47 protein-coding genes and 2 pseudogenes (1 of these 49 only partly in view) are annotated in these 92,966 nt (G+C 50.3%); 36 read left to right on the top strand and 13 right to left on the bottom strand.

The window, feature by feature from the left end:
• Nucleotides 1–516 precede the first annotated feature (516 nt).
• From OIN60_RS19200 to OIN60_RS19175, 6 genes are all read left to right on the top strand, one after another.
• A complete protein-coding gene (locus OIN60_RS19200; protein WP_305756473.1) occupies nt 517–1,635 on the top strand; it encodes an NAD(P)/FAD-dependent oxidoreductase in 1,119 nt (372 codons plus the stop codon).
• A 59-nt stretch (nt 1,636–1,694) separates the two neighbouring features.
• The gene (locus OIN60_RS19195; protein ID WP_305756472.1) at nt 1,695–3,482 is read left to right on the top strand and encodes a sensor histidine kinase; all 1,788 of its coding nucleotides are present in this window, start codon (nt 1,695–1,697) and stop codon (nt 3,480–3,482) included.
• Nucleotides 3,483–3,486: 4 nt separating this feature from the next.
• Nucleotides 3,487–4,383, top strand: a complete 897-nt coding sequence (locus tag OIN60_RS19190) for a response regulator transcription factor (RefSeq protein ID WP_305756471.1) — start codon at nt 3,487–3,489, stop codon at nt 4,381–4,383.
• Between the two features lie 76 nt (nt 4,384–4,459).
• A complete protein-coding gene (locus OIN60_RS19185; RefSeq protein WP_305756470.1) occupies nt 4,460–5,365 on the top strand; it encodes a carbohydrate ABC transporter permease in 906 nt (301 codons plus the stop codon).
• Nucleotides 5,366–5,372: 7 nt separating this feature from the next.
• Nucleotides 5,373–6,212: a carbohydrate ABC transporter permease gene (locus tag OIN60_RS19180; protein WP_305756469.1), complete on the top strand. Its 840-nt coding sequence runs from the start codon at nt 5,373–5,375 to the stop codon at nt 6,210–6,212.
• A gap of 84 nt (nt 6,213–6,296) precedes the next feature.
• Nucleotides 6,297–7,649 (top strand): ABC transporter substrate-binding protein, encoded by a 1,353-nt coding sequence (locus tag OIN60_RS19175; RefSeq protein WP_305756468.1) that lies wholly within the window; start codon nt 6,297–6,299, stop codon nt 7,647–7,649.
• Between the two features lie 206 nt (nt 7,650–7,855).
• On the opposite strand, the gene OIN60_RS19170 is transcribed toward OIN60_RS19175, so the two are convergent.
• From OIN60_RS19170 to OIN60_RS19150, 5 genes and pseudogenes are all read right to left on the bottom strand, one after another.
• Nucleotides 7,856–8,788, bottom strand: coding sequence for an NAD(P)-dependent oxidoreductase (locus tag OIN60_RS19170; protein WP_305756467.1), 933 nt, complete (start codon nt 8,786–8,788; stop codon nt 7,856–7,858).
• 203 nt (nt 8,789–8,991) lie between these two features.
• Nucleotides 8,992–9,771, bottom strand: a pseudogene (locus OIN60_RS19165) (glycoside hydrolase family 16 protein); the annotation flags it as partial.
• A 229-nt stretch (nt 9,772–10,000) separates the two neighbouring features.
• Entirely contained in the window at nt 10,001–12,052 is a 2,052-nt protein-coding gene (locus tag OIN60_RS19160; protein WP_305756466.1) for a serine hydrolase domain-containing protein, read from the bottom strand.
• 135 nt (nt 12,053–12,187) lie between these two features.
• Nucleotides 12,188–13,471: a GHKL domain-containing protein gene (locus OIN60_RS19155; RefSeq protein WP_305756465.1), complete on the bottom strand. Its 1,284-nt coding sequence runs from the start codon at nt 13,469–13,471 to the stop codon at nt 12,188–12,190.
• 1 nt (nt 13,472) lies between these two features.
• Entirely contained in the window at nt 13,473–14,213 is a 741-nt protein-coding gene (locus tag OIN60_RS19150) for a LytR/AlgR family response regulator transcription factor (RefSeq protein ID WP_305756464.1), read from the bottom strand.
• Nucleotides 14,214–14,389: 176 nt separating this feature from the next.
• Here OIN60_RS19150 and OIN60_RS19145 point away from each other — a divergent pair, with 176 nt between their 5' ends.
• The 17 genes and pseudogenes from OIN60_RS19145 to OIN60_RS19070 all read left to right on the top strand — a co-directional run bounded on the left by OIN60_RS19145 (nt 14,390) and on the right by OIN60_RS19070 (nt 65,734).
• Entirely contained in the window at nt 14,390–18,916 is a 4,527-nt protein-coding gene (locus OIN60_RS19145; protein WP_305756463.1) for a non-ribosomal peptide synthetase, read from the top strand.
• Nucleotides 18,917–18,936: 20 nt separating this feature from the next.
• Nucleotides 18,937–27,867 (top strand): non-ribosomal peptide synthetase, encoded by an 8,931-nt coding sequence (locus tag OIN60_RS19140; protein ID WP_305756462.1) that lies wholly within the window; start codon nt 18,937–18,939, stop codon nt 27,865–27,867.
• A 24-nt stretch (nt 27,868–27,891) separates the two neighbouring features.
• Nucleotides 27,892–28,401 carry a GNAT family N-acetyltransferase gene (locus OIN60_RS19135; RefSeq protein WP_305756461.1) on the top strand — a complete coding sequence of 170 codons (510 nt, stop codon included), beginning with the start codon at nt 27,892–27,894 and terminating at the stop codon, nt 28,399–28,401.
• A 20-nt stretch (nt 28,402–28,421) separates the two neighbouring features.
• Nucleotides 28,422–34,871: pseudogene (locus OIN60_RS22680) on the top strand (amino acid adenylation domain-containing protein); the annotation flags it as partial.
• Nucleotides 34,872–34,943: 72 nt separating this feature from the next.
• Nucleotides 34,944–39,749 (top strand): non-ribosomal peptide synthetase, encoded by a 4,806-nt coding sequence (locus OIN60_RS22675; RefSeq protein WP_370872549.1) that lies wholly within the window; start codon nt 34,944–34,946, stop codon nt 39,747–39,749.
• Between the two features lie 28 nt (nt 39,750–39,777).
• Nucleotides 39,778–49,425 (top strand): non-ribosomal peptide synthetase, encoded by a 9,648-nt coding sequence (locus OIN60_RS19125; RefSeq protein ID WP_305756459.1) that lies wholly within the window; start codon nt 39,778–39,780, stop codon nt 49,423–49,425.
• Nucleotides 49,406–50,134 (top strand): thioesterase II family protein, encoded by a 729-nt coding sequence (locus OIN60_RS19120; protein ID WP_305756458.1) that lies wholly within the window; start codon nt 49,406–49,408, stop codon nt 50,132–50,134. Before OIN60_RS19125 ends, OIN60_RS19120 begins: the two co-directional genes overlap by 20 nt.
• Nucleotides 50,135–50,518: an aspartate 1-decarboxylase gene (panD, locus tag OIN60_RS19115; RefSeq protein WP_305756487.1), complete on the top strand. Its 384-nt coding sequence runs from the start codon at nt 50,135–50,137 to the stop codon at nt 50,516–50,518.
• A gap of 36 nt (nt 50,519–50,554) precedes the next feature.
• Complete coding sequence (locus tag OIN60_RS19110; protein WP_305756457.1) at nt 50,555–55,132, top strand: non-ribosomal peptide synthetase; 4,578 nt, start codon at nt 50,555–50,557, stop codon at nt 55,130–55,132.
• 47 nt (nt 55,133–55,179) lie between these two features.
• Complete coding sequence (locus OIN60_RS19105) at nt 55,180–58,350, top strand: cyclic peptide export ABC transporter (RefSeq protein ID WP_305756456.1); 3,171 nt, start codon at nt 55,180–55,182, stop codon at nt 58,348–58,350.
• A gap of 28 nt (nt 58,351–58,378) precedes the next feature.
• A complete protein-coding gene (gene fabD / locus OIN60_RS19100; protein WP_305756455.1) occupies nt 58,379–59,629 on the top strand; it encodes an ACP S-malonyltransferase in 1,251 nt (416 codons plus the stop codon).
• A gap of 175 nt (nt 59,630–59,804) precedes the next feature.
• Entirely contained in the window at nt 59,805–60,323 is a 519-nt protein-coding gene (locus tag OIN60_RS19095) for a TRAP transporter small permease (RefSeq protein ID WP_305756454.1), read from the top strand.
• The gene (locus OIN60_RS19090) at nt 60,320–61,615 is read left to right on the top strand and encodes a TRAP transporter large permease (protein ID WP_305756453.1); all 1,296 of its coding nucleotides are present in this window, start codon (nt 60,320–60,322) and stop codon (nt 61,613–61,615) included. Before OIN60_RS19095 ends, OIN60_RS19090 begins: the two co-directional genes overlap by 4 nt.
• Before the next feature lie 69 nt (nt 61,616–61,684).
• Nucleotides 61,685–62,719 (top strand): TRAP transporter substrate-binding protein, encoded by a 1,035-nt coding sequence (locus OIN60_RS19085; protein ID WP_370872544.1) that lies wholly within the window; start codon nt 61,685–61,687, stop codon nt 62,717–62,719.
• Nucleotides 62,720–62,810: 91 nt separating this feature from the next.
• Nucleotides 62,811–64,709: a cache domain-containing sensor histidine kinase gene (locus OIN60_RS19080; protein WP_305756451.1), complete on the top strand. Its 1,899-nt coding sequence runs from the start codon at nt 62,811–62,813 to the stop codon at nt 64,707–64,709.
• Nucleotides 64,651–65,397 (top strand): response regulator transcription factor, encoded by a 747-nt coding sequence (locus OIN60_RS19075; protein WP_305756450.1) that lies wholly within the window; start codon nt 64,651–64,653, stop codon nt 65,395–65,397. The genes OIN60_RS19080 and OIN60_RS19075 overlap by 59 nt, the downstream gene beginning before the upstream one ends.
• A 16-nt stretch (nt 65,398–65,413) precedes the next feature.
• Entirely contained in the window at nt 65,414–65,734 is a 321-nt protein-coding gene (locus tag OIN60_RS19070; RefSeq protein WP_305756449.1) for a cupin domain-containing protein, read from the top strand.
• A 233-nt stretch (nt 65,735–65,967) separates the two neighbouring features.
• On the opposite strand, the gene OIN60_RS19065 is transcribed toward OIN60_RS19070, so the two are convergent.
• A complete protein-coding gene (locus tag OIN60_RS19065; protein ID WP_305756448.1) occupies nt 65,968–66,843 on the bottom strand; it encodes an SDR family NAD(P)-dependent oxidoreductase in 876 nt (291 codons plus the stop codon).
• Nucleotides 66,844–67,106: 263 nt separating this feature from the next.
• On the opposite strand from OIN60_RS19065, the gene OIN60_RS19060 reads away from it, so the two are divergent.
• Complete coding sequence (locus OIN60_RS19060; protein ID WP_305756447.1) at nt 67,107–68,138, top strand: zinc-binding alcohol dehydrogenase family protein; 1,032 nt, start codon at nt 67,107–67,109, stop codon at nt 68,136–68,138.
• Nucleotides 68,139–68,151: 13 nt separating this feature from the next.
• On the opposite strand, the gene OIN60_RS19055 is transcribed toward OIN60_RS19060, so the two are convergent.
• A complete protein-coding gene (locus tag OIN60_RS19055; protein ID WP_305756446.1) occupies nt 68,152–69,087 on the bottom strand; it encodes an AraC family transcriptional regulator in 936 nt (311 codons plus the stop codon).
• A gap of 252 nt (nt 69,088–69,339) precedes the next feature.
• On the opposite strand from OIN60_RS19055, the gene OIN60_RS19050 reads away from it, so the two are divergent.
• Nucleotides 69,340–70,077 carry an SDR family oxidoreductase gene (locus OIN60_RS19050; protein ID WP_305756445.1) on the top strand — a complete coding sequence of 246 codons (738 nt, stop codon included), beginning with the start codon at nt 69,340–69,342 and terminating at the stop codon, nt 70,075–70,077.
• A 363-nt stretch (nt 70,078–70,440) separates the two neighbouring features.
• The gene (locus tag OIN60_RS19045) at nt 70,441–71,529 is read left to right on the top strand and encodes an RNA-guided endonuclease InsQ/TnpB family protein (RefSeq protein WP_305756444.1); all 1,089 of its coding nucleotides are present in this window, start codon (nt 70,441–70,443) and stop codon (nt 71,527–71,529) included.
• Between the two features lie 129 nt (nt 71,530–71,658).
• Here the strand turns inward: OIN60_RS19045 and OIN60_RS19040 are convergent, their stop codons facing one another.
• On the bottom strand, nt 71,659–72,819 hold the full coding sequence (locus OIN60_RS19040) for an epoxide hydrolase family protein (protein ID WP_305756443.1): 1,161 nt from the start codon (nt 72,817–72,819) through the stop codon (nt 71,659–71,661).
• Nucleotides 72,820–73,190: 371 nt separating this feature from the next.
• Between OIN60_RS19040 and OIN60_RS19035 the strand changes: the two genes are divergently transcribed.
• From OIN60_RS19035 to cydC, 4 genes are read left to right on the top strand one after another with little or no spacing between them, the layout of a single operon-like run.
• Complete coding sequence (locus OIN60_RS19035) at nt 73,191–74,600, top strand: cytochrome ubiquinol oxidase subunit I (protein WP_305756442.1); 1,410 nt, start codon at nt 73,191–73,193, stop codon at nt 74,598–74,600.
• Nucleotides 74,587–75,600, top strand: coding sequence for a cytochrome d ubiquinol oxidase subunit II (gene cydB / locus OIN60_RS19030; protein WP_305756441.1), 1,014 nt, complete (start codon nt 74,587–74,589; stop codon nt 75,598–75,600). The genes OIN60_RS19035 and cydB overlap by 14 nt, the downstream gene beginning before the upstream one ends.
• Nucleotides 75,600–77,390 carry a thiol reductant ABC exporter subunit CydD gene (cydD, locus tag OIN60_RS19025; protein WP_305756440.1) on the top strand — a complete coding sequence of 597 codons (1,791 nt, stop codon included), beginning with the start codon at nt 75,600–75,602 and terminating at the stop codon, nt 77,388–77,390. The genes cydB and cydD overlap by 1 nt, the downstream gene beginning before the upstream one ends.
• A complete protein-coding gene (gene cydC / locus OIN60_RS19020; protein WP_305756439.1) occupies nt 77,387–79,165 on the top strand; it encodes a thiol reductant ABC exporter subunit CydC in 1,779 nt (592 codons plus the stop codon). The genes cydD and cydC overlap by 4 nt, the downstream gene beginning before the upstream one ends.
• Here the strand turns inward: cydC and OIN60_RS19015 are convergent.
• The 5 genes from OIN60_RS19015 to OIN60_RS18995 form a co-directional block, all read right to left on the bottom strand.
• Nucleotides 79,162–80,097, bottom strand: a complete 936-nt coding sequence (locus OIN60_RS19015) for an NAD(P)-dependent oxidoreductase (protein WP_305756486.1) — start codon at nt 80,095–80,097, stop codon at nt 79,162–79,164. The genes cydC and OIN60_RS19015 overlap by 4 nt on opposite strands.
• A gap of 151 nt (nt 80,098–80,248) precedes the next feature.
• Nucleotides 80,249–80,815 carry a TetR/AcrR family transcriptional regulator gene (locus tag OIN60_RS19010; protein WP_305756438.1) on the bottom strand — a complete coding sequence of 189 codons (567 nt, stop codon included), beginning with the start codon at nt 80,813–80,815 and terminating at the stop codon, nt 80,249–80,251.
• 109 nt (nt 80,816–80,924) lie between these two features.
• Nucleotides 80,925–81,797 (bottom strand): TetR/AcrR family transcriptional regulator, encoded by an 873-nt coding sequence (locus OIN60_RS19005; protein WP_305756437.1) that lies wholly within the window; start codon nt 81,795–81,797, stop codon nt 80,925–80,927.
• On the bottom strand, nt 81,794–84,883 hold the full coding sequence (locus OIN60_RS19000) for an efflux RND transporter permease subunit (RefSeq protein ID WP_305756436.1): 3,090 nt from the start codon (nt 84,881–84,883) through the stop codon (nt 81,794–81,796). The genes OIN60_RS19005 and OIN60_RS19000 overlap by 4 nt, the downstream gene beginning before the upstream one ends.
• Nucleotides 84,876–86,285, bottom strand: coding sequence for an efflux RND transporter periplasmic adaptor subunit (locus OIN60_RS18995; protein WP_305756435.1), 1,410 nt, complete (start codon nt 86,283–86,285; stop codon nt 84,876–84,878). Before OIN60_RS18995 ends, OIN60_RS19000 begins: the two co-directional genes overlap by 8 nt.
• A gap of 280 nt (nt 86,286–86,565) precedes the next feature.
• On the opposite strand from OIN60_RS18995, the gene OIN60_RS18990 reads away from it, so the two are divergent.
• The 6 genes from OIN60_RS18990 to OIN60_RS18965 all read left to right on the top strand — a co-directional run.
• A complete protein-coding gene (locus OIN60_RS18990) occupies nt 86,566–88,050 on the top strand; it encodes an aminotransferase-like domain-containing protein (RefSeq protein WP_305756434.1) in 1,485 nt (494 codons plus the stop codon).
• Between the two features lie 63 nt (nt 88,051–88,113).
• On the top strand, nt 88,114–89,052 hold the full coding sequence (locus OIN60_RS18985) for a D-alanine--D-alanine ligase (RefSeq protein WP_305756433.1): 939 nt from the start codon (nt 88,114–88,116) through the stop codon (nt 89,050–89,052).
• Complete coding sequence (locus OIN60_RS18980; RefSeq protein ID WP_305756432.1) at nt 89,045–90,247, top strand: aminotransferase class I/II-fold pyridoxal phosphate-dependent enzyme; 1,203 nt, start codon at nt 89,045–89,047, stop codon at nt 90,245–90,247. Before OIN60_RS18985 ends, OIN60_RS18980 begins: the two co-directional genes overlap by 8 nt.
• A 99-nt stretch (nt 90,248–90,346) precedes the next feature.
• Nucleotides 90,347–91,054: a response regulator transcription factor gene (locus tag OIN60_RS18975; RefSeq protein ID WP_305756431.1), complete on the top strand. Its 708-nt coding sequence runs from the start codon at nt 90,347–90,349 to the stop codon at nt 91,052–91,054.
• On the top strand, nt 91,032–92,468 hold the full coding sequence (locus OIN60_RS18970; protein ID WP_305756430.1) for a sensor histidine kinase: 1,437 nt from the start codon (nt 91,032–91,034) through the stop codon (nt 92,466–92,468). Before OIN60_RS18975 ends, OIN60_RS18970 begins: the two co-directional genes overlap by 23 nt.
• A 19-nt stretch (nt 92,469–92,487) precedes the next feature.
• A protein-coding gene (locus OIN60_RS18965; protein WP_305756429.1) for an AI-2E family transporter crosses the window boundary here: on the top strand, nt 92,488–92,966 show its 5' end (the start). 601 nt of this gene lie beyond the right edge of the window; the window shows 479 of its 1,080 coding nt (coding positions 1–479); it begins with the start codon at nt 92,488–92,490; the stop codon falls past the right edge of the window.

Raw genomic sequence — 92,966 nt, 5'->3', positions numbered from 1 at the left:
CATAGACAGACTCTCCTTTGCAATTTAGCTCTGCTTTGGATCGCAGGCCCTTATACTACCTGTATTGCCAAAGTAACCTAAGATATTGCAAGTACGTGGGAGTCTGTCTCGTTCATAATAACTGTTGACCCTTCGGGCCAAAGGCGAACGCTTCACTTTTCCGGAATTGCTTCGTTCTCTCCGCTGCTTTTGTGCATCCCCCAACTTAAAAAGAACAACCGGAAATCGCAATTTTCTGGTTTAACAAAATTGAAGAAGGGGCGCCCTAAGCCATTTTCATGACTTTTGGGACTGCCCCTTCTTTATTTGACTTGAAAGCAGATGGACTGATATGCAATCTACAGTTCTGTGAAGGCAAATGCAAGTGGATCAAGATGGCGCAGGAGAAAATCGAGTTCCTCGAGAGGCTGACGCCATAGCAGTTGCAAAGGCATGATGCGGTAAGCGTGATGAGCATTATACTTTCATGCCATGTTCGTTATAATGGATACAGTGCTTTAGGAAAGGGATGTAATTATGCAGAAAGTCATCGTCATTGGATCAGGAATTCTTGGGGCATCAACAGCATACCAGTTGGCAAAGATGGGTGCGGATGTACTTATTGTAGACCGCGAAGATAAAGGACAGGCTACGGACGCTGCAGCTGGCATCATTTGCCCCTGGTTATCACAGCGGCGCAATCAGGCCTGGTATCGGCTGGCCAAGGCAGGTGCCCGCTTTTACCCCGGATTGATCAAAGAACTCATAAGCGAGGGCGAGACCGAAACAGGTTATGCTCAAGTGGGAGCTCTTAGTATTCATCGTGATTTGGATAAAATTGAAAGTATGGAGGAGCGGGCATGTATTCGAAAGGTGGATGCGCCGGAAATTGCTGAAATCACCCGGCTCGATGAAGAAGAAACCCACGCCATGTTTCCTCTGTTAGCAGCAGGGTATTCTTCTGTACATATTAGCGGGGCCGCCCGGATAGACGGTCGTGCGTTGCGCGCTGCGCTCATCCGATCGGCACAAAGAAACGGAGCTATCCTGGTCAACGGGGATGCCAAGCTTCAGTTTCAGTCGAACTGTGTAACAGGAGTAGCTGTCGGTACCCAAAGCTTCTCGTCTGACCAAGTCATTGTGTGTGCAGGTGCGTGGGCCAATCAACTGTTCCAGCCTTTGGGCATTGATTTTAAGGTCCGTTTTCAAAAAGCGCAAATCATGCATTTACAGGCTCCTGATCAACAAGACACTGGCCGTTGGCCTGTAGTCATGCCGCCCTCGGATCAATATTTATTGGCTTTTGATGAACAAAAGTTCGTCATCGGAGCGACTCATGAAAATGAAGTCGAAGGCTATGATACAAGAATAACTGCAGGTGGTATTCAGGAAATCGTGAATAAAGGGATCGAATTGGCACCTGGTTTGGCGAACAGCACATTTCAGGAGGTCAGAGTAGGCTTTCGTCCTTTTACACCCGGTTTTCTGCCGGTGATCGGTGCTGTTCCCGGCTGGGAAGGACTTATAACGGCGAACGGACTTGGAGCGTCGGGATTAACGATGGGGCCTTTTATCGGAAGCCAGCTTGCAAAGCTGGCATTAGGAGCAGACCTGGAAATTGATTTAACTGATTATGATGTTCGCAAAGCAATGTAATCAGCATTTAAGACATCCATACCCAAATGTCCGTAAAGCCGGTTGAGGGAGGAACCCGCATGCTGTATTCGCTGAAAAGCCGTCTGATCACCGCATTTGTGCTGCTGTTCTTGTTGTCCTTCGTTGTGATGACGCTGCTGTTGTTCAATGAGTCGCGCTCAATTATCCGCTCATATCTCGAATCCTCCGCGTTGGAGAAAATGGACGAATACGGCTCCTTCATCGATATGGCCCAGTCGCAGATGTATGATTTCTCCTCACTTGTCTTCAACAACACGTTGACGCACGAGTGGGAGCTGGCTATGGCCGACCCGGGACTGTCGGCGGGCGAGAGAAGTCTCACAAACATCACCTTCAGCCGTTTTCTAACGCAGACGGCGAGCAATTATTCAATCGTCTCATCCGTGTTCCTTTACCGGGAGGACGGACTTCGAATTGGTATGAACAATGAGGTGGTCTACGATGCCTCCTTCAAGGAGGAGCCGTGGTATCAGAATTTCAAGAAGCGGAGCATCCGCTGGGTACCGGCCCATCTTGACCGCGATTCACAGCAATATCATAACAAGCCTGTCATCAGTCTGCTTATGCCGATTGGGCACTTTGAGCCGGGTCTTGCCAAAACGGTGATGAAGGTGAATATTAGCTCGTCTTATTTGCTGGACCCGTTGAACCGGATTCATCTTGGGGAGAATGACACGATTTTTCTGCTGAATGAGCGCCTGCAGCCGATGCTTTCCCAGACGGAATACAGTCTGCATACAGACATGATGAACAAGGTGGATGAGCTGAGCGTGGAAAGACAAAAGCATGGTGTCGTATATACCCCGGGACAGGAGAACGGCTCCGAAATATTGGTGTACAAAAAGCTCATACGCACGGACTGGATGCTGGTTGGCTTCGTCTCAGAAGCGGATCTGTATGGCCAGCTTTTCAAGCTGCGGGACAGCATCGTGTTGTTTGCAGTTATTTTGCTGCTCGTGTCGGTCTTCATCGCCATTTGGCTGTCGCACGGCATTACAAAACCACTCTCACGCCTCGTGTCAGCCATGCAGTATGTCCAGCGGGGTGATTTTGCTGGTGCCGAAGTGCGGCTGCCTGCTGAACACAGCGTGCGCAATGAGGTTGGCTTCGTTACCTCAACGTTTCGAAATATGGTGGGTCAGCTGCGCAGCCATATCCAAACCGAGTTCGAGCTGAAGCTGCTTCGCCAACAGGCGGAGTACAAGGCGCTGCTTATGCAGATTAATCCGCACTTCCTGTTTAATACGCTGGAGCTGATGAGCTCCCTGGCGATGCAGAAACGGACGGACGATACGGTGCAGGTGATCGAATCGCTCGGCAAAATGCTCCGGTTCTCACTCCGCCTTAGCGACGATGTGATCCGGCTTGAGGAAGAATTGAAATATGTAAGGGATTACATTTCAATTCTTGATGTCCGTTTCGGTGACAAGCTGCACCTGACCCTCCAGGAGGAGGAAGGGCTTGGCGGCGCAACGATCATCAAATTTATTCTGCAGCCGCTCATTGAAAACGCTGTCAAATACAGCTTCGGGCATTCGTCTGAAGCCTATGTGCATATCCGTGTGCAAAGAGAGGGTGATTGCATTCGGCTATCGGTCGCAGATAACGGTCCCGGCATCTCTGCAGGGCTGATGCGTAAGCTGACAGACCAGGCTGCTTACGCTCAACTGGACCAAATTTTGACCAGCCGCAGCCGGGAAATCGGGCTTGGCAACGTGCTAGCCCGCTGCAGATTGTACTACGGGGAGCTGTTCGGGCTGCGGGTCGAATCGACTCCTGGTGAAGGAACCGTCATTGAATTGATTTTGCCCATCCGGGAGGAGTGAACGCATGTACCGAGTATTGATTGTGGATGATGAGCCGGAAATCCGACAAGGTCTAAGGCTGAAGGTAAATTGGGAGAACCTTGGTCTAACGCTCGTGGGGGAGGCGGGCAATGGTGTCGAAGCAATGGAAAAGCTTGCCGAGGAGGCGTTCGATATCGTCATAACCGATATGAATATGCCGCTCATGAATGGTGTTTCCCTGCTGGAGGCTTGCCATGAGCAGTATCCGGAGCTGCGGCTGCTCGTCATTTCAGGTTATGAGGATATCCGATATGCGAAGGCGGCGGTCCGGAACCAGGCCCGCGATTATTTGCTCAAACCCGTTGCCAGAGATGAGCTAACAGAGGCACTTACACGTCTCTGCAAGGAGCTTGACGCCGAACGGGCCGAGCAAGCTGAGGCGGCTGTCATCCAATGGCGGTTATCGCAATATTACAAGAAAATGAAGGAGCATTTCATCGTTCATTTTGTTAAAGAGAAGCCGAGCCAGGAGCGCGGTGTGGCGGACAGGGGGATGTCTGAAGCAACACGAGGGGCAGCAGAAGGACAAGCTGGACTGGCGTTTGAAGCGGCGCGGCATTACATAGACGACAACTACATGTTCGATCTAAATTTAACGAAGATCGCCGAACGCTTTAACTATAATCCGTCGTATTTCTCCGAGATGTTTAAAGCGAAGGTTGGCAAGACGTTCATTAACTACTTGACCGATGTTCGTATGGCGCATGCTACCCGCCTGCTGGAGGAGACAAAGCTAAGCTTATGGGATATCGCACAGCTCACAGGCTTCTCCAATGCAAGCTATTTCAGCTCCAAATTCAAGCGGATATACGGCATGAGCCCATCGGAGTACCGTCAGCAGCAACCTGAAAAATTTAATAACGAGGAGCCGAAGAAATAGAATTCCAACGCTTGCGCATCACGGGTATGCTAAACCCATACCACTACCGTTCGACCCAAAGGAGGCGTGAACCGCAATGCGCAAGCTGCCTGGAGCACCGGACAACCTGACCGCATACATGTTTTTGCTGCCATGGCTGATCGGCTTTTTCTGCCTGACGCTCGGTCCGATGCTTGGTTCCTTGTACCTGTCGATGACCAAGTTCAACCTGTTTAGCCCGCCCGTCTGGATCGGACTGGACAATTACATCACCATTTTTACCGAAGACAGCACGTTCACCGGATCGCTCGCTGTAACCTTCAAATACGTCTTCCTGTCGGTTCCGCTGCGTCTGACCTTCGCGCTGCTCGTCGCGATGGCACTTAACAAAGGGATCAGGGCGCTTGGCATTTATCGAACCGTCTATTACCTCCCGTCCCTGCTCGGGGGCAGCGTAGCGATTTCGATCGTATGGCGGCAGTTGTTCGAAGGGACAGGGCTCGTCAACCAGTTTCTGGCCAGTCTGGGCATCCAAGGGCCGTCCTGGATATCTCATCCCGATTACGTCGTCTATACGATCGTGACGCTGTCCGTCTGGCAGTTCGGCTCAGCGATGGTGATTTTCCTGGCAGGCTTAAAGCAAATCCCGGCCGATCTATACGAAGCATCCCAAGTAGACGGAGCGGGCAAAATGCGGCAGTTTTTCCGGATTACGCTCCCGCTGCTGTCACCGGTCATTTTTTTCAATCTGATCATGAGCATTATCAATTCGTTTCAGGCGTTTACGCCGGCTTTTATGATCGGAGACGGTCGTGGCGGTCCGCTTGACGCAACGATGTTCTACACGCTTTACCTGTACCTGAAAGGCTTCTCGTTCTTTGACATGGGCTATGCTTCCGCACTGGCCTGGATTATGGTGGTCATCATCGCAATATTCACCGCTGTCGTATTTATCACCTCAAAATATTGGGTATTCTACGGCGACGGCAAGGAAGGGAGGTAGCACGGCCATGACGATTAGGAAAAACTTGATCCGCTTGGCCAGACATTTCGTCATCATCTTGATGGGTATCGGGATGCTGTATCCGGTGTTGTGGCTGATCGCCAGTTCCTTCAAGCCAAATACGATGATTTTCACGAATACAAGCCTTTGGCCTGCCCAGTTCACTCTCGACAATTACATCAATGGCTGGCGGGGACTCAACGGGGTATCCTTCGGCCGCTTCTTCATGAATTCTGCGCTGATCGCGGTTATGAGCGTGCTCGGCAATATCATCACCTGTTCATTCGCGGCCTTCGCCTTCGGACGACTTGAATTCCGGCTCAAAAAGCTGTGGTTCGCGCTCATGCTGGTGACGATTATGCTTCCCTACCACGTTACACTCGTGCCACAGTACATCATCTATAACGAGTTTCAGTGGATCAACACCTACTATCCGCTGATCCTGCCCAAATGGCTGGCCCATGATTCCTTTTTCATCCTGCTGATGGTGCAGTTCATCCGCGGTATTCCGCGGGAGCTGGATGAGAGTGCGACGATCGACGGCTGCAGTCAGCGGCAAATTTATTTCCGTATCATGCTGCCGCTGCTTGTGCCCGCGCTCATTACAACGGCGATCTTTACATTTATCTGGTCGTGGGACGATTTCTTCAGTCAAATGATCTATTTGAGCGATATCCAGCTCTTCACGGTGCAGCTTGGCATCCGCTCGCTATTTGATCCTACTGGCCAGTCTGATTGGGGCGCACTGCTGGCGATGTCCGCTCTGTCACTGCTGCCAATCACGGCGATTTTCCTCCTGTTCCAGAAGTACTTCCTGGAGGGAATTGCAACGACAGGCTTGAAATAAGGTATTTTCAACCGGCGATGAAGCAGTGGTCGAAGAAATTGTAAGCGGTTACTAACTATACAAAAACCAGAGGAGAGCAGCGACATGAACAAAACAATGTTGGCTTTGATGTTGACGGTTCTGATGACGGTTCTAGCGGCATGTTCAGGTGGAACGAGCGGCGGTCCGGCCGGGAGAGCAGACACAAACGGTGGAACGGTAAATGGGCCGGCCGCAGAAGGAGATGGCACAGCAGGTGATCAGGTTGAGCTCCGTGTGATGTGGTGGGGCGATCAGGCTCGCGCTGACCGGACGAACGAGGCACTCAAGGTGTTTATGGAGAAAAATCCCGATATCAAGGTGATCGGTGAGTTTGCGCCAAGCTCCGGTTATTTCGACAAGCTGAATACGCAGCTTGCATCGGGCACGGCACCAGACGTTTTCTTTCTTGGCGGCAACGTTGTTGATTATGCGAAGAAGGGCGTACTGCTGGATCTCGCCCCTTACGTCGGCCAAGAGCTCGACCTGAAGGATATGGACAAAGCAATGGTTGAATACGGCACGTTTGATGGCAAGCTGCAGCACATCTCAGCGGGTGCTAACGCGAGAGGTATTATCATCAATACGTCGATGTTTGCGAAAGCCGGGATTCCTGTTCCGCAGGACGGCTGGACATGGGAAGAATATGCGGCAGTCAGCAAGCAGATTTCCGATAAGCTTGGCAGCGGCTATTATGGCACGTATAATTTCACCGTCGACGGTCTGGATATTTACTTGAAGCAAAAGGGGAAACAGCTGTACGACATGCCGAACAACCAGCTTGGCTTCATGGAAACGGATATCGGCCCATGGTTTGATTACTGGCAAAAGGCTTCCGAAGCGGGTGGCGTCGTAACGCCGGAGCTGCAAGTGTCCAACCCGCCGACCGATACAGGCAAGTCGCTGATCATTACAGGCAAGACAGCGATGACGCTGGCAGCCTCCAACCAGCTTGCCGCGATGCAGGGGCTGACACAGGATAAGCTGACGCTTGTACAGGTGCCGCGCGGCCAGAAGGGAACAGGTGTCGTATTCGAATCCAGCCAAGGAATGTCCGGTTATGCTAAAACCGGACATCCGGCTGAGGTCGCTCGGCTGATGAGCTTCTGGATCAACGATCCGGATGCGGCCAAGATACTAGGCAACGACAGGGGGGTTCCAGTCACGGCTGCCAACCGTACGCTGCTTGAAAGCGAAGCGAACGAGGTTGACAGTGTCATCTACGACTATACGAGCCGGGTTGCCAAGCAGGCCGAAAGCGAACCGTTCGCGGTTAGCTACAACCTCCCGGGTTTCTCCGAATTCTCGAAGCTTGCGGAGACAACTGTACAGGAGATTGGCTTTGGCAGGAAAAATGTCGAGCAGGCGGTCGCTGATTTTTACAGTGGAACAGTGAAAATTTTCGATAACAATAAGTAACGCGCGCTTGCGCTAACTTGCGAATATTGAAGTTAATGCCCAGCAAATTCAATCACTGACTGCTGTACAGCACGACGGCCGAGCTGTGGCCAATCGTAGTCGTTGGTGTCATGATCGCTCCGTCAAGGTAATCGATCCCGTGTTCTGCTGCCCATTCGGCCATGCGGCGCGCGCGCCGGCGAGTCAGTTGACAGATTTTAATTTCTTTAAACCGATTCCGGCTTCTGAAGCAGCTCGACCAATCGAGAAAGTCCATCGGTGCCGTAGCCTTCTGCAACTCCACGGTTGATCAGCTCCTGAATCGGCGTCATGAGCTCGGTGCTGATGCCCAGCTCCCGGCAGGCGTCAATGAAATGGCCAAATCCCGTCTGATTAATATGAAGGCTGGACACCTTCGTTTGATGATCACCCGCATCCACCGCCTGTGCCATCAGAGGCAGAGAGGCTGACATAGCCTGAAGCCAGGGAACGACAAGTGAAGTGAACGACTCGGCTTGAAGCTGCTCCGAGCGAATCATCGCAACAGCATGAAAGAAACCACTGAACATCCCGTACATAGCGCTCAACAGCGCCAGGTCATGCAGAGACGCCAAGCCGGGATCCTGGCCAAGATACTTTGTGGACCCGAAGCTTTCCAGCGCCGGCCCATAAGTATCGATAATCTTGGACGAGCCGCTGTACAGGAGCAGTGCTCCCGGCGAGGCGATCATCTGCGGAACGGCCATGATCCCGCCGTCCAAATATTCAATGCCCTGTTCGGCTGCCCAGGCAGCCATTTGGCGTGCTTGTGCCGGCGTGCCATTGGTCAGATTGACGATCGCCCGACCATCCAGTAGATCGCCCGCTTGTTCGAGAATCTCGTTCACAGCCCCGTAATCCAACACACAGATTATGATCAGCGGACTCGCCGCCACCGCTTCGGCCACCGTGCCCGCCACCACTGCTCCCTGTGCCGCAAGCCCAGCCGCCTTGTCGGCCGACCGATTCCAGACAGTCGTCCGATAGCCTTCCTTTAATAGGGCTTGGGCCAGAGCTGAGCCCATCATGCCTAAGCCGATAACCGTTACTGGCGGGCGCTTGATGTTGGCAGGGTTCGATTCATGATGTACCGTGTGCTTACTTTGCTTGTTTTCTTTCATTTGAATCCTCATCTCCTTTCCGCCTTATCTTAAAAGATTGACACAGTGTCAAAGTCAATATGTATTTTTGTGCTGCGATGGGGGAGTGGCAATCATAAATAAACATCGCCTTCCGGTTCACGGAGGACGATGATGAGGACAAACAACAGGAGCCCAGCCGTTTGTGGCAGGGCTCCTGTTGTTTGTCTAATCTCTCAGTGTTATTGATAGACACGCACGTAATCGACCAGCATTTGGGACGGGAACGGCGTTGAGCTATTAGGAGGACCAGGCCAGTTTCCGCCGACAGCCAGGTTCAGAAGAATAAAGAACGGCCGCTGAAATTCTTCGGTGTTGCCAGTTCCGTTCTCGATATAAATTTCATTGAACTGCTGTCCATCGACAAACCAGCGGATATATTTGGAGTCCCACTCGATGCTGTACACATGGTATTGGGAAAAATCCAAATTGCCCGATACCCGCCCGTATTCAGCGTGGTGGCCTGCATCCCAATGTACAGTACCATTCACATAAGGGTTGTTGTTTACCCGTTCCATAATGTCAATCTCTCCGCAATACGGCCAACCTGCCGAGCTAATGTTGCTGCCTAACATCCAGAAGGCCGGCCATAGTCCTTGACCGGACGGTAGCTTGATTCGTGCCTCCACTTTCCCGTAAGTAAAGGTTTGCAAATTTTGAGTTTTGATTCGAGCCGAGGTGTAATTCATTCCGCCGTAAGCTTCTTTTTGTGCTTTAATCACCAGATTGCCTCCGGTAACCTGCAAGTTCTGCGTGCGGTCGGTGTAGTACTGAAGTTCGTTGTTTCCCCATCCGCCGCTGCCGGTGCCGATTTCAGGGGTCCAATAGGACCGGTTTAACGAGGTTCCATTAAATTCGTCGCTCCATACGAGATTCCAGTTCGGAGCTGCGCTTGCTTGCTTTGCAGGAAACGGAACGATCAGGAGACTGAGCAGCACAACTGCACATAATCCTTTTTTTAGCATTTTGTTCCCTCCTCGAATTATTGAGAATCTTCAAGTGGCATTGACCATCAAGACAAGGATCACCTCACTTTCTTCAATGGACAGTTCACATAAGTAAAGCGCTTTCATAGAGTAGTATACTGGAAATATAACCCATATACAACCTCTGTTTATCGTATTCGAAACTGACGACGATTTAGAATGGGCGAACCGTCAACGTGGAAGCAACGTTGGCGGTTCGCCCATGATTTTATTGATTTTTCAATTTAACCTTAAAGACATCTCCAGCATTGCCGCCAAAAACGATCAATCCGCCTTTTGGAAGCACTATCGAGCGTTCAGAGTTTACAGTTGAGAAATGTACAACCGATCCGTTTTCATCATAAACAGCAAACCCTCCGCTTTTTGGAAAATCTACAACCATATTTTTATTCGCTGTACTTTCGTCGATTTTAAACCATTGAGCATATCCATTAGATGGTATCTTATATTGGGTTGTTTTCGCCGTATGCAACGGTTTAATGGCATCCTCACGAATAAAGTGTTGTTCGCCAGCTTTTAAATACTCCGAGTTTTCCTTTTTGTAAAAATTCAAATCAAATGCATCTCTTCCGCTCATAATAGGTATTTCAATTGCATTAACCGCATAGTTTTCATCTACAATTTCAGTGCCGTTTGCATAACCTGTATCCACAGCAATATTTTTAATTAAAAATGCCGGGGGCACCAAATAAAATACAGAGGTCATCTTTTCATCCACGGCGTAGTATTTTTTACCGTCTCTAGCTTCCCATGCCTTCTTCACGGAATCCTTCACTGGGTTGGCATTCAGCTTTTGATACTCATAATACACCATTTCAGTTTGACCAAGACCAGGGAAGTCCAAGAGCGCATTCACCTTGATATAGGTTTTTCCATTAGTCTGCTGCTCAAAGCTGACTTCTGCCGTACCATCGCTGCTTGTGAAGTGTCCGCTGCCAGTATACACATATTTCTGTGCCGGTATAATTCCATCCAACAGAGCAGGCAGCTCAAACTCCCCGTTCTGAATATCCACCTGGGTGGTTGCCCCAACATTTCCATATAAGCCTGAATAAGCGGATAAATCTGCTGGCATATCTGCTTTTACAGGAGATTTAGGTGTTTTTTCCGGCGTGATATCTTTTATAATGCCTTTCTCTTTTAACACATCCTGCAAAACAGTTGAAGCAAATATAGAATTGTAAAATGAAGATCCGCCAGAAGAAACTACTGCGATCGACAAATGATGTTCAGGTATGGAGATCAGGGCAGAGTGGTACAGTACGGTATCTCCGCCTTTGGATAAAGCTGTGATGCCATAGTCACTAAACGGGGCCAATTGGACCGAATCCCATCCGAGCCCGTAATTGAAAATATTTCTCTCTTCAGGAACCCAGACTCCTTTCCGGTATTCATGACTTTGCATGGCGGCTGCTGATTGCTCGGATAAAATATCCGGCCGGTGACCCGTCAAGATTTCGGAAAATTTAACTAGCTCTTCTGCTGTAGCGTATACGCCACCTGTACCGATAACATTGGTATTTTCAACGGCCAGGGGAGCATCTATTCCGGGAAAATACGTTTTAGCCAGATGTTGTCTGTCAAATTGATCAAGCGGTGTCTTCGTAAAGTTTAAATCCAGCGGTTTGCTGATATGGGTCGCAATAAATTCGCTGTATGTTAAACCGCTCACACGTTCAACCAGTATTTCAAGCAACTGGAACCCGTCATTACTGTATACGGAGTATTCGCCAGGGTTGGATTTTAAACGTTCAGACCGCAGGTTTACCAATAATTGATCATGGTTCTGTGTGTCATTGTCATTGAACAGCATACTGTTTTTGTAATGGGCACCATAAAGCCCTGACGAGTGATTGAGCAGCATCCGCGGTGTGATTTGCTTATATCTTTCATCCGCCATTGTAAAGTCCTTGATATATGTCGTAAGAGGCTGGTCAATATCGACTTTGCCGGCATCGACCAGCATCATCGTTGCGGCGCTTACATACATTTTGCTGACAGAACCTACGCCAAACATCGTATCTTTGTTAACAGGAGCCTTGGTTTCCTTGTCAGCTATGCCCGCGCTATTGGATAACGTAATCGAGCCATGATCCAGAATGGCATATTGAATTGAACTGACGCCGTAATCGGACACTATGACTGAAGCCAACTTGTGTGCTTTTTCTTCAATCGTATCATGATTCTCTTCAGCCGAAGCCATGGGCACCTGCAGAAGCATCAGCATGACAGCCATGAGTACAAGCCCTATTTTTTTCAATTCTTTTCCTCCTCGTATGCTTTTAAAGTAAATAACAGTTTTCAGCATACATCCTGCAAGGAGCCAACAGGGCGGGAGGACCCTCAAACGCAAAAAACAATCCCTAAACGGCAGAAGATTTAGGGATTGTTCGTATTAAAAGGGCAGTACAACCATGTTATTAACTACTTTATTGTTCGACTCAATCGTCATATGTCCGCCGTACTTCTCGCATATTCTTGAGATATTGGTTAAGCCCAGTCCATGATATTCCGGATTTGATTTCTGGCTGCGCAATGCCGTGGTCTCATGCTCCACATGATTGAGAATGTGAAGGAAGAGGGCCGACTCATTGGAATGAATTTTAATGAGGATATACCTGTCATCCGCGATTCTGACCTTCTTGGATGCTTCCAGCGCATTATCCAGCATGTTGCCCAAAACGACGCATAGGTCGTACCGTTCAATAGGCATTTCCTGGTCGTATAAGCTGAGCCTTGTATCTATTTTGATGCCATTGGCCTGGCCGATATTCAGCGTATTCGTAACAAGGGCATCGATCACCAGGTTGCCGGTATTCACTCTATGATAGGCATCTTCAATTTTATTCAATGTAACTTTGATGTGCTCACGTGCCTGTTCGAGCTCATTTCGTTTAATACATTCCTCGATATACAAGAACTGCTGGTTTGTATCATGAATGATTCTTTTAATATTTTTGAAGCTGTGGACTGTTTTTTCATAGTTGGCGTCCTGGTAATCCATCTGATTTTGCAGTTGTGTATTCTGGTGAATTAATTGAAATTTTTCAACAATATTATCAAAAATATAAACAATAAACACATTCAATAACAGAAGTCCAAAGATGGAGACAAAATAATACATGTTTTTCTCACTATATAAAGACAACACATTGCCCTGGTAAATGCTCACAACCGGAACAATCAGGAATAAAAGATAGTAACGGGCATGGATCGGGAAGCTTCTCCGTTTGGCAATGAGCCGTATGATCTGAACGACAGGAAACATGAAAATGCAACTGAGCAGCATAATTTTGGAAAACAGCAATTGTCCATTGTTCATATCATGCAAACTGCCGAGATTAAAGGTCTCCACATCGTAAAGAATGTAGGAAGATATAAAATTAACCAGGGTAAGCAAAACGGCATAAAGCGTTGAGAAAATGATCTTTAATTTTAACTCTACATGAAATGAATGGGCTAAGCTGAAAATCACAAACAACGCAAGAAGGGAGGAGAGGGCAGCAGGCAATTCGACACATAAATATAGAAAATCCAATAGCCAGAAAATAAGAAGATATATGATACTATTTTCCTTTTTGTTGGACTTGCTGAAAACCGAGTTGAAATAATAATTCACCTGCAAACACATGACGAGTGATACAACCAAATTAAGCAGCAGTAATCCGTAATTCATCATATCAAATCATCTCTGTGATCATAAATTTGGTATAGGTATCTTTTACTTCTTTTATTTTGGAGCGTCCAATGGGTAATTCCATACTATTTGACATTAATACCTTGCCTCCGGCAAATTTTTTTACATGAAGCAGATTTATAATAATGGATCGGTGAATTTGCAGGAAATGAAACTCCTTTAGCGCTGAAGCATAGTTGGAAATAATCCCTTTGCTTTCATAGGTTTGATGCTGTGTCACAAAATGCAATTTATTTTTAATCGTAAGACTTTTGATAGCCTCAATGGCAATGATATCCTGATGCTTCAAAATCAACTCCTCATAAGCTGACTTAATGACTATAAATTTCGGATCCAGAGCTTGAAGATATTGATGCAGCTTTAACATTTTTTCTTCAAAGATATGGGCTGCTATCGGTTTGATTAAATACTGATAGGTGACTACATCAAAGCTTTCCAGCATGTACTCCGGGTAGCTGGTCAAAAAAATAATTTGCTCATCAAGTTTCTTCAAGCTCCTTATTTTCCTCGCGGTTTGAATTCCGTTGACCCCATTCATTTCAACATCAAGTATTAAAATATGGAAGGAGGGGTTATTGTTTTCATAATAAGCGATCAGCTCTTCTCCAGAACTGAACATTTCAATTTCAAAGTTTACATTCGTCTTGATCGATAAAGCGATCAGCATATTTTTCACAAGCTCTCTTTGCTGCTTCTCATCCTCGCATATAGCCACTTTATACATAAGATCAGCTTACCTTTCTAATTTATACTTTCGGATATCGTAATTCAAAAAAATATGTTTCTTGCGACAAGCTTTTCAGGATTTCGACAGGAAGAATATTTTATAATTTCATCAGATGATCAATTATACATTTTTTTTGCAATTTATTCTTTTTTTATATCAGGGAGATGGAATGGTTGAAGAGAGAGAATGTAGAAAACATTGTCGCTTTATCGCCTAATCAGCAAGGGATTTTATTTCATTGTATCCATGAGCAGGGCAGTCCATATTACTTTGAGCAATTAAACATCTCCTTGACCGGAATCATCCGGATATCTGATTTTAAGGAAGCCTGGAACATCGTAGTGCGTGCCAACGAATCTCTTCGATCCCAATTTCGCTGGTCAGGTCTAAGGCAGCCGGTTCAGATTATTTTAAGAAATAGTATACCCGAAATTCGGATTGACCTCCTAGCAGGGGAAGAGCCCAAGGACGCCAGAGAAGAATTGAAGAGAATAATGGATGAAGATATGGAACGCGGGTTCCGGCTGCAGGAAGAAGTGCCATTCCGAATACGGCTTATTCAATTAGCAGCAAATCAATATCAAATTCTCATCAGTAGTCATCATATTTTGTTTGACGGCTGGAGCACTGGTATTCTCCTTAAAGAATTCTGGTATGCCTATCATCAACTACGACAGGGAAAAGAACCTGTTTTGTCTTCCAAAAGGAAGAAACTAGATTATATCAAATTTATACATAACCTGAATCTTGTCGAAGAATCCGCTTATTGGCGAGAGACATTAGCCAATCCGGAGCATGCTTCGATCACATTTTTTGCAAAAAGAAAACATAAATGGAAAGATGAGGTGCTGCAAGAAACGCATGTGATGTCTGCGGAGCAGACTCAACGGTTAAAGCAATTTGCAATGGAGAATCAAATGACGGTAGCCGGTTTGTGTTATACCGCTTGGGCATTGGTTCTACATGTGTATACAGGCCGCAACGATGTGCTCTTTGGCACAACACTTTCCGGCCGGAATGTTCCGGTTGAAGGTATAACAGACATGATTGGATTGTTGATACAGACCTTGCCTTTTCGAGTACGTTTGGATGGTTCCGCGCCCGGTTCACAGCTTCTCGGACAGGTTCATCAATCGTTGCTGGAATGCGAACGCCACAGCTTCTACCCCTTGACAAGAATCATGGAGGAGATGGGTGAGAAGAGTCAGAACAGCGGATTCGATACGTTATTTGTCGTCCAGAATTATCCCTTATTCCAGCCTGAATCGCTTGGCGGAGAAGATTTGGCTATCTCGTCGTATTCGATGAGGGAACATTCCCATTATCCGATATCCGTAGGCATTCAGACCTTTGCGGACATCCGGATTTCCGCATCTTATCGTACGGGTCAGTTTGACCCGTCGTTTATCCGGGACATGATTACAGACTTCACCTTTTTCCTTAGCCATTTGCATGATCTGAAAAAAGGCACCTTACACCAGCTTCTGGACTTGCATCAATCGGAATTGCGGCAGCGGCAGCCCAGCCTTTCTCTCACGTCCGAGCAGGGGAACGGACTTGGTAACAGCGACCGGCATTCGGAACAGCTATACCCGGTGCTGTTCGAACATCAGGTCAGTCAAACCCCTGATCAGGTTGCGGTCGTATGTGGAGAAGACGGCTGGACTTATAGCGGGATCAACAACCGTGCGAATCACCTTGCGCTCAAGCTACAGGAAGTCGGAGTTGGACCTGAGGTTCCGGTAAATCTTTTTATGGAGAGATCGATTGACCTGCTTGTCTCTGTGCTTGCCATTTTGAAAGCAGGCGGGGCTTTTGTGCCGATTGACCCGGAGCTTCCCGCAGACCGTATCGTGGATATCTTGGAAGATACCGGTTCACCATTCATCCTGGTGGACCATCGTACCCGGGAGATTCTTAACAAATTCAGTCCGGTAAGGACCATCGTGAATGTGTCGGAATTACAAGAAGGACACCGGATTTATGAAAACGTAAAGGCAACCCGCTCTGCCCGCGATCTGGCCTATGTGCTGTATACATCCGGAACATCCGGCAAGCCAAAAGGCGTCATGATCGAGAATCGCAACCTGGTTCATTTTATTCAATCATTTGACCGCAAACTCCAGTGGTCCCGGAGCAAAATCATGCTGGGACTGTCTACCTTTTCATTCGATATTTTCATTGTGGAAATGTTGCTTCCTCTGCTCAAGGGAATGAAAATTGTAATGGCCGACGTTATGCAACAAAAGGACCCGATGCGCTTATGCGAATTGATTGAACGTTCCGGCATTAACATCATCCAACTAACGCCTACAAGGCTGAAAACGTTGCTCAGTCATCCCGCCAATGTGAATCGGCTGCAGGGTGTAACGGATGTGCTGCTGGGAGGAGAGGCGCTTCCGGAGCAGCTTGTCCGTTCCTTGAAGAAGAAGCTGAGGGCTGATGTTTACAATTTGTACGGGCCAACGGAAACGACGGTCTGGTCTACCGTGTATCGATTCGACGAACCGGACAGCGTCTTGATTGGAACAGCAGTTGAGGGTGTGAGCATCTATATGATCGACGAAGCGGGGCGAGTCAAACCTCGCGGAGTTCCCGGTGAAATATGCATTGGTGGACATGGGGTTGGCCGCGGTTATTGGAGTAACCCGGGGTTGACCCGTGAGCGGTTCGTGCCCGACCCGTTTTCCCCCGGCTCACGGATGTATCGCACCGGTGATTTGGGCCGATGGGACTCCGAGGGACAGCTTGATTTCCTCGGACGGATGGACCGCCAGGTCAAGATCAGGGGATATCGGATCGAGCTAGCCGATGTCGAATCTCATTTGTTATCTGCTCCCTACGTGGCTGCCGCTGCAGTTATTGTGAGGGAGCAAGGCGGAACCGAGCCGTATTTATGCGCTTATGTCGTGGGGGAAGCGGAGAAATTCTCTGCTCAAAGGCTAAGGGAGCATATGCAATCCAAGCTGCCGGGTTACATGATTCCCAGCCATTTTGTTCCTGTTGAGAAGCTGCCCCAGAACCAGAATGGCAAGCTGGATATCAAAGCCTTGCCTCTTCCAATGCAGGAAGAAGGGAAGCACGGCAAGGACAGCCATTTATTTACGCCAAGAAGTGAAATGGAGCATGTCGTCCTGCATTTATGGCAAGACACACTATCGTTGCAGGGCAATGTTTCGTCCAATACACACTTTATGGATCTTGGCGGACATTCCCTTCAAGCCATGTATCTAGTCATTGGTATTCAGAAGGAGCTTGGAATTGAAGCTACGGTACAGGAAATTTACCGTTATCCAACTCTAGGAGAGCTTGCTGCATTTCTGGCCGCAGCCGTTGACAGGAAGAATCATCTGCCAGCCATCGTCCCGGCTCCTGAAGGGCGGGAGTACCCATTGTCCTCTGCGCAGCTTGCCATGTATATAAGCACCCAGTGGGAGGACAAGCATACCTCCTACAACCTGCCATTTATGATTGGAATTAAGGGATCAGTCAACCGGAGCAGAGCTGAAGAAGCTTTCCGGGCCCTGATTCGACGCCATGAATCGTTGCGCACCAGCTTTCATGTCATGGGCCGGGAAATCCGGCAAATTGTACATCATCAGGCCCCATTTAAACTGGAATATGCAGAGGTTGATACGGAAGGACTTGAGCGCCAGCTCACAGGTTTTATCCATCCTTTTGAGCTACAGCAGGCACCTTTGTTCCGGGTAAAGCTGCTTCGGCTTGACGAAGGCTCTTATGTGCTGTTGGGAGACCTTCATCACATCATAACTGACAATCATTCTGTTCGTCAGCTCATGCAGGAGTTCATCAAGCTGTATCAGCAGCAGACCTGTGCCCCTGTGCAACTGCAATATAAGGATTATGCTCTGTGGGAGAATGCAGTTCGCAGGACAGAAGTATACTTGGAGGCCGAGCAATATTGGATGTCAGTGGTTCACGGTGCGCCAGCTCCGGCGACGCTGCCGCCTGATATCGCCCATTCCTATCACAGCAGAGGCGGAAGCCAGCTTGAATGGCCGTTTCCCGAGGAACTGGCCGGGAAGCTATGCTCGCTCGCCAGACAGCACAAAACGTCAATATTTACGGTGCTGCTGACAGCACATTATATTCTCATGCACAAGTATACCGGACAGGAGGATGTAATCGTGGGGGTTCCATTATCGGGAAGATGGCATCCGGATATGGATGCCATCAGCGGAATGTTTGTCAATACGCTGCCGTTGCGGAATGCACCTGTTCCCCATAGCTCTTGTTCCAAACTGCTCACTCAAGTCAGACAATCCATGCTGCAGGCCATGCAATACCAATTTTATCCCCTCGCTGACTTGGTTAAAAAGCAGAGGGAAGCTTCTCCCGGGACGATGCCGTTCTTCCGCAACGTATTTACCATGCTGCCCTATGAGGAACGCTGGGATATGCCGGACATGGAAATGGTGATGAACCCGCTGCATCACGGACAAAGCAAGTTTGATCTTACCGTAACTGTACTAGTAACAGATCAGGCACCCGTCAAGCTCATGATTGAATATGCACACCATCTGTTTGCGGAAGCCAGTATACATAAGTGGGCGGAACGGTACATGCATGTTCTGGAGCAGGTGGCTGTAGATCCGGAGCGCACGCTTTCCGATATCAAGGTCCATGAGGAGTTGGGACCGGGTCCCGAATTGTATGAAGAAGTAGACTTTCAATTTTAACGGCGAAGGAGCATAAGGGTGTGTCCAATCAACTGTATAGTGAAAAGGCTTTGCTTGCAGCAAGTCTGCGCGATCAGAAAGAAACACTGATCCAGTTTGTATCTGAGGAATTGCCCAAGCCGATTGTACCTTATGACCGATTCCCGCAACCGTCATTGGCTCCTGTCAAGTCACAGTTATCCGGTCACGCCGTTACAGCCCAGCTTCCTGAATCCTCTGCCAAAGAGCTTATTCGTATAAGTAACGGCTCGAATGCCAACCTGCACGCGCTGGCAGTGGCGGCAGCTTCCGTGCTGGTCTACAAATATTGCGGGGCAGATTACTTTCTGCTGGGCATTCCGGCTGCCTTTATCCCCGTAAATGTAAAGTCGGCAGATACATTCAAGGAGCTTTTGCTGCAAATCAGGAGGAGCTTGAGCCAATCTCAGGAATATGCCCGTTATCCGCTCGAAGTGTTGGCCGATGAACTGGGAATGTCTTGGGAGAGTACAGATAATCCTTTTTTTGAAATTGCAGTGATGCTCGAAACGGTTCATGGTCTGACATGGATGAACGACATTGGAGCGGCTTTTTCATTCTCCCTGAGTGTTCATGACGAGTCCGTTCAAATCAAACTGTACTATGATCCGGGCCGGTATACCGAATTCTCCGCATGGCAAGTGATGGACCAATATATGGTCTTGCTCGGTAATGTCCTGACTCAACCGGATCAGCCCATTGCCGGCATTTCCATGACGGCTGCCGACTCGCTGTCCATGCTTGCACATGAAATGAGCGTGGATTTGGCAATGCCGGGACCACCCTTGCTGCATGAAATGTTCGCCAGTAAGGCTTGCGATGTGCCTGACCATACTGCACTTGTCTGTGGAAACGAAAAATTGACATATGGAGAGCTGAAGAATCAGGTATACTGCATTGCCACCGTCCTGCAAAAGGCAGGTGTGGAGCGGGGCACAATCGTTGCGATCCGGGTTGAACGATCATTTGACATGGTGGCAGGAATACTGGCAATTTTGAGTGCCGGGGGTACGTATCTGCCTGTTGAACCCGGACTTCCCGAGGAAAGATTCCGCTATATGATCGAAGACTCAGGAGCGGCCTTTTTGGTGACGGCCAGGAACCTTGAAGCTCCGGAAGGCTTGGGAATCGGAGTAACAATATATTTGGATGAGATGACGTGGCATTTAACAGGAGAATTGGCTCCACGAGGGGAGGCATATTCAGGCAATGGTGTGTTGTCCGAGGACCCGGCCTACATTATTTACACTTCAGGTACATCGGGCAATCCCAAAGGAACCGTGATCCGGCATGGCCAAATCACAAGCCTTCTTCAGCATACGCTGACCTTGTTTTCTTTATCTTCCAAGGATCGCTGGACCCTGTTCCACTCCTTCAGCTTTGATTTCTCGGTGTGGGAGATGTTCGGTGCGCTTGTGACAGGGGCTTCGCTTATTATAGTACCGGACTCCATTGTCAAGGATACTCGGCGTTTCGCCAGGCTTCTGGCCGAAGAGAACGTGACTGTGCTGAATCAGACGCCTTCTGCGTTTTATCGGCTCATTCACGAAGAAGAAGCTTTACGGACATGGAGTCCGCGGTATGTGATTTTTGGCGGTGAAGCGCTGACCCCCGGCAAGATTGCGGCCTGGGCGGAGTGTCATCCGGCTTCCGAGCTAATTAACATGTACGGTATTACGGAGACCACTATTCATGCGACGTATAAAAAGTTGTTATCCGAAGATTTGCGCTCCTCGTCCAGCAACATTGGCAGGCTTTTGCCTCATTTGAGGGGGATGGTGGTGGATCGAGACCTCCATCCAGTGCCTTGCGGCGTGCCGGGAGAATTGTGGATTACCGGGCAGGGTGTAGCTATGGGGTACCTTGGCAAGCCGGAACTGACAAATGCGCGGTTTGTCAGACACCCTTTAATGGGAGAAACACGGTTCTACCGTTCGGGAGACCTTGTTAGGCAGCTTACAAACGGCGAACTCGAGTATCTGGGCAGAATGGACCAGCAGGTCAAGATTAGGGGCTACCGTATCGAGCTCGGGGAAATTGTAGAGCAACTGCTGCAGCACAAGCATATCGCCGATGCTGTCGTAATGACACAGAAGGATGACATGGGGAATTCTGAGCTTGCCGCCTATCTGGTATGTCGAGGAACAGTTGTTGATGAAGAAATTCGCGAACATTTGGGGGCTCGCTTGCCTGCGTATATGATCCCGTCCCATTTCTACGAGACCGAGTTCATGCCTCTGACCCTCAACGGCAAGCTGGATCACAAAAAGCTGCTGTCTGTACGCCGCAGGCTTCAGAGTAACACCGCTTATTTGCTGCCAAGGAATGATGTTGAACAGGCAGTTTACGATATTTGGAAAAAATATGTACCTCAGGATGTGAACTTTGGCATTCATGACTCTTTGTTTCACATTGGAGGACATTCCCTGACCGCTTCCCTGATTGTGAATGAGCTAAACCGCGATTTCGGGTGTAGTCTTACGATACGGACTCTATTCGAGCATTCGACGGTTGAAACTCTGTGTCGTGAAATGCGGCAAGAAGTTGACCATGCCTACACCTTGATTCCAGCCATCGGAGAAAGAGAGAACTACGTCTGTTCCTCTGCTCAGGAACGCATCTATTTTCATCAAGCCGCAGCCGAACATTCAACGCTGTATAACATGCCGGTCAAGCTTGAGATTCATGGTCTACTTAATGAAGCGCAACTGGTAGAAGCATTGCAAGCTCTCGTGGCAAGGCACCGTGTGCTGCGTACATATTTGTACATTGTACAAGGATATCCGTTCATGCGAACGGCTCCCGATCTAAGCCTTGAGCAATATTGGGAAGCTGTGCCGATGGATGAAGCAGCGCTTGAGGACTACTTGCTCCATTTTGTTCAACCCTTCGATCTCCTGGCCGCTCCTCTGTTCAGGGTGAAACTGCTGAGGCTTTCCGAGACCCGCTGCATGCTCTTGTTTGATCTTCATCATCTGATTGCGGATGGGGCTACACTGGACATTTTGCTTCGGGATCTGCTGCACCTATATGAAGGTAAATCGCTGGAGCCGCTCATGGTGGAGTACAAGGACTACGCCGACTGGCAGAAAAAAGAGCTTAAAACCAGAGATATGGCTGTGCATGAAGCCTACTGGCTAGAGCAGTTCCGGGATGAGATTCCGTTGTTGGCCTTGCCGGCAGATTTTCCGAAAAAGAGCCATCCCGACGTTCAGGGAGATGTGCTGGTATCCTCATGTGATCCGGACATTCTGGAGCTATTAAAGGAACTGGCCCGGCAGCATCACACCACGTTATTTACGGTTATGCTTGCCGCCTTTTATGTCCTATTGCACAAATATACCGGTCAGGAAGATATCGTGGTAGGTACACCCGCCGAAGGGCGTGAACGTGCTGAACTGAAGCATCTTGCTGGTGTATTCGTAAATTCCTTGGCTCTTCGCTCCCAGCCTGCGGCAAACAAGACGTTCATGCAATTTCTGAAAGAAGTCAAACATACCGTTGTATCGGCGCTGGAGCATCAGGCATATCCGTTTGAACAGCTTGTAGCTAAAGTAGGGGCGTCACGGGAGTTGAACCATAATCCGCTGTTTGATACTTGGTTCTCCATGCAAACGTCCTCCGAGCTCGAGCAATGCGGAGCTTTACGGATCAAGGCCGCCGCTCTTTCACCCGGGATATCCAAGTTTGATCTTAGTCTGTACGCCGTAATCAACCACGATCATAGGCTCGAGCTCTTGTGGGAATACAAGACCGGTTTGTTCCGTACTGAAACGATTCAGCAGATGTCGCGTCATTTTACAATTCTGCTGAGAGAGCTGGTCTTGCAGGCTTCGCGTCCGTTGCAGGACATCAGCTTGTTATCGGAAGAACAGTATTACCAGATCACTCGGGAATGGAATCCGGCCCGGTCCCATTATCCGGTCGAAGCAGGCATCCATGTGATGTTTGAACAAATGGCGGCGGCGGTGGGCAACCACGTTGCTCTTGAGACACCACAGTTGAGCCTTACCTACAACGAATTGAACAGCATGGCTAACACGCTGGCGAATCGTCTCCGAAGCAAAGGAGTTGGCCGAAATGCATTGGTCGGGATCATGCTTGGCCGCAGCCATCGCTTGATTGTGGCGATCATGGCAGTGCTGAAGGCGGGCGGTGCGTACCTGCCCATCGACCCAAGCTTTCCGGAAGAGCGCATACGCCATATGCTGCAAAGCAGCCGGGTCAAACTTGTACTGGCGGATAACCTGGATAGATTGAACGGATGGGAAGAGAGCTGCGCTGGTGAAGTACTGCTCCTTCATGATGAGTCGTCCGCACAGAATGGACAGTGTGCCAACCTTGATCCGGTTAATGAACCCGGGGATATGGCTTATGTCCTGTACACTTCCGGCTCTACCGGTTCTCCCAAAGGAGTTGTTATTACACACGACAATCTTTTCAATTTCATCCATGCCATGAGTGAACAGACAGCATGGCCTGCCGGCTCCGGTGTACTGGCTTTGACGACGGTATCGTTTGATATATTTTTTGTTGAGATGCTGCTGCCCTTGCTGAAAGGGATGAAGGTAATGATGGCCGATGAAGCCATGCAGCAGGACCTGGAGCTGCTTGCCCGCCTGGTAGGGGACAAATCTGTGCACACGCTGCAACTGACACCATCCCGCCTGTCGATGATGTTGAATCACCGCCATGGCACGGAATTACTTCGCCAGGCACAGCAGATTCTTGTTGGGGGAGAATATTTTCCGCTGAAGCTGCTTGCCGGACTTCAGAAATGTACGCAGGCCAAAATTTACAATATGTATGGTCCGACAGAGACAACGATCTGGTCCACGGTGCAGGAATTGACTACATCCAGCCGCAATGACATAGGCAGGCCCTTGGCCAACACATGGCTTTATGTATTGGATTCACAAGGTCAACCTGTTCCTCCAGGTATTCCTGGAGAGCTGTACATCGGAGGCGAGGGCGTAGCAAGCGGTTATTACGGGAACAAGCAGTTGACAACTGAACGATTTATCCCGGACCCGTTCAAAGGTGAGGGTACGATGTATCGCACCGGAGATTGGGTACGATGGCTGGATGACGGGTGTTTGATGTATATGGGAAGGTTAGACCACCAGGTCAAAATACGGGGCTACCGTATCGATACGGAAGAAGTGCAGGAAAGCATGATGTCCTGTGAAGGCGTAGCACAGGCACTGGTTGTGACAGAGTCTGCCCGGGAGAACGGAGACATACTGGCTGGTTATTATACGGCTGTAGGGCCATGTTCGCCAAGGCAGGTCAGGGCGCACTTAATGGATTTACTCCCGGCGTATATGATTCCTGGTCGATTGGTGCATATTGCTTCATTCCCGCTGACACCCAACGGCAAACTTGACCGCAAGAAGCTGCAGACGGCAGAAGTTATTCAGGATCAGGAGGATGAACGGCAAGGCACGGATGCAGCAAGTGAGTGGGAACGGCAAATTGCCGCGATCTGGTCCGAAGTGCTGGAGCTGACCGGACCGGTAAGCACGACAGACTCATTTTTTGAGCTGGGCGGCAATTCGCTTCAGGCCAGCACCATCCTGCTGATGATTCATGAACGCATGGGGGCGGAGGTAGCTCTACGCCAATTTTTCAAGCAGCCTACCGTTAGAGCATTGAGCGCATTGGCTAAATCCTCGTCCAAAAGCAAGGTCATGGCCATACCTTTAGCCGCCGCTGCAGAGAGCTATCCGTTATCTTCGGCCCAAAGACGAATGTATTTCCTGTACGAGCTTGAAGGTGAAGGCATTTCCTATAATATGCCGCTGATGGTCAAGATTAGAGGCAGGCTGGACCACAACCGGCTTTCTCTGGCTTTGGATGAGATGACTCGACGTCATGAATCCCTGCGTACCCGATTTGAGACGGTGAACGGAAGGCCTGTTCAACACATTGAGCCTTTTGCTCAAATCCCGGTGTCGTACCGGCAAGCATTTACCGACATTGAACGTCATGATGTTATTTCGCAATTTATTCAGCCTTTTTCGCTGGACAAGGCACCTCTTGCCCGGATATGCATCGTTTCTGCTCAAGAGGAAGAATGCATATTTATGCTTGATATGCACCATATCATTGCGGATGGAATCAGCACCGACATTTTCGTGCGGGATTTCCTTGCATTATATCAGGGAACGAAGCTTGCCCAGCCCGCAAAAGTGGAGTACAAGGATTACAGCCTTTGGCAAAGCAATCTGGTCCACACCGATCTTTACCGGACGCAGGAAAAGTTCTGGCTGGACACGCTGGGCGGCGAGCTGCCCATTCTGAATTTGCCGATTGACCGTCCAAGACCTCCTGTTAAAGGATACGATGGCGGAACCGTTAAAATCAGTCTGATGCCCGATCTTCATCACAAGCTTAATCGTACTGCAGCAAACAAGGGGGTAACCATAAACACCCTGCTGCTCACTGCATATTATACGCTGCTGTTCCGAATCACCGGCCAGGAAGACATCATTGTGGGATCACCCTTTGCCAATCGCCAGCAGGCGGATATCCGGGGTGTGATCGGCATGTTTGTCAATACAGTTGCCCTTCGCTCACGCCCTGCGGCAGACAAAACGGTAAGACAGTATATGAACGAAGTGGCGGATCTGCTGTTGCTCGCGCAAGAGCACCAGGAGCTTCCTTTCGAGCATTTGATCGAGAAGCTAAATCTGCCGCGGGATATGAGCCGTAATCCGCTGTTCGACACGATGTTCAGCTACCAGTCCAAGCCATTGTCATTGCCGCAGTGGCCCGAGCTGCGTGTCGAACCGTATATGGTTCCATTTCCGGTATCGAAGTTTGATTTGTCGCTAAACATTGTTGAAACCTCTGAGGAGATGCTGCTTGAGCTGGAGTACAGCGCAGAGCTGTTTATGGCGGAGACGGTTCACCGCTATATGGATTATTACATTCACATATTGCTGGCATTCACGGAGCGGTCGGATCAACTGCTCGGGGATATTGAGTTTCTGCCGGCAGAAGAGAGAACGAGGCTGCTGACCGGATTTCACCGCCAGCTTGCCGAACCATCGCCGAATGAAGACTTTTATACGCTGTTTGAACGCGCGGCGCATCGATATGCTCAGCAAACGGCACTGGTATATGAAGGACGCTATCTGACTTATGCTGAGCTGCAGCGGCGTGTCTTCGTACTAGCCTGTGTGCTGCAATCCCGGGGCGCAGGGCCCGGGGGCAAGGTTGGCGTCCTGCTGGAGCGTTCGATGGAGGGCGTTGTTGCCATCTTGGCGGTATTGCGGACGGGTGCCGCTTATGTTCCGATCGATCCGGCATACCCGGAAGAACGGGTGGCGCATATGCTGAACGACAGCGGGGCGGAATGGCTTATCTGCCATGCAGACACAAGGCAGTCTGTGTCCTCTTCGGTATGCTGCATCCCGATTGAGCATGTGGATTGGTCACAAGAGCCTGAACAGACGAGTCGTCCAATCGTCAACAGCGAGGATTTGATGTACATCATTTATACCTCGGGCTCTACCGGCAGGCCCAAGGGCGTCATGATCGGACACAGGCAGTTTATCGCCATGTGCCGTATATGGCGGGAGGAATATCAATTGACACGTCCGGAGTTCAGTCTGCTGCAGTTGGCAAGCATTGCATTTGACGTGTTCACCGGCGATTTGGGCAGGACGCTTCTTCATGGCGGCAAGCTGGTCATCAGCTCGGAGGAAGAAAAATATGATTTCCGCCGTCTCTACAGCTTGATGGCAGGGAACCGCATTACACTGTTTGAATCGACCTCGGCTCTGATTGTGCCATTCATGAGCTATGTGAGTGAGCGAAACCTGGACGTATCGTTCCTGAAGCTTCTGATTATTGGCTCGGATGTGTGCAGGGTGGAGGACTTCAATCGCTTGCAGGCACGATTCGGTGGAGCTATGCGGATTGTGAACAGTTATGGAGTGACCGAGGCGACTGTGGATTCGAGCTATTATGAGTGCAGGCCTGGCTGGAGTCTGCCGGAAACGAAGGTTCCCATCGGAAGACCGCTTCCGAATGTACGATTTTATATTTTGGACAAATGTGCAAAACTGGTGCCGATCGGCGTCACGGGAGAATTATATATAGGCGGTATCGGTGTAGGCAATGGATATCATAACAATCCCGAGCTTACAGACAACCGTTTCTTAGCCGACCCGTTCGTGGAAGGTGGCAGGGTCTACCGGACCGGGGATTATGCGAGATGGCTCCCGGATGGAACCGTAGAGTTTCTCGGCAGGGGCGACACTCAAATCAAAATCCGCGGATTGCGAATCGAAACAGGTGAAATCGAAAGTGCGCTGCGCCGGCATCCCCTGATCTCCGAGGCGGTAGTCATCGCCCGTCAGGATGAAGGCAAAGAATTGTCCTTATGCGCCTATTATACGGCTGAGAACAACATGGATTCACAGGAATTGAGGAATACATTGACAGCCTCGCTTCCGGAATTCATGATCCCGTCCCATTGGATGAGGCTGGAACAAATGCCGGTCAGCAGCAACGGGAAAATTGATGTCAAGTCATTCCCAGTTCCCGTAACGGGCCCTACTTCCCACAGCGACGGAGGAGACCGTCCTGAGACCGATATCGAGATCAAGCTTGCGGAGATCTGGAAGCATGTTCTTTCGTGCGACCAGGTTGGGCTGGATGACAATTTTTTTGATCTCGGCGGAAATTCCATGTCCATACTGGAGGTCAATACCCGAATCCGTGAAGAGCTGTCGCTTGAATTCAGTGTAGCGACCTTGTTCAGGTATCCGACCATTCGCTCGTTTATCGTTCAGCTTCGTGCGGGTGACAAGGAGAAGGAGCCAGCTATAGTCAGCCAGGCTGCACATCAGCAGCAGGCAGCTCAGATCCAGGACGGAAACCAGCGCAAGAGAGACATGCTGAATCGAAGACGGAAACGCTAATCGAACTCGTTTGGAGGTTAACCTATGAGTCAAGGCGACACACAGCTTGTTCCCGTCAGAGAATCCTATGAAATGGAAATCTTGCGAAATCTTGTCCCCCTGTATCTTCATGACTTATCGGCATATACACCGGAGCTCAGGCCGAATGAGAAGGGAATGTTTGAATATGAAGGACTGCCTCTGTACGAGCAGGATGACCGGCTGAAAGCCTTTTTGATTTTCCATGAAACCCGGGTCGCGGGATTTCTGATGCTGAATCAGCCTCCCTATACGGCCAAGGATGTCGATTATTGCGTGAACGAGCTGTTCATTCTGAAAGGTTACAGGCACAAGGGAATTGCCCGGGCTGCTGTTCAGCAAATATTCCGGCAATATCGGGGCAAATACTTGATTTTTCAATTGGCGGGCAACGCTCAAGCGATTTCCTTCTGGAAAAAGGTATATGAACTTAACGGAATTCCATTTTCGGAAAAAGAAGAGCTATATGACGGTGAATTATGTAATTTTCAACGATTTGAGACAGGTGCCGAGTAGCTTGAAAAGGAGCATTCAGAATGGAAAAGGAAAACAGCCCATTTACGGGGTTAGAAATTGCCATTATCGGAATGGCCGGGAGATTTCCTGGTGCCGCCAATCTGGATCAATTTTGGCATAATCTGAAACACGGCGTTGAATCCATCACTTATTTTACAGACAAACAACTGGAGGATGCAGGCGTATCCAAGGACATGCTTCAGAATCCGAATTACGTCAAGGCCAAAGGACTACTGAAGGATTATGACTGTTTTGATGCATCGTTTTTCAACTATGTTCCTGCTGATGCCGAGTTACTCGACCCCCAGATTCGCCTGTTCCATGAATGCGCATGGGAGGCCCTGGAGGAGGGGGGCTACGCCTTGCCCGAATCCGATCTGTCCGTAGGTGTATACGCTGGGGCATCGTCCAATCTGCTGTGGGAGGCAACTGCCTCCCTGGCAGACCTTGCTCCCGAATCCAAACAATTTGCCGACAGCCAATTGACGGATAAAGATTTTCTCTCAACACGAGTGTCCTATGCCCTCAATCTGAAAGGTCCCAGTGTGAGTATATATACTGCCTGTTCCACGTCCCTTGTGGCCATTCATATGGCTTGTCAAGGCTTGCTTAGTGGAGAATGCCGCATGGCGCTGGCCGGAGGAGTGACGGTCTCACTCCCTCAGGAAGGCGGCTATCTGTTCCAGGAAGGCATGATTCTGTCTCCGGACGGGCATTGCCGCGCTTTTGACCAGGAGGCTGCCGGAACGGTCGGCGGAAGCGGGGCGGGCGTCGTTTTGCTAAAAAGATTGGAGGATGCGCTTGAGGACGGAGACCCCATTCATGCTTTGATTAAAGGTTCAGCCATCAATAACGACGGGGCGGGCAAGGCAGCCTTTTCCGCTCCCAGCATTGAGGAGCAGAGCCGTGTAATCCGCTCAGCCATGCTGGCTGCGGATGTGGAACCGGACAGCATCAGTTATGTGGAAGCGCATGGTACAGGCACCTATATAGGAGACCCCGTGGAGCTTGAAGGGCTGCGCCTGGCATTTGACGGTGTTATGCCCGCATCCTGTGCCATCGGTTCGGTAAAATCCAATATCGGCCATCTGGACTGCGCCGCCGGAGTAGCCGGGTTCATTAAAACGGTGCTGGCGTTAAAGCAGCGCACGCTTCCGCCAACACTGCATGTGACCAGCCCGAATCCGCAGTTTGACTGGAATACGAGCCCGTTTTATGTCAATACGCAGGAGCGGCCATGGACAAGCGACAGGGGGCATCCCCTGCGTGCCGGTGTCAGCTCTTTTGGGATCGGAGGTACGAACGCTCATTTGATTCTGGAGCAAGCTCCGGTATTGGCGGAGAACGCAAGTCGTCTTAATCACGGGAAGTCCATGGGCACACAGGCGGAGATGTTGCCGATTCTTCTTCCCATATCGGCCAAGACAACCGCAGCCCTGAAACAAACAGCCCACAATCTGGCCCGCTACCTGGCAGAGAATCCGCACGCCGCTCTGGAAGATGTCGCACACACGCTTGTCCGTGCCAGAGCGGAATGGAAGCATCGTGCTGCGGTCATTTGCCATAGCCGTCTGGAGGCGATTGAGCAGTTGTACGCATTTCAAGAGTCTGGGACACAGCTCTCGGCACCCGGTTTCATAGAGGAAGTTCGTGAACGCTGGTTGGCGGGTGAGAGCATCCGAAACCAATATCCGCATCTTTTTCCCGGACATGTGCTGCATCTGCCGACCTATCCGTTTGAGAAAGTGCAGTATAACCGCCAGCTTGAGCTGTACAAGCAGCTTATGGCGACCGGTGACCCGTCCGCCCGTTTACAAGATAGTGACAGCATAGTGCCGGAAACCCGGCTGCAAAAAAATACGGATCTCGCAAAATGGCTGTATGTCCCCGGTTGGTCCAGAACCTCCAGGATTAGCCGCACGCTCGATATACGCACAATAGAACGGCTCAAAGAGAGCATATGGGTCCTTGCTCCCGACTCTTGGGGAATTAGCGGGCATATTCTGAACATACTCGCGGAACATCAGGCGGAAGTGCGGATTGCCGCTCCGGGTGAAGCGTGGACATTGCCGGAGACCAACACCAAACCCCTGAAAATATTGCATTTGGAGAGCATCAATCCTGATATCCATCAAACGCTTGACGCTGAACGGTTTCAGGATTTGCAGCGAAACGGCGCTTACCGTCTGCTTGAGCATGTTCGGAATCTCCATATGGTCAAGGGCACCGTTACGGCGGATATTATCGCGGCGACCAACGGGATGCAGGAGGTGACAGGCACGGAGCGGGTTCAGGCTGCGCATTCCACGCTTAAAGGCTTGGCACTGGTCATTCCGCAGGAAAATCCGAATATTCGCTGCACGCTGGTGGATCTTGATGATGAACTGTGCGCAGAATCCATGCAAGCTTACGCCTGTGCCCTTCTCAGCGAGGCCGTTCGTGTAGATCCGAGCCCTGAGCCATTTGTCGCTTACCGTAAGCAGTATCGCTGGATTGCAAATTATACGCCCGCCCCGCTGCCTGCCCGGCCAAACGGGCAAAGCGGGCTGCGTACTGGCGGCATCTATTGTATAACGGGCGGTTTTGGAAAGATCGGCCGCGCGCTTGCAGAGCATCTCGCCTTACGATACGGGGCACGGGTCGTTTTATTGGGAAGAACGGCGATTCCGGACAGACATACATGGAAAGACATTCTTGCCGGACAAGTGTACGCTGCCGAACAACGGCTACGGAGTCTGATCCGCTGGGCACAAACGCTTGAGCAGAACGGGGCAGAGATTCTGCTCTTAACGGCGGATGCTGCATCCGAGGCCAGTCTCCGGGAGGCATTCTCCCGCGTTCGTGAATATTGGGGCCCCATCCATGGGATCATTCACGCGGCCGGCTTGACAGAAGGAGCGACCTTTGAAGCGGTGTCCCGCCTGCATGAAGGACAACTAGAGGAGCAGTTCCATTCTAAAGTACATGGCGTGCTGGCCTTGGAGCGGGCTGCGGCAAATTTGAAGCTGGATTTTTGTGTTCTTTTCTCTTCTTTATCGGCGGTGCTTGGCGGAATTACCTTCGGTGCTTATGCCGCTGCAAACAGTTTCCTGGATGCTTACGTATACAGCCTGCCCGTTCGGCAAGGGCGGTGGATCAGCCTGGGCTGGGACGGCTGGAATATGAGGGGGGAGCACGACACGGATTCCGCTGCGGATGATCCTTTTTTGATGGAGATGGATGAGGCGCTTGAAATTTTGGAACGGGTGCTTCTGACGGAAGAAACCGGACATCTCATCGTGTCAACGGCAAATTTGGAGCAGCGCAGGAGACGCTGGGTTACTGGGCTTCGAGCAGAAAGAGAACAGGCAGCGCCTGTACGCAACAACATGAAGAAGCTGCCGCGTCCGCAGCTTTCCATACCTTACAGTGAGCCGGAGAACGAACTTCAGCGTAAGTTGACAGATTTCTGGGGAAATTTCTTCGGCATTGAGGATATCGGTATTGACGATGATTTCTTCGAGCTTGGCGGAGATTCGCTCAAAGGCGCAACGCTGATTGCCGGTCTGCAAAAACAGGGGCTTACGCTACCGCTCAGCGAGCTGTTCCAGCATTCCACCATTCGGGAGCTGGCGAAAATATGGACCGGGGAAACCATGGAAGAAGCGAGCGTTGCCCATGAAGAGGCAGAGCTGACCGATCTGTACCCATTGTCGCCTGCTCAGACCCGTATGTATTTCATGAACAGATATTATGAACAAGATACCAATTACAACATTCCTTCTGCAGTGACCATTGACGGACCGTTGGACAAGGAGAAGGTGGAGCGGACCATCCGAGCTTTGATTCGCAGACATGACATGTTGCGTACCAGCTTCGAAATGCGCGGAGACGAGCCTGTTCAGCGCGTCCATCCGGCTTCGGAAATTCGCTTTGACCTTGAGTACAGCGAGGCAGCATTGGAGCGGCTAGAGGCAACGGTTCACGAGTTGATTCAGCCTTTTGATCTGGAACGGGCGCCGCTGCTCCGGGCACAATTGATTCGTCTGGAAGAGGACCGGCACCTGTTTTTTATGGATATGCATCATATCATTTCGGACGGTGTGTCCACCGGCATTATTATGAGGGAGTTTGTTGAACTTTATGATGGAAAACCATTGGAAGAACCAACCCATCAATATAAGGATTATGTGCGTTGGCTAAAGGGAATCTCACCGTCTGTCAGGGAGCGGCAGCAGCAATTCTGGCTTAACCAGTACCGAGGGGAACTGCCCGCCTTGCGTCTCCCTGTCCGGATGGAGCCTGGTCAAGTCGGGAATGCAGACGCAGACAAGCTTGGGTTTATATTGGATCAAGAGACGTCCCGCAAGCTGCTGGCCCTGGCCTCCCGGCATAGATCGACGATGTTCATGACGCTGCTGACGCTATACTACGTATTTCTGTCCAAGTATACCAACCAACAGGACATTGTCATCGGAACAGCTTCCGCAGGCAGGCAGTACGAACACGCTGACAATATTATAGGCATGTTTGTCAATACACTGCCGCTGCGCAATTTCCCGGAAGGCGGCAAACGTTTTACGGATTTTCTCGAAGAAGTTAAATTCAATGTGCTGCAATCGTTTGACCATCAGGAGTACCCGTTCGAAGAGCTGCTGCAACAGCTCAACCCGGAACGAAATCCGGATAGACAGCCGCTTATGGAAACGATGTTTGTATTTCAAAATATTGATTTTCATGCAGAATCCGGCTCCTTGACATTTGCGGGCTATGACCTGCCAAGCACCTCTTCGAAGTATGACCTTATGCTTGAGGCCAAAGAAATTAACGAGGGAATCCTTTGTTTGTTCCACTACCGTGTTCAATGTTTTGACCGTGCTTATGTGGAACAGATGAGCCGGCATTTTCAACATTTGGTGCAGCAGTGTCTGGCCAATCCGGAACAGGAACTGCGCCAGATGAGGCTGCTGACGCCGGAAGAAGAGGTTCGCCTATTGCAGCTTACGCATCCCTATCCGTGTGAATCGCCTGCGCAGACTGTGCAGAGCCGGTTCGAAGCTATGGCTAAGCTGTATCCGGACCATATCGCACTTATGACGGAGAACGGCAGCTATACCTATCAATTCCTGAATGAACAGGCAAACCGGGTAGCGCATACTCTTATGCCGATTATGCTGCATCAGGAAGCCATTGTAGCCATTGTAATGGAACGCACGGAACAGCTTGTATCAGCCATTCTCGGAACTATGAAATCCGGGGCAGCTTACTTGCTCATCCAGCCCGACCTGCCGAAAGAACGCATTGCTTACATGTTACAAGACAGCGAAGCGGTAAAGATCATCACCACACCGGAACATGCCGGCAAGCTGAGCGGATATGGACCAGAACTGCTGCTGATGCGGGACGATGACTTGACCGCCTGTACGGAAAACCCTGCGACGACCATCCCACCGGAACGGCTGGCTTATGTGATGTACACATCGGGCACTACAGGCAAGCCTAAAGCGGTAATGATTGAAAACCGGAACATCGCGAGGCTGGTAATGCCGGAAAATTATCGCCTGTTCATCCAGGGAAACCGGGTGCTTCAGACGGCATCCATAATGTTTGATGCATTTACCCTGGAACTGTGGGGTACGCTCACGAACGGGGGAACGCTCGTGATGCTGAATGAGCGCATCATTCAGGAAGCCCATACATTCAGCTCAGCGCTGTCCGATTACGGCATAACGGACCTGTTCCTGACGACTTCGCTGTTTCACTATTTGGTGCAGCAGCAGCCTTCAGCTTTTGCAACACTAAGGACCGTTATCATTGGAGGCGAAGCCGCGTCTGCGTATCATGCGGAATTGTTGCACCAAGCTTGTCCCGGTACGGTGTTAATCAACGGCTACGGACCAACGGAAAATACGACCTTTTCCACAATGCACATCGTCAAGCGAGGGACGAAGGCGCCCGTTCCGATCGGGGTTCCGCTCTATCTGTCCCAGGCCTATGTCGTGCATCCGGAGCAGCTGAATCAGTTGCAGCCCCCCGGAGTGGAAGGAGAACTATGTGTTGCCGGGGAGGGTGTGGGCAGAGGGTACTGGAAGCAGCCAGAGATGACTGATCGTAAATTTGTGCCCAATCCATATCATCCAGGCAAGCTTATGTACCGGACCGGGGACTTCGCAAAGTGGCTTCCGGACGGAACCCTGCAGTTCATTGGCCGGATGGACGATCAGGTCAAGATCAGGGGCTATCGTATCGAGCTTGATGAAATCCGCGCTTGTATGCTGGAACACCCGGATATTACAGGGTCAGCCGTCATTGTGCTTGATCGTGAAACCGGACTTGATAAGGAAATTTGCGCATATTATACCGCCGGACAGGCGGAATCGGCTCAAGAACAGGTTCGGAAGTTTATTGCCGCAAGGCTGCCGCGTTATATGGTTCCTGCTTTTGTAATCCGTCTGGACGTACTGCCTTTAACCTCCAACGGAAAATTGGATAAGCGCGCTTTGCCGGACCCACGGATACATCTTCAGGACTCCGCAGATCTCCTGACCGAACCGGTAACGCCAATGGAACGACGGCTGGCGGGCATCTTCGCCGATGTGCTTGAGATGAACACGATTGGCAGAGACTGCAACTTCTTTGATTGGGGTGGACATTCCCTCAAGGCCATGCAGCTTGTCTCCCGGGTGCAGCAGGAATTCAACCTGGAGATGAGGCTCAAAGATCTGTTCCGGTACCCGGTGCTGCAAGAGCTGGCTCTGCGGCTGGAAGAGCGAGAGGAACGTGCTGTAGAGGAGCAAGAACCGCTTCCTGTTGTTCAATTTCAATGGCCTCAGCCTGCCGTGCACAAAGAGGATTACCCGCTCTCATCCGCTCAGCAGCGACTGTTTATTTTGGAGCAATTTCAAGATATCGGAACAAGCTACAATATGCCTTTTGTCCTTCGACTTGAAGGAGAGCTGGACATTGAGCGGGTGAAATTCGTCTATACAACCATGCTTAGCCGGCATGCCGCTTTGCGCACGTCGTTTCATTTGACCGAAGACCGAGGGCCGGTGCAGAGAGTAGCTCCGCTTGAGTCGATTCAAGCAGAGATCAGGCTATACCCGTGTGAGCTGGAAGATCGGCAAGCTGTTCAGGATCTGATTCAACAATTCATCCAACCTTTTGTTCTGGATCAGGCCTCTCTCGTTCGAGTAGGCATTGTGCAGATGCAAGAACGCCGGCATTTGCTGATGGTGGATATGCATCATCTGATTTCGGACGGCGTCTCCATGGACGTCTGGGTGGATGAATTCATCCGGTTGTACACAAACGACAACGAGCTGGAACCATCGCGGCTGCAATATCCCGATTATGCCGTCTGGCAGCAGCAGCAGTTGCATTCGGGAATATTTGAACGGCACAAAGCATTCTGGCAGAATCAGCTCGCAGGTCCTTTGCCAGTTCTGCAAATGCCTGCCGATTATACACGCCCTGCCGTGCGTAATTATGCCGGAAGCCAATACAGCTTCACGCTTGGACAAGAGCTGACCGAAAAGCTCAGATCCTGCTGCCGTGAGCATGGAGTGACTCTGTACATGCTGACCTTGGCGGCATACGGTGCACTGCTTCACCAATATACGGGGCAGGATGACCTTGTCATCGGCACGCCTGTTGCGGGGAGGAGCCATGCAGATTTGTTCCGTGTGATCGGTATGTTCTCTAACACACTAGCCATCCGCTGCCATCCTGAACCCGGGAAAACGGCCGCTGTTTTTTTACAGGAAGTCAAGAATATTGCGCTTCATGCCTTCGAGCATGCAGATTACCCTTTTGAAGAGCTGGTTCAGGCGTTAAACGTGCCTAGGGATACAAGCCGCAACCCGGTATTTGATACGATGTTTTCCTTGCAGAATACGCCCTCCCGAACCCTTCAAATTCCGGGGCTGTCCTGTGAGCCATATGCCTTTGAAACGAAGCAATCCGCATTTGATCTATCCCTCCAGATTCATGAACAGAAGGATCGGCTTGAGCTGTTTATTGAATACAGCACCAGCTTGTTCCGGGAGGCTACAATTCACAGACTGATGCGTCACTACTGTAATATTCTCCAAATTTTTGCCACGCGCCCGGGGGCTCTCTTATCCGAGGTGGACATGTTGACAAATGAGGAGAAGCACCTGATTTTACAACAATTCAACTCGCCAGGAGTCGGCAGGGAGCAGTCCGCCATAACTGTACCGTATCTCGTTGAGCGCCAGGCTGTCACAGCACCAAATCGCCTTGCAGTTCATAACGGAGAGGACCGACTGACCTATCGTGAGCTTATGCAAAAAGTAGACATGCTGGCCCGTCACCTGACAGAACTGGAGATGGTCGAAGGAAAAACCGTCGCCATTTTGATGTCCAACTCATCTGCTATGATCGTTGGCTTGCTGGCCATCCAGCGCATGGGGGCCATATGCTTGCCGATTGACCCGGAGTATCCCGAGAAACGAATCGCATTCATGCTGAAGGATGCGGATGCCTTCCTGTTAATCACAGATGTGCAGACCCGTGTTCCTCTCTCCTGGACGGGTCAAACCTTGCGGATGAGCGGCACTGAAGTTGTCGGGATCAGCCTGAGCAAGGCCGATCTGTGCGGTGACGTGTCTGACTCGTTATTTGGAGCGCCGGGGGAGGCTCGCGCATGGCTGCCTGATCGCAGCCAACCGGAAGCCATTGCTTACGTGCTCTATACGTCAGGAACAACAGGGCAGCCCAAAGGAGTCAAGATTTCACATCAGAATCTGGCTCATTATGTGACAAGATTCAACGAAATGTTCCATCTGGATGCGGATGACCGAGTGTTGCATCATTCTTCCACTTCGTTCGACACATCCATAGAAGAGATTTATCCGGCGTTGGTCGCTGGAGGTTCCGTGCACATTGCAGCGAAGGACAAGGCGCGTCATGTGGAGAGCTTGGCTGCCCTGATTGAAGAACGCTCCGTAACGGTGATCTCCGGTTCTCCGGTGATGCTGAGCGAGCTGGACCGGCATCTGCAGCATCATCGGGTCCGTCTGTTCATATCCGGAGGAGATGTGCTGAAGAAGCAGCATGTTTCCAGACTGATGCAAAACGCTGAGGTGTTCAACTCGTATGGACCCACGGAAACGACGGTATGTGCAGCCTACCACCGCTGCCAGGATAGTGATGGGGATATGATGCCGATCGGGAAACCGATTCCGGGTTACCGAATTTATATCCTTAACCGGAGCGGCCAGCTTCAGCCTCCCGGCATTCCCGGTGAACTCTGTATTGCCGGGTCCGGAGTAGCCCAAGGTTATCTGGGCCGGGAGGATCTGACTGCGGAGAGGTTCACCCCTGATCCATATGGGACGGGAAGCATGTACCGCACAGGCGATTTGGCCAAATGGGATGAGCAGGGCAATCTACATTTTCTGGGTCGGGTGGATCAGCAGGTGAAAATTCGGGGATACCGCGTGGAGCTGCAAGAGATCGAAACGGCTTTGCTCCAAATTCCCGGCGTGCAAGAAGCGGTTGTATTAGCCACAGCAGACCAGGATCACTTTCAGCGGCTCCAGGCCTTCCTGGTGTCCGATATTCCGCAGCATCCCGGACAGACTCGGGAGCGTCTGCTGCTTGAACTGCCGGAATATATGATCCCCAGCCAGTTTATCATGCTGGACCGTATGCCTTTGACCCACAATGGAAAAGTGGACCGGCGCAAATTGGAGCAGGAGCACGACCATTTACAGGAAGTGGCACAGGAATCCAGAGCGGCGGAGCCAGCTAATCCCGTGGAATCCCGGTTGCTTCACATATGGAAAGAGGTGCTGAATGTGGACGAGCTGGGGGTACATGACAACTTTTTTGCAAGCGGAGGCCACTCGCTCAGAGCTACAAGCCTTGCGGTAAAGATTCGGCATGAGTTCCGTCTGGATTTCAATCTCCAGCATGTGTTCCAGTATCAGACCATCGCAGAAACGGCTGTTTTTCTGAAATCGAGTCTTGCGGAAGCGCATCTGGACGACATCCTGCCGGCGAAGCAGGCTGACCATTATCCGGTATCCTCAGCTCAAAAACGCATGCTGTTATTGAATGCGGCGGAAGAGGCTGGCATCAGCTACAACATGCCGATGGTGCTGGAGGTTGCAGGGAAGCTGGATGAGAATCGCTGCCGGGCGGCACTGGCGGAATTGATTGGCAGGCATGAAATTTTGCGGACCTCATTTCATTTCATCGATGGTATGCCTGTTCAGAAAGTCCATAATCAGGGAGAAGCGGAATGGATTGAAATCGAGGCAGCGCAGAACGAGGTAGAGGCAAAAATTAAGGAGCAAATCCGGCCTTTCCGCCTGGATCAGCCTACACATCTGCGGGTCTGCCTGATCCACACCGACGAGCAAAGTGCGGTATTAGTCTTTGATATCCATCACATCATATCCGACGGCGTCTCACTCTCTATTTTGATTGCGGAATTTATGGATCTTTATATGAGAAAAGAGCTGCCGGCCTTACACGTGCAATATAAAGACTTTGCCGTGTGGCAAAACCGAATGCTGTCCAGTCCGCTGATGCAACAACAAAAAAACTACTGGCTGGGCCAATTTGAAGATGAAGTTCCCGCTCTGGAGCTTCCATATGACTATGAACGGCCGAAACTGCAAAGCTTCAGCGGAAGCTCCATTTCTTTTGAAGTAGGGCAGGAGTTGAGCGAACAATTGAAGCAGCTTGCCTTGAGAACGGACACAACGTTGTACATGCTGCTGCTTGCGGCCTACTACGCCTTGCTGTACCGATATTCCGGGCAGCGGGATATCGTGGTCGGTTGTCCCATTGCAGGAAGGCAACACGAACGGCTGGAGCACATGCTGGGCATGTTTGTGAACACCTTGCCGCTGCGCATGCAGATTGACGGAGACTGCAAGTTTGAAGACCTGCTGCAGACGGTGCGACAACGGACTTTGGATGGCTACGCCCATCAGGATTATCCGTTTGACGATCTCGTCGAACAACTGGATTACCGCCGTGACCTTAGCCGCAATCCGCTCTTTGATACCGTGTTGGTGATGCAGAATATGGAATCGCCCCCGTCGATGATTCCTGATGTGCAATTCCAAGCGCGGGATTATGAACGGAACAGCACCATGTTTGATATCCGCTTTGAGGTAACCGAGGGTATTAGGGACTTGCAATTTACAATGGATTATTGCACCGGCCTCTTCAAGGCATCCACCATTCGCCATATGACCCGCAATTATATGCAAATCCTGCAGCAGATTGTCCGCAATACCGCGATGGAGCTGGATCGAATGGAGCTGGAGCATGGTTACACCATCCGGGAACGACAGGACTGGCTGGAGAGCATTTCTTTTGATTTCTAACATGAGGTATACAGGAAGGGGCAAGTGAATGGATACGCTCGAAAAACATGTATTATTGTCGGATGCAAGACTTGAAAAGGAAAAACAGTATTGGCTTCGGCAATTCTCTGATTTCACAGAAATGACGCGCATGGCATTCACTTCATCTCCCTCAGCGGAGGGGCGTATTGAAGTTAAACATTACGTGTTCCATGATTCTCTGAGTCAGAGACTGAATACAGTCAGCAGAGGCTCAGACCATGCCTTGTTTATTCTTCTGCTGGCCGGCCTCAGCTATGTGCTGCACCGGTATACGGGGGAAGCCGCAATTACCGTCGGGGTTCCCGTCATGCCAGATACAGCAGACAACTCTAAGTCTTTGAACCCGCTCGTTCTGATCCGGGCCAATATTCAACCTGGAGACCGCGGAAGAGAATTTATTGCACATATCAAACAGAGGATGGTTGAAGCGGATCAACATTCGAATTTCCCGTTTTCGCTGTTGCTGGATTTGCTTGGGGTTGACCTGGGGGAAGGTCCGCATTGCAGCATGATCGCCGGGATGGAAGGGCTCTATGACCCGGCTGCGGTCGAAGAGATCGGTTACGATTGCCGCTTTGAGTTCCAGCGCCGTTCAGACCACCTTGTGCTGCAAGTAAAGTATCATGCGACATCCTACGCTGAATGGTTTGTCAGCCAGTTTTTCATGCATTATGAAAAGGTATTGGAGCATCTCTTGTTCCATCCTGACAACGAAATGGATGCCTGTAACCTGCTGGGTGAAGAGGAGCTGAAGCAATTTGTGCCAAGCGCTCTTTCCGCGAATGTCGAGAAGGTTGCGAGCATTCCTGCACTGTTCGAAGAGCAGGTCGCCCTTCATCCCGATAAGGTGGCCGTTACGGCAGAAACCGGCGTGTACACCTACAAGGAACTTAATGACATGGCCAATCGGGTGGCAAGCTATTTGCACCGGGAGCGCCAGTTGAAGCATGAAGAGCCTGTCGGCATCATGATGCATAATTCCGTTTATTCCATTATCGGTATGCTGGCGGTATTAAAAGCGGGTGGGACTTATATTCCCCTAGACCCGGAATTTCCACATGCGCGAATGAAAAAAATGATGGAGGATGCGTGCATCGGAACCGTCCTCTCGCTTCGTCCGCATTTGCGGCAGCTTAACCGTTTGCAGTGGGAGCTTCCGCAATTTGCAGCCTACATCTGTCTGGATACCGATCAATTGGAAGAAGCTGAAGAGCTTGAAAATGAATTTATGGACCAAAATGTCTGGAACTTTGTTGCCGACCAGGCGACCGATGAGATTTCGGGTGGTGCCTGGGTCAGCAGTTACACCCGTCAGGACTTGTCGCCGGAGGAAATGGACGAGTATGCGGATAACATCAGGCAGAAGCTGCTGCCTTATCTGAATCCAACCACACGTGTTCTCGAAATCGGATGCGCTTCGGGGATAAGCATGTTTACCTTGGCACCACATGTCGGATTTTATTATGGAACCGATTTGTCTTCAAGCATGATACGCAATTGCCAGGAAAGGGTGGAGCGTGAGGGCTTCCGGCACATCAAGCTGGACTGTCTGCCCGCCGATCAGATCAACCGGCTGAATGAGGGGCCTTTTGACATAATTATCCTGAACAGCGTTGTTCAGGTGTTCAAGGGGCACCATTATTTGCGGAAAGTATTGCGCTCCGCCCTGGAGATGTTGTCGGAACGAGGTATTTTGTTCATTGGGGATGTCATGGATCTAGATTCCAAGGAAGCGTTTTTGCAGGATTTGCGGGATTATGACGCTACCCACCCGGAGGTGAGCACTAAGACCGAGTTTGACAATGAACTGTTCCTTTCCCGGGCGTTCTTCAGGGACCTGCAGGCCGAGTATCGGGCAATCGGGGGCGTGCATTTCTCCGACAAAATATATACGATCCCGAACGAGCTTACCTTGTACAGATATGATGTCATCATTGAAGTGGATCAGGCTGGATCAGAAGCCGAGCGTATGCCAGGCAAGCTTAAGCATCAGCATGATCTGAAATGGATACAACGCCAAGGCAGCGATTGCCCGGATGTCAACGTATCCTCGCATCAGGCAGCTTATATCCTATATACATCGGGGTCCACAGGTACACCCAAAGGGGTTGTGATAGAACATCAAAATGTGGTGCGGCTATTGCAGACCACTTCGTCTTTATTTGCCTTTGGAAGCCGGGATGTATGGTCTCTCTTTCATTCCACTTCGTTTGATTTCTCGGTCTGGGAAATTTTCGGGGCTCTTCTGTACGGAGGCCAGCTCGTCATCGTGCCAAGGGATATCACGGCGGATACCCGGTCCTTTGTGCGGCTTGTGCAGGAACAACGGATCAGCATATTGAGCCAAACCCCATCGGCATTTTACCAATTTGCGCGTGAAGCGGTTCAGAGCAGGGTAGATCTGCCAGCGCTGAATATGGTGGTCTTTGGCGGCGAGGCCCTGCAGCCAGCCATGCTCAAGGAATGGAATGAACAGTATCCGGGGGTCCGGCTTATCAATATGTACGGGATCACCGAAACAACAGTCCATGTCACATATAAAGAGTTAACAGCAGAAGACATTAATCGCAACCGCTCCGATATTGGAAGGTCCTTGCCTTCTTATCAGGTGTATGTGCTTGATCCCTGGCAGCGGATTGTGCCTGCAGGTGTTCCGGGAGAGCTGTATGTGGGCGGCAGCGGTGTGGCGCGTGAATATCTTCATTTGGACGCATTAACCCGGCAAAGATTTATTTCCATACCCATAGCGCATAGCGGCAGGGTTTACCGATCAGGAGATATGGCACGCTGGAATCCGGACGGTTCGCTGGAATATATGGGCCGAATAGACGAACAGGTCAAGATTCGGGGGTACCGGATGGAAACCGGCGAAATTACAGCGGTGCTGCTGGACCATCCCAGCGTCGACCAGGCAGTGGTTCATCTGATCCGCGCGGAAGACGGCAGCAAGGAATTGTGTGTGTATTATGTAGCGGCAAAAGAACTAAATGCCAAGGAGCTTAGAGAGTTTATCGGCACGAAGCTGCCCAGGTTCATGGTGCCTTCTTATGTGGTTCAACTGGACAGCATGCCACTGACGCCAAACGGGAAAGTGGACAGGCGCAAGCTCCCCGATCCTCGACAAGGATTTTACAAGGATCAGACCTTCACGATGCCCGAAGGGCCACTGGAACAGGAGCTTGCGCATATTTTTGAAGATATTCTCGGGATCGAACAGGTCGGACGCCATGACAGCTTTTTTGAAATGGGCGGCCATTCCCTGAAAGCAACCAGACTGGTATCCCGCATTTACAAGCACTTTGAATGTGAGCTCAATCTGAGGGATATTTTCCGTTTCCCTTCTGTGCATGAACTGGCCTTGCATATTCAGGGACACCACTTCACTCGTCCGTTTGAGAAGATCCGTCGTGCACCGGATAGAGCCTTTTATCCGCTGACATCAGCGCAAAAAAGAGTGTTCATCCTGGAACAGTTCAGTGATATCGGCACCAGCTACAATATGCCGGTTGTACTTCGGGTGCAGGGACCGCTTGATCCCGAACGAGTCAAGGATTGCTACATCCATTTGTTGAAACGTCACTCCAGCCTGCGGACCGCTTTTCATATGAATGGCGATGAACCCGTACAAACCGTGCTGGATATGGATTCATTATCACCAGGCATCACTTTTCTGGATATGCCTGATGCAAGCGAGAAGACCGTGCACGAGCGGATCGATGAATTTATCCGTCCGTTTGACTTGAACCATCCTCCGCTTGTGCGAATTACGGTCATCCGCATTCAGCCGGAGCAATACCTGTTCATGCTCGACATGCATCACATTATATCTGACGGCACCTCCCTGAATATCTGGATCCATGAGTTCATGTCCTTGTATCAAGGAGATGCGCTGGAGCCACTGGAAATCCAATATATCGACTATGCGGTATGGCAGCACGAACAGCAGGCTCTTGCGGTTATGGAAAACCAGAGAACCTATTGGCACGAGCAGCTTGCCGGGGAACTGCCCGTGCTTCAGCTCCCATACGATGAGCCCAGGCCCTCCATTCAAGATTTCAGGGGCAATCAATTTACGATCCGGCTTGGACACAGGCTGACCGGGAAGCTGGGCGAAAGCTGCCGTGATCATGGTGTTACCCTGTATATGCTTTTACTGGCTGCATATCAGGTTCTGCTGCACAGATACACGGGTCAGGAGGACATTATTGTAGGCACGCCGGTGGCAGGCAGAGGACATGCAGATCTTGAGCCGGTGATCGGGATGTTTGTCAACACACTGGCCATTCGGTGCAGACCTCGATCCGACCAGACATTCGGCTCTTTCTTGCAGGAGGTGAAAAACACGTCCTTGGAAGCCTTTGAGCACGCAGACTATCCGTTTGAAGAGCTGGTTCAGGAGCTGCAGGTGACACGGGATTCGAGCCGCAATCCGATGTTTGACACGATGTTTGCCCTGCAAAACATGGAAAGGACTGTCCTTCGCATCGCTGATCTTCAGATTGAAGCCTATGACTATGAATGGAGATCCGCGAAATTCGACCTGCTGCTGCAGGCCGAGCAGGAACCAGGTGATCTGGTGCTCACGTTTGAATACGCGACATCGCTATTTCGCCAATCCACGATTGAACGCATGTCCGCCAGTTTGATGCGAATTCTGGAGGAAGCGATTCTTAACCCGGATCTGCACATCGGAGAGCTTGAGATCATGACAGGTCTGGAAAAAACGAGGTTAAACAGGCAGTTGGCAGGGGAACAACTGGATTTCACAGTGGCGGATAACGTTTGTCTCGGTTTTGAAGAGCAAGTTATGCGCACTCCTGACCGGACCGCTATTCGAGACGAAAGGGGCATATTGAGCTACAGGGAATTGAATGCCCGGGCCAACCAGTTGGCCAGAATGCTTCAGGCAAAAGGAATCGTCCCTCGTACTGCGGTGGCGATTTGCGGAGAGCGATCCATTTCGTACATAACAGGCGTGCTGGCAATTCTCAAGGCTGGAGGAACGTTTGTACCTATCGATGCGGCATTTCCGCAAGAAAGAATCATTCATATGGTTGAAGATTCCGGGGCCAGGCTGCTGATTAACTGCACGGGACAACCGGTACACCTTCCCGAAACGCCAACACTTCATCTGGACTACGCCACGTTGGCAGGCGATCCCGTCAATCTGGGTATTCCAGTGACAGCCAATGAAGCGATCTACACCATCTATACCTCTGGAACGACGGGAACGCCCAAAGGTGTTCAGTTGTCGCAGCGGAATTTCATGAACCTGGTTCTGCATCACCGGAAGCAATCCGGAATCCGAATGAACGGCAAGGTGCTTCATTCGTCATCCATTGGATTTGACGTGTGTTACCAGGAGATGCTTGTCACCCTCTTGTCAGGCGGTGAGCTGGTCATTGCATCCGATAACGTCAAAAAAACGCCGGATCTCCTGCTGGACCTGCTGGGGCAGCAGGAGGTGAAAACGATATTTCTGCCGACGGCCTATTTCAACTTCCTGATTGCCGAAGAGGATTACATCGGCCGGTTGCTTGACGGTTCGCTTGAGCATATCGTTGTGGCGGGAGAGGCCCTTGTTCTCACTCCTCCATTCATGAACGCGTACAGTCAGAGCTCGGTTCAACTGCATAATCATTATGGTCCGTCGGAGACGCATGTGGTCACAACCTTGTTGTTGGACAAGCACAGCCAACTGCGTGAGCGGCCATCTGTTGGAAGACCGATTAACAATATCGAATGTTATATTTTGGATAAAAATCAGCGCATCGTTCCTGCAGGCGTAACCGGCGAGCTATATATTACAGGGGCATCCGTAGGCCTTGGATATTGGAACCAGGCGGGGCTGACAGCAGCTAAGTTTCTGCCCAATCCGTTCAAGCAAGGGACAGTGATGTACCGGACAGGTGATTTGGCGAGGCTGCTCTCCAGCGGAGAGATCGAGCTGATGGGACGGGCCGATCAACAAGTAAAAATCCGCGGATACCGAATTGAGCCAGGTGAGATTACAGCGGTTATGCTGCAGCATGGGCGGATCAGCCAAGCGGCAACAACGGTTCGGGTGCGGCAGGATGGGACTAGGGAATTGTATGCATTTTATACATCGGGCGACGGAATTGAAGCTTTGGAGGTTCAAAATTATCTGGCTAGACGGCTGCCTTCCTATATGGTGCCGCCGTACTTGATACGGATTGAGGTAATGCCATATACTCCCAACGGAAAAGTGGACTATCGGGCACTGGCAGAAATATCACCCGCAGATCTGCCCCGAACCCCTGGCTTGCTGCATTTGCCTGAGACGGAGCTGGAGCAGCGAATCGGCCAGATGTACCGGAGCATTTTGGAAAAAGATGAGATCGGAAGGGATTTCGATTTTTTTGAGCACGGAGGGCATTCGCTTAAGGCTATGAGACTGGTGGCAAAAATCCGCAAGGAACTGAATGCCGCTGTGACGCTCCGTGATATCTTTTTGAATCCGACCGTTCAGACGTTGGCGGAGCATGTAAGCCATATGGACACGCCAGCGGACATCCCGTCCATCGCTCCTGCACAGTCTGTGCAGAAGTATCCTCTGTCCTCGGCACAGAAGCGCTTGTACATCCTAGATCAATATGAGGGCATTAGCACGGCTTATCACTTGTCTTCCGCGCTCCTGGTGGAGGGAATGCTTGATCTGGAACGGGTGCAAAAGGTATATAACGCTTTACTGGAGCGGCACGAGAGTCTTCGGACGACTTTTCATATGGAGGGGGACGAGCCTATACAAGTGGTGGCCGAGCCTTCACCTAGCGAGCTCTGGTTTCGGGATGCCAGGGAAATGGAGGAAGCGGCTGTACACCGGCTTGCGGATTCTTTTATCCGTCCCTTTCACCTTCGTGAAGCACCACTGCTGCGGCTTGGTATTATTCAACTGGGAAACAGCAAACATCTGCTGCTGATGGACATGCACCATATTATCTCCGATGGAACCTCCATCGGCATTCTGGTTCAGGACTTTATTGATCTTTATCGGGAAGTAGAACTTCCGCCTGTACCCGTAGCTTACAAGGACTTTGCGGTTTGGCAGCAGCAGCAGCTCCAGTCGGACGAGATCGCGCGCAAAGAAACATTCTGGATGAATCACCTGTCAGGAGAGCTGCCTGTGCTCCAGTTCCCCACCGATTTCCCCAGACCTGCACAACAGCGGTTTGAGGGTGATCTAACCAGTATGAATCTTGGACAAGACCTGCTGCTGCCTTTGCGCAGTCTCGCTCAGAGGACAGGAACAACGCTGTACATGATTATGCTGTCAGCCTTCCAGGTTCTTCTGCACAATTATTCCGGAGAGGAAGACCTCATTGTTGGTGTACCTGTTGCAGGAAGAACACATGAAGATGTGGCCGGTGTCGTCGGCATGTTTGTTAACACGCTGCCTTTTCGGAGCCGGCCTGAGCGAAGCAAGCCTTTTGCACAGTATTTACAGGAAGTGAAGGACGGGCTGCTTGAAGCCTTTGAGCATCAAGACTATCCGCTGGAACGCATGATCGACATGCTTGATCTGCCGCCCGATCCAAGCCGCAATCCGCTGTTTGCGGCCACGTTTGACATGCAGAACATGAGCGTTCCCGAATTCCATCTCGACGGGATGACGATCAGCGGCTGGGACAGCAGTCACGCAAGCTCCAAGTTTGATTTCTCGGTGTCTCTTGCCGAACAGGAAGACTACATTCGCTGCACCGTTGAATATGCCACCTCTCTGTTCAGGAAAGAGACGGTAGACCGAATGATGAATCAGTATCGGGTGCTGCTCCAATCCATTGTCTCTTCCGCGGAAGCAACCATCGGGGAATTGAACATGGTTCCGGAAGATGAGGCGGCACTGATCCTGAACGTATTCAATCCGGCGTTGCCTGCTGTCGGCACCTATGAATGGATTCATAATGCCTTTGAACGAATGGCAGAAGTACGGCCGGAAGCCGTGGCCGCTGTCTGGAAGGGGCAAATTCTGCGATACGGTGAGCTGAATGGTTATGCCAACGAACTAGCTTATACCTTGCTTGCTCAAGAAGTGGGGGCCAATGATGTGGTCGCTATCTATATGGACAAGTCTCTGGACACGCTCATATCCATCCTCGCCATCTTGAAAGCAGGTGCCGCTTATTTGCCGATTGACCCGGAATATCCGGCAGATCGGGTACAGTTCATGCTCGACAGCAGCGGTTCCAAATGTGTAATCGCAGATGCCCAATATGGCTTAATGGTGGAAAAAACGCCCGTGCTGATCTACAGCCATTCAGATCGGTCTCCGGCTGCGGCTGCAGCCGCAGGCAATCTGAATACAACGGTGCATCCCGATCATCCGGCCTACGTAATCTACACTTCGGGATCAACAGGACAACCCAAAGGGGTCATGGTTCCACACCGTGGCTTGTCCCATTTGGCTGCCTTGTACAAAAAGGAACTGAGCATAACATCTGATGATCGGATTACCCAAATCGCCAGCATTGCGTTTGACCTGGCTGCATTTGAAATTTTTGCCGCCCTGACGACCGGAGCAGAGCTTCATTTGGTTCCGAGATCAACTTCGGCTGACCCGGTTGCGCTAACCGATTTTTTGAACAGCAGCGGCATTACCTTTGTGGCAATGACACCGTCACACCTGGCGCATTTGAACCCGGAGGATCTGCGGACAATTCGTATGGTGGCTTCGGGTGGTGAAGCCATTTCGGTCTATGAGTACGAACGTTGGAGTCGGTTTGGCTATGCCAATCTATATGGACCTACTGAAGCGACCATTCTGACAACCTTATGGAAACCTGACTCTGCTCGGCCAGTTCCAGCGAACATTCCCATTGGAAAGCCTGTTGCGCATAGCCGGATTTATATTCTGAACGAAACCGGCAGGCTTCAGCCGCTTGGAGTCGAGGGCGAGATCTGTATCACCGGGGAAGGTCTGGCCAAGGGATATTTGGGACTTCCTGAAGCCACCCGCGAGAAGTTTGTGGATAACCCTTTCGAGTTCGGTACGATGATGTACAAAACAGGGGACAGAGGCCGCTGGCTTCCGGATGGCAACATGGAATATACAGGCCGGATGGACAACCAGGTCAAAGTACGGGGATATCGTATCGAGACGGGTGAGATCGAGCTGGCGCTACTGCTGCACCAAGCGATTCGGGAGGCTGCCGTCATTGTCAAAACGAATGCGCAGCAAGAGCGCTTTTTATGCGCCTTTGTTGTGGAAGCCGTGCCGGTCTCATCATCAGAGCTTAAAAGCTTCCTGTCAAGCTCCCTGCCAGTATACATGGTTCCTTCATTCTTTGTCCGTTTGGAGCAAATGCCTGTTACCGTTAATGGAAAGCTGGATATAAAGAAGCTGGAGCGAATGGACACATCCCTATTTGAAGAAATCGCATATGTTCCGCCACAAACCGATCTGCAAGTAAAGCTGATTGCAATATGGGAAAAGCATCTCAAGACAGAGGGGGTTGGGATTCGGCATAATTTCTTCGAGCTTGGCGGACAGTCTTTAAAAGCAGCCCGGCTGATCTCCGACATCACGCAGGAGCTGGGGGTCACCTTGTCCTTGAAACATTTGTATCAATACCAGACGATCGAGGAATTAACCCTTTTTATGGAAGGCGGCGAACAACATGGCTCAAGCCATTCATAACGGATGTATTCAACTGTTCTGCATACCTCATGCCGCAGGATCCGCTGGGATGTTTGGCTCCTGGAAGGAAAACTTGCCGGATCACATTCAGCTTGTACCTCTGGAGCTTGCAGGAAGGGGCCGGAGATTCAATGATCCTTTGTATCCCGATTTCGAGGCGGCTCTCCATGATCTTCACAGGGAACTGTTGAAGCATAGGCCGGATCAGCCGTATGCACTTCTGGGACACAGCATGGGAAGCCTGCTTGCCTATGAGCTCGCCATGAGGCTGCAGGAGGAAGGAGGACAAGCGCCAGCGATGCTTTTTCTCGGGGGTCAAAAGCCCCCGCATCGCTTCTCCCTTGGCCCGCGTTATTCCGGTCTATCCGATGACGAACTGTGGTCCATCCTGCTGGAAGGAAGCCAGACTCCCTGGGACGAGCACCAATACGGTGATCAGATTCGCGACATGTACCTGCCCATTCTAAGGGCAGACCTGAATGTATGCGACACCTATCAACATATTGAAGGGAGGAGCAGATATACAGGACCTGTTGTGATTATGAATGGAGCGGAAGATGAAAGCATCCAGGGAGAACAGCAGGAATGGTACGAGCTGGTTAACGCTCCTTGTCATACCGTGACTTTTCAAGGCGGGCATTATTTTATATATGAGCATCAGGATCGGGTTATCTCAACAGTCATTCATTATTTGAAGGGGGTCATTTAACTGTTCCGAACGATGATGAAATCCAAAATTCACAAGGCTACGATAACGGAAGCCAATTTAAATTATGTAGGCAGCATTACCATTGACCGTGATTTGATGGACGCTGCCGACATATTGGAGAACGAGAGGGTGCAGGTTGTCAACAACAATAACGGAGCAAGACTGGAAACCTACGTTATTCCGGGAGCACCCGGCTCGGGTGTCATCTGCCTGAACGGGGCGGCGGCCCGGCTGGCTCAGGTGGGAGATGTGGTTATTATTATGTCCTATGCCTTATTAAGCTCCGAAGAAGTGAAGGGATACGTTCCTCAGGTGATATTGGTGGATGTCGATAACCGGGTATCGGATATCCTGTCAGGCGAAAAGCACGGTCAGATGGTATAAGGCAAACGGACTTCACAGAAAGAAGGGAATTTGTCCATGAAAGATAACCACGTATCTGCCGGCATCACAGCACTGCCCTTGACACACCCACAAAAGCGGATTTGTTCGGTGGAAGCCTTATTTCCCGGTTCCCCTCTGCACAATATCGGCGGCGTCGTCCGGATAGAAGGCTTATTTGATCCGCAGTTGATGAATAAGGCTATTCAATTATTTGTCAGCATGCACGAAGGTATACGGGGACAACTGGTGCAGGAAGGCTCCGAGCTGAAGCAGGTGGTTGCTGATGTGCCCCGCCCGAATGAACAGATTGCAGCATTTTGGAATTTTACCGGAGAAACGAGTCCTGAGGAAAGCTTTGAAGAATGGGTACGCCAACAGGCAGCCATTCCGTTCCGTCTGACGGGAGGCCCTTTGTATGTATTCGCCTTATGTGCAATTCGGGAAAGAAGCAACGCCATTCTGATCAAGCTGCACCATGTCATCGCAGACGGGTGGTCGGTTGCGCTTCTGACCGGGCAGCTCTGGGCTATTTACGGCAGTCTGCGGACCGGCAAGGAACGGGGGATGGAGGGGTTGCTTCCGGACCCTGCTCCAATAGAGATACGGGGCTCACATCTGCAGGATGCCATCACGCAGGAAAATCGGTACAAAGCTTCGCACAGGTTCGAGCAGGATCGCCGGTTCTGGCTGGAACGCTTCCACGAGATGCCGGAATTTCCGCTGCGCTCGGCTTCGGATTTAAGTGGCAAGCGGAGGTCCTTCCAGCTCTCTGAAGCTTTGTCGGATGCTGCAAGAAATCTGATCAGCAGAACCTCCTCCTCCTTGAATCTGCTGTTCATCGCCCTTTATTATGTGTACCTTAACCGCATGGAAGGGGAGGAGCAGGTCGTCATTGGCACGCCTGTATTGAACCGGAGCGGGGCACTGCAAAAACAAACTTTCGGCATGTTTACAGGCACGATGCCCTTTCGGTTTGCGATGTGCGATGAATGGAGTTTTGCGGAATTGTTATCCCGTATCCAGGACGAAATGAAGCTGTGCTATAAGCATCATCGCTATCCCTATGATTTGTTGCTGCAGGATTTGCATGCCAACGGGTGGCATCAAAAAGCGCTTTTTGATACATCCATCAACTGCTATAACACTCGCCATTTGAACGAAGCACAAGAACTATCCGTGAGCAACACCGAGTTTTACAGCGGTGAGCAATGGTATGCGCTGCAATGGATTGTCAGGGAATGGTCGGCTGATTCATGCTTGTCCCTGGATATGGACTATCAGACTGCGGCGTACAGTGACGACGAAATCGAAAAGATGTATGTCCTAGTGTGCCGTATTCTGGAACAGGCTGCCCAAGAACCGGAGCTCCCCGTTTATATGCTGAACCTGCTTTCGCCGGAAGAAGAGAACTGGCAGATGCACAAATTCAATGATACCGCCCGGAGTTACCCTAAAGAGCTGACCATCACTGAACGGATCGAACAACAAGCGCGCAGCGCTCCGCTTCGGGTGGCTGTGACGAGCGGTTCGGACAAGCTAACCTATGGGGAACTGGACACACGTGCGAGCTGTCTTGCGAATCGGTTGATTTCAAAGGGGGCGGGCAGGGGACAAGTTATCGGTCTATACATGAACCATTCCATAGAGACGGTCATCGCTATTCTGGCGGTGCTCAAGTCCGATTCGGCGTATCTGCCGCTGGATGCTGCATTGCCGGAGGAGAGGCTTGTCTTTATGGCTCATGATGCCGGTGTGCAAATGATCGTGACTAACCGTGAGGACACGTTCTCTTTTCCCGGCGAGTGGATTATGGCCGCTGCTCAGCTTCCGGAAAATGAGCACATGAATGCCGATGCTGCATCGGAGGTGAGAACAGGAGAAGGGCACCCTGATGATTTGGCTTATATCATTTACACTTCCGGCTCGACAGGCCGGCCCAAGGGGACCCTGATCCGCCACCAGGCTCTCGTCAATTATATTGAGTGGGCTGCAAAAACCTATGTGCGTGGAGAATGCGAGATATTCGCGTTATATTCCTCGCTTGCCTTCGATTTGACGGTTACCTCGATCTTCACGCCTCTTGTTAGCGGAGGGACGATAGCGGTATACCCCGACCATGGAGAAGGACACGCGTTATACCGCATTGTGAAGGACAATGAGGTCACAATTCTCAAGCTGACCCCGTCCCACCTGTCTCTGCTTAAAGGGATGGATCTCCGCGGATCCTCCATTCGGCGGCTCATTGTGGGGGGAGAAGACTTCAAATCGTCCCTTGCCGCAGCCATTGACCATGCCTGGGGCGGAGACATTGAAATTATGAATGAATATGGCCCTACGGAAGCTACGGTCGGGTGCATGATCTATACGTACGACAGGCATAAAGATCAGGCCGGCTCCTTGCCGATCGGCATTCCGGCTGACAATGTTCAGATCTACGTGCTGGATGAGCGTCTCCGGCTGCGGCCCCCAGGAGCCGTCGGCGAGATCTATATTGCCGGGGATGGATTGGCGGAGGGTTATTTGAACCGGCCAGAAGCAACAGCGGCCCATTTCTTGCCCCATCCTTTTGAGCCCGGAAAACGCATTTACAAAACAGGGGATCTAGGCCGCTTCCGCCCGGACGGGCAGCTGGAGTATAAGAACCGGGCCGATTCCCAGCTCAGCATGCGTGGGTACCGCATTGAACCGGGTGAGGTTGAAAATGCGCTGCTCGCCCATCCCTCCGTCAGTGAAGCTGCGGTGACGGCGGTAATCATGAACGGAAGCTCCCCGCAATTATGTGCATATCTGGTTATGAGTAAGAGGGAAGAAAGGGAGGCACTCCGATCGTTTTTGGCACAGCGATTGCCTGTATACATGATTCCGCAGCATTACGTGTTCCTTGACGAGTTGCCGATGACACGTAACGGCAAGCTGGACAGAGCACGGCTGCCGGAACCGTCGGTTGCCGATCCTGTCAAGCAAGGCAGCCGCAGCATAACTTCTGAGCCTGTCAGTGCAGCCGCTGCGGCTTTGCACGAGGTGCTTGCGGAAATTCTGGAACAGGGTGACATCGGCTCTGGCGATCATTTCTATCATTTGGGCGGAGATTCGATTAAAGCCATTCAAGCGGTCTCCCTATTGCAAGGAAGAGGATATGTAATTGCGGCGAATGACATTTTATCAAATCCGTTGATTGGTGACATGGAGCCATTGATTCGAGAGAAGAAGCGCTCAAGCACTCGGGAGAACCGCTGCACAGGGTCGCTGCCAGATACACCCATGCACGTTTGGTTCAAAAATCTATTTCTGGATCAGCCGCAGCAATATCATCAGCGTCTATTGCTTGAGATCCGGCGGCCCTTGTCCGGTGAGGACATCGGTGCGCTGCTGGATGGGCTAATCCGGCAGCACGATACCCTTCGAATCAACCAAGAACAGGGCAGGGGACGCTTTTTTTACAATGAAAACCACTATTCGATCCGATATTCGGTACATGAATTGGGGATGGAATCGGGTCTGGAGGGGGACACGCATGCCGAAATACAGCGCGTGGCCGACATGGCCGAGCGCAAGTTGGATCTTGCTGCGGACCCGCTGATGCAGGCCTTGATCTTTTACCGGAACGGCACCGCATCGTATCTTCTTCTTACAGCACATCATGTGATTATCGACGGGGTCTCCTGGAGAATTGTGCTTGAGGATCTGAACCGGGCAGCGAACCAGAGACTGGATGGCAGAGATATATGTCTTCCGGATAAAACAACCTCCTATCAGAACTGGGCGGAAAGCCTGCATCGCCAAAGTGACCTCATCTATGAGCAGGAGCAGTCTTATTGGGAAAGGGTTCTTGGAGAGGCTGCTCCAGTCCTGACATCACAGGATTACACTTCGGTAGAGAGGGCAGGACAGCAGCAGACAGAGCGTCTGTACTTCGTGCTGGCTGCCGACGCTACCCAGCAACTGCTGACCACGGCCAATCGGGCTTATAGCACCCGCCCTATGGAATTGATGCTTGTCGGTCTGCTGGCTGCCATTCGTGCGGTAACCGGGCAGCGTAACATTAGCCTTGATTTGGAGGGACATGGGCGAGAGCAGATGGGCACCCAGATGGATCTCTCCAGAACGGTGGGCTGGTTTACAAGTCTGTATCCGATCTCCATCCAGTCACTGCATACGGAGTGGGGAGACTTGATCAAGCAGGTCAAAGAGCACCTGCGGCACGTACCGAAAGGAGGAGGCGGTTATGGGGTTCTCCGCTATTTGAGAAAGTCATTGCCCGAATCCCCGCCTAATGATCTGGTTTTCAACTATTTGGGAGAGTTCGCAAAAGGCCGGGACGATGACATTTTTGTACTGGCTGACGACTTGCATGCAATGACATCTTCCCGGAGCAGCGACGCTTACGCCATGGAATTCAACGGGGGCGTATTTGACCGCAAGCTAACGTTTGAGGTGAGCTGTCGGACCGGTGAGTCAATCACAGGGTTAGCAAAATCTTTAATGGAACGCTTCCATGCCTGCTTGCTTGAAGTAACGGAATATTGCTCCCGTCAGACAAGTGCCGAATTTACGCCTTCTGATTTTGAAAGCGTTGAACTGACACAGTCCGAATTAGACAGTATTTTTTCCTAGAACGCATGGTTGCCGGATAACGCACAAAGTTCATAAGGGAGCGGAGTATGAAGAGAGAAATTGCAGTACACAAAGGATTCGCGGTGATTCTCGTTGTCCTCCTGATGCTTGGAGTATGGGTTTTACCGATTTACGGGCATGCATTCGCCTCTGTAGCAGCGGAATCCCCTGTTCCGCCGGATGCAAGCCGTATCGCTCAAATTGAGCGCCTGATTGATGGCCAGATGGAACAATCTCAGATTCCCGGCCTTGCGATCACGATTGTGCAGGGCGATGAAACTGTATATCAGCGGGGATTCGGTTATGCGAATACACAGCGCAGGCAGCCCGTATCCGCTGAAAGCGTCTTTGAGCTTGGTTCGACCAGCAAAGCTTTTACAGGGCTGGCCGTTCTCAAGCTGGTTAGAGAAGGCAAGCTGAAGCTCGAGGATCCTGTGACCACCTATATTCCCTGGCTTCATTTTAATGCCAAAGGTGCTGCGGCACAGCCCGGCAGCGCGGCGGCCAACGTCACGTTGGGACAGCTATTGTTTCAGACAAGCGGTATTCCTTTCTCCACCATTGGCGATATTCCCGAGGGTGCAGAGGAAGAAGCGCTCCAACAAACGGTACAAAGGCTTCGTGGAATCACGCTGGAATTTCGACCAGGTGACCGGTTCCAATACGCAACCGTCAATTATGACGTTCTAGGATATGTCATTGAGCAAGTCACGGGCCAGTCCTATGAAAATTATATCCGCGAGCAAGTACTGCAACCGCTCGGGCTGCAGCATACCTATGTATCGACGGTAGAGGCAAGCCGCCATGACGAGGTGGTTCAGGGATACAAACTGGGGTATCTGAAGGCTAGACCGTTCGATGCTCCGATTTACCGGGGAAATACACCCGCAGGATACATTTATACGGACAGCCAAGACATGGCGCTATGGCTAAAAATCCAATTGGGGACGGTTCCTGTGAATCAGGAACTGGCAGAAGTCATTTTCGAGTCGCACCGGCCAGACCGGACGGTGTCCCCGGATGCGGACGGCTCTTCTTACGCCGCTGGGTGGTATGTATACCAGAGCGGCGGGGGAGAGCTATCCCATTCAGGAAGTAATCCGGCATATTCCTCCTTTGTAGCATTTCGCCCTGAGGAACAGATAGGCGTAGCGGTTATGGCCAATCTGAACTCGGCAAATACGCTGGTCATCGGACAGGGTATCCTTGATCTCCTGCTGGGCAAGGAACCGGTAACGGGGCTAGAAGATACTTACCGAACTGTGGATCGTATGTCGGTCATCATTTTGGTCATATCTGCATCCTTCATCGGGTTGTCGTTATGGTTTGCCGTTTCAATCGGGCTCGATCTGTATTACAAGCGGAGACAAATGGCTTCCGGCACCATCATGAACGGGCTACGGCTGCTCAGTTTTGCCGTGTTTTCCGGCGGGGTAACCTTTGCTTTCCTGCAGCTTCCCGAGGTGCTTTTCAACGGAGTGAACTGGGATTTTGCCGAGGTGTGGGCACCGTCCAGCTTCAAGACGTCCATGTGGCTGCTGTATGCCTCGCTTCTTTTGTTTGCCTTGAGCTTGTTGCTCAACGCGTTGTTCCCTAAACAGGGCAGGTCGCCTTTATTCCCTTTTATCGTCCTATGCCTGGTGAGCGGTATAGGCAACACACTCATTATTTTTATTATCAATGAAGCTCTGGCGCGAACAGAAACCTTTCAGATCGGACTATTCTCGTTTTTTCTTGTCGGGCTGCTTGTATATGTGCTGAGTCAAAGAATAGTTCGAACACAACTCATCCGGTTCACCAACGACCTCATTTACGACAAACAAACGGAAATCATTGACCGTGTATTGCATTCACCCTATAACAAAGTAGAGAAGATAGCCAAGGAAAAACTGTATTCGGTGTTAAATCACGATATTGAAACGATCAGCGGTGGCATCAATGTACTCGTATTCGGTTTAACCAGCTTGATCACCCTGATCTTTTGTTTTGTCTATCTCGGCTTCATTAATGTGTACGGGCTGCTGGTATCCATACTTGTTATTTCGCTTGCAGCCCTTGCCTATTATGCTGCAGGACGCGATGCCAACAAGCATTGGGAGTCTACCCGCGACATTCAGAATGTCTTTTATCAATATATTGGTCACATGGCCCAGGGGTTTAAGGAGCTCAGCCTGCATCAGGCCAAAAAATCCGAATTCCGGACCGATCTTCATGAAAGCTGTAATCAGTACCGGGTGAAGCGAATCAAAGGAGATACCCGCTTTGCCAATGTGTTTGTCATCGGAGAGATCATGTTTACGGTTGTGATCGGCGTGGTAGCTTTTATTTTTCCGTTGTTGTTTGATTCCGTCCGAAGTCATTCCTTGCGTAGTTTTGTTTTTATCTTCCTGTACATGGGTGCACCGGTTCGGGGAGTTCTGGATGCAGTACCTGATCTGATCCGTATGCGCATTGCCTGGAACCGGATTCGTCAACTATCCGCAGAACTGAGTCATGGACCCGGGGCGGAAGAGTCTGTACCCATGAGGGATGCACTGGATACTGGCTTCGGCACCCTGGAACTTAATCATGTCTGTTACGAGTATGAGAACCATCATGGCACCACATTTTCCGTCGGTCCGGTTAATCTCGTTCTCAGGGCAGGGGAAGTTACTTTTATTACAGGAGGAAACGGCAGCGGCAAATCTACGCTGGTTAAGCTGATTACAGGTCTCTATGAGCCTTCTGCCGGCTTGATCTCTATGAATGGCCGTCCCGTATCGCCTGCGGGCCTTAGCGAGCAGTTTACGGCGGTGTTCAGCGAATACCATCTTTTCGACAAATTGTATGGGGTCCGTCACAGCTTGGATGAAATGGCGGTGAACCATCATCTGAAGCAGCTTCATTTGGATCAAAAGGTGTACATACAGGACGGTCGTTTCAGCACAATCCAGCTTTCCTCGGGACAGCGGCGCCGCCTCGCATTGTTTATCAGTTATATGGAGGACAGACCGGTGTATCTGTTTGACGAATGGGCTGCAGACCAGGACCCTGAGTTTCGCCGCTACTTCTACCATTCGGTGCTGCCGGAACTGAAGAAGCAGGGGAAATGCGTGATCGCTGTCACCCATGATGATCGTTATTTCGATCTGGCAGATACCCTGGTTAAAATGGAAGCCGGTCAAATGATACAACTGGATACACAAAGAAACCATCAGGTTTTTGGAAATCGGGTATGAGAATTGCGCTATAGAAGGAGCGATGGAAATGATCAAGCTTGGCATCATGTTTTCCGGACAGGGAAGCCAGTATACGGGAATGGGGAGGTCGCTTGCCAACACGTCGGCCATTGCCCGCCGCATTTTTGACCAAGCCAGCGACATTTTGGGATATGATCTCAACGCCATGATGGATCAAACGGAATCGGACCGTCTGGAGCAGACGGAATATGCTCAGCCCGCCATCTTTGTATACAGTTATGCTTGGTACCAGACGCTGGCCGAGGAATTCTATCTTACACCGTCTTGCGGTGCAGGTCACAGCCTGGGGGAGTTTACCGCTCTGGCTTGTGCAGGAATCCTTTCGTTTGATGAAGCTCTGCGCCTTATTCAGAAAAGAGGAATAAGCATGCAACACGCAACTGAAAGCGGCTTTGGACGCATGGCTGCCATCAAAGGCGTTCATGTGTCCGTCATTGAAGAAGTATGTGCACGGTTGTCAGACCATGGGCAGCTTGTTCAAATCTCCAACTATAACTCGGATGACCAAATTGTTATTTCAGGAGAAAGCCAACAGGTGCAGCACGCAATCGGTCTGCTGGCCAAGCTTGGCGGTACCGCCTATCCGCTGCATGTGTCGGCACCATTTCATACCCCATATATGAACTCAGCCAATGTCGAGTTTGCCGAAGCACTGCAGCACGTAAATTTTGCGAACGGAAGCTGGCCGGTCATCTCTAATGTCGACGCACAACCATACCGGGATAAGGAACATGTCCGTGCCGGACTGGAATCCCATATGCTGCGTCCTGTTCGGTGGTCGGAGAGCATAGCGTGGATGCTACGACAAGGCGTGAACGTTCTCGTCGAGCTTGGGCCCAGATCAGCGTTACGTAATACGGTCCGGCAAGCATATCCCCATATTCGAACCTTTTCCATTGACCATGATTATGACGAAATCTTAGAAATTTTGCGTGTTTTGCAGCATCAAAGCCGGCCCACTGTGACGGCAGCCTGCCTGTCCATGGCACAGCTCATACCGAATCGCAACAGCAGCATGGACGAATATACAAGCGGTGTCATTCATCCCTGCCAACAACTGATGAGCCGGAATTTGCACATGCAGCACGAGGGGAGACCTGAGACCGAAGAGGAGCGAAGGGAGGCGCTGCAGCTCCTGCGCGGCATACTCCGGACCAAAAGGGCAACAGCAGAGGAAGCCTGGGACTGTTATATCCAAATCAGTGATCAGACCGGTTTGCCACTTTCAGCGGTGATGCAAGAAAATGCAGTGGTATAATTCTGGAAGAACGACCTCCGGTAACTTAAAACGAAGCACTCTTGAAGGGTGCTTCGTTTTTGCACATCTCTAAAAACAAAAATATTACAAGAAAATCACAATTCATTCCCCTGTTCAGCATTTTTGCAATCGCTTACAATTGGCGAAGGCCGTTAATGATGCAAAGGAGGGCAGGATGGTGAACCGAATGATGCAAGGCTTGAAATCCGCTGCGTTAGGTATAGATCGGGCCATTGAGACGTTTGCGGTGAGCGCAGTCGCTCTAATGACGCTGATTGTAACTGTGCAGGTCATCACACGTAAGCTGTTCGGATATGTATTTTTCTGGTCCGAAGAATTGACACTGCTGCTGCTGATCTGGTTTTCGTTTCTCGGCATCGCGATCGGCTTCCGTGAGAAGCTTCATTTAGCGATGGACACGATATCGAGCAGATTATCCTCTCGTGCTAACCGTGTGCTGGATATTGTTATAGGCCTCTCTACGCTGGCCTTCGGCCTGTATTTGACCAAATACGGCTGGGACTTCACAAAATTAATGCACCCCAACCGTATGTCCGCGACGGAATGGCCCAGCAGTGTCATGTATGTCGTCATGCCGATCACAGGAGTACTCGTGTGCATCTATGCGCTGTTGCAGCTGTTCGGGGTCGATACGGTTCGGCATAAGGAGCTTGACGAGGAGTTGATGGAATGATAACGACAACAGCCATGATCGTGCTTGCAGCCAGTTTTATAGTGCTAATCCTGCTCCGTTTTCCGATTGCCATGGTGCTGGCCCTATCATCCCTGCTGACAGCCATAACGCTGGATATTCCTCTGGCGGTGATCGGCCAGCGTATGATTCAAGGCATGAATTCTTATTCACTGCTCGCGATTCCGTTCTTTATTCTGGCAGGACAAATCATGAGTGAAGGCGGCCTCGCGCTTCGTCTCATCAATCTGGCGCAGCTTACGGTAGGGGCCATCCGGGGCGGACTCGCCATGGTGAACTGTGTCGCCTGCATGCTCTTCGGCAACATCAGCGGATCAGCAGCGGCAGACGTATCTTCGGTCGGTTCGGTCATGATCCCGATGATGAAGAAGAAAAATTACGACGCTGACTATTCGGTCGCTGTCACATCGGCTGCGGCGATTCAAGGGGTTGTAATGCCGCCCAGCCATAACATGATTTTGTATGCGCTCGCCGCCGGCGGTGTATCCATTTCTAGTCTTTTCCTGGCAGGAATTGTACCCTGTCTCGTGCTGCTCGTTAGCCTGATGACGACTTCATACTTCATCGCCCGCAAAAGGGGTTACGCCAAGGGCGAACCTGTCCAGTTGAAGGAAGTTCCGAAAATCCTCAGGGACGGCTTCCTGTCCATGATGACCGGCGTCATCATTCTGGGCGGCATTTTCACCGGCTGGTTCACGGCTACGGAAGCGGGGGCCATCGCCTGTGTATATGCCTTTATTTTGACCTTTTTCATATACCGCGATATTCCGCTCTCTCGCGTAAAAGTCATTTTCACACGTACCTTTCGTACGGTGGCCATGGTGCTGTTTCTCATTTCCGCTTCCAATGCTTTTGCTTGGATTCTGACTTATCTCAAAATTCCGACCATGCTGACCAATATGCTGCTGGGCATTTCGGATGAACCGTTCATTATCCTGCTGATCATTAACGTTCTGCTGCTCGTTCTCGGAGCTCCGCTGGATATGGCGCCGCTGATTCTGATTATGACGCCGATCCTGTTCCCGGTCGTGACAGCGCTTGGCATGGACCCGGTTCATTTCGGAATCGTGCTGATCCTGAATTTGGGCATTGGCCTGATTACCCCGCCTGTCGGTACGGTATTATTCGTAGGCTGCGCAATAGGAAAGGTCACCATTGAACAGGGGACAAAAGCGCTAATTCCGTTCTTCATCGTGATGGTGGCGGTTCTGATGCTCATTACCTATGTGCCATCCATCTCCATGTGGCTTCCAAATTTGGTGAACGGATCTTAAAGAACTCTTGGAACTGTGAAGACAGGAATGTTTGCATGAACCATTTTTAAATGAGAGGAAGGTCCATTGATGATGAACAAGCAAAAACGAACAAGTCTGCTGTTTGTCCTTCTTGCTGCCATTGTAACGATTACCGGATGCTCCACAGGCGGTTCTGACAACCAGGAGGCGGGAACTGCGGGACAGGGAGGCGCGGCGACCTATAATTTCCGGCTTGCCGAGGCCCATCCGGCCGATTATCCGACGACGAAGGGCGATATGAAATTCGCCGAGCTGGTGAAGGAAAAGTCAGGCGGACGCATTACAATAGATGTATTTCCTTCGGCTCAGCTTGGAGAAGAAAAATCGGCCATTGAGCAGGTTCAACTGGGAGCCATCGAATTCACAAGGGTAAGCACCGGACCGATGGCTGAATTCAACAAGGATTTCGGGGTGTTCAGCCTGCCGTACATTTTCAACGACGACGATCATGTATGGAGGTTCCTGCAGAGCGAAACGGGAACGAAATTGCTGGACAGTCTTGAAACATCAGGGTTAAAAGGCCTTACTTACTACAGCTCCGGTTCCCGAAGCTTTTATTCAACGAAGCCGGTGGCTAAGTTGGAGGATTTGAAAGGCATGAAAATTAGGGTTATCGAGAACAAGCTGAATATCGAAATCATGGATGCGCTTGGGGCGAATGCGACTCCGATGGCCTACGGGGAAGTATACAGTGCACTGCAGACCGGTATTATTGATGCGGCGGAGAACAACTATCCGAGCTACTATTCGAGCAAGCATTTTGAAATCGCCCAAAATTATATATTGGACGGCCATCAGCGAGTACCAGAGGTGCTGCTGGTATCCAAGCAGGTATGGGATACGCTCTCCCCGGAGGATAAAGCCATCTTGAAGGAAGCTGCTGTCGAATCGACGGAATACCAACGGGAAGAGTGGGCCAAGTATGAGAAGGAGTCGGAAGAAAAGGTCCGTGCGGGTGGAGCCGTGATTACGGAGGTCAGTGATGCAGATGCTTGGAAAAATGCAGTTAAACCTGTCATCGAAAAATACCGCACCGAATATGGTGAAGTGCTGAATGCCATCGAACAGGCGAAAACTGAATAATTAAACGCTGCCGCCCTCATAAAGGGGATAGCGAGCGGAATGCAGAATTATTCTACAATCCGAATGGAATGTAGAGGAGTGTTTGAATCGGATGTCATTCCAGCGTCTATTGAGAACGATCCTGCTCCGTGACCGATCGCTGATGACCAAGCTGACCGTCTATTCAGCCATTCTAGTGCTCGTGCCCATGCTGCTTGTCGGTTATATTTCCTATCGGCAATCTTCGCTGACACTGGAAAATGAAGCAAGACGCTACAGTTGGCAGATTATTGATCAGGTGAAGCATTACGTCGAGGATTACTTTCGTGACTTTGAGATCAGCACACTGAAAATCATTAACCATCCCGACACCACAGCATTTCTGCGGGCTTATACGGGCGGTAAACCGACGGATGCGGACCATGAAAGCAGGGTACGCAACGTGCTGCAAAATTCCGCTTTTTCCCGTTCGGACGTGGCGAACATCTCCCTGATCCTGGACCATGAACGGATTATCGATTCGAATGATCAGCCGGGTGTAGTGTCTGTATGGAATGTGGAGCGGGAGGCATGGTTTGACACGGTACCTGTCACCGGTAAACCGAAGGTGCTCGCACGGCTTATTCATTGGAAAGAGGATACGAAGCCTGTCGTGTCGGTCGCCAAACGCATTGCCAGTCCCAAGGATCTCAAGCCGTTCGGCATGCTTGTCATTGATCTGAACTACAAACGTCTGGAGGACACCGCCCGCAAGGTTCGCCTCGGCGCATCCGGCAGCGGCTTCCTGATGATTCTGGATGATGAGGGCAGATACGTATATCATCCGGACCAGGAGCTAATCGGAAAGTTAGCGAATTACAGAATTGTACGAGAGATACAGTATCGCAGCAGTGGCTCTTTCATTTTCGACGAGAATGGAAAACGCTTGCTTACGTTCAGTCGTAGTGAAGCACTTAACTGGAAGATTGTCACATCTATTCCATACAAGGAGCTCATGGAGAGCAGGACGATGATGGGCCATGTCATTTTTGCAACGACCGCCTGGTCTATGCTGATCGCGTATGTACTAAGTCTCGGTTTTGCCGCAAGCCTGATCCGACCGATCAAGAAGCTGCATCTTTATATGAAACGGGTGGAGATCGGCGACTTTAAAGGGCATATTAAAGTCGAAACCGGTGACGAGGTGGGAATGCTGACAGCGGATTACAACAGAATGGTGAACCGGCTATCCGAATTGCTAGAGGAAGTGTACGTCTCAAGGGTGAAAGAAGCCGAGAGCCATCTCAGGCATAAAGAAACGGAGCTGCGGATGCTGCAGGCGCAAATGAACCCCCATTTTCTCTACAATGCACTTGAGACGATCCGAGGCATGGCACTCGCAGAGGAGCGGGAGGAGATTGCTGATATGTCTGCCGCGTTGTCGCGGCTGCTGCGTTACAACGTGAAGGAAGATAAGCCTGTCGTGACGGTCCGTCAGGAGCTCGCTGTAGTCGAAATGTATCTGCGCATTCAGAAGTATCGGTTCGATGAGAGACTGGAGTACAGCATTCATCTGCCCGACTGGGTGCTCGATCAGCAGCTTCCCAAATTCACATTGCAGCCCTTGGCGGAAAATTGCATCGTACATGGTCTGGAACCGAGCATGATAGGAATAAGCATTACCCTATCCGCTGTTCGGGTAGGGAGCACATTCATGCTTGCAGTAAGCGACAATGGGCCGGGCATGACCCCCGACCGGTTGGAGATCGTTCACCGGAGCCTGACGAATTCGAACGCTCGTTCCACAGGACATATCGGAATCGATAACGTGAACCGACGTATCCGATACTTGTTTGGCGAACCGTTCGGGCTGGCGATCGACAGTATACCATCAGAAGGAACCACCGTTCATATGGTCCTGCCTTACAAGGAAATGAATCTGTTCCATGGAAAGGATGGGGGGAAAGGCTGGCATGACACATCGGATTCTGCTGGTGGAGGACGAGAAATGGGTAAGGACCGCACTTCGTAAAGTCATTGAAAAAATCAATCTCCCATTCGCTGTCGTTCATGAATCCTCCAACGGGATGGAGGCATGGAAGTGGCTGGAGCATAGTCATGCAGACATTGTGGTGACGGATATTCGCATGCCGGTCATGGATGGTTTGACCCTGCTTAAGCAAATCAGAGAAAAACTCAAACAGACGGACACGATTATCGTCAGCGGTCACGATGAATTTGCGTACGCACAGCAGGCCGTCCGCCTCGGTGCTTTTGATTATTTTCTCAAACCTGTCGATACAGGGGACATAACGGAATGTTTCCGAAACTGGCTTCAGCGTTACGAGCCTGACCCTGCTAGCACTGAAGCACAGCAGGCGGAGAATCAGCACATCCGGACGCCGGTCGACCAGGTCATTCACTATATCGAAAGCCACCATCGTTATGATCTGATGCTTGCAGAAGCAGCAGCACTCGTGCACCTGAATTCCAGCTACTTCTGCAAGCTGTTCAAACAGCAAAAAGGCATGACGTTCACCGACTTCCTGACATCGGTCCGAATGCGGGAAGCTGTTAGATTGCTTGAGCACACTTCGCTTCGCATCACGGAAATTGCCGACCGGCTTGGATTTGCGGATGCAGCGTATTTCAGCAATACCTTCAAAAAAGAGGTCGGAGCATCACCCAGCGAATACCGAAAGAGGCTGCATCCTGCCTAGGAAAGGAGAGCGTGAAATGAAAATATTCGGAGAATGGGAACAAGCGGAGCCAGGTGTGAAGCGTAAAATTTTCGCACCAGGCACAGAGCTGATGATGATGGAGGTTCATTTTGAAGCAGGAGCAGAAGGTTATCAGCACAGCCATCCCCACGAACAGATGAGTTACTGTATCCAGGGTGAGCTGGAATTTACGATAGAGGGAGCAAGTCGCATTATACGGCAGGGGGAAACCGTCGTCATTCCCGGAGGAGCCCGGCACGGCGTGGTCGCCAAAGAAGCATCAGTGCTTCTGGACTGCTTTACACCGCTGCGTGAGGATTTGCTGAACAGGGACTAGTTTGACACTCTCACACCTACAGCCGGAGGCTCTTTAAGGAGCTTTAAGCAGCCAGTTGCCGGAATGAACCGGCGACTGGTTATTTAGTTTTGTTTGAATGCGAATTGTTCAGGATGCTCTGAATAATCCCGCTCTCTACTCGTTGTGCAGCTCCGACAAAGGTCCGTATGGAAGAATGAGGCGCGAAAAAAATATCCTTGGCAATAAGAGCAGAGACACTCCACGTATGCGTTTCAGTCAAGGTAGCCTCTTTGCTCCAGCAGTTCTTGTGTAGCCTCCCACAGCTTCTTCTGCATCTCAGAATCTCCACCAGGGGCTACTGGTGTAATTGGATTCCCAGTTCCAACGTTAAAATATCCTCCCGTCACCTCTTGATACTTGGGCTCCACGATCAATCGAGTAATTATATCCGTTCCTCTTCGCGGGTCCCCTAGATGTAAAAATTTCAAGATACGCTCTATAATGGATGCGAACTTAAGCTCGCGTCCAAGTCCGGTAACATTAAAGCCAGGATTTAGTGCATTCACACTGATTCCGGTGCCTGTCCATTGCCGGGCTAGCTCGGCAGTGAACATGATGTTCAATAATTTAGTTTTTCCATAGATAGGAGATGAGCCACGAGCAGTGAAAGGAGTCGTATCGGTTAAATCCTCAGGGAGCTTCAACACACCATGGTTGCGCGAAGCTTCAGAGGCAACATTTACAACTCTTGCCTTGCCCGCGTTCTGTAAGGATGGCCGCAGCGTATGTGTCAATAGCCACGGTGCTAAATAATTAATAGCAATCATTTCAGGAAATCCCTCGGAAGTAGTGCGTGGCTCGAATGCATGAATCCCTGCATTGTTCAAAAGAACATCGATTTTGGGATAGACATCAGCTATTTCTTGGCCCACTCGTTTAACATCCTTCATTAGCGAGAGATCCCCGAAGAAAAAATCTACTTTCGTTGAAGGGCTATGCTCTATAATCATTTTTCGGGTGGCATCAGCACGTGCCTTGCTTCTGGCTGTTAGAACAAGGTCAAAGCCGCGTTTTGCTAATTCAATGGCAACAAGCTGCCCCAGACCACTCGTTGCTCCTGTTATGACGACGGTTGATTTTTCACTCATAATGATTCTCCTTTTCTATTCATATGATTGATATATATCAACTATAATAATATGATGGACATATGTCAATTAATTTAGAAGACCCACTTTAAAATAACTGAAAAAGTCCATGCTCCACTGCAACGAAGCGGTGAAAAATGGACTTTTAGTATATACTCTGATACTACACAACACTAATGTGCGTACTTTGTAAATCTTCATGTATGAATTATACTGCCAATATCAAGAAATCAACACGTAACCATTTAAAGGAGTGAAGGACGATGACGAAAGAAAAAATGAAAGCAATAGGTCTTTACAGGTATTTGCCAATTGAGAATCCGGAGAGTCTGATCGACGTGGAATTGGAAAAGCCGAAGCCGACGGGCAGAGATTTGCTCGTGAGGGTAAACGCCATCTCCGTTAATCCTGTGGACTACAAAGTTCGTTCACCCAAAGGCCGTGAAGAGAGTGTGCCTAAGGTGCTGGGTTGGGATGTTGCGGGCGTGGTTGAAGAGGTCGGTCCAGACTGTACTTTGTTCCGTCCTGGCGACGAAGTCTTTTATGCTGGCAGCATTATGCGCCCTGGTGGGAATAGCGAGTTTCACCTAGTGGATGAACGAATTGTCGGAGCGAAGCCCTCCAAACTGGATTTTGCGCAAGCAGCGGCTTTGCCGTTAACGTCGATTACAGCTTGGGAAAGCTTGTATGACCGACTGAGTATTTCCCACGACAAGGCTGACAATGCCGGCAAGACCATCTTGATTATCGGAGCAGCGGGAGGAGTCGGATCAATTGCGACGCAATTGGCGAAATACTCCGGATTAACGGTCATTGGCACAGCTTCCCGCCCTGAATCAACCCATTGGGTGAAGGAGCTCGGCGCGGATTACGTTATCAACCATTTCGATTCGTTCGTGCCCCAATTGAAGGCGGTTGGATTCGACCAGGTCGACTATGTGCTCTGCTTGAACAGCACCGAGAAGCACTGGGTGAACATGGCAGAGGCGATTGCACCGCAAGGTAAAATCTGTTCGATCGTTGAGACGGATGAATTATTGAACCTGACCTTGCTGAAGAACAAAAGTGTCACGTTCGTATGGGAATTGATGTTTACCCGTTCAATGTACCAAACGCCGGACATGATTGAGCAGCACAAGCTGTTAAATGAAATCGCGCGTCTTGTGGACGAAGGTGCGGTTCGGACGACCACCAATGAAACGCTCACACCGATCAATGCCGAGAATCTGCGCAAGGCGCATGCCATGCTGGAAACGGGCCGAACGGTTGGTAAAGTGGTTTTGGAAGGGTTTTGATTTAAGAAAGGCTTCAACCAAGCACATGGGAGTCTCCTATCGAACCGCGAAGCTCTTGAACATCCACCAGTGGTGGCCGTCCGTACATACGGGCATATTCCCGGCTGAACTGGGATGGGCTCTCGTAGCCTACATGAAAGCTTGCAGCGGAGGCTTGCACGTTCTCCGTCAGCATTAAGCGCCGGGCTTCTTGCAAACGTACCGTTTTCTGATATTGCAAGGGACTCATCGCCGTGGCGCGTTTGAAATGTTTATGAAACGCCGAAGTGCTCATGTTTACGGACTTTGCAAGCTGCTCGATCACAAGCGGACGGTTGTATTGCCGATTAATTACACGGATGGCTTGTGCGATATTATATGCATGGCTGCCGATGATCGCAAATTGTTGGAGTAGCGCGCCTTGTTCGCCTTGAAGCACCCGATACAGAATTTCACGGACCATGAGCGGTGCAAGGACCGGAATGTCTTTAGGCGCGTCGAGCAGCTCCATGATTCGTATAAGGGCTTCGAGTAATGCGGAAGACGTTCGCTTCACGGTTATACCACGCACTTCTGCGGAATTGAGGGCCGGGAGATCTGCCTCTTTCACGATGTCCAGAATAGCGTCGGTGTCGAAACTCAGCTTCAAGCATAAATACGGAATCTCGGGCGAGGCTTCGATAATTCTGCCGATAATTGGCAGTTCTACCGAAGTGACCAGATAAGACGAAGGATCGTAGCGGTAGATTTCGTTGGCCAACATGGCTGTTTTCGCTCCCTGTACCACAACGCAAATAGAAGGCTTATATACAGATTCCAGCGGTTCTGACAAATGTGTGGCATGCATTACCATCAAAGAAGGTACGGCCGTCTGATGCATACCGCCCGATGGGACGGCGTGACGACGTATCAAGCGCGCCAATTGTTGCAAGGCGTTCTCGATACGCAGTGATTCATTGGGTGCGTCCATGCTATAGATTCCTCCAGAAAAATTGTAGTAAACTTCTCAGGCTCAGCTTCTTGATATCGCAAGAAAAACTTCTGCTAAAAGCGATCTGTCTTCTTTGAAGATACGTCGATAGATGTTTTTCTTATAATAGCGAAACGAAGAGAATCAGGCAAGAATTGAATAGATATGATCTAACGGGTTAATACTAACATTCTCTATAATGAATTTGCTGGTCATCTTTCAGGCCAAAATCAACATAGAGGAGAGAACGATATGAATTTGCATGGAAAAGTTGCGATTGTCACCGGGGCTTCGCGTGGGATCGGACGGCAAATAGCCATTCAATTGGCGCAATCTGGCGCGAAGGTGGTTGTCAATTATTCCTCAAGCCAGGGGAAAGCGGATGAGGTCGTAAAGCTGATTGAGCAATCCGGTGGCCAAGCGGCGGCAATCCAAGCCGACGTGGGTAAGGTGAGCGAAGTCGAAGCGTTGTTCTCGGAGACGCTTGAGCGATTCGGGCGTGTGGACATTTTGCTCAATAATGCTGGCATCATGGAAAACAATGCGCTCGCGGACGTGACGGAGGAGATATTCGACCGGCATTTCGCGCTCAACGTGAAAGGCACTTATTTCGCTTGCCAACAAGCGATGAAGCATATGGCGCAAGGCGGAACCATCGTTAACTTCTCGACGTCCGTCTCGGGCGCGATGCTCCCGACATACAGCGTATATGCCGCAACGAAGGGTGCGGTCGAGCAGTTGACACGTCAATTGGCCAAAGAATTCGGTCCCAAGGACATCATCATCAATTGCATTGCGCCCGGACAAGTGGCAACCGAGATGTTCCTGAACGGCAAATCGCCGGAGCTGGTTGATTCGTTCCGCCGCATGAACGCGTTCGGACGGCTTGGCGAAGTGGAGGACATTGCGAATGCAATCGAGTTGCTTGTTAGCGACAAAGCGCGTTGGATAACAGGACAAACGATTCGTGTAAATGGCGGCTTCAACTGAATATTGTGGTAAGTTCGTAAAAAGCCCCAGATAAGGGCTTAGGCTGTCGAGAAAGTCTCGACAGCCATTTTTATGTTCATATAAACTTACAGCCGACGAGTAAAGCTCACACTCAAGGACCGGGATTCATTCATTTTAACATCCTTCCGGGAGAAGTCCCCTTCCTCTGAGCCAATGCTTCCGAAGCGAGTTTTGTTCGAAGTTTATTCAGGAAGCAGCGCTCACAAAACTTTGAGCAGGGGATGAATCTCGGTTAGGCGAAGCCTAAATGCACGGGTCTATTGTATAAGGCGGGCACTTTCCTAGTCGAATGTTTGTGTGATATAATGGGAATATATGTTCCTATTAAGGCGGTGACCCTTCGTGCAAATCACGTACCAATTTCGCCTCTACCCGACCCCCGAGCAGGAAGAACTCATGATTCGAACGTTGAACTTGTGCCGGAAGCTGTACAATCGGGCGAAGGAGCAACGGGATACCGTCTACAACCAAGAGGGCAGAACCGTCACCTATGCCATGCAGCAAAATGAATTGCCCGCCTTCAAGAAGGAATTTCCCGAATATAAAAAAGTTCATTCGCAAGTGCTACAAGATTGCCTGCGGCGTTTGGATGATGCCTATCAGCGGTTCTTTCGCAGCGAGGCGGGTTTTCCCCATTATAAGTCGGCCGACCGATACCTCTCCTTTACATACCCTCAGCCTGGTGCGGTAGACAAGACTTTCGCCCGGGATGGGTACGTCTATCTATCCAAAATCGGCTTTGTCCGCATGCGTACACATCGTCCGTTCGACCGAGCGAATGTGACCCAAATCAACGTGAAACGGCATGCAGACGGGTGGATGGCGGGGATCGGCGTAAACATAGAGGCAGCGGAAGCAGGCCAGACGGCGGAAACAGCCGTGGGCATCGACGTCGGGCTGCGCACATTTGCGGCGCTGTCCGATGAGACGAAGGTGGACAACCCACGGCATCTGCGAAGAGCAGAGAAGCGGCTCAGACGCGCCCAGCAGCGGTTGTCCCGGAAAGCGCGCGGTTCCCGCAACCGGCAGAAGGCCAAACAGAAGGTCGCGAACATCCACCAGAAAGTGGCGCGTCAGCGGAAAGATTTCTTGCACAAGCAATCGCACCGCATCGTTCAGAGACATGACCTAATTGCGGTAGAGCAGTTGAAAGTGAAGAACATGATCCGCAACCGTCGGCTGTCCAAAAGCATCTCGGATGCCGGATGGCGAAGGTTCATCACGTATCTGTCGTATAAAGCGGCAAGACAGGGGAAGCGACTCGTAGAAGTGCCCGCCCACGGCACATCGCAAACCTGCATCTGCGGTGCGGATGTTCCAAAAACGTTGGCGATCCGGCTTCATGAATGCAAAGCATGCGGACTAGTGCAGGATCGAGACATCGTTTCGGCCCAGGTCATTTTGCAGCGAGCTTTGAGCATCGTAGCGTGATGGACTGAATACCGTAGGGAGGGTTTGCCCCGAACGGGATGCGTGTGCCGCATCGAACGCTTGTGGAGATCCAGTCAGACCTTTCCTACAGAAAGGCAGCGATCGTCGAAACAAGAAGCCCCCGCCTCTTCAGACGCTGGGAGCATTCACTGAATGAAAAAAAAGATGAAGCTGCTCGGCAAATAATTTAGGATTCTCCATGGCAGCGAAATGGCCGCCTTTATTCACATGCTCCCAATAAGTAACATTATACCCTCGTTCTACCCAGCTACGGGGAGGCATGGGCAGCTCTTTAGGAAAGATGGAGATGCCTGTTTTGACAATCACCTGTTGCTCCTTAGAGAAGCTTAGCGGCACTTTGGGGCCTTCAGCATAGATTCGGATCGAAGAAGCGATCGTATTCGTAAACCAGTAAATTGATATATTTGTAAGAAGTTCGTCGAGTGAAAAAGACGCTTCAATGTTCCCGTTACAGTCACTCCAAGCCTGGAATTTCTCAACAATCCAGCTCGCAAGACCGATTGGGGAATCGCTAAGTGCAAAAGCAATGGTTTCGGGCTTCGTTTTATGGACGGCCCCATAAGCGCCTTCACGCTCCATCCAGTCCGTTACTTTGTTCAGGAAATTTTGCTCCTCATCACGGATGGGAGGCGTTTCCTGGCTGAGTGGTGGCTTGTAGCTTCCAGGAATAAAGTTGAGATGAAGTCCCATGACCCGATTCGGGTGCATGAGCGACAACCATGTAGAAATCCCTGCCCCAATGTCACCCCCCTGGACAAAAAATCTTTCGTAACCTAAACGCTCCATTAGCTTTGCCCATAGCCCCGCAACGTGTCTTGATCCCACACCTGGCCGAGTTGGTTTATCCGAAAATGCGAAACCCGGAATAGAGGGGATGATAACATCAAAGGCATCTTTAGCGTTTCCGCCAAAAAGCGATGGAGTAGTCAGATAAGGGACCATTTTCAGCATTTCCATGAATGATCCCGGCCAGCCATGAGTGATCAACAAAGGCTGCGAAGAAACTCCTTCACCTCGCACATGTACAAAATGAATGTTCATCCCATCCACGTTTTCAATAAACTGTGGGAAACTATTTAGCCAATTCTCTTGTTCACGCCAATTATATTCAGAGCCCCAATAATCTATTAATCGTTTCATGAAAGAATGATCTGTACCGAGAGCCCATGGTTCCTCACAAAATATAGACGGCCAACGAGCTTGCTTAAGTCTTAAAAAAAGATCATCCACCTCTTGTTGAGGAATTGAAATCCGGAATGGTTTGACCAATACACTAGCCACCTTTTAAAAGTTGATGAGTTTTGTTTATCTAAGAATGCTTGAATCCAGCCTATCAGACATTATACCCATTGAGGAAACGGAATTACTCGATAATATATATCGATTTTTCTGATGAAAGAGTAGAGTCAGCGCAGGTATTTGGCGAATGTGCGCAATGTGATATATGTCACATTAATTTCATATTTGTGCCTATTTTCACAAGTTCGTCATCTTTTTGCTGCGAGTTTGTCACGTGATATGACTCACAGGGGCTATGTGGTATTTTCGGCAATCTCATATAATTTGGGGGTCAGCGTTTATCCGGATAAACCGAGACATCGTAACCGCCAACATTGACACAATGAAAGGGGGAACCCGTGATGGACGTGCTTGAATTGGCACGCTTGCAGTTCGCAACCACCACAATTCTGCATTTTGTTTTTGTTCCCATATCGATGGGTCTGTCCCTGTTGATCGCGATCATGGAAACGATGTATGTAGTCACCAAAAAAGAGCTTTATAAGAAAATGGCTAAGTTCTGGGGACACTTTCTGCTGATCAACTTTGCCGTAGGCGTCGTGACCGGCATTCTGCAGGAGTTCCAGTTTGGCATGAACTGGTCGAATTTCTCGCGTTTTGTTGGTGATGTATTTGGCACACCACTTGCCATTGAAGCTCTGCTTGCCTTTTTCCTGGAGTCCACATTTATTGGGCTGTGGGTGTTTGGTTGGGATCGCTTGTCCAAAGGGGTGCATCTAACCTGCATGTGGCTGGTATCGATCGGAACGATGCTGTCCGCCTTCTGGATTCTTACCGCCAATTCCTTCATGCAGCGCCCGGTGGGCTATTCCATTGTGGACGGCAGGGCGGAGCTGACCGATATATGGGCCATGATCACCAATGAGCAGGTGCTGTGGGAGTTTCCGCACACGGTCTCTGCGGCCTTCGCAACCGGAGCCTTTCTGGTGGCTGGCATCAGTGCGTGGAAGCTGCTGCGCAGGAAGGATGTACCTTTTTTCAAAACATCGTTTACGCTCAGCATCGCTGTAGCTTCAATATCGTCTATAGCGATTGCGTCATTCGGCCATGGGCAGGCGCAGTTTCTCGTGGAGACGCAGCCGATGAAGATGGCCGCAAGCGAAGGGCTGTGGGAGACGAGCGAAGACCCTGCACCCTGGACAATCGTGGCAGGAATCGATCCCGATAAGCAAGAGAATACGTTTGAGTTGAAAATTCCCTACCTTCTCAGTTATTTGTCATACAACAAGTTTTCGGGAGCCGTGCCAGGCATGAAGGAATTGCAGGCCGAATACGAGGCCACCTACGGACCGGGAAACTATATCCCCCCTGTACGGACAACTTTCTGGAGCTTTCGCATCATGGTGGGCTGTGGCTCGTTAATGATTTTGCTCGCTTTATATGGGTTGTATCTGTCAGTTCGTAAAAAGCTTGAACAAGCCCATCCGGTGTACATGAACATGATGTTGGGCGCCATAGCCCTGCCGTTCGTCGCCAACACAGCCGGATGGATTATGACCGAGGTAGGCAGGCAGCCCTGGACCGTATTCGGATTGCTGCGTACAAAAGATTCGGTATCGGCGAGCGTCAGCGCCCATCAGGTGTTATTTTCGCTCGCTTCCTTCACAACCCTGTATCTGATTTTACTCGGAATCCTGGCGTTTCTGTTTGTACGGGAAGCACGCAAAAGTCCATATGATCACTACAAGCCCGACGTAACGATCCATGATCCATATCCATATGAAGGAGGGGATCATCATGCTGCTGAATGAGCTGTGGTTTGTGCTGATCGCCGTATTGTTCACCGGTTTTTTCTTTCTGGAGGGGTTCGATTTCGGCGTGGGTATGGCAACTGGTGTATTATCCCGCAGTGATCTGGAGAAAAGGGTGCTGATCAACACGATCGGCCCGTTCTGGGATGCCAACGAGGTGTGGCTGATCACGGCGGCTGGGGCGATGTTTGCCGCCTTCCCGGACTGGTATGCCACCATGTTCAGCGGGTATTATGGGATTTTCACGGTTATTCTGCTGGCACTCATTGTCAGAGGGGTTGCGTTTGAGTTTCGTAGTAAAGTCGATCGGGACGTATGGCGCAAGGTGTGGGACGCTTCGATCTTGTTCGGCAGTGTTGTGCCACCGCTGATGTTCGGCATCATATTCGCCAATCTTGTGCGTGGTGTGCCGATTGGCGCAGACATGGAGATGAGGGCAGGACTGTCAGAGCTAGTGAACGGCTATAGTGTATGGGCAGGCGGAACGCTTGTATGTCTGTGCTTGCTTCACGGCTTCACCTTCATTTCCTTGCGGACGACAGGAGAACTGAGAGCACGTGCACGCCATTATGCAGCCCGGGTACTGCCAGTGACCGCCATATTGCTTCTTATTCTCGCCGGATGGACAATCAGCGAAACGGATCTGTATACACGTCAGCCGCTGTGGCTGCCCATGCTGCTGGCCGCTGCGTTGGCATCTCTGCTGTGCGCGTTCTGGGCATTGCGGAGGCAGAAGGAAGGATGGGCGTTTGTCATGACAGGTTTGCTCATTCTGCTCACCTTTGCTGCACTGTTCACCGGCCTGTTCCCCCGTCTGATGGTCAGCTCCCTGGACAGCAGCTACAGTCTGACGTTATATAATGCATCTTCCGGTGCGTATACCCTGAAGGCGATGACGATTGTAGCCTCGATACTGCTTCCTTTTGTATTGATGAACCAGGCGTGGAGCTATTTTGTGTTCCACAAACGAGTAAGTGAAAAGGATCACCTGGAATACTGATGGATAAAACATGGTTTGAACTTCCAGGTATCCGCAGTCATCTGTTGAAATTGTCGCTGCTTTCGATCATGCAGGGGATCGCGCTGGTCGTCCAAGCCACGCTGCTCGCCCACAGCATCACTATGCTGTTCAACGGTACCCCCGTCCAGTCGGCCTATGCTGCGGTGATCGCGTTTGTGGCGGCGCTGGCAGCCCGCAATACGCTGAGCTGGCTTCAGCGCAGGCAAGCAGGCCGCTTTGCCGATGCTTCGGCGGAACGCATTCGGGAAGCGCTGCTGCAGGCCATATTTGAGAAAGAAGACCGTTCCTTCATCGCAGGAGGCAGCGGGCAAAAAGTAACGCTTGTGCTGGACGGGGTGGATCGCTTCCGCAAAACGCTGGAGCTGGCGCTTCCGCGTACCGTCGATATGGCATGCATTACAGCCATTGTATGGCTCTCAATCATTCGCCTTGATGTGGCGTCAGGCATCATTCTGGCGATCACGCTGCCTGTGCTGATCGGTTTCTTCATTCTGCTCGGACTCGCTGCCCGAAGCCAAGCGGATCGGCAGTGGCGATCTTATCGGATGCTGGCGCATCATTTTACCGATGCACTGCGCGGCTTGCAGACACTGGCGTTTCTGGGTTTGAGCAAGGCGCACGGGGCAACCGTAGGGCGTGTCAGCGAGTCATACCGGACATTGACCATGAAGACGCTGCGGATTGCCTTTCTATCCTCGCTTGCCCTCGACTTCTTTAGCATGCTATCGGTTGCATCTGTAGCCGTGGGGCTTGGATTAAGACTGGTTGACGGCAGCATGGGCATCGGGATAGCGCTGGCTGTTCTGTTGCTGGCCCCTGAATATTTTGCTCCGGTACGGATGCTGGGCACGGATTATCATGCAACTCTGGATGGCAAGGAAGCATGGCGAACGATCCGGGACGTGCTTGCGCTTTCTCCGCCAGAACCGGAGGGAAGCGAAGAAGCAGACCCACTGCATGCAGATACCACAGGGCACTCGTCAGCCTCACAAACGGTCTTAACGGAAAAAGCGCTGGAGAAGCCGCCTTATGCCATACAATTATCGGATATTTGTGTCAGCGGCGAGCATGGAGGGCTGATCCTGGATCGGGTCAACGCGGAATGGCCTTCCGCTATACGAAGGCTCGGCATTGTTGGCGCGAGCGGCGCGGGCAAAACAACCCTGCTGCAGGTGCTCACCGGTCTGCTGCCACCGTCCTCCGGACAATTGCACGTGAACGATGTACAGATCGACAGGGCCAACGCCTCTCTGTGGCAAAAGAACGTATCCCTTTTGCCGCAGCACCCCTATATTTTCAGCCAGACGCTGCTGGATAATCTGCGGCTCTATTCACCTGAGGCAACACTGGAGCAGGTTAATGGCGCAATCGATGCCGTCGGTCTGCGCGCGTGGGTTGATTCCGTACCCAAAGGGCTGCAAGAGCAAATTGGTGAGGGGGGGCGCGGACTGAGCGGAGGACAGGCTCAGCGGGTTGCGCTCGCCCGGGCTCTGCTGGGTGAACGAAGCATATTGCTATTGGATGAACCGACCTCCCATCTTGACCTGGAGACGGAATGGGAGCTGAAGCAGACCATTCTGTCGGTGCTGCATGACAGACAACTGGTCCTGGCTACTCACCGTCTGCACTGGATGGACGAGATGGATTACATTCTTGTGCTAGACGCAGGAAAAGTGGTGGAGAGCGGAACCCATGCTGACCTGATCCAAAGAGAAGGACTGTACTATCGTTTGTTGACCAACACTTCAAAGGAGGACACGCGTAGATGAAAAGAACTGCAACCGCCCGCGAAGGCTGGCTGCTCCCATATTTGCGCAAAAATGTCCTGCTGTTCTCGGTTGTCTTCATCCTCGGCGTGTTCGCCGTTGCATGCGCGGCAGCGATGATGTACACATCAGGATATCTGATCTCGCGCTCTGCTCTGAAGCCCGAAAATATCCTGATGGTCTACGTGCCGATCGTGCTGGTGCGTGTCTTCGGGTTCGGCAAAGCAGTACTGCAATATACCGAGCGCCTAGTCAGTCATGACGTGGTGCTACGTGTCATCGGCCAGATGCGGGAGCGATTGTATGACCGGCTTGAGCCACATGCGGCGACCGGAGGCAGAAGCTTCCAGACAGGCACGATCCTGGGTCTGCTGGCAGAAGACATCGAGCAGCTTCAGAACATGTATCTGCGCTTCCTGCTGCCTATGCTGACCGGCTTGCTGCTGTTCGGGATAGGGATCGCCTTGCTTGGACGCCTTGATACGATCTTTGCATTGCAAATGGGACTATACACAGGTTTTATGGCGTTTGGGGCACCCTGTGTGGTGCTCTGGCGCACGCTTGGACGACAGGTGGAGTGGAAAAAAGCAAGAAGCCGCTCCTATCGCAAGCTGACAGATGCGCTTTTCGGCATGACAGATTGGAAGCTGAGCGGCCGAGTTTCGGCATTAGTGCAGGAGCTTAACGATCGGGAGCGTGCAGCGGCACAGTTGTATCGCTCCGTGCAGCGAAGCGAGTGGCGGCTAAGTCTGCTTACACAGGTCCTGGGAGGTGGCGCCATCGCCGCGTTCACCATCTGGTCTGGCGGCATGGCTACCCAGGGGAGGATCGAGGCGACGGCCATTGCCGCATATGCGTTGGTGGCTTTTCCGTTGCTGGACGCGCTGATTCGTGCAGGACATTCGGTTACGGCACTGCCTGAATACAGAGAGTCGCTGATACGTCTTCAGGATACCGAGCAAGCATATTCACCCTTGGCTCCGACGAAAGCTGCAACAGCGGAGAGTGCCGGTTCCGAGCAGACCGCTTCGTGGGAGGTGGAGGACCACTACCAGTTGGAAGTACAGGACGGTAGTTTCAAATACCCGGACAGTCAGATATGGGCGGTGCAGAACATACATCTTCATATCGCGCCTGCCTCCAAGGTGGCCATTCTGGGGCGAAGCGGCTCCGGCAAATCTACCATTCTGAAGCTGATGCAAGGCTTGCTGCATCCGACCAGCGGCACGGTTCTGATCAACGGTCAGCCCATCCGCAGCCCGGGGCCGCCTGCCCATTTATTTTCCACTTTGAACCAGGCGCCTTATCTGTTTGATACGACGGTTGCAAACAACATCCGCATGGCAAAACCCGGGGCCAGTGATGCGGATATTCAGCGCGTGACTCGGATGGTAGGGCTGCATGAGCAGATTCAGGCGCTGCCGGACGGCTACACAACGCTCATGCAGGAAGCAGGCTCGCGCTTCTCGGGAGGAGAACAGCGCCGCCTTGCGCTCGCCCGGGTGCTGCTGCAGGACCATCCCATCGTTATTCTGGATGAGCCCGCTGCTGGACTTGATCCGTGGACGGAGCAAGCATTGATCGCAACGATCATGGACGTATTACGGCACAAAACGTTGATCTGGGTCACCCATCACCTTCGGGGCATGGAGCAGATGGACGAGATTATTTTCATGGAGCAGGGACGTATTCGAGTGAGAGGAACACATCGAGCACTGCTGGAGAGCGATGAAAGGTATCGAAGCCTGTACCGGCTGGATCGGCCGTTTTCTTATTAAGTTGTTTTCGTATGCTGCAATAGCAGGGGAGAGGTCGATCCGTTACGAAGTACTTTGATAATTGCTGATACTTCCTCGTTTTCGTAACCCGCCTCAGCAGCTTTCACAAAAAGTGGTAACGCAAACCCGGGAAAATCGGAGTTTATACCAGCTTCCCTAGCCTGTTGAATAAGACGTTCTACGCTATCAGCAGATGTTTTGAGAGAGCTTTCCGGGTTTCCAAAATTCCCTGATTGAATGACCTTGCTTTGATGCTTGGCTTCCTCTCCAAGTAACGGTGCAATAGCAGCAAGCATCGAACCGAAGGAGTCAATCGGCAGGTTTTCCGATTCAAGTATATGAGCTCCATGAGCAAAACCCAGCCATGTGCCCAAAAGATATGAAATTACAGCCAAAGCCTGCGCGGATGCCGAACCTACAGCTTCACCCAAATAGAGTGAATTTCCGGCAAGGATCTTAAGAATTGGCTCGTTTGCTTTAAAAACAGTTTGTAAACCCGAATAGAGTATTACGGTTTCCGGATTCCCTATGTGACTAGGCCAAGCTTGAATAGCTCCATCCAAATAATTCGCACCATGTTCCCGCACCCAAAGCTCACTGTTTCTAGCTTCCTGAGGGGTACCCGTGCTTAGCTGGACCAACGTGCGACCGGCAAGAAGGGGAACAATTTCTTCTGTCTCAAGAATACTCGCTGAAGTCTTGTAGTTAGCAACGCAAATAATACTGATACTGCTCGCATTAATTGCAGCAGCCGCAGAAGGGGCAAGAACCGCTCCTTGCTGAACAAGCGAGTCTGCCTTTGAGATCGTTCGATTCCAGACTGTTACTTGCATTCCATTTCTAAGCAGCGCTTGGACGAGCGCTGCTCCCATAGGGCCTAAACCAATTACAGATACTTGACTCATGTTTTTCCTCCCGACGTTATGTTTAATGGTAAATAGTTCAATGATACTAAACCGTTTAGTATCATAATTGAAATGATACTATGCCGTTTAGTTTTGTGTCAACTCGGAATTTTCTTTGGGAAACAAAAAAACTTTAGATGATCAGAAATAGCATGGTTATTTCTGATCATCTATAGTTTTAATCAAGATACTGATTTATCATCTGAACAGCTATTTTTTTTAGTTGGTTTGCAGATTTTGTTAAGCCGAGTACTGGAATAGACGAATATGCTCCGTTGATTACCAGCAGAAGCTGTTCAGGCCAACTCTCATCCATCTTGCCTGCCTTCTGACAGATTTGCAATATCTTAGCCCGCAATGCAAGGTTATAATCAAGAGCCAGCCGATGGGCAGGGTGATTTGCATTGGAAAATTCGGCAAATGCATTGAGAAAAGGACATCCCCGGTAATATTCAGGTTTAAACAATTCTACAACGGCGTCCACTAATGAGGTAAGCTCCGCTTTTGGGGACCCTTCATGTTTAAGAATGGCTTCGTCAAAATGCTCCCAAATATGATGTTCATGTGCCTCAAGATAGGCAGCAATTAAATCATCTTTTGATGGAAAATGCCGATAGAGGGTTGCTTTACTTACTCCGGATTTCTCAACAATTGCATCCATGCTTATTGCTCGAATCCCTTCACGATAAAATAAATCGGAAGCCACATCCAGCAAGCGCTGCCGGGAAGAAGGTCGTGCTGACATTGCATTTCACCTGACCAATCAAATCATTTTTTATATATCCGGATCAATTCGATACGAAACGGTATAGTATTAAATTGTACCATTTAAACTTATTGTCAGCAAGGCGTAACTAGGAATTTAATACGATTTTTAATTTCTGACAACATTCCCGCAGTTCGGCCACCTGTCCCAGAAAGAGCAATAAGGCTTTAACATGAGCGGTTTCGTTTAATGTGCCCGCTAGCTCGGCTTGCAGCTTCTCTAAAATGCTGAAGTAATCATGTTTATCCGCATCTTGCAGATTTAGCTTTCCTATAGTATCGTGCATACGCTGCAAAATCGAATCAACCTGCTGCCATTGGTTCCGTGGTATTCCTTGTTCCTCCGAAGCCGGCTTCCACATGATTTCATGATGATGATCCGGGCTCGTCATTCCCTGCATCAGGATATCTGTAATGCTCATGACAAAATCAGCCAGCATCTGATGTTCAGAAGCACGGAATTCCACACCATTCATACGCACATAACTGATCAGCATGCTTTTTATTACAAAAATAATGTCGTAATAATAGTCGCTCCATTCTTCCCCGTACAGGTTGCTCATCAAATCCAGAACCCGGTTGGATAAACTATTTTCCAAGCTGTCGACAGCCTGCGCAATCCTTTCATCGGTTGAGCCGAGCAGCGGAACGGAGAAGATGAGCAGATGCATTTTACTCTGGTAGACACGCTCAAGAGCGATAATATAAAACTGGGTCAGCTTCTCGCGGGGAGACAGTCTGAAGTTCAGATATACCTTTTCCAGCTCCTTCTCCATGTCTTCCTGAACAAAAGCAATTGTACCCTGCAGCAATTCTTCCTTGCTTTTAAAATATTTATAAAATGACGCCTTGACCATGCCGCTTTGACGGGCGATCTCATCTACGGAGGTTGCCTCATAACCTTTCTCGGAAAACAGGGAAAGGGCAGCCTGAATAATTTCTTCGCTGGTTATTTTTTTCATTTTCTCTCGCTTTCTTTCCCGACTTGTCTTCTTAATTTGAACTTGGCGACAAGCAGATACAATGAAGGCACAACGAGCATGGTGAGCAGGGTAGAGTACATTAAACCGAATATAATGGTATAGGCCAATGGCTGGAACAACAGCTCACCAATAGTAGCAATCGGAATCATCCCTACAATGGCCGTTACGGAGGTGAGCAGGATCGGCCGAAAACGGGCATGGGTGGCCCCGATTACCGCTTCCTCCAGATCGGCACCTTCCCGGCGTGCGTCTTCGATGAACTCCAGCAGCACAATTCCGTTACGCACAACAATACCCGCAAGCGCCGTCATTCCCAATATCCCCATGAAGCTGATCGGCATGTTTAAGATGAACAGTCCAAGGAACCCGCCTGCTGCCGCCATATAAACAGTTGTCATGATGATAACTGGTGCTGAGAAAGAATAGAATTGCAGGAAGATCAGCAGGAAGATCAGGAAAATAACGACCACGTATAGCTTTGCTATTTCGGACAAAACATCGTTCTGCCCGTCCACTTCACCGCCAATAGCCCAACTGTATCCGGGCGGGAAGGAGGTGTTACGCAGGTTATCTCTTATTTCCCGCATAACCTCATTGGCAGTACGCCCGTATAAATCAGCATCAATGGTAACAGTACGCTTTAAATTATAATGATTTATTTGCTGGGTTTCAAAAGACGGCTTCATCTCTGCCAGTTGTGTGAGCGGGATTTGTATTCCAGCCGCATTGGTCACATTCAATTGCTGGAACAGAACCTCAGGGTCTTCATCAGGTATGCCGAGACTCATTTTCATGTGAATCAGATCGCTGCCTGTATCAAATTCGCTGAATTGGAGTCCGTTACCCATCAGCAACAGCGTATTGGTCAGGCTGTTGTAGCTAACTTTATAATGATCCATAGCCTGCTTGTCCACCTGGAAATCCAGGGTATAGTTTTCATTCTCCATACTGTGGTAGACGTTCTGAGTACCCGGAGTGTTCATCGCTTCCTGTTTGACGGAATCTGCCAGGCGTTGCAGTTGATGCAGATCGTTGCCGGAGATTCGGATAGAAATCGGCTTGCCGAGCGGAAGCCCCATCTCAGGAATTTTAAGTGTTATGGATTGGCCCGGAAAGCGGTCTTTCAGCTCGGCAGACCATTCCGCCACGGCTTCATCTGCCTTGAATTTTCCTTCGACACCGACAACAGCAACCTGTCCGGCAGTAGGACCTGTCCTGTCATCGGCGGTCATATCCTGAAACAGCATAGGGGCACTGCCGCCTGCCGCATAAGTCACAGTGCGAATATTCGGTTGCTTCTGTATCCAGCCAGCGATGTCGGCCGTAATTTTCCGGGTCTCTTCAATAGAAGTGCCCACAGGTGTCCGCACATTGATACTTACCTGCGGATCATCTGTTTCCGGGAAAAGGTCCAGTGGAATGATAGCAAGCAGCCCGTATAACAAGCTGCTGATCAGCAGTCCGCCTGCCGCGTAGATGGCGGGACGCTGAATCACTTTCGGAATAAGCTTGCCGGAATAGAAATTACGCATGCCATCAATTTGCCTACCCAGCAGCCCCGATGGACGGGGAGTATGCTCTGTTTTCATATTTCGCCGATGCTTTGTTCCATACCATTCCCTGAAAATAGGGATGATGGTCAGCGACATCAGCATGGAAGCCAACAGGGTAAAGATAACAGCGTAAGGAAGCGGCTTGGCAAATGAACCGGCATCACCCGACAAAAAGAGCAGCGGACCAAAAGAGGCTACGGTGGCCAATGTAGCCGTTAAAATAGAAATCGCAACCTCCTTGGTTCCGCGCAGTGCCGCTTCTGTGGGGGATTCTCCAAGCGCCTGCAGCCTTCGTTCAATATTGTCATTGACGACCACCGCATCATCCACCAGAATCCCCATGACAATAATTAATCCGATGACGGTTACCTGGTTGAGTGTAACACCCAGCAGCGGCAAAATAATCAGCCCGATGGCGATAGAAATCGGGATCGCCAGCGCCACAAACGAAGAAGTCACCAGGTTCAATCCCAGTGTGCATATGAGAATAACGGAAGCTATGGCAAACATCATTTCCCGTGATAGATGATGGAAAATATCGTCTACCCGATCCGTCTGTGAGAACAGAGTCTGCAGTTGATAATCCTGAGGCAGGGTTTCTGTTAAAGCAAGCATCTCCTGATTGATTCTTTCAAAGATTTTCTCCACATCAGCCCCTGTGTTGCCCATAATCGTCAGAATGACCGCAGGCTTGCCGTTATAATAAGCCATATAATTAGACTGGCTGTGGGAGAGCAGTACAGTGCTGACATCCTCCAAATATACCGGGGTTCCATCAGCGGTTTGCTTGATCATAATTCGGTTCAAATCTTCCATGCTTTGTGACTGATCCACATTCAACTGATAGGCCAGTTCATTGTAATCCAGATTTCCAAGCGGGCTGCGCTCATTTTCTTTTTGAACAGCCTGCATTAATTGTTCCCAGGTGATCTGATACTGCTGCAGTCTGGCGGCATCAATCTGGAGCTGTACTTCCCGATCCGGAAGCCCTTGAACAATGATTTGGGAGACATCTTCCACGGTGCTGAGCTGGTCTTTCCAATGCTGAACCAAATCATACAGCTTATACAGTTGTTCAGATGAACCGGCTGTGATGGCATAAGAATGGATAAATGTTTTATTCAGGTTTTCATTAATGACTGGCTTTTGCGTGTCCTCGGGAAGTGAAGATTCGATATCATTTATTTTCTGACGGATTTCCTCCCAAACGGCTTTGGCGTCCGCCGTGCCTTCCGTCTCGATACGGATCGTCGATATCCCATATTCGGAGGTGGATTCCAGCGTTTTGATGTTTTCTACTTCTCTGAATTTCTGTTCCAGCAGAGTTGTAATTTCCCGCTCTACCTTTTCAGGGGCAGCGCCCGGATATATCGTTGTGACCACTGCCGTTTTTTGGATTATATTAGGCATTTCCTGTCTGGGAAGCTGAGTGACCTCGAAGATTCCAAATACGATAGCCATAACAAAGATAAAGACGGTCAGCTTCCGTTTGCGGATAAAGTAATCAATCATTTGCTTGTTCCTCCACAGGCTGAACGACCAAACCGTCGTACATGGAGCTGGCGCCTGTCGTAACAATAGCGTCACCAACGGAGAGGCCATCCGTAATTTCCAGCTTATTGCCGGTTAGCTCGCCTATTTTCACTATCGTTTTTACTGCCTTATTGTTTACAACTTTATATACATACGTTTCATTGCCGCTGCTAAGCACAGCCTTGGCAGGGATCAGGAGCTTCTTGCTTTGCTGCGTGCTCAGACCTGCTTTGACCACCTGGCCCGGTGCCCAGTCATGTTTGGGATTCGAGACCATAACCTCCACATTAATGGAACCCGTATCGGAATTGGTAGCCGGGTATATTCTGCTGACTGTTCCTGCTCGTTCCTGACCGTACAGGCTCAGATTCACTTTATCTCCTTTTTTCAATTGCTCAATCTCATGATCCGGCACGGGCAGCAGCACCTTCAATTGATCGATTTGACCGATTCGATAAACAGTTTGTCCGGAAGAGGTCAGTTCGCCAGCAGTCACGTTTTTTTCTAAAATCACCCCTGAGATTGGAGATTTCACAGAGGTTTTGGATAGGGAAAGCTTGGCTTCCTCTTTAGCCACTATCGCTTGCTCATACTGGACGGAAGCCTGATCATGCGCTGCTTCAGCCTGTTTCAGAGTCGCGGTAGCCGATTCTCTGGCAGCACGGGCCTGTTGAACTCCGGATTTTGCCGTTTCGAGATCCTCCTGGGTAGCTCCTTCTTCTAGCAGGGACAGAGCATTTCGCGTGTCCTCAACGTCCTTGGAAGCATTCGTGAGAGCGAGCTGTGCTCGTTCCTGTTCCTCTTTCGTCGCGATTCCTTGTTCATAAAGCGATTGCACACGGGCTGCATCCGTCCGGGATTTGGCAAGTGCCGCTTGCGCTCTTTCCACCTTTGTACGGGCCTGGTCAATCTCCTGTTGTCTTGCCCCTTTAACAGTTTTATTCAATGAGGCGGAAGCAGCATTCATCTGAGCCTCGGCAGAGGATATGGAGGCTTCGGCTCCAGCCATCGCAGCAGCGGCACTTTTGAGGCCTGATTGAGCTTCAGCAATGGAATTGTTTGCTTTTTCCAATTGGAGCTGATAATTTGAACTGTCTAATTTGACTAAAACCTGGTTCTGTGAGACGGGATCACCTACTTCAAATAAAGCTGCTTGGACAAGACCGGATAACTCGAAAGCGACGGATACTTCTTGAGAAGCTTCCAGTGTACCGGAAAGCTTTTTCATGGCAGATACTGATTGCTTCTGGACCGTTGTGATTGCAACTTTCGCTCCGCTAGTGTCAACAGCATTCGATTCTGTGGAACCTGACGACGAACACGCAGAGCTGGTTAGCAACATTACACCGGCCACTAAAAAGTGGAGATTGCGTTTTAACAAGATCATCTTCCTCCCAAAGAATAAACTTATAAGTATAAAAATAAACCAATTAGTTCAATTAACGAAATTATAGGTTTTTGAAGATGAGCTTGTCAACAAGTGATATCCGGCGGTTTCTCGACGATCTCCCTGATTACTGTTTTTGATGAACTGGTGCTTCGACTTGACGTTCTAATGAGGGATAAAATGCGGAGGAACCATCGAAGGATGAAAAATCAAGCAAGGTGGTTCTTTTTTTCTACCGTTCCCTATGCCATCATTACAGAGGGGGCGATGAAGGATGTACCAGGATTTCAAGCTCGTCAGCGACCGGCCGGTCGCGATACAAGTGAAAGAATACGTCAAACGTTTAATTATAAAAGGGGCGCTTCAGGCGGATCAGAGGCTGCCCTCCACACGAGAAATGAGCGGTTTGCTAAAGGTGAGCCGCAATACAGTCATTGCAGCCTATGAAGGCCTGATGGATGACGGATTTACGTATGCGATTCCCGGCAAGGGTAGCTATGTGGCCGCTATGGTGGGCCGTTTGACCGCAGATAACAGAGGAGCTAACGACTCTGACGCCTGGCAGATCGACTGGAAGGCAAGAATGAACGAGTATGCTGTATCGGCTGTAGAGCTGGATATGATGAAGCAGGGCATTCGTGCCCAAAAAGGCGTCATCTCGTTCACAAGCATCGCTCCGGATGAGAAGCTATTTGATCTGGGGGATGTAAAGCGAGCCTTTATGGATCGGATGGCAATCGAAGGGCAGATGCTGCTCAACTACGGCTATGCCAAGGGCTACAAGCCGCTGATCGATTACTTGATGCGGTATATGGAGCATAAGGGAGTCGATGTAAGCGGCAAGGATATGCTGATTACGAGTGGGTTTACAGAAGGCTTTGACATAGTACTGTCGGCACTACGCCCTTCTGCTCGCCGCGGAGCGGTCATTTGTGAAAATCCGACCCATCATACAGCGATCAAAAATTTGAAGCTGCAGGGATTTGAGATTACCGGCATTCCGATGGAGTATGACGGTATCGATGTGAAGCAGCTTGAGGCGGTATTACAGAAGCAGACAAAACGCTTCGATCTGGCCTATTTGATTCCTTCTTATCACAATCCTACAGGCATTGTCATGTCACCAGCGAAGCGCAGCGCCGTTATGAAATTAATGATGCGTTATCAGATTCCAGTGATCGAAGATGGATTCAATGAGGAGCTGCGCTACTCGGGAGCGCATGTTGCGCCATTAATAGCGACAGCAGGGCAAGGGAACGGAGTCATCTATATTGGCAGCCTCTCCAAGGTGTTGTTCCCTGGCTTGCGAGTGGGCTGGGTGCTCGGAGACCGGACGCTGATCGATAATCTGGAGAGCATTAAGCGTGCACGCACTATTCATACATCAACCATTGATCAAGCGATATTATATCAATATTTGCTCAATGGAAATTTCGATAAATATGTAAAAAAAGCACGTATGGAATATAAGCACAAATATGAGCTTACGAAAGCATGCTGTGAAGCGCACCTCCCTGAGGCGCAGCTGTCTGGCGACGGGGGCCTGCATTTGTTTCTTACCTTTCCCTCAGGCGTGGACACACGCCAACTGCTGGAAGCTTGTACCGAACAGGGGGTTATTTTTACACCGGGAGACAAGTTTTTTATTCGGGAAGGCGAAGGAAGGAACACATTGCGGCTTGGTTTTTCACGAGTAACGGATGAACATATCGAGCGGGGGATTCAGATCATCGGTAAACAGGTACGCAGCTTTCTTTAGGCATACGGTCGGAAGAACCATCCGCAACCGCATAACAATTTTTAAGAAAAATGAGGTGTCAAGATGAAGATTGGCGTCATTATGGGTGGTACTTCCTCTGAACGTGAGGTTTCTCTGCAGACAGGTCAAGAGATGATTCGGCATTTGGATCGCAATCGCTATGAAGTAATTCCAATGGTGATCGATCAACGAGCGGATTTAATCGCACAGGTTCAGCAGGCAGGCATCGAGCTTGCGCTATTGGCATTGCATGGCCAATATGGCGAGGACGGCACCGTGCAGGGGACACTGGAGACACTGGGTATTCCATATACAGGAAGCGGTATTCTGGCAAGCAGCCTGTGCATGAATAAGCAGATGTCCAAGATGCTGCTAAAGGCAGCGGGTGTGCATACGCCTGCAGGCCTTTGCTGGCAGGGGATGGACGATTATGATCCGCAGGCGGTGGGGCAACTGGGTTACCCGGTCATTGTGAAACCGAATATGGGGGGATCCAGCATCGGCATCCAGCTTGTGCATCATGAGCAGGAGATGCTGCCAGCTGTTCAGGAGGCTTGCAGCTTGGATCAGACGATTTTGGTTGAGCCTTATATTAAAGGGACGGAGCTTACCTGCTCGATTGTGGATGGCGAGGTATTACCGATGATCGGCATTCGCTCCGCGCATTCGGAGTGGTTCGACTACCAAGCGAAATATGAGGCCGGCGGCGCTGAGGAGAAGGTGATTCAGCTTCCTCCCGTGATTGAGCAGCGTGTGCGCGAGGTGGCACTTGCCAGCTATCGACTGCTGCAGTGCAAGGTCTATGCAAGGGTCGATATGATTTTGTGTCAGGATGTACCTTATGTGCTGGAAGTAAACACCTTACCGGGCATGACTGCCAACAGCCTGCTTCCGAAGAGCGCAGCTGCAGCAGGTATGACCTTCACACAGTTGCTGGACCGTATTATTGCCAGCTCTCTCCATGAACGGAAACAGGAATGGGGGATGGTACAATATGTTTAGTGAAGAGGGGACAGGACAGTTTTTATCCTCGCGTGTACGGGATATTCGGCCCTCGGGAATTCGCGCTTTTTTTGATCTGAACGCTGCGGGCGGAGATACAATCACCCTTGGAGTCGGAGAGCCGGATTTCATTACACCGGAAAAGGTACGTGAAGCTTGCATTCAGGCATTACGTGCAGGGCAGACGAAATATACCTCAAATGCCGGCTTGATGGATCTACGGGAAGAGCTCTCGGCTTATTTTGCCAGCAGCTTCGCGCTTTCCTACGACCCCGAGCAGGAAATCATCGTGACGGTGGGGAGCAGTGAGGCCGTCGACCTGGCACTGCGGACGGTGATCAATCCGGGAGATGAGGTGCTGATTCCAGCACCAAGCTATATTGCCTATGAACCGATTACACATCTGCATGGCGGTAAAATTGTGGAGGTGGCGGCTACCGCAGAGAAGCAGTTCAAGCTGACCCCACAAGCGCTTCAAGCGGCAATTACGCCTCATGCAAAGGCTTTGATGATCAATTATCCGTCTAATCCGACCGGAGCAGTGATGACAGAGCAGGATTGGCTGCCGATTGTAGAGCTCATTATCAAACATAATTTGGTTGTCATTTCGGATGAAGTTTATGCCGAGCTGACTTACGAAAGAAAGCATGTCAGTATCGCCTCCTTGCCGGGTATGAAGGAGCGTACGATCGTCATTAGCGGCTTTTCCAAAGCATTCGCGATGACCGGCTGGCGGGTAGGCTATGCTTGCGGCCCGCGCGAGTTGATAGCCAGCATGCTGAAAATCCACCAGTACACAACCATGTGCGCCCCTACCATTGCACAGATCGCCGCGCTCGAATCATTGCGTCATGGCTTGGCTGCCAAGGACGAGATGATGACGAGCTACAATGAACGCCGCAAGCTGTTTGTAGCCGGCCTGAATGCCATCGGGCTTGCCTGTCACGAGCCTGAGGGAGCTTTCTATGCTTTCCCTTCAATTGCTTCTACCGGCATGTCGTCTGAGCAGTTCTCTCTGCGGCTGCTGAAGGAAGCGAAGGTAGCGGTCGTGCCGGGGCATGTATTCGGAGCGGGCGGAGAAGGCTTTATTCGCTGCTCATATGCAACCTCACTCATCGATTTGGAGAAGGCGCTGGAGCGGATGGGAAGGTTTATGCAGGTGATCATAGATTATTGTTCCGTAAATCAAATATAAATTTCTTTAGATAATCTTTAGATTCAACTTATACAATATTAAGAGTGGGTCCCTATAATTTTCATCACATAACATTATTCTTATTGAGAGTGGGAAATTATGAAATATCGTATCCTGATTGCAGATGATGAGCCGGAGATTGCAGAGCTGCTGCAATTGTATCTTGAAAAGGATTATGAGGTGCATTGTGCGGCCCATGGGCAAATGGCCTGGGATATCATTCAGCGTGAGCGTATTGATCTGGCCATCCTTGACATCATGATGCCGGGTATTGACGGTCTGCAGCTGCTGAAAAAAATACGCAAGTCCCACCTGATGCCGGTGCTTTTTTTATCAGCCAGAAACCAGGCAACTGATAAAATTCTCGGCCTTAATCTGGGAGCTGACGACTACATTGCCAAGCCCTTTAATCCTCTGGAAATTGTGGCCCGTGTGGAAGCATTGCTCCGGCGGGCTTACAGCTTTGAAACGGCATCCAATCCTGTAGGAGAAAATAAGCAGCTGATTCTAGGCGAGCTTGCATTGGATCGAAACCGGTGCATTCTCTTTTTTCGGGGAGAACCTGTAGCTCTTACGTACACAGAGTATAAAATAATGGAACTGCTGATGTCTGCGCCTGGCCGTGTTTTTACTCGTAAACGTATATATGAAACCGTATGGGAGGACTATTATGCTTACGAAGACAGTACCATCATGGTACATATCAGCAATATCCGCGAGAAGATCGAACAGGATTCAAGAAAGCCGCAATATTTAAAAACGATAAGGGGTTTGGGGTATAAAATTGAAGCGCCTACGGAAATTTAGAAATAATCGCAAGCTGCAGTCCACTCTGGTCATTGATTTTTTATTGTTTATTCTGTTTTTTGTATTACTGATTATTTTTTTACGCTACTCGGTCCCGCTCGGCGTTAATTACATTGTCTCGAAAGAGAGGGATACCTCCCTCGGGCTTGATGTTGTTGCTGCACATGAATATATAGCAGACTGGAAACAGGGGGGAGGCATCGAGCTGGACAGGCTGCAACAAAGCGGGGGCTGGCTTGAGCTTCTTGATGCGAACAGACAGGTAGAGCAGGTCATGGGGAACAAAAAAGACTCCTTGTATAAGTACTCGGAAGCTGAACTCTACGACCTGCTGGCAAATGATGAGGATCAGACCTATTACTACTCTATAACTGCCGTCTATGATCCAGAGAAAACGATAAAATATTTAATCCTTAAGATCCCACGTGACCTGATCAGCATCTCCGCTGATGATGACCCATCCATAAGCGAGATGAAATATCTGATATCGTTTTTCCTGTTTATTTCTGTCGGTTTAATCTTGCTTCTGGTCTTTGTATATAGCTATTGGCTTGCACGCCGATTCAAGAAACCGCTGGCGCTGATTTTGGACGGTCTTCATGAAATGATTGCCGGCAACTATAACACAAGGCTGTCTATTCCCGCTGAAAAAGAATTCAAGCTTATCGAGGAAACGTTCAATTATATGGCAGATGTCATCGAGAGCGCTACTTATGAGAAGCGTATTGCCCAAGAAAGCAAGCAGCAGTTGATGATGGATCTATCCCATGATCTCAAAACCCCGATTACAAGCATTCACGGATACGCCCAGGCTCTTGTGGAAGGGAGGGTGGAAGACAAGGAGCGGCAAAACAAATATTTGCTCTATATTTATAACAAGTCCACCCAGATGACACGGTTGATACAGAATATGCTGGAGTTATTTAAGGTGGATACGCCTGATTTCAAAGTTAATGTGGAGCGAAAAGAAATCGGTGAGTTTTTGCGGGAACATACTGCCGGTATCTATGGTGATGTGGAGCGAAAGGGGCTGCTACTGGATTTTTCCGTTCCCGACCGTGATGTGTATGCCCAATACGATCCGGAGCTGCTAGGCCGGGTGATCCAAAATCTGATCGCAAATGCTTTGTTGTACAATCCGGCAGGCACTCATTTGCGGGTGGAACTGGTTGAAGCTGATGAGGAAGTACGTATCGAAATTGCCGATACCGGCATTGGCATTCCGAAGGAGCTGTGGACCACGATTTTTGATCCGTTCGTTCGTGGTGACCAGGCACGCACTCACACAGGCGGAACAGGACTGGGGCTGGCGATTGCACTCAAAAATACAGAGAAGATGGGCGGCACACTCACTTTGCGCTCCGAGGGCGAAGAATCATCCATATTTACGATACATTTAAAAAAATCAGAATGAATTCGTTGGAGGGAAGCCATTGTTTATAAAGAACAAAGTCTTGCGTTTTACCGCTTTCATTATATTGGTGCTGCTGATCATCTATTTAAGCTCCAAGGTCAACTTTGTTTTTCAGCCGTTGCTTGCACTGCTTCAGGTTGTAGCTATTCCATTAATGCTCGCGGTATTCTTCTACTACCTGATCCGGCCGCTCGTCAGGTATATGGCAAAGTACAGGATCAACCGGACCGTTTCAATTCTGTTTATTTATTTACTCTTCGCGCTCGCGCTGGTGTGGTTCAGCGCCAGTCAGTGGCCACGGCTTCAGGAGCAGTTGATCAGTTTTCTGAATAACATCCCCAATCTGTTCAACGCCTTGGGGGAAGCGATCAGCGAACTGGAGCAAAGCGGATTTCTCTCTTCACTGTTTCCGGCAGGCGACAGTCCGCTGTCTTCGGTGACGGATTACTTGAACCAGGGGCTTGTTTTTTTGACGAATTCTGTAGGGGGAGTTGTCTC

The organism is Paenibacillus zeirhizosphaerae, assembly GCF_030705605.1.
GTDB classification, from domain to species: domain Bacteria; phylum Bacillota; class Bacilli; order Paenibacillales; family Paenibacillaceae; genus Paenibacillus; species Paenibacillus zeirhizosphaerae.
This window is presented reverse-complemented; position numbering and strand designations above follow the sequence as displayed.

Excerpts from the sequence above, each read along its gene's own strand:
- OIN60_RS19200 (WP_305756473.1), top strand. The coding sequence starts at position 517 with ATGCAGAAAGTCATCGTCATTGGATCAGGAATTCTTGGGGCATCAACA.
- OIN60_RS19195 (WP_305756472.1), top strand. The coding sequence starts at position 1,695 with ATGCTGTATTCGCTGAAAAGCCGTCTGATCACCGCATTTGTGCTGCTG.
- OIN60_RS19190 (WP_305756471.1), top strand. The coding sequence starts at position 3,487 with ATGTACCGAGTATTGATTGTGGATGATGAGCCGGAAATCCGACAAGGT.
- OIN60_RS19185 (WP_305756470.1), top strand. The coding sequence starts at position 4,460 with ATGCGCAAGCTGCCTGGAGCACCGGACAACCTGACCGCATACATGTTT.
- OIN60_RS19180 (WP_305756469.1), top strand. The coding sequence starts at position 5,373 with ATGACGATTAGGAAAAACTTGATCCGCTTGGCCAGACATTTCGTCATC.
- OIN60_RS19175 (WP_305756468.1), top strand. The coding sequence starts at position 6,297 with ATGAACAAAACAATGTTGGCTTTGATGTTGACGGTTCTGATGACGGTT.
- OIN60_RS19170 (WP_305756467.1), bottom strand. The coding sequence starts at position 8,788 with ATGAAAGAAAACAAGCAAAGTAAGCACACGGTACATCATGAATCGAAC.
- OIN60_RS19155 (WP_305756465.1), bottom strand. The coding sequence starts at position 13,471 with ATGATGAATTACGGATTACTGCTGCTTAATTTGGTTGTATCACTCGTC.
- OIN60_RS19150 (WP_305756464.1), bottom strand. The coding sequence starts at position 14,213 with ATGTATAAAGTGGCTATATGCGAGGATGAGAAGCAGCAAAGAGAGCTT.
- OIN60_RS19135 (WP_305756461.1), top strand. The coding sequence starts at position 27,892 with ATGAGTCAAGGCGACACACAGCTTGTTCCCGTCAGAGAATCCTATGAA.
- OIN60_RS22675 (WP_370872549.1), top strand. The coding sequence starts at position 34,944 with ATGGAACGACGGCTGGCGGGCATCTTCGCCGATGTGCTTGAGATGAAC.
- OIN60_RS19125 (WP_305756459.1), top strand. The coding sequence starts at position 39,778 with ATGGATACGCTCGAAAAACATGTATTATTGTCGGATGCAAGACTTGAA.
- OIN60_RS19120 (WP_305756458.1), top strand. The coding sequence starts at position 49,406 with ATGGCTCAAGCCATTCATAACGGATGTATTCAACTGTTCTGCATACCT.
- OIN60_RS19110 (WP_305756457.1), top strand. The coding sequence starts at position 50,555 with ATGAAAGATAACCACGTATCTGCCGGCATCACAGCACTGCCCTTGACA.
- OIN60_RS19105 (WP_305756456.1), top strand. The coding sequence starts at position 55,180 with ATGAAGAGAGAAATTGCAGTACACAAAGGATTCGCGGTGATTCTCGTT.
- fabD (WP_305756455.1), top strand. The coding sequence starts at position 58,379 with ATGATCAAGCTTGGCATCATGTTTTCCGGACAGGGAAGCCAGTATACG.
- OIN60_RS19095 (WP_305756454.1), top strand. The coding sequence starts at position 59,805 with ATGGTGAACCGAATGATGCAAGGCTTGAAATCCGCTGCGTTAGGTATA.
- OIN60_RS19090 (WP_305756453.1), top strand. The coding sequence starts at position 60,320 with ATGATAACGACAACAGCCATGATCGTGCTTGCAGCCAGTTTTATAGTG.
- OIN60_RS19085 (WP_370872544.1), top strand. The coding sequence starts at position 61,685 with ATGATGAACAAGCAAAAACGAACAAGTCTGCTGTTTGTCCTTCTTGCT.
- OIN60_RS19080 (WP_305756451.1), top strand. The coding sequence starts at position 62,811 with ATGTCATTCCAGCGTCTATTGAGAACGATCCTGCTCCGTGACCGATCG.
- OIN60_RS19075 (WP_305756450.1), top strand. The coding sequence starts at position 64,651 with ATGACACATCGGATTCTGCTGGTGGAGGACGAGAAATGGGTAAGGACC.
- OIN60_RS19070 (WP_305756449.1), top strand. The coding sequence starts at position 65,414 with ATGAAAATATTCGGAGAATGGGAACAAGCGGAGCCAGGTGTGAAGCGT.
- OIN60_RS19065 (WP_305756448.1), bottom strand. The coding sequence starts at position 66,843 with ATGAGTGAAAAATCAACCGTCGTCATAACAGGAGCAACGAGTGGTCTG.
- OIN60_RS19060 (WP_305756447.1), top strand. The coding sequence starts at position 67,107 with ATGACGAAAGAAAAAATGAAAGCAATAGGTCTTTACAGGTATTTGCCA.
- OIN60_RS19055 (WP_305756446.1), bottom strand. The coding sequence starts at position 69,087 with ATGGACGCACCCAATGAATCACTGCGTATCGAGAACGCCTTGCAACAA.
- OIN60_RS19050 (WP_305756445.1), top strand. The coding sequence starts at position 69,340 with ATGAATTTGCATGGAAAAGTTGCGATTGTCACCGGGGCTTCGCGTGGG.
- OIN60_RS19035 (WP_305756442.1), top strand. The coding sequence starts at position 73,191 with ATGGACGTGCTTGAATTGGCACGCTTGCAGTTCGCAACCACCACAATT.
- cydB (WP_305756441.1), top strand. The coding sequence starts at position 74,587 with ATGCTGCTGAATGAGCTGTGGTTTGTGCTGATCGCCGTATTGTTCACC.
- cydD (WP_305756440.1), top strand. The coding sequence starts at position 75,600 with ATGGATAAAACATGGTTTGAACTTCCAGGTATCCGCAGTCATCTGTTG.
- cydC (WP_305756439.1), top strand. The coding sequence starts at position 77,387 with ATGAAAAGAACTGCAACCGCCCGCGAAGGCTGGCTGCTCCCATATTTG.
- OIN60_RS19010 (WP_305756438.1), bottom strand. The coding sequence starts at position 80,815 with ATGTCAGCACGACCTTCTTCCCGGCAGCGCTTGCTGGATGTGGCTTCC.
- OIN60_RS19005 (WP_305756437.1), bottom strand. The coding sequence starts at position 81,797 with ATGAAAAAAATAACCAGCGAAGAAATTATTCAGGCTGCCCTTTCCCTG.
- OIN60_RS19000 (WP_305756436.1), bottom strand. The coding sequence starts at position 84,883 with ATGATTGATTACTTTATCCGCAAACGGAAGCTGACCGTCTTTATCTTT.
- OIN60_RS18990 (WP_305756434.1), top strand. The coding sequence starts at position 86,566 with ATGTACCAGGATTTCAAGCTCGTCAGCGACCGGCCGGTCGCGATACAA.
- OIN60_RS18985 (WP_305756433.1), top strand. The coding sequence starts at position 88,114 with ATGAAGATTGGCGTCATTATGGGTGGTACTTCCTCTGAACGTGAGGTT.
- OIN60_RS18980 (WP_305756432.1), top strand. The coding sequence starts at position 89,045 with ATGTTTAGTGAAGAGGGGACAGGACAGTTTTTATCCTCGCGTGTACGG.
- OIN60_RS18975 (WP_305756431.1), top strand. The coding sequence starts at position 90,347 with ATGAAATATCGTATCCTGATTGCAGATGATGAGCCGGAGATTGCAGAG.